Raw genomic sequence first — 112,274 nt, 5'->3', positions numbered from 1 at the left:
CGCCCGCGCCGACGCCGACCGAGAAGCCTGCGGTCGAGGATGTGCCGAAGCCGCAGGAGAAGCCGAAGCCGACGCCCGCGACGGAAGTCGCGCCGACACCGACGCCGAAGGAAGAGGTCAAGCCCGAGCCGGTCAAGCAGACGGAGCCCAAGCCGACGCCGGCGAAGGAAGCGACGCCGACGCCCGACAAGACCGCGGCCATCCAGAAGGAAGAGGTGAAGCCGGACGCGGTGGCCAAGGCGATCTCGCAGGACCAGCCGACGGATGAGGCGAAGCTGCCGGATTCGGCGCCCGCGCCGGAAGCACGGCCGAAGCCGCAGCCGCAGCCGGCCCAGGCCGAGAGCGCCAAGGCGCCGGATCGCAAGGACGCCGAAAAGCCGGTGAAGGAAGCGTCGTCCAAGAAGAAATCGGACGAGAAGCAGTTCAACGCCGACGAGATTACCGCGCTGCTCGACAAGCAGAAGCCGTCCGGCGGCGGCGCCAAGCGCTCGACGCAGCAGGCTTCGCTGGGCGGCGAGAAGGACCAGGGCCAGAAGCTTTCCAAGTCGGAGCAAGGGGCGTTGGAGGATCAGCTCGGCGGTTGTTGGACTCTTCCGGTTGGTCTCGAGGGTTCCGAGAACTTCACCGTGGTCATCCGTTTCAACCTGAATGCCTCCGGCAAGCTCGAGGGCCGCCCGACCGTCGAGAAATCCAGCGGCAACCCCCAGTTCGACGCCAGCGCGGTTCGCGCCGTGCAGAAATGCGATGTCGCGGGTCTGCAGGTTCCCGCCGGAAAGCAGGACATCTGGTCTGACATTCGCGTCAACTTCGATCCAAGAGCGATGCTTGGCCTGTAGCCTGAGCACCCAAGAAATCAGCAAGAGAAGCGAGAAGACATGAAATCCATCCTCAAGCCGCTCCTGATGGTCGCCGCGATGGCGCTAGGCATAAGTTCTGTCACCACCTTGCCCGCTCAGGCAACTCTTGAGCTGAATGTCAACAAAGGCAATGTCGAGCCGATGCCGATCGCCATCCCTGACTTCCAGGGAGGGCTTGGTCCGCAGATATCGGAGATCGTGACAGCCGACCTGAAACGGTCAGGGCTATTCGCGCCGATCGACAAGGCCGCTTTTGTCGAAAAGATCACCAATCCGGATGCCTCGCCCCGTTTCGATGATTGGAAAGTCATCAACGCGCAGGCGCTGGTGACCGGCAGCGTGAGCAAGGAAGCGGACGGCCGCATCCGCGCCCAGTACCGGCTGTGGGACATTTTTGGCAACACGCAGATGGCCGGTGAGCAGTTTTTCGCCAACGACGCCAATCAGCGCCGTGTCGCGCACATCATTGCCGATGCGATCTATGAGAAGATCACCGGCGAAAAGGGCTATTTCGATACCCGTGTCGTGTTCGTCGACGAATCCGGCGCCAAGAACGCGCGCAAGAAGCGGCTCGCCATCATGGACCAGGACGGCGCCAATGTGCGCTATCTGTCGGACGGCCGCGCGATCGTGCTGACGCCGCGCTTCTCGCCGAACCGGCAGGAAATCACCTATATGTCCTATGAGAGCGGGCAGCCGAAGGTCTACCTGCTGCAGATCGAAACCGGGCAGCGCGAGCTGGTCGGCAATTTCCCGGGCATGACGTTCGCGCCGCGCTTTTCACCTGATGGTCAGAAGGTGATCATGAGCCTGCTGCGCGACGACGGCAATTCCAACATCTTCGCCATGGACCTGAGAAGCCGCTCGACGACGCGGCTCACCGATTCGACCGCGATCGACACCTCGCCGTCCTATTCGCCGGATGGTTCGCAGGTCGTCTTCACCTCCGACCGCGGCGGCGGCAGTGGCCGCTCGCAGATCTACGTCATGGGCGCGGACGGCTCCAATCCGCACCGCATCTCCTTCGGCGACGGTGTTTATTCGACCCCGGTCTGGTCGCCGCGCGGCGACCTCATCGCCTTCACCAAGCAGAGCGGCGGCGAATTCCAGATCGGCGTCATGAAGACCGACGGTTCGGGCGAGCGCATCCTGTCCTCGGGCTTCCAGCAGGAAGGCCCGACCTGGGCGCCGAACGGCCGCGTCTTGATGTTCTTCCGCGACTCGGGCGGCGGACCCAAGCTGGTCTCGGTCGACCTTACCGGCCGCAACGAGCAGCCGATCCCGACCACGAACTATGCTTCGGACCCGGCGTGGTCGCCGTTGCTGGAGTGAGCGTGAGGGGAATTGAGGAATTGAAGAAATGAAGAAAGCGGGAGGCTCAAAATCCCGCTTTTCACGCCTCGGTCGCGTTTTGGCCGCATTTCTGCCTACGGTCCGCGCGCAATCTCGCCCTTGGTAAATACGTGGGGCGCAACGGCCGCGGACGGCGGCTCGAAACCAAAAATTAACCGTGTTTCTTGAATGCCGGTTAACCCAAACGTGGTTACTGGGTGATCAACGAAATCACTCATATGCGAAGGAGAGGCGGCATGGGCCGGATCGCAGCACTTACCAGAAACCCGGCGATGATCGCGCTGGTGGCGGCTCTCGCCATCACCGGTTGCGCGTCGAAGAAGACCCCGAACAGCGCGGCCGACCTCGGCCTCAACGGCGCCGGCGCCGCCACGCCAGGTTCCGCCCAGGACTTCACCGTCAACATCGGCGACCGCATCTTCTTCGACACTGACTCTTCGTCGATCCGCGCCGATGCGCAGACCACGCTGGCGCGCCAGGCGCAGTGGCTCAACCAGTACCGCCAGTACGCGATTGTCATCGAAGGCCATGCCGACGAGCGCGGCACGCGTGAGTACAATCTGGCCCTGGGTGCCCGCCGCGCCGCCGCCACCCGCGACTTCCTGATCTCCAAGGGCGTCAGCGCCGGCCGCCTGAAGACCATTTCTTACGGCAAGGAGCGTCCGGTCGCGGTCTGCGACGACATCTCCTGCTGGTCGCAGAACCGCCGCGCCGTCACCACGCTTTCCGGCGCCGGCTCCTAAGAACCAGGCCCTGTCGTCGCCGTTTGCCGCGAGTCCGCGGGCGACAAAAATACAACATCGCAAAAATCAAAGGCGACCTCAGGGCCGCCTTTTTCATTTGCAACGACTTGAAACAAAATTTGGCCGAAGTCTCGCGTCCTGCTATGAGCGCGAGGGCGCTTCCTCCATTGTTTTGATTTGGAAAGGCGCATCAGGCCAATTCATCCACCGCGAGAGACAGAATGCATTTCAGAACGGTCCTGAGCGGCACGCTTGCGCTGCTGCTCGTATCAAGCCTCCCGAGCCTTGCCGCCTCGGCCGACAGCGCCGCGCGGGCCTCCGACGGCGGGTTCACTTTCCATCTCCCGACACTTGGCATCTTCGGCGACAAGAAGAAGCCGGAACAGGCACAGGTCGCACAGGACAACAGCGGTGGCATGACGGGTCTGGAAGACCAACTGCGCCAGCTGAACGGCAAGATCGAGGAGATGAATTTCCAGATCCTGCAGATGCAGGAACAGATCCGAAAGCAGCAGGAAGACAATGAATTCCGCTTCCAGCAGCTCGAGGGCGGTTCCCAAGGCGGCGCCAAGCCGACCGGGCAGAAGAAGTCGGAAGCCGCACCTCTGGACGGAACCGGCAGCAACACCAAGCTCGGCGATGCCGGCACCACCGATGCCGGAGCCGGCAACAGCGTCGCCCAGGCCCCGGCGACGCAGGCGCCGGCCGGCACCGCCGGGCAAAATGGCGGCGGCAAGACGGTCGGTGACGTCATCGTGGAATCGCAAACCGGCGATCCCGGCAAGCTGATCACCGGCGCGCCGCCGAAGAATTTCGGCACCATCACCGTCGACAAGAACGGCAATGTCGTCAATGCCGAGACCGACCCGCAGGCCAGCGCGCCGGCACAGTCTCCCTCGGCTACCGCAAGCGCCCCTTCCGCCGAGGCGCCGGCCAAGAAGAGCAAGTCCGGCGGCACCGAAGTCGCGGCCCTGCCGTCGACCAACGATCCGGACGAGCTCTATCGTAATTCCTACCAGTTCATCCTGTCGGGCGACTACCCGACCGCAGAGCAGGGTTTTCGCGACCATATCTCCCGCTTCCCCAAGGACGCCAAGGCGGCGGACGCGCATTACTGGCTGGGCGAGTCGCTGCTTGGCCAGCAGAAGTACCGTGATGCGGCGGAGGTCTTCCTGGCCGCCAGCAAGGACTATCCGAAGGCCAAGAAGGCGCCCGACATGTTGCTCAAGCTCGGCGTCTCGCTGGTGGGGCTGAAGCAGAACGACGTCGCCTGCGCCACGTTCAACGAGATCGGCAAGCGCTATCCGGACGTTTCCGGCACGCTCAAGGAACGGATCAAGCAGGAAAAGGCCCTGGCGGCGTGCTGACGCCCGATACCGAAGCGAACCTCTCAGACCGCCTTTTCTCCGATCTGGACTTTTCGACCGGCGCCGTTGCAGCCGTGTCCGGCGGCAGCGACTCGACCGCCCTTCTTCTTCTCCTCAAGGATCACCTCGACCAGACCGCATCGGCCGCCAGGCTGCTCGCGGTGACGGTCGATCATGGCTTGCGGCCGGATTCGGCCGCCGAGGCGCGCCAGGTTGCCCGCTTCTGCGCCGAGCGAGGGATCGCTCATCGTACTCTTGCCTGGCGCAGCGAGAAGCCGGCCACCGGCCTGCCGGCCGCTGCGCGCGAGGCACGCTACAGGCTGCTTGCCGAAGCAGCCGATGCCGAAGGCATCAAGCTGATCCTGACCGGCCACACCGCCGACGACCAGGCCGAGACGGTGCTGATGCGCCAGGCACGCGACGATGACGGCCGCGGCCTTGCAGGCATGGCGCCCGCCACGCTGCACGACTGGCGTACATGGATCGTCCGGCCGCTGCTCGGCACAAGGCGCGCGGCGCTGGGCGACTTGCTGCGGCATCGCGACATCGGCTGGATCGAGGATCCGACCAATGTGGATGTGCGCTTCGAGCGGCCACGCATGCGCGCGGCGCTCGCGCAGGGCGAGGGCGAACGGCGCATTGCCGAGGCGTTGGCGCGGTCGGCGCAGGCGGCTCGTGAGCGCCGCGACATCGGCCGCCGCGCCGCCAAGCTCATCGCAGCTTCCGCCAGCAGGCCGGTTCCGGGTCTCATTCGCCTCGACCATGATTTTCCCGCGCATGGGGACAGCCAAGCGGTCATCTACGCGATGCGCATCCTGCTGGCCACTGTCGGCGGCATATCCTTTCTGGCCGACGAGGCGCGTTGTGCCGGGCTGCTTTCCCGCCTGCGGCTGCGATCGGTCCGGCTTTGCGCTACATTGTCGCGGACGGTGGTCGATGCACGCCGGACCGGCATCTTCCTTCACCGCGAAAGCCGCAACCTGCCCGCGCCCGCTCCACCGGTAGACAACCAGCTTTGGGACAACCGACGCCGCGTCGCCTTGGATAGGCGCATCACTTTGAAAGACCAGCCGGGCGACTTGGTGATCGCGCCGCTGGGGTCCGCGCTTGCCAGGCGAGCGCCCCCGATCGAGGATATTCCGCCAAGCCTGTCACGCGCGGCGCTGGCTGCGGAACCTTCGCTGTGGTCCGGCGGCGAACAGCTTGATTCTGCTGGCGGCAATGCCGGCCCACAATCGGTGTCGATCGTTCCGGCGGTAGCCCCTTTCGCCCGCTTCCTGCCGTCCTTCGACCTTGAGCCGGCTGCCGCCGTCGCGGCCCTTGTCGGCGCACCGCCGGTGCCGGCGCCGCCATTCCGTGGCCATGTTGGTGGGCGAGGGTGGGCGAAAGCTTAACCGATACGTGCTGTTCTGCTTGGCAAGGGGGGGCGCTCTCCCTATGTTAGGCCAAGCTTCTCCATCATCGCGGGCCCGCAGGCGGCTCCAACGGGACAATAGATGAATCCGAATTATCGCAATCTCGCGCTCTGGGCGATCATAGCGGTCCTGCTCATCGCCTTGTTCAATCTGTTTCAGACGCCCCAGACGCGCGGTGCTACGACGGATATCGCCTATTCGCAGTTCCTGCAGGATGTCGCCTCCGGCCGGGTCAAGAGCGTGACCATCGCCGGTGCCCGCATCTTCGGCAACTACACGGACAACGCCAACGGCTTCCAGACCTATTCGCCAGGCGACCCGTCTCTGGTCTCCAGGCTGCAGGACAAGAACGTCACCATCACCGCCAAGCCTGAGACCGACGGCTCCAATTCGCTGTTCGGCTACCTAATCTCGTGGCTGCCGATGATCCTGATCCTCGGCGTTTGGATATTCTTCATGCGCCAGATGCAGTCCGGCTCCGGAAGAGCGATGGGTTTTGGCAAGTCGAAGGCCAAGCTTCTCACCGAGGCGCATGGCCGCGTCACCTTTCAGGATGTTGCCGGCGTCGACGAGGCCAAGGAGGACCTCGAAGAGATCGTCGAGTTCCTGCGCGATCCACAGAAGTTCCAGCGGCTCGGCGGCAAGATCCCGCGCGGCGTGCTGCTGGTCGGCCCGCCCGGCACCGGCAAGACGCTGCTCGCCCGCTCGGTGGCGGGTGAGGCCAACGTGCCGTTCTTCACCATCTCCGGCTCGGACTTCGTCGAGATGTTCGTCGGCGTCGGCGCAAGCCGCGTGCGTGACATGTTCGACCAGGCAAAGAAGAACGCGCCTTGCATCATCTTCATCGACGAAATCGACGCCGTCGGCCGTCATCGCGGCGCAGGCCTCGGCGGAGGCAATGACGAGCGCGAGCAGACGCTGAACCAGCTGCTGGTCGAGATGGACGGTTTCGAGTCCAACGAGTCGATCATCCTGATCGCCGCGACCAACCGGCCCGATGTGCTCGATCCGGCGCTGCTGAGGCCCGGCCGCTTCGACCGCCAGGTCGTCGTGCCGAACCCCGACATCGTCGGCCGCGAGAAGATCCTCAAGGTGCATGTGCGCAATGTGCCGCTGGCGCCCAATGTCGACCTCAAGGTCATCGCGCGTGGCACGCCCGGCTTTTCCGGCGCTGACCTGATGAACCTCGTCAACGAGTCCGCCCTGATGGCGGCGCGCCGCAACAAGCGGCTCGTCACCATGGCCGAGTTCGAAGACGCCAAGGACAAGATCATGATGGGCGCCGAGCGCCGCTCGTCGGCGATGACGCAGGCCGAGAAGGAGCTTACCGCCTATCACGAGGCCGGCCACGCCATCCTGGCGCTGAACGTGCCGACGGCGGACCCGCTGCACAAGGCGACCATCATCCCGCGCGGCCGCGCGCTCGGGATGGTCATGCAGCTGCCGGAAGGCGACCGCTATTCGATGAGCTACAAATACATGATCTCCCGGCTGGCTATCATGATGGGCGGCCGGGTCGCCGAGGAGTTCAAGTTCGGCAAGGAGAACATCACCTCGGGCGCCTCCTCCGACATCGAGCAGGCGACCAAGCTGGCGCGCGCCATGGTCACGCGCTGGGGCTTCTCCGACAAGCTCGGCCATGTAGCCTATGGCGACAACCAGGAAGAGGTTTTTCTCGGACATTCGGTGGCGCGAACGCAAAACATCTCCGAAGAGACGGCGCAGATCATCGACGCCGAAGTGCGTCGTCTTATCGACGACGCCTATTCGACCGCCAAGGCCGTGTTGACCAAGAAGAAGAAGGACTGGATCGCGCTGGCCGAGGGGCTGCTCGAATACGAGACGCTGTCCGGTGAAGAAATCAAGCAGCTGATCGCGGGCAACAAGCCTGCCCGCGACCTGGGCGACGACACGCCGCCAAGCCGCGGCTCTGCCGTTCCGAAGGCCGGCACCGGCGGCCGCCGCAAGAAAGGTCCCGAGCCCGAGGGCGGCATGGAGCCGCAGCCGTCAAGCTAAGGTTGGCGCGCGAAAGGTTGATCGAGAAACGCCGCGGCTTGGTCCGCGGCGTTCTTGTTTGGGAATTGGAGACAGGGACAAGGCTTCCCTTGTCCCGGCGCCCAGATTATCGCCCGACAGCAGATCCTCGGACACGCCCCAGGATGATGGCTCATCATCTGGGGGAAAAACGGTGAACGGCTTTATACGCCCTATTCGATTATTATGATTCAGCTTTCAGCCGAGCATTGCAGAGGCTGTAGTAGCCGCCGCCCTTCTGGATCCAGCGCAGGCCGTTCAACGTACCCGCCTCCTTGTTGTCGTGGTAACCCTGCAGACAGGTCTTCATCCGGGCCTTCGCGGGCTTTTCGGTCTTGAACTCAGCGGCGAGGGTGGCCGGGAATGTCACGCCCGCCGGCGCGGCAGTGGGGGAGACCGCCGCGCTGGTGTCCTGTTCTGCTGGCTCCGCGGTTTTGACCGAATCCGCGCTGACACTCTCCCCGGCGGACGTCGCGCATTTGTCCTTACGGAAAGCGGCCCAGTCCATGCCGTTCAGATTGCCGCCTTCCTTGGCTGCCCGATAGCTCTCGCCACATTCCTTCATCGTCAGCGCGTTCGCAGGTGCGGCGCTGCAAGCGACCAGTGCCGTCACAACCAACGCCGCCAATTTCATACTGAACATTGAGACCCTCCTGATTGGTAATATGTTCGACGTTTTTTGTATACTGTTTGTTCCCTATATGTTCAACCGGAATCTTTGCGAACTATAGACAAGCCTGGCCGTAGGCAGTGCGGGCGACCCGATGATAGATGCCGGCGATCCTGCAATGTGCAGATGCGAGCAAGCCGCGGGCGTCTTCGCGCGCAACAAAAAACCCGCGCATCTTGCGATGCGCGGGCGTTTTCTCTTCTAATAATTAATCGATCAGCCCTTCAGCTTGGCATTGCAGAGGCTGTAGAAGCCGCCGCCCTTCTGGATCCATTTGAGGCCGTTCAGCGTGTTGGCGTCCTTGTTGGCATAATACTGCTCGAGGCAGGTGTGCATGCGGGCCTTCGCCGGTGTCTCGGTGGCGAATTTCGGCGAGATCGCGGTCGGGAAGGTCACGCCCTTCGGCGCGACCGCGGTCGGCTTCGCCGGTTCCTTGGTGAAAGTCGCTTCCGTCGGAGCCGGCACGGTGTCGTCTTCGGCAGCGCTGGCGCCGCACTCGGCCTTGCGGAAGTCATTCCACTTCATGCCGTTGAGCTTGTTGGCTGTCTTCGCGGCCTGGTACTTGGTGCTGCACTCGGCCATGGTCAGGCCCTTGCCGCCATCGGCAGCCGCGGTCGAGGTTTTTGCCGGCTTGGTTTCGGCTGCGGGCGCGGTGGCGGCCGCGGCGGTTGCTCCGGGGCCGCACTCGGCCTTGCGGAAGTCGTTCCACTTCATGCCGTTCAGCGTGCCGGCGGATTTTGCAGCCTGGTACTTGGCGCTGCATTCCTTGGAGCTCAGGCCCTTGGCCGCGTTGTCGGCAGCGGCGGCTGCCTTTGCCTTTTTGGTCGTCTTGGTGTCGGCGGCCTTGGTGTCGGTCGCCGCCTTGGTGTCGGTCGCGGCGGAAGCATCGCTGCCGCACTGTGCCTTGCGGAACTGATTCCAGGTCTGGCCGGCTAGCGTTCCCGCATCCTTGGCCGCGTTATACTTGGTGCTGCACTCGGCCATGGTCAGCGCGTTGGCCGGCGCCGCCATGAACAAGGTTGCGACGGCGAGACCCGTCAAAGCTGCAAGTCTATGAATAAGCATGGCGTTTTCTCCCTTGCTGCCGCCAATAAGTGTCCCTATGCCAAATCAATAGCTCTCAATGTCCGGTTGCGCCAGACGCTTCCGGCGCGGGACCCGTCACAAAGTGTGTTGCTCCTGATAAGGTGATGAATTGCTTGTGGGTTCGCCGGCAGCGAAGCTCTGCCGGTGGACAGGGCGTCGAAAAGCCTTGCCGGGGCAAGGGTGTGGCGCCGTGAAGCCAAAGGTGGTGGTAGGCTGTCGAATCACTTGCGCCGCCCGCGACAATGTTTTTCTAAGGATTGGTAATATATAATCACGAAATTTGATGATCGGATGCGGCCCAATTGTGGCAATACGGGCCCGCTGAAAAACCGACGGGGACTGTAAGAATATGGCAGGTCAGTATTTCGGCACGGACGGTATTCGCGGACGCGCCAACAAATTTCCGATGACGGCCGAGGTCGCCATGCGCGTCGGCATGGCCGCGGGCCTTTCCTTCCATCGCGGCAATCATCGCCACCGCGTCGTGCTTGGCAAGGACACGCGGCTTTCCGGCTACATGATCGAGAACGCCATGGTGGCCGGCCTGTGCGCCGCCGGCATGGACGTCTTCCTGCTCGGCCCCATTCCGACACCCGCCGTAGCCATGCTGGTGCGCTCGCTACGCGCCGACATCGGTGTGATGATCTCGGCCTCGCACAACCCCTATTACGACAACGGCATCAAGCTGTTTGGGCCCGATGGCTACAAGCTCTCCGACGAGATCGAGGAGCGCATCGAAGACATGCTCGACAAGGACATCGAGCTGGCGCTCGCCGATTCGGACGGGCTTGGCCGCGCCAAGCGCGTCGACGGCGTGCATGACCGCTATATCGAATTCGCCAAGCGCACGCTGCCGCGCTCGATGTCGCTTTCGGGTCTTAGAATCGTCGTCGATTGCGCGAACGGCGCTTCCTACAAGGTGGCGCCCGAGGCGCTGTGGGAGCTCGGCGCCGAGGTGGTGGCGATCAATGTCGAGCCGAACGGCTTCAACATCAACAAGGAGTGCGGCTCGACCCATCCGGCCGGCCTGCAGAAAAAGGTGCACGAGGTGCGCGCCGACATCGGCATAGCGCTCGACGGCGACGCCGACCGCGTGGTGATCGTCGACGAGAACGGAGCGATCGTCGACGGCGACCAGATCATGGCGCTGATCGCTGAATCCTGGCACCAGAGCGGACGGCTGGCCGGCGGCGGTGTCGTTTCCACCGTAATGTCCAATCTCGGCCTGGAGCGCTTCCTCGGCGACATGAAGTTGCAGCTGCATCGCACCAAGGTTGGCGATCGCTACGTCGTGGAGCATATGCGCGCGCATGGCTTGAATGTCGGCGGCGAGCAGTCCGGACACATCGTGCTTTCCGATTTCTCGACCACAGGCGACGGTCTGGTGTCGGCGCTGCAGGTGCTAGCCTGTATCAAACGGCAGAACCGCCCGGTCAGCGAATTGTCGAAGAAGTTCGAGCCGGTGCCGCAGCTTCTCAAGAACGTCCGCATCTCCGGCGGCAAGCCGCTGGAGGAAGCGCCGGTCAAGGCGGCGATCGAAGAAGGGCGCAACCGGCTCGGCGCGTCCGGCCGCCTCGTCATCCGGCCATCCGGCACCGAGCCGCTGATCCGCGTCATGGCCGAGGGCGACGATCCGACACTGGTCGAGGCGGTTGTCAACGACATCGTCGGCATCCTGCAGGAAACCCGCAGCGCCGCCTGAGCCCGGTCACGCAGTTCCTCTCCAACCGCAAGCCCGCTGCCCGGCGGGCTTTCTCGTCGCCGGCCCGGCCATTCGGACGACGGCATTCGCTCTAAAATTGTATAGATTCGTGGTTAATCGGTACGGTTAAACGGCTTTTAACCTTTGCAATTCATTATCCAAACCCGAGGTCAATCATCTTCGGGCGGGTGTCGTCCCGAGGCTTCTTAGGGGTGACAGAATGTTCAAGACAGCAAGAATGGCATTGCTTGCCGTGCTGTTCGCGGGCCCGGCCGGACCGCTCTTCGCGGCCGACCTTCCCGAACCGCAGGTCGAAGAGGCTCCGCCGCCGGTCGTCGAACAGCAACCGGTCGATGTCGGCGGGTGGTACATCCGCGGCGATCTCGATTATCACTGGTCGCGCTTCGGCGGCGCCGACTACATCACCTACGGCGCGGCGCCCCAGACTCAAGGCAGCTTCGCCAGCGGTTCCTTGAAGGGCGCCCTGTCGGCGGGCGCCGGCATCGGCTACCAGGTGAACCAGTATTTCCGCACCGATCTCACCGCGGATTGGATGAGCAGATCGAACTTCCGCGGCTCGACCGTCGGCTTCTGCGCCGGCGGCGTGCCCTGCGTCTCGACCGATACCTCCTCCTATTCGGCGCTGCTGCTTCTGGCCAATGCCTATATCGATATCGGCACATGGCACGGCGTCACGCCCTATGTCGGCGCCGGCATCGGCGGCGCGTGGGTCAAGTGGGACACGCTTCACAACAGTGATCTCGACGGCGACTTCTTCCACCAGGGCGGCAAGGGCTGGCGCTTCGCCTATGCCCTCATGGCTGGTGCCTCCTACTGCCTGACCGACCGCGTCAAGCTGGACGTCGGCTACCGCTACAGCCACATAAACGGCGGCAAGATGTTCGAATACGCTTCCGACAGCAATGTCGGTCCCGGCTACGACCACGGCATCAACGTGCATGAAGTGCGCGGCGGTCTTCGTTACCAGTTCGGCGGCCAGTCCGACTGCGCACCGCCGCCGGCGGCCTACGTTCCGCCGGAACCGATCTACACCAAGTAATCGCTGCCCGAATCCTGGATTTTCAAAGCCGCCCGGCGCCAGCCGGGCGGTTTTCGTTTGTGCGCCGCCGGTAAATATCGATCGAAATCAAATCGGTAACTGGCTGTTATCCTTAACCGCCACTTAACCACTATGGTTAACAATGGCTCCTTGAAACGGCGCCTGCGTTTGCGGCTGGCGCCAATCTCGGGAGCCGGGGGCCATGATATCCAGATCGCGTATCGCGTCAGCGCTTGCCGCAACCATCCTGTTGCCGATGACGTCGGCGCTGGCGGCGGACTACGACCCGCCGATCTATGTCGACCAGGCGCCGGACTACCAGCCGGTCGAGGTCGGCTCGGGCTGGTACCTGCGCGGCGATGTCGGTTATGCCTTCAGCCATCCGTTTGACGAGACCAGCAACAATCCGGGCTTTTCGCACAGCCGGACGTTGTTCGATGCCAGCGTCGGCATGGGCTATCACTTCAACGATTACCTTCGTGCCGATCTGAACTTGGGAATCCTGCCGTCAAACAAGTTCGGCGACAGTGTAGACACCACTTGTAGCGGATCGACAACGACGACAGTCGTCGACAACACCTCCGGCTCGATTACGAGCCAAATCACGACTCGGCCCACCACTCAACCCTGCAAGGGCTCCAGCAACGCCCTGAACAAAGCCTATAGCCTGATGGCCAACGGCTATATCGATCTCGGCACGTATGTAGGTATCACGCCCTATATCGGCGCCGGCGCCGGCGTTGTCTATGACAAGTACGCCAGCACAATCGGCGCGAAAAATTGCACTCCGTCGAGCAGCAGCGTCGTCGGCAACGGCACCACCACCACGACGCAATTCAACTGCGATGACCCCGCCGGCTATGGCGGGCAGGTCAGTTCGAAGGCGAGCTATGACTTTGCCTATTCGCTGGCGGCCGGCCTTTCATACCAGGTGACCAGAAACGTTTCGGTCGACCTCGGCTATGAGTATCTCTCAGTTCCGACCGCCAAATATGTCGCCTATGATAACGGGCTCTTCAACGTTCACAAGGGTGTGAACTTCCAGACCGTCAAGCTCGGGCTGCGTTATGATCTTTGGTAGCGCAGACGGCAGCAAAAACCGCAGACGGCAGTTCTCTTCAGTCCCGACGTCGGCTTTTTGCGGCATTGCTTTTCGCGAGCAAATATCCCGACAACGACAAAGACTTTGCTCTTGACGCCGAAGCCTTGAGCGCATATCGCCGTCCGTGGGCCACCCCTCCCCAACGAGGGGCCACTATCTGGAAGGATAGACCACGATGACGACGCTTACCAAGCCCGGACTCCGTCCGGCAAACCCCAATTTCTCTTCAGGTCCCTGCGCAAAACGTCCCGGCTGGTCGGCCGAGGCGCTGAAAGCCGCCGCGCTCGGGCGCTCCCATCGCGCGAAGATCGGCAAGAGCAAGCTCGAACAGGCGATCGAGCTGACGCGCGAAATCCTCAAGGTTCCGGCGAACTATCGCATCGGCATCGTGCCGGCGTCCGATACGGGCGCGGTCGAGATGGCGTTGTGGTCGCTGCTCGGCGAGCGCGGCGTCGACATGGTCGCCTGGGAAAGCTTCGGCTCCGGCTGGGTGACGGATGTCGTGAAGCAGCTCAAGCTCGCCGATGTGCGCAAGTTCGAGGCCGGCTACGGCCAACTGCCCGACCTGACGCAGGTCGATTTCGACCGCGACGTCGTCTTCACCTGGAACGGCACGACCTCCGGCGTGCGCGTGCCGAACGGCGATTTCATTCCGACGAACCGCAAGGGCCTGACCATCTGCGACGCGACGTCGGCGGCCTTCGCGCAAAAGCTCGATTTCGAGAAGCTCGATGTCGTCACCTTCTCCTGGCAGAAGGTGCTGGGCGGCGAGGGGGCGCACGGCATGCTGATCCTGTCGCCCCGCGCCGTTGAGCGGCTGGAGACCTACAAGCCGGCCTGGCCGCTGCCGAAGATCTTCCGCCTGACCTCGGGCGGCAAGCTGATCGAGGGCATCTTCAAGGGCGAGACCATCAACACGCCGTCGATGCTGTGCGTCGAGGATTATCTCGACGCGCTCCTCTGGGCGAAGTCGATTGGTGGGCTCGATGCGCTCGTTGCCCGCGCCGATGCCAATGCAGCGGTGTTCGACCGGTTCGTTGGCAAATCGTCGTGGCTCGGCCATCTCGCCGTCGATCCGGCAACGCGCTCGAACACGTCCGTGTGCCTGTCCTTCACCGATCCGGATGTTGCGGCGCTCGATGCCGACCGTCAGGCGGCTTTCGCCAAGGGGCTCGTCTCGGCGCTCGACAAGGAAGGCGTCGCCTACGACATCGGCTCCTATCGCGACGCGCCGCCCGGCCTGCGCATCTGGTGCGGCGCCACCGTCGAGACCGCCGATCTTGAAGCTTTGCTGCCATGGCTCGACTGGGCCTTCGCCGCGCAGAAGGCGTCGCTCAAGGCAGCGGCCTGAAATCCGTGGGCGGCCTGCGTGCCGCCACCATTTCCCGACACATTCAATTCACCTTCAAGGAGGCCGCCATGGCGCCCCGCGTTCTCGTTTCGGATAAACTTTCAACCACCGCCGTGCAGATCTTCAAGGATCGCGGTGTCGAGGTCGACTATTTGCCGGATCTCGGCAAGGACAAGGAAAAGCTGCTCGAAGTCATCGGCCAATATGACGGCCTCGCCATCCGCTCGGCGACCAAGGTCACCGAGAAGCTGATCAATGCCGCAACCAGGCTCAAGGTCGTCGGCCGCGCCGGCATCGGCGTCGACAATGTCGATATCCCGGCCGCCAGCCGCAAGGGCATCATCGTGATGAACACGCCCTTCGGCAATTCGATCACCACGGCCGAGCATGCGGTGGCGATGATCTTCGCGCTGGCGCGGCAGATACCGGAAGCCAATGCCTCGACGCATGCCGGCAAGTGGGAAAAGAACCGCTTCATGGGCGTCGAGATCACCAGCAAGACGCTCGGCGTGATCGGCTGCGGCAATATCGGCTCGATCGTCGCCACGCGCGGCGTCGGACTGAAGATGCATGTGATCGCCTTCGACCCGTTCCTGTCCGACAGCCGGGCCGAGGAGCTCGGCGTCCAGAAGGTCGAGCTCGACGAGCTCTTCGCACGCGCCGACTTCATCACGCTCCACACGCCGCTGACCGAGAAGACGCGCAACATCATCGACGCGGCCGCGATCGCCAAGATGAAGGACGGCGTGCGCATCATCAATTGCGCGCGCGGCGGCCTGGTCGTCGAGGCCGATCTGGTCGCGGCGCTGAAGAGCGGCAAGGTGGCGGGCGCCGGCATCGACGTGTTCGAGCTCGAGCCGGCCGAGCAGAACCCGCTGTTCGGCATGGAGAATGTCGTGGCGACACCGCATCTCGGTGCCTCGACCACGGAAGCGCAGGAGAATGTCGCGCTGCAGGTCGCCGAGCAGATGAGCGACTATCTGATTAAGGGCGCCGTCTCCAACGCCATCAACATGCCTTCGATCACCGCCGAGGAAGCACCGAGGCTCAAGCCCTTCGTCAAGCTTGCCGAGGTGCTCGGCGCCTTTGTCGGCCAGGTCACCGAGGATCCGATCAAGGAGGTCGAGATCCTGTTCGACGGCTCGACCGCGACGATGAACACGCGCGCGCTGGTGAGCGCCGCCCTTGCCGGCCTGATCCGGCCTCAGGTCTCCGACGTCAACATGGTGTCGGCGCCTATCATGGTGAAGGAGCGCGGCATCATCGTCGCCGAGGTCAAGCGCGACAAATCGGGTGTGTTCGACGGCTACATCAAGCTGACCGTCAAGACCGAGCACATGACGCGCTCGATCGCGGGTACCTGCTTCTCCGACGGCAAGCCGCGCTTCATCCAGATCAAGGGCATCAATCTCGACGCCGAGGTCGGTCAGCACATGCTCTACACGACCAATGCGGATGCGCCCGGCATCATCGGCCTGCTCGGCACGCTGTGCGGCGAGAACGGCGTCAACATCGCCAACTTCCAGCTCGGACGCAACCGGCCGGGCGGGGACGCAATCGCGCTGCTCTATCTCGATGCGCCCTTCCCGGAAAAGGTGCTGGAGCAGGTGCGCGCGCACAAGTCGATCGATTCGGCCAAGCGGCTGCGATTCGACGTCGGCGGAGAGTGAACGCTGGAAATGAAGATGCCCCGCCTGCACCGGGAGGCGAGGCGTTGATAGTACAACAATCACCGATGGCTGCTTGGCGCGTGATCGACAGATATCATCCCGCCTGCAGCGCCGTTCGGCTGCCGCTGTATTCGGCAAGCGCAATGCCGCCGAGGACAAGCGCCAGGGCGAAAGCCTGATAGGCTTGAAACTGCTCGCCGACGATCAGCACCGAAAGCAGCGTGCCGAAGATCGGCACCAGGTTGATGAACAGGCCGGCGCGATTGGCGCCGATCAGCTCGTTGCCCTTGATGTAGAGGACTTGCGAGACCACCGACGCGCCGAGCGCCGTGTAGAGCGTGAGCGCCCACCCGCTTGCGTCCGGCATGACGGCGCGGCCGGCCGCTATCTCCCAGATGACGAAGGGCAGGGAGATCAGCAGCGCGGCGATCGACAGCGCCAGCATGAAACTCTGCCAGCGGATTGCCGGCTTGAGCCGCAGCCCCACCGAATAGAGGCTGTAGCAAAGCACAGCGACAAGCATGATGGCGTCGCCGAAGTTGAGGTCGAGCTTCAAGAGCTGGCCGAGATCGCCATGGCTTGCGGTCAGCGCGACGCCGAGGATGGTGAGCACCACGCCGACGATCTGCAGCGGCCGCACCCGCAGGCGGAAGAACATGAAATTGGCAAGGATGATGACGATCGGGATGGCCGCCTGCTCGATCGAGACATTGATGGCGGTCGTGTAGTTGAGCGCGGTGTAGAAGATGACGTTGAAGATGGTGAAGCCGCAAGCGCCGAAGCCGGCAAGAAGTTTCCAGTGGCTGCGCACTTCGGGCCAGTCCTCACGCAGTGTCCGCCAGCCGACGGGCAGCAGGATGAGCACCGCCATCACCCAGCGCAGGAACACCAGCGTCATCGGCGAGACATGGCCGACGGCAAGCTTGCCCGCCACCGAATTGCCGCCCCATAACAGCATGGTCGACAGTAGGAACAGATAGGCGGCTCGGTGCATGAGGGATCGGCCTGCAGGGATGTTCGCGGGTTCAGGCCGACCTAGGGTGGTGGCGGCGGCAAGTAAATGATGCGAAAGCCGGAATTCGTTGTACCTGATCGGGACGAGGCTTCGCCGGCATTGTCATCCCGATCCAATCCCTGGAGCACGCGCGGGTTCCGAAAGCCGCCTCCCGCCTTTTCAAATCATGTTCCGGAGATGGTTTCGGCGGCAAAGAAAGGGTCGCGCCGGCCGGCGCTTGACGCTATAGAGGCCTGTCGTTTCAGGCCGCCCGCGCGGCATTTCAAGGGAAAAGAACATGGCCAATGTGGTGGTCGTCGGCTCGCAGTGGGGCGACGAAGGCAAGGGCAAGATCGTCGACTGGCTGTCGGAACGGGCCGATGTGGTCGTGCGCTTCCAGGGCGGTCACAATGCCGGCCATACACTGGTCGTCGACGGCAAGGTCTACAAGCTGTCGCTATTGCCTTCCGGCGTGGTGCGGGAGGGCAAGCTTTCGATCATCGGCAATGGCGTGGTGTTCGATCCGCATGCTTTCGTGGCCGAAGCCAAGAAGCTCAAGGACCAGGGCGTGGAGGTCACGCCGGAGCGCCTGAAAATAGCCGAAAACACCGCGCTTATCCTGTCGCTGCACCGGGAGCTGGATGGATTCCGCGAAGATGCCGCCTCGAATTCCGGAACCAAGATCGGCACGACCCGCCGCGGCATCGGTCCCGCCTATGAGGACAAGGTGGGCCGGCGCGCGGTGCGGGTGATGGATCTGGCGGACTTGGAAACGCTTCCCTTGAAGGTCGACAGGCTGCTGACTCACCACAATGCGCTGCGCCGCGGGCTCGGCCATCCGGAAGCGACGCATGAGGCGATCATGCAGGAGCTGACCTCGGTGGCCGGCGAGATCCTGCCTTACATGGACCGCGTATGGAAAGTGCTCGACGACAAGCGCCGTGCCGGCGAGCGCATCCTGTTCGAGGGGGCGCAGGGCACGCTGCTCGACATCGACCACGGCACCTATCCCTTCGTCACCTCGTCCAACACGGTCGCGGGGCAAGCCGCCGCCGGCTCCGGCGTCGGTCCCGGCGTCATCGGCTATGTGCTCGGCATCACCAAGGCCTATACGACGCGCGTCGGCGAAGGGCCGTTCCCGACCGAGCAGAAGAACGAGATCGGCGAATTCCTCGGCACGCGCGGCCACGAGTTCGGCGTGGTCACCGGCCGCAAGCGTCGCTGCGGCTGGTTCGACGCGGTGCTGGTGCGCCAGGCCGTCGCCGTGAACGGCATCAAGGGCATCGCGCTCACCAAGCTCGACGTGCTTGACGGTCTGGACGAGATCAAGGTCTGCACAGGCTACAGGCTCGATGGCGAGACGATCGATTACTTGCCGGCCAGCCAGGGCGCGCAAGCGCGCGTCGAGCCCATCTACGAGACGCTGGAAGGCTGGAAGGGAACCACCGCCGGCGCCAGAAGCTGGAACGATCTGCCGGCGCAAGCCGTCAAATATGTCCGCTATATCGAGGAGCTGATCGGTGCCCCGGTGGCGCTGCTTTCCACCAGCCCCGAACGGGACGACACGATACTTGTGACCGACCCGTTTCAAGACTAGTTTCACAGCCCTTCCCGGCGTTACGGCTGATTTGCGGCCGGCGGGAGAAGAATGCAGGTCACCTGACGCATGGCAGATTTCATCGCTGTTCTGAAAAAGACGATCGACAATCTCAGCGAGAACACGCCGGAGATGCGGTCGAAGGTCTATGACAAGGCACGGGCGACAATCGCCAAGAAGCTTGCCGATCGCGTTCCACCATTGGCGCCTTCGGTCGTCGATCAGCAGAAGCGTACCCTTGAGGACGCCATCTCAAGCGTCGAGCGCAGTTATGCCAAAAGCGTTCCCGCCGCCGATCCGCTGGCGGAGCTGGAGCATATCTTCTCCTCCATCGACCGCAACAGGAATCAGCCGACCCACTCCCGCCAGCCGGCGCCGCCCACGATTGTGCCGGCGCCCCCCAAGTCGGACCCGTTCAAACCAGCCCCCCCTAAGCCGGCGCCGACGCCCGCCAGGGCCGAACCGTCCTGGCAAAGCACGACGAAGGCTGAGCCGGCGCCTCAAAGCCCTGTGAAGACAGAGCCGGCCTGGCAAAGCACGGCGAGGACGGAGCCGAGCCGGCAAGCCGCGCCAAAGGCGGAGCTTGCCTGGCAGAAAGCGCCACCACCGCCGATGCCGTCGCCGCGCGAGGACGATGTAGGCCTCGCTGGCATGGATGCCGCCGATGCCGAGGACGGCAGCGACGTCTTTGCCAATGACGAGCAGCCGGCGGCCGATACTTTCCAACGGTTGCGGCCTCAGCCGCAGCGGCGCAAGCGCGGCTATGGCGGCCTGATCGCTGCCGTCATCGCGCTTCTGGTGCTGGCCGGCGGCGGCTACGGCATATGGCTGAACAAGAGCGCGTTCGGCTCGCTGTTCGGCGTCGGTGGGGGCAACAAGACGGTCTCGACCGAGCCGCTGGTCAAGCCCGCTCCGACGAAGCCTGCGACCGAGACGGCTGCAGCGCCGGCCCCGGCTCCGGCGGCTACAGGCGAGCCCGCCGACACGACCAAGTTCACGCAGCGCCTGACGCCCGAGGGGAAGGAGACCGATCCCGGTCCGGCTGGCGGACAGGCCACTATCGGGGAAGGCGAATCCGTCGCGGCGCTGACCTCGCGGCCGCCGGCCGCCCCGGCAACGGCGCCTGCGCCGACCGGCGCTGCGCCTGCGCCCGCCACACAAACGCCGCCCGCCGCGGCGCCGGCGACTGGCGCGGCCAATCCGACGCCGCCGGCGGCTGGAACCACACCGCCAACGGCTGCTGCGGCAACGACGCCCCCCGCGGCGGGCGCCACGCCACCAGCAGCGGCGACAACGCCGCCGGCCACACCCGCTCCGGCGGCGGCCCAGGCGACGGTGCCGGTCGGCCAGAAGGCGATATTCTACGAGGAACGCACCAGCACACAGCAGGGCACGGCCGAGCCCGGCAGCATCGTCTGGTCGCTGGTGCAGGAATCGCCCGGCGGCGACCTGCCGCCGGAGCCGGCGATCCGCGCCGAGGCGACGATCCCCGGCAAGAATCTCCAGCTGCGCATGACGATTCGGCGCAACGCCGACCAGACCTTGCCGGCCAGCCATATCATCGAAATGATCTTCCTGACGCCGAAAGACTTCGACGGCGGCGGCGTCGACGGCCTTCTGCGCATCGCCATGAAGAGCTCGGAGCAGGACGCCGGCAGCCCACTGATCGGCCTCCCGGCCAAGATCGGCGATGGCTTCTTCCTCGTCGCGCTCAACGACACCAAGGCCGACGAGGACGCCAACCTGACGCTGCTCCGGGGACAGTCCTGGATCGACGTGCCGGTGGTCTACAAGACCGGACGCCGCGCGCTGCTCACCATGGAAAAGGGCATCCCCGGCGAGAAGGTTTTCGACGAGGCGCTGAAGGCCTGGGCGGCGAAGACCTCGGGGTGAGGAGCAATTCCCGGAAAAGTGTGAGCGGTTTTCCGTCCGGAATTGCGTAAGGCAGGCGCCTCAAAAGCCTTGGAAGAGCATCTCGAGCGCCGCGACGATATCGTCGTGGCGGCTCATGAGATTGGTTCGATTTTCGCCGAGTTCGGTTGCGGCCACCGTCGCGATGAGGTGGGTGGCCATCACCATCTTCCGGCCATTGATCTCAAGGACCGGATGCAGCTTGCGCATCGGCGAAGGTGCCGAGGTCAGCGGCAGAAGCGGAACGACAACTCGCGTCTTGAAGTGGTCGAGCAGGTCGGATTGAACGTCGAGCAGATAGCCGCCTTCGATGCCGCTGGCGAAGACGTCATAGCGCGCCATCAGAATTGCCGATGTTCGGCGAGCGGGATGCCGTGCTTGTCGACATAGTCGTTCCAAGCGTCCATCGTCGCACGGTTCTCAAGCTTCCATAGCCGCGTTTTCTCCGCGGCAACCGCTTCCGCTATGCCGGCCTCCGCAGCCCGCGATACATTCACGTTGAGCCCCTTGGCTTCCGCCATGAGCTGCGAATCGATCGACAGATTAGCTGGCTGGCGATTTGCGTTCGTCGCAATCTTGCGCATGACGGTCACCTCAATATGCGCATAGTTCATGCGCATCGCTGCGTCAGCGCAACGAGGACTGCTAACCCTCCATTTCTTCGCGCAGCATCTCCAGCTCCAGCCACTCTTCCTCGAGTGCTGCGAGCGTCGCGCGCTCCTTGTCGAGCGCAGCAATGGTCTTCTGGAACGAGACAGGGTCGCGCTCGTAGAAGGCGGGATCGGCGATGTTGTTCTCGAGCCTGGCGATCGAGGCCGTCACCGCTTCGATCTTCTTCGGCAGGGAATCCAATGCGAATTTCTGCTTGAACGAGAGCTTCTTCGCCGGGCCCTTCGGCGCAGCCTGTTCGGCTTTCGGCGAAGCCTCGGCGGCCTCGGCCTTCGACCTCGCCTTGCGGTCTTCCAGCTTCGAGCCGCCACGCTGCGCCAGCATGTCGGAATAGCCGCCGGCATATTCGATCCAGCGGCCATTGCCCTCCGGCGCGATCACGCTGGTGACGGTGCGGTCGAGGAAGTCGCGGTCGTGGCTGACCAGGATCACCGTTCCGGCAAAGCCCGCGACCAGCTCCTGCAGCAGTTCCAGCGTTTCCATATCGAGGTCGTTGGTCGGCTCGTCGAGCACCAGGAGGTTCGCCGGCCGCGCCAGCACACGGGCGAGCAGCAGACGCGCGCGCTCGCCGCCCGAGAGCTCGCGCACTGGCGTGCGCGCCTGCTCCGGCTTGAACAGGAAATCCTTCATGTAGGAGACGACGTGGCGCTGCTCGCCGTTGACCAGCAGGTTCTCGCCGCGACCGTCGGTAAGATAATGCGCCAGCGTCTCCTGCGGATCGACCGCTTCGCGTTTCTGGTCGAGCGTCGCGATCTCCAGATTGACGCCGAGCCGCACGGTTCCGGCATCCGGCGCCAGCTCGCCGGTCAGCATCTTCAAAAGCGTCGTCTTGCCGGCGCCGTTCGGGCCGACCAGGCCGACGCGGTCGCCACGCTGGATCCGGGTCGAGAAACCCTTGACCACGGTGAGGTCGCCAAAACTCTTATCGATGCCCTTGGCCTCGACCACCAGCTTGCCGGATTCCGCGGCGTCGCTCGCCACCATGGTAGCGGTGCCTTCGGCGCCGCGATGGCCGCGAAAACGCTGGCGCATCGTCTGCAATTCGCCGAGACGGCGCATATTGCGCTTGCGCCTCGCGGTCACGCCGTAGCGCAGCCAGTGCTCCTCGCGCACGATCTGGCGGCCGAGCTTGTGCTGCTCGCGCTCTTCCTCCTCCAGCACCTGGTCGCGCCATTCCTCGAAATGGGCAAAGCCCTTGTCCAGCCGCCGCGTCTGGCCGCGATCGAGCCAGACGGTGGCGCGGGTGACGCGCTCCAGAAAACGGCGGTCGTGCGAGATCAGAATGACGGCGGACGAGGTGCGGGCAAGCTCCTCTTCCAGCCATTCGATCACGGAAAGATCGAGATGGTTGGTCGGCTCGTCGAGCAGAAGGATATCGGGTTCGGGCGCCATGACACGGGCAAGGGCGGCGCGCCGCGCCTCGCCGCCGGAGAGATCGCCCGGCTTCTCCTCACCGGTGAGGCCGAGATGTTCCATCAGATAGGTGGCGCGATGCGGATCGTCGGCCGGGCCGAGGCCGGCCTCGACATAGGCACGCACGGTGGCGAAGCCGTCCATGTCCGGCATCTGCGGCAGATAGCGGACCGTGGCCGAAGGCTGGCGGAAGACTTCGCCGTCCTGCGGCTCGACCATGCCGGCGGCGATCTTGAGCAGGGTCGACTTGCCCGAACCGTTGCGGCCGACCAGCGCAATCTTCTCGCCGGCGGATGCGCTTAGCGCCGCGCCGTCGAGCAGCGGGGTGCCGCCGAAGGTCAGTTTAATGCCGTCGAGATTGAGAAGTGGCGGCGCCATGTCTGGAATGTCAGCTTTCGGGAAGAGGATAGGGGTGGGCCAGAAGCAGCGCCCGGCCGCGCTCCAGCGCTATGCCAAGCCGCCCTCTGACTTCGTTGGATATAGTGAGCGAGGAGCCGAACGCCACCTCGACGTGGTCGAGCGGCCATTTCGCGCCGGTAACCGTCAGGCCTGCGAGCTCGGAGAAGCCGAGCACCGAAAACAGGGTGCCGTCCGCATAGTCGAAGGCGGCGCTACCCGGCAAAACGGGAACACCTTCCTGCGCGCCGCTTGTCAGCAGAACGGTCGTGCCCGCCTCGGCCAGTCGCACGGCGAGCGCCAGATGCAAGGAAGCATGGTCGGCGCGCTTGCCGCCGAAGGCGCCGGCCAGCACGAGGCTCGTGGCGCCGCGCTGGAGCGCTTCCGCTATGGCGAGCTCGCCATCGGTCATGTCCTTCTCGGCCGGGAAGACTTTTCGTGGGACGGAGGCCAGATCTTCGGGCAGGTTTGCCGGCACCGAGTCGAAATCGCCGACCCAGAGTTCCGGCATGAGCCCAAGCGTGCGGGCATGGCCGATGCCGGCATCGGCGGCGATGACGCGCGAACCAGCGATCTGGCGTTCGAGCCGGGGCGTGCGGATAAGCTCGCCGCCAAGCAGGATGGTGAATGTGCCCATGGCCGTCGCCCTTACCAGCCCTCCAAGTGAAACGGAAGCCGGATGCGCCGCGCTTCGGTTCCTGCCCGGACCATTAGCTGCCCGGCAAACTTCCGCTTGCGCGCCGCTTCGGCCGGGCCTATCTGTCGAGGCGCTCTAACGGGGTGCCGGACATTATCCGGCTGAGAGGCAATCAAGCCAACCCGCTGAACCTGATCCGGTTTGTACCGGCGGAGGGATTAGACGTTTCGGACCATCCGGCGCCTCAATTCCTTGTCACACGAACGAAGGAGGCGCCGATGCGCGCGATACTGTCCCGTCTAGTTCTGGCAACAGGCCTTGTTTCGCTTCTAGCCGGCGTTGCGCCTGCCGCGGCCAAGGACAAGCTCACCGTCTACACCTATGAAAGCTTCACCGCTGATTGGGGGCCTGGCCCGGCGGTGAAGAAGGAATTCGAAGCCGAATGCGGCTGCGACCTCGAATTCGTCTCGGTGGCCGACGGCGTCGCCCTACTCAACCGCGTCAAACTGGAAGGTGCCGGCACCAAGGCCGACGTCGTGCTCGGCCTCGACACCAACCTGACGGCGGACGCCAAGGCGAGCGGCCTGTTCGCGCCGCATGGCGAAATCTCCGGCATCAATGTGCCCGGCGGCTGGAAGGACGACACTTTCGTGCCGTTCGACTACGGCTATTTCGCCGTCGTCTATGACACGCAGAAGCTAAAAGTCCCGCCGAAGAGCCTCAAGGATCTGGTGGAAGGCAGCGGCACCGACAAGATCGTCATCCAGGATCCGCGCACGTCGACGCCCGGCCTCGGTCTGCTGCTCTGGGTGAAGTCGGTCTATGGCGACAAGGCGCCGGAGGCGTGGGCCAAGCTCAAGACGAAAGTACTGACGGTAACGCCGGGCTGGAGCGAGGCCTATGGCCTGTTCACCAAGGGCGAGGCGCCTATGGTGCTCTCCTACACGACCTCGCCGGCCTATCACATGGTGGCCGAGAACACCGAGCGCTACCAGGCGGCCTCTTTCGAGGAAGGCGAGTACTTGCAGATCGAGGTTGCCGGCGTTACCACAACGGGCGCCAAGAACCCGCTGGCGCAGAAATTCATCGCCTTCATGACCGGGCCGAAATTCCAGGACATCATTCCGGAGACAAACTGGATGTTCCCGGCCGGCAAGACCGACAAGCCGCTCAACCCGGCCTTCGACAAGTTGGTCAAGCCGACCAAGACGCTGCTGTTCAACCCGGCGGACGTCGCGGCTAACCGCAAAGCGTGGGTTGATGAGTGGCTGGCGGTGATGAGCAAGTAGGCCCGCTTTTAGCGTAAGATGATCGCTCTACGGCGCCCCCCTTTGTCCTGCCCATCCTTCGCAGCAGCTGCGCCGCGGCTACGGAGGGCAAACCGGACATCTCCCCCACAAGGGGGGAGATTGGCAGCTTCACCGGCGGCGGGCGATTTTCAACGTTGGCGATTGGCGAAAGCCGGCGCGACATCTGATCTCCCCCCTTGTGGGGGAGATGGCCGGCAGGCCAGAGGGAGGCGCGAAGGAACGCGACGTTGGCTGAATTCCAGCAAGGCGCAACGTGCAGCCGCGTCCTGACTCCCGCGTCACCGCCGGCGTCATCGCCCTTGCTGCCATCGCTGGGCTCATCGGTGGCGCGTTTGCCGGCCTCATGCTCGAAGGCGCACAGGACCTCTCCGGGGCCTATGCGGCTTTCGACGGTTATCTGTTTCGCGTCGCCCGCTTCACGCTCTGGCAGGCGCTGCTGTCGACGCTTCTGTCGGTCGCGCCGGCACTCCTGGTTGCACGTGCTTTGTCGCGGCATCCGGCCTTTCCAGGTCGCCGCCTGATCCTGCAGCTATTCGCCGTTCCGCTGGCGTTGCCGGCGATCGTCACCGCGCTCGGCATATTGGCGCTCTACGGCCGCGCCGGTTACTTTGCCGGCGTCTTCGCCGGGCGCGGCGGCGGAGAGTGGCCCGGCATCTACGGTCTCTCCGGGATCCTGGTCGCGCATGTCTTCTTCAACCTGCCCTTGGCCACGCGCCTGTTCCTCGAGGCGCTGGGCACCATTCCCGCCGACCAGTGGCGGCTGGCGAGCCAGCTTGGGATGGGCGCCCGGCCGGCCTTCCGGCTGATCGAATGGCCGGTGCTGCGCGCGGCATTGCCGGGCGTCGCCGGGCTGGTTTTCATGCTCTGCATCACTTCCTTCACCATCGTGCTGACGCTGGGCGGGGGCCCGGCTGCGACGACGCTGGAAGTGGCCATCTACCAGGCGCTGCGCTTCGACTTCGATCCGGCCCGTGCGGTGGTGCTGACGCTGCTGCAGATCGCACTGACGTTCGTGGTGGTCGCAGCGCTCACGCGGCTCGGCGCCAACACGGTCGGCGACGCCAATCTGCCGGTCGCGCCGCGCCGCTACCTTTCGGCTGGCCGGATCGAAAGCCTGCTGAATGCCGGCCTCATCGCGCTCGCCCTGCTGTTCGTCGCCGGACCGATGGTGGCGACGGTGGTTTCGGGCCTTCAGGCCGACCTCGGCAGATTGGCGGGCGAAGAGGCGGTGCGCCGCGCCACGCTCACCAGCGCCGGCCTCGCGTTGCTCGCGGCACTGCTCAGCGTGTCGCTGTCGCTGGCATTGATCGCGGCGCGGCGCGCATTGGCTTTGCATCGCCGTGCGGGCAGTGCCATGTCGCTGCTCGAACATGCCGCCGACACCGGGGCCGGCTTCGTGCTCGTCGTGCCGCCGATCGTGCTTGGCGCCGGCTGGTTCCTGGCGCTGCGTAGCATCACCGATGTGTTTGCCGTCGCGCCGGTCATGGTCGTCACCGTCAACGCGGTGATGGCAATGCCGTTCGCCATACGCGCCATTCGACCGGCCTATGACGCGGCAAGCGAGCGTCATGAGCGGCTTTGCCTGGCGCTCGGCGTAGCCGGTTGGAGCCGGCTCAGCCTGATCGACTGGCCGTCGCTCAGGCGGCCTTTAGCGACCGGCCTCGCCTTCGCCATGGCGCTGTCGCTCGGCGATCTCGGCGTGATCGCGCTGTTCGGCAGCGATTCTGTGCAGACCTTGCCCTATCTTCTGCTCGCGCGGATGGGCAGCTACCGGACCGCGGACGCCGCGGGACTTGCCTTGCTGCTCGGCCTCGTTTGCCTGATGCTGGTCGTCGCCGCCGATTGGCTGGGGCGGGAAGCGAAGGCATGACATCGACGGACAACGGCATCGCGACAGGGAAGGCGCTGACCGTCACACTCGAAGACGCGTCGTTCAGCTATGGCGAGGCGTCCTTCCGCTTCAATACCGAGTTCGCGGCTGGCAGGATCACCGCGATCATGGGTCCGAGTGGCTCCGGCAAGTCGACGCTGCTCAATCTGATAGCCGGCTTCGAAACGCCCGATACCGGCAAGGTGCTGATCGGCGGCATCGACCTTGGCAACGTGCCGCCCTCGGCGCGACCGGTGTCGATGGTGTTCCAGGAAAACAATCTGTTCGCGCATCTCACGGTCGAAGCCAATGTCGGGCTCGGCCGCTCGCCGTCGCTGAAGCTCGGCGATGCCGATCGCGCCGCCGTCGCCGAGGCGCTGGCGCGCGTCGGCCTGGCCGGCAAGGAAAAGCGGCTGCCGCGCGAGCTCTCCGGCGGCGAGCGGCAGCGCGTCGCGCTGGCGCGGGTGCTGCTGCGCGCCCGGCCCGTCTTGTTGCTCGACGAACCTTTCGCGTCGCTCGGTCCGGCGCTGCGCGAGGACATGCTCGACCTTCTCGCCGGCATCCATGCCGAGCGCAAAATGACGGTGCTGTTCGTCACCCATCAGCCGGAAGATGCGCGCCGGATCGGCCAGGACGTGGCCTTTCTCGATGAGGGCAGGATCGCGGCGACCGGGCCGGCCGACGATTTCTTCGATCGCTCTGGACCGGATGCGTTCAGGCGCTATATCGGCGATCGAGGCGGCACCGTTGCCGGATCACAACATATTGCCCGGAAGCGGACATAATTTACGGTCAAACCGTCAATGGGTGATCCGGCGTTTGCTTGCCTTGTCCGGGGGAGTGTGGCTAGGTCCGGCCATGCTGGTCCGGCGGGGCCGTGATTTGCCGAAATATTTCGAAAGGAAGCCGATCTGTCGACCGGCGTTGAAAAAGTGTGGATGAGGCCACTGGCACGATTTTTCGCGCTGGCGGGCGTCGCCGTGGCGCTGGCCAGCTGCCAGATGTTCACGCCGCCGGACGTGCAGGAGAGCGGCTTCCAGCCTTCAGACAAGCCGATCACCGTCGACAATGTCGTCGCCAACGCCAAGCTCGCCGAAATGGCGAAAGCGCAGCATCCGCGCATTCTCGCTACCTATGGCGGCGAGTATTCGGATCCGAAGCTGGAGCGCATGGTGGCCAAGGTCGTCGGCAATCTGACGGTGGTGTCTGCCAACCCCACACAGACCTACCGCATCACCATCCTCAACTCGCCCAACGTCAATGCCTTCGCGCTGCCGGGCGGCTATCTCTATGTGACGCGCGGCCTGCTGGCGCTGGCCAATGATTCCTCCGAGCTTGCCGCCGTCATCGCGCATGAGATGGGTCACGTCACGGCCAATCACGGCCTGCAGCGGCAGCAGCTCGAGGCCGAGGAGGGGTTGGCGACCAAGGTGGTTTCCGATGTGCTCGGCGACAGCCCGACCGCCAAGGCGGCGCTCATCCGGGGCAAGCTGAGGCTCGCGCAATTCTCGCGCAACCAGGAACTGCAGGCCGACGCCATCGGCATCAAGTCGATCGGCGAGGCGGGCTACGATCCTTACGCCGCCGGTCGCTTCTTGCAGTCGATGTCGGCCTACACGGATTTCCGTTCGGTCAGCGGCGCAACCGACGCCAGCCTCGACTTCCTGGCGACGCATCCCAACACGCCGCAGCGGATCGAATTGGCGCAGCGCCTGGCGCGCAATTTCGGCCCGCCCGGCGTCGGCACGCGCGACCGCGACGCATTCCTCGCCGGTATAGACGGCCTGCTTTATGGCGACACGCCGGAAGAGGGCTATGTGCGCGGCCAGACCTTCATGCACCCCAATCTTGGTGTCTCCTTCACCGTTCCGGACGGTTTCGTCATCGACAATTCGGCGGCCGCCGTCACCGCGACCGGGCCCGGCGACATCGCCATTCGTTTCGACGGCGTGGCGATCGACAAGTCGGTCTCGCTCGCCGATTACATCCGCAGCGGCTGGGTGGCGGGACTCGAAGACACCAGCGTGCGCCAGGAGACGATCAACGGCAACGAGGCGGCGACGGCGCATGCAACCGCGCAAGGCTGGCAGTTCGACATCGCGGTGATCCGCGCCGGCGGGCAGGTCTACCGGCTGCTGACGGCGGCGCCCTCGGCCAGCGCGTCGCTGGATCCGGTCGCGCGCTCGGTCAGCGGCTCTTTCCGTGTGCTGAGCCCGACCGAGAAGGCGGCGCTGAAGCCGCTGCATATCCGGGTCGTCACCGTCCAGGCCGGCCAGACGATGGGCTCGCTGGCCGCACAAATGGTCGGCGTCGACCGCAAGCTCGACCTGTTCAGGGTGCTCAATGCCATGTCGCCGGGCGCCAGCGTGTCGGCCGGCGACAAGGTCAAGATCGTCACGGACAAGTAAGCCCAGAGCGGCCAGAAACCGCTATTGGCCGGGGTTGCTGTCAGGTCGCTGTATTACCGCCGCACCTGGATCGTCGGCGGTCGGCGATAGCAGCATCGCCACCATCGCCGATGCCATCAACCGTTGCTGTTGTCGCCGCTGCCGCGTTCGGGCGGCGAGTGATCGTTGTCGCCGGCATTGCCGCGCCAGGGCACCGGCTCGATTGGCACCAGAGGCGCCTTTGGCGTGGTGATCTTCGGCGGTTGTACTGGTGGCGCGGGAGTGCGGATCACCTTTATCTTCGTGACCACCTTCGTCACCACCTTGGGCTTGCATACCGCGATCGACATTTCACTTCGCCTGGGTAAGAGACCGAGAATGGCCATCGAGTAGGCCTCTTGCCGGTCAATGCCGGCTCTGAGGAAAGCCAAGGCCCGGGCCGCGTCCGCCGGCACGCCATTGCGGCCGTCCCGGAAGATCACCGCAAGGTCCTTGGTGGCATCGACGTGCCCCATGGCCGCCGCCTTGAGCAGCAAATCGAGTCCCTTGGCGGTATCACGCTGGACGCCCACACCATCGAACAAGGCGCGCCCCAAGGCAGTCATGCCGTAGGGATCTCCCTTGTCCGATGCCTGCGCATAGAGGCTGTTGGCTTTGGTCAGATCCGGAGCCGCCCCCATTCCGGACGCGGCGATGTAGCCGAGCTCGTAAACGGCGCGGATGTGCCCCTTGTCGGCCGCTTCCTGGATCGCTTTCGTTGCGTCATCAACCCTGCCCGACGCCAGCAGCGCCCGCCCCAGCTCGTAACGGAAGCGGGCGACATCAGGGTAGGACTTCACCGCCGCCTCGCAAGCCTCGACGGCGCCGCTGCCGATCTCGTTTGGCAACCGGCCCGAGACTACGCCCTGCAGGTCGAGCGGCTCGCCGGCGGCCTGGTCGCAGGGCTCGACGTTCGGCGACAGTTTCACCGTCGCCTGTTTCGCGGCGTTGCCCACGCGGATCTGGAAGCCAACGTCAACAGGTGCGGGTGAGCCGATCTGCGGCTCGTAGCGCAGATTGCCGATCTCAGCGGCCATCAGACTCGATTGCGGCGAAAGCACGCGATCAGGCAGGGACAGCGTCCCGGTCGCCGGGTAGCCCGCAAGTTTGAGGCTGAGGGAGGCATCCTTGGCCGGCAAATCCAGCTTCAGCGGCACGGGGCCGACGCCGACCGGGACCCGGATGTCGCGATTTCCGATCGCTTCGGCGGCAGCGGCGACCTGGATTCCGCGCTCCGCCGTTTGCTGGTCCTGCTCAGCGTCGGGCGGCTGCGCGGGCTGTTCCGTCCCGCGCATCAGCACCACGTCGTCGAGCAGCGACGAATTCTCCCACGGAACCTGCTTGCCGTTGGTCGCCTTGACCACATCGCGGCGCACGGCCGCCATCACCGAACGTATCTCCTGGTTCGGCGCCAGCGCGCGGCGCGAGAAGGCGGACGAGAACGGGCTGAGGTCGCCGGATCCGTCATAGGCTACCGCACCGGGCTCGGTCGCAAAGGCAATCAGCGTGTTCTGCGACCCTGTCACCTGCGCGAGCCCGCTGTCGCCCGCGACGATTAATTGGTCGCGCAGCCAGTAATCCTTGCGCGGGAAAGGATCGTTGCGGCAGGCATCGAGGATGATCATCTGCACCTTCGATCTCGAGCGCAGCTGTCGCAATATGTCATCGACCTTGATGGCCTGGACCTCCATGTCGGCCGCGTCTTTCAGCGACGCATCGACCGGGATCAGGAAATTCTCACCGCCGACCTGAAAGCCATGGCCGGAATAATAGACAACCGCCAGATCGGCACCGTCCGCGGCCGCGAGATAGTTGCGGAACTTCTCTTCGAACTGGAGCCTGGTGAGGTCCTTGGCGGCGAACACCTCGAAGCCGGCCAGCCGGAATGTCTTCGATACATCCTCGGCATCCTTGTCCGGATTCTTGAGGGCCGGGATTTCGCGGTATTGCGAATTGCCTATGACGAGGGCAACCCGTCGATCGGCATGCGCTTCGAACGTCGTGAGACCCACGAGGATCAAGGCTGCAAGGAGCGCGCAGCATCGCAGCATGACAAATCCCCCATATGTATGATCTGGAGGCTTCAAAGAGGCCAATTGCGACGCAATGGTCTGTTAAAGACCTCACAATCCAGCGGTATGGATGACGGAAAATCGCCCCGTTGGCTATATTTTCTTATTTACTAAATACCTATCGCCGGATCGAGGTAGGGTTGGCCTCAGGCGGCTTTCGCCAAAAATTCCGGGTTCTGTTTCACCAGGGCCAGCTTCAGCTTTTCCATGGCGCGGGCCTCGATCTGGCGGACGCGTTCCTTGGAGATGCCGAGCTGTTCGCCAAGCGATTCCAGCGTGGCGCCGTCATCGCTCAGCCTGCGCTCCTCGATGATGCGAAGCTCGCGGGCGTTGAGCGCGCCGAGCGCGCTCTTCAGCCAGACGGCCCGGCGCTGGACATCGATCCGCTCGCCGACGATCTCGTCGGGAAGCGGATCTTCGGAGACCAGGAAATCCATCCGCTCGGCCGCGCCGTTTTCGTCGGCCAAGGGCGCGTTGAGCGAGCTGTCGGGCGAGGACAGGCGCGAATCCATCATGGCCACGTCGGATTCGGGCACGCCGAGCGCCGCCGAGACCTCACGGTAGAGCGAGGCGTTGGAAAGCGGCTCAGCGCCGTGGGCCAGTCGGGCGCGCAAGCGCCTGAGGTTGAAGAACAGCGCCTTCTGCGCCGAGCTGGTGCCGCCGCGCACGATCGACCAGTTGCGCAGGATATAGTCCTGCATCGAGGCGCGGATCCACCAGGTCGCATAAGTCGAAAAGCGAACTTCCCGTGCGGGCTCGAAACGAGCCGCCGCCTCGAGGAGGCCAACATGGCCCTCCTGGATCAGGTCGCCGAGCGGCAGGCCATAGTGGCGGAATTTCGAGGCCATGGAGATCACCAGGCGCATATGCGCGACGGTGATCCTGTGCAGCGCGTGCTGGTCGTTCTCTTCCTTCCAGCGAAGCGCAAGGACATGCTCTTCGTCACGCTCGAGATAGGGAGCCTTCATTGCCGCCCGGACCAGTGTCCGTCCTGCCGCGTCCTCGATCATGCCGGCTCCTGTTGGCGGTGATTGAACTTCCAGCGGTTGAAAAGACGCCGCCGCGCCCTACAACAGCCATGCAACGTGTCAGGCGCATGGATGGTTCCGCCGCCCCGAGGGGGAAGATGTTGCCAGCGGGACCATTTTGTTATTGGCCGGGAAATGCCGCTTGGGGATTTTCCGGCGATTTTGAGTATCAGATTTCTGGCAGAGTCGATTTTTGAAATCTTATTCCTTATTTTGCGGCCTTCTATCTGTCAGTTTCCGGCTCTCACAATCGCACCGGGGCACCGGTCAAAACGGGATCACATAAAAATGAAATGGCTCACATCGCTCCTTATCGCCGGCACGTTGCAGGTTCTGGCGGCCACCGCTGGTCATGCCGGCGCCAATCTTGACCAGATCAAACAGGCCGGTGTGCTCAAGGTCGGTACTGAAGGCACCTACGCGCCCTTCACCTACCATGACGAATCCAACGCCCTCGTCGGCTTCGACGTCGAGATCGCCAAGGCCATCGGCGACAAGCTCGGCGTCAAGGTTCAGTTCCTCGAAGGCAAGTGGGACGGTCTGATCGCAGGCCTCGACGCCAACCGCTACGACGCCGTTATAAACGAGGTCGGCATCACCGACGCCCGCAAGGCCAAGTATGATTTCTCCGATCCCTATATCGCCTCGAAGGCGGTGCTGATCGTGCGCGGCGACAATACCGACATCAAGACCTTCGCCGATCTCAAGGGCAAGAAGTCGGCGCAGTCGCTGACCTCGAATTTCGGCAAGCTGGCCGAGAAGAATGGCGCCGAACTGGTCGGCACCGACGGCTTCGACCAGTCGATCCAGCTTCTGCTCACCGGCCGCGCCGACGCCACCATCAACGACAGCCTGTCCTTCCTGGATTTCAAGAAGCATAAGCCGGACGCCAATGTGAAGATCGCCGCGCAGGAAGAGAATGCCGACTATTCCGGCGTCATCGTGCGCAAGGGCGATCCGGAACTGGTCGCGGCCATCAACAAGGCGCTGGCCGACATCAAGGCCGACGGCACCTACAAGAAGATCGCCGACAAGTATTTCGGCCAGGACGTTTCGAAGTAAGCCGAACAGTCTTTTGCCTGAATGCCGGCGGGCCGTCTTTGACGGCTCGCCGGTTTTTGCATGATAGTCAGTCCATACGGGGGAACGCGCCGCCGTATCTGGAAAGGAGAAGCGCCCCGTGCCGCACTGGCTGCAATTGATGCTGGAATCGCTGCCGACGCTGTTATGGGCGGCGCTGATCTTCACCGTGCCGCTGACACTTCTGTCCTTCGCGCTGGGGCTTATTGCCGGGCTGCTGACGGCGCTGATCAGACTGTTCGGCCCGAAGCCGCTGGTCGCGCTGGTGCGCTTCTATGTCTGGATCTTCCGCGGCACGCCGCTGCTCGTGCAGCTGTTCCTGATCTTCTATGGCCTGCCGTCCGTTGGCATCCTGCTCGATGCCTTCCCCGCGGCGCTGATCGGCTTCACGCTCAACATCGGCGCCTACACCTCCGAGATCATCCGCGCCGTCATCGGCTCCGTGCCGAAGGGCCAGTGGGAGGCGTCCTATTCGATCGGCATGACCTGGAGCCAGGCGATGCGGCGCACCATCCTGCCCCAGGCAGGACGCGTCGCGGTGCCGCCGCTCTCCAACACCTTCATCTCGCTGGTCAAGGACACCTCGCTGGCGGCCGCAATCACGGTTCCGGAAATGTTCCAGGCCGCGCAGCGCATTGTCGCCACCACCTATGAACCGCTGATCCTCTATGTCGAGGCGGCGGCGCTCTATCTCGCATTGAGCTCGGTGCTGTCGGCGCTACAGGCGCGGCTGGAGGTACGACTCAACCGCTATGGCGGGTTCCTGGAGGCCAACGCATGATTGGCCTGACCGACATCGAAAAGCATTTTGGCGACAATCTTGTCCTGAAGGGCGTCACCGTCAGCATCGACGAAGGCAGCGTCACGGCGCTGGTCGGCCCTTCCGGCGGGGGCAAAAGCACGCTGCTGCGTTGCATCAACCTGCTGGAGATCCCGTCGTCCGGTTCCCTGCGCATCGGCGAGGAGACGCTTGCGTTCCATCCGGGCGGCAAGGTGCCGGCAAAAGATATCCAGCGCATCCGCCTGCAGACCGGCATGGTGTTCCAGAACTTCCAGCTCTTCCCGCATCGCACGGCGATCGAGAATGTCATGGAAGGGCTGGTGACGGTGCTGAAATGGCCAGAGCCGAGGGCGCGCGAGCGGGCGACGGCGCTGCTCGAAAAGGTCGGCATGGCGCACAAGGCCGATGCCTGGCCGGCGACGCTATCGGGCGGCCAGCAGCAGCGCGTGGCGATCGCCCGCGCGCTGGCGCCGTCGCCGCGTGTTTTGCTCTGCGACGAGCCCACCTCGGCGCTCGATCCGGAGCTGGCGCAGGAAGTAGTCGACGTGCTTGGGCAACTCGCTCGCGAAGGCACGACCATGGTCATGGCCACGCATGATCTGAGGCTCGCCTCGAAGATCGCGCAGGAGGTCGTCTTCCTCGATGCCGGCGCGATCGTCGAGAAGGGTCCGGCCTCGGTCGTGTTCGACAATCCGGAGCGCGAGCGGACGAAGCGCTTCATTGCCTCGCTGCGCCAGGAGGAGGCGCAGAAGGAAGGTGGCGGCGCATAACCTTCGATAGGCCTTTCGGAAACAAAAAACCCGGCGCGAGGCCGGGTTCTTCGTAACTTAAAGGCGAAAAAGCTCAGGCAGCTTCTTCCTGTTCGGATTCTTCATTGTCGGCCTTGGCGCCGCGCTTCGGGCCCTTGTTAAGGTTGACCTCGATGAGGCGCACCGCCTCGGTCTCCGACATGCGGTTCACCGCGGCGATCTCACGGGCCATGCGGTCGAGCGCGGCTTCATAGAGCTGACGCTCGGAATAGGACTGCTCGGGCTGGTTGTCGGCGCGGTAGAGGTCGCGCACGACTTCCGAGATCGAGATCAGGTCGCCGGAATTGATCTTGGCATCGTATTCCTGGGCGCGGCGCGACCACATGGTGCGCTTGATGCGGGCGCGGCCCTGCACGACCTTCAGCGCGCGGTCGACATAATCCTCTTCCGACAGCTTGCGCATGCCGATCGACGTCGCCTTGGCGACCGGCACCTTCAGCCGCATCTTGTCCTTCTGGAAATCGATGACGAACAGTTCCAGCTTGTGACCCGCAACTTCCTGCTCGTCGATCGCGACGATCTGGCCGACGCCATGCGCCGGATAGACGATGAACTCGCCAGTCTTGAACCCGTGGCGGGCCGCTGTGGACTTCTTCTGCGGGGTGATCGTTGCCATTACGCCCTGAACTCCTTAGTTGTGCCGCCGGCATCATGCCGGCGCGAACCCATGAGGCCGGCGATAGCCGACCATTAGCCGCGCAACAGGATGAACCCACCGGAAAAGCAGAGGACCGGCATATCGCACAAATGCGACCGCCTGCCCCAGATCGCTCTGGTCCGGATTTAAAAGCTCACCTTTCAGTGATTTGGGGCGTTAGCGCCATAAATCGACGTCGTGTCACCGGCATGTTTGGCTTATGTAACACAAAAAGTCGGAAGAATCAAGGTTTTGCTGCGTTCGCTAACGCCAAGCAAAGACCCTGCCTGTCAAGACAGTATTTGTATCGGCCCCGTTACGCGGCGTCATGCCAGCGCTGTCGGCCTCTTTATCAATCACCCTCGCCGGGTTCGGTCGAGAAATATTTCTCGAACTTCCCGGTCTCGCCGTCAAACGTCTTTGCGTCGGCCGGCGGTTCTTTCTTGGCCGTGATGTTGGGCCATTTCTCGGCGTATTCGGCGTTGATCTGCAACCATTTGTCGAGACCGCCCTCGGTATCCGGCTTGATCGCATCCGCCGGGCATTCGGGCTCGCACACGCCGCAGTCGATGCACTCGTCGGGATGGATGACGAGCATGTTCTCGCCCTCGTAGAAACAGTCGACCGGACAGACCTCGATGCAGTCCATATATTTGCATTTGATGCAATTGTCGGTCACTACATAGGTCATTGCAGGCTCCGGAACGTCCCATTTTGTTGGGCTTTTTTGGCTGAGGTAACGCCTTTGCCCGCCGCATGCAAGGGCAGGGATTGCCGGCGGAGCCGGAGGGCCGGAAAGGAATTCCGGCCGCAAGAGCGGATCGAGGTCACCGAGCCTGATCGCTGCGCAGGTTTGGTTGAACTGCTCGGGCCGCGCCCCGGACCCGTCATGTCTCAATCGTCGCCGAGCAGACGGTCGGTCTGGCGGCGCTCGCGCTTGGTCGGGCGGCCGCTGCCGGCCTCGCGCAGTGCCGGAATGGCGTCCGCGACAGCCTCGCCTTTGGGCGTCGGCGTCGGCGACAAGTCCTCGTAAAGCAGGCGCGCTTCATCGGCTGGCCCGCGCCGCGTGCCGCAACCCAGCACTTTCCAGACCAGGATACGGCCCTCGAGCGTGATGGTCAGCACGTCGCCGGGCTTCACCAGCTCGGAGGCCTGCGCTGCTTTGTCGCGATTGATGCGCACGCGTCCGGCAACGACGACCTTCGCCGCCAAGGACCTCGACTTCACCGCGCGCGAGAAGAACAGCCATTTGTCGATGCGCTGGCGGTCTTCTCCAATCATCGGGCTAGCTTTGCTGGAGCATGATCTTATCCGAAAACCGGTTCCCGCTTTTCGCTGACGCGGTCCTTCGGTTCGGGATCATGCTCTAGCCTATTTCTTCAGCTGATCGCGCAATGCTGCGAGCTTGGCGAAGGGCGAATCCGGATCGAAGCGCTGCGGGCGCTCATCGCGCGGCTTGCCCTGGAAGGCCGGCTTGCCGCCAGGAGCGTTGCCCTTGCCGTCCTGCCTGTTGCCCTTCCAGTCGGGCCGGCCCTCGCGGCGGCCCCCCTCGTGGCGATCCGGGCGCTCGCCTTGCGGCCGCCCTTCGCGGCGTTCACCGCCCTCGCGGCGGTCGCCTGCATCCGGCCTCGGCTTGAATTTCGAGCGGTCGAAGCGCGGCTTGCCGGCGCCGTCGCGCTGCTCGCGGCGGCCTTCATGGACCGGCCGGTCGCCGGGCTGGCCGCCCGCGGCGCCCGTCTGGCCGTCGCGCGCCGGCTGGCCACCGCGCTGGCGATTGTCGCGACGGTTGTCGTGGCGCTGGCGGGGGCGTGGGTGGTCGAAACGCGCCTGACGCCACAGAAGGACAGGCTTCGGTTCTTCAGCCTCGGCCGCCATTTCGGCGGTGACGACTCCCGTCGCCGGTTCAGCCGATGCGGTGGTCTCGCTAGCGGTCGGCGTCTCTACCGGGGAGGACTCGACCTGGTCCGAGGGTGCGCCTTCCTCCGTCATGGCTTCGTTGGCCAGCTCATCGCCTTGCGGGGCCGGCTCGCCTGCTGCCGCGGTTTGCGTGGACGCTTCCGCTGCCACGGTCTCCTGTCCGGTTGTTTCGTCGACAGGCTCGGCCGTGCTTTCTGCCGGGGTTTCCAGCGCTGGGATTTCTGCGCTAGCCGTCCCCGGGGCCTCGACGGATGCTGGCTCGGCGGCAACCTCGGGAGTGGGCGCCTCCGTCGCCTGCGTGGCAAGGGCTGCCTCTTCGGCGGCGAGTTTCGCCGCCGCTGCCTCGCGGGCGGCATTGTCCTGGGCTTCGAGCTTCGCCTTCACTTCGGCGGCAGGCTTCGCCTCGGAGCGATAGCCGAGACCCTTGAGGATCTCTTCCATGTCGTCGGCAGTGGCGCCGAGGATCGACATCATCGGCGGCGTCACCATGAAGGCGTGGCCGTCATAGGCGCCGTCCGGTCGCTGTCCGAGGCCGGGCTTCCAGTTGGTCGCCGGGCGGATGAGGTCGGCAAGCCGCTCCAGGATATCGACGCGTACGGCGCGGCGGCCGAGATTGCGATAGCCGGCGAGCTTGTAGAAGGTCTTGTCGAAAGCCGGATCGATGACGACAGAGGTGCGGCCCGAGGCCAGCGCGTGCACCACGTCGCCGAAGCCCGGCTTGTCCTTGCCGTCGTTCTTCAGCGCCCATAGCAGCGTCACCAGACCGGCCGGCGCCGGCTTGATCAGCGCCGGCACGAAGACGTGGTAGGCACCGAAGCGCACGCCGAGCCGGCGCAGCGCGGCCCGGCCTTCCTGATCGAGCGACTTCATCTCTTCGGCTATGTCGCGACGATTGATCAGGCCGAAATGCTCGACGAGTTGGAACGCGATGCCGCGCGCGATGCCGGTAAGCTGGTCGGCATTCTTCAAATCGACCAGGGGCTTCAAAAGCGACTCGATCTGGAAATTGACGAAACGCTCGGCGCGCGCCGCGACCTTGTCGCGGGCAGGGCCGGTCAGCTGCTCGTCGGCAAGCAGGACCAGGCGCGGCTTCAGCGCCTCGTCACCGCCGACCAGCGTCCCGATCGGCGCGCCGATCCAGCGCAGGACGCCGTCGGAGCCCAAGGCCAGGTCGCCATTGGCGCAGGCGGCAAAGCGTTCGGCGCGCGCGTCGAACTCGGCCGCGAGCGCCTTCTGGGCGGCGGTGCGCACCGCCTTGGCGTCCTCGCCGCCGGCGCTCTGGTCGGCGGTGAAGCGGAACCCCTGCAACTCGCCGACATGATGGCCTTCGACGAGGACAGTTCCGGTTGGGCTGATTTCGGCTTCAGGCATGGTATTTTCTCTAAGGCGCCGCATGAGGACGGAAGTCCTGCGGTCTACGAAGCGTTTCGTCAACCGCTCATGCAGCGCATCCGACAATCTGTCTTCGATTTCGCGCGTCTTTTCCTGCCAGTGTAGCTGATCGGCCAGCCATCCAGGACGGTTTGAGACGAAAGTCCAGGTGCGGATCTGCGCGATCCGATGCGAGAGCGTGTCGATGTCGCCTTCCGTCGTATCGGCGCGCCGCACTTGCTCGGCCATGTAATTCTCATCGACATGGCCATGGCGCGCAAGGTCCATATAGATAGAGGCGATGAGATCGGCGTGCTGGGCCGGCGCGATCTTGCGGTAGTCGGGGAGCGCGCAGGCTTCCCAGAGCAGCGCGACACGCTCCTTGCCGGTGGCCAAAGCGCGGATGTCGCTGTCCTTCGACAAATGCTCCAGCGCCTGAGCGTCGACAGCCGGCAGCGCGCGGGTCAGCCCCTCGACCGGCGCATTGGTCTCGGTCGAGCGCTTGAGCGCGTCGAGGCTGGAAAAATCGAAATCGGCGGTGCGCCATTGCAGCACCTTCACCGGGTCGAAGTCGTGCGCCTCGATCTTGGCGACCAGATCGTCGTCAAACGGGTCCACCTGACCGGTGACGCCGAACGTGCCGTCGCGCAGGTGCCGGCCGGCGCGGCCGGCGATCTGGCCGAGCTCGGCCGCGCTCAGGTTGCGGTATTGATAGCCGTCGAACTTGCGGTTCTGGGCGAAGGCAACGTGCTCGAGGTCGAGGTTCAGCCCCATGCCGATGGCGTCGGTCGCGACGAGATAGTCGACGTCGCCGGATTGGAAGATCTCGACCTGGGCGTTGCGGGTGCGGGGCGAGAGCGCGCCGAGCACGACGGCCGCACCGCCCTGCTGACGGCGGATCAGCTCGGCGATGGCATAAACCTCGTCGGCCGAGAAGGCGACGATCGCGGTGCGCCGCGGCAGCCGGGTCAGCTTCTTCGACCCGGCATAGGCAAGGTGCGACAGGCGCGGCCGCGTCACCACCGACACGCCCTTCAACAGGCGCTGCAGGATGCCGTGCATGGTGGCCGCGCCCAGCAGCAGCGTTTCCTGGCGGCCCCGCAGATGCAGGATGCGATCGGTGAAGATATGGCCGCGCTCGAGATCGCCGGCGAGTTGCACCTCGTCGATGGCGACAAAGGCGGCGTCAGTCTCGCGCGGCATGGCCTCGACGGTGCAGACCGAATATTTTGCGCCGGCAGGGACGATCTTCTCCTCCCCGGTGATCAGCGCCACCTTGTGGGCGCCGACCTTTTCGCAGACGCGCGCATAGACCTCGCGGGCGAGCAGCCTCAGCGGCAGGCCGATGATGCCGGTCTCGTGCGCGACCATGCGCTCGATGGCGAGATGGGTCTTGCCAGTGTTGGTGGGGCCGAGCACGGCCGTCACGTCACGGCCCGAAAGGATCAGCGGCTGGGAGTGTTTCGGCTGGATATTCATCGGCTCGGAAATAAGTGCTTCTGCCGCTTTGATTGTTCAAGCATGATCTTTCTCCGAAAACCGGTTCCCACTTTTCGGGATCGTGCTTTTGATCGGAGGCGCGGCGGCGCCGCCGCGTGTGACAGCCGACACATAGGGATTTAGGACGCCGAGCGAAAGCGGAATGTTCTTTTAGGGGGCGGGCGGGAATCGGCGGACCCGGTCAAAACCGGCTGCTGTTAACGGCTGGAACGAGTCTGGAACGAATCGGCGACGAATCGCTGACTCGTTCTGATTCAGGTTTTGTTCACGGCTATATGTGGATTTTTTGACGGTGAGTCTCACCACATGCTGAATCGGGAAACTGGCCCGATTCATGCTTCGGCTCCGCCAGGATCTAGCGGCAGTTAACTTTCGCTGGTGAAAGGTCGCGCTCTGTTCGAGGACCATCGTCAAGGTTATGAATTTGTTGATTTTTCTTAATCGCTTTTAACGATTGGAATAACGCTTTCGCCCTTTGCCGTTAACTTTTCGGCCAAAGCCAGAACGAATCGGCGACGAATCAGAGATGCAAGGAGTTCCCCGGTTTGTTCACCCCTAGATATGGTGTTATCCACAGCTTGCCCACCGAAAACTCACAGCTTGTGAAGCGGGTTGCGTACAGGGCTCGACGCGGTCGTTAACCTTTGCGTCCCGAATGGAGGCAAGGTGTCGCGCTGCCGCCGCCGGCAGGCCACAACAAGCGGCTCCAGCGCCGGAGCCGCCCTTGGCGATAATGTGTGTCAGGCGAAGTATTGGCCGCCATTGGCGGTGATGGTCGAACCGGTGATGAAGCCGGCCTCGTCGGAAGCCAGGAAGACGACGCAGCGCGCGATCTCTTCCGGTTCGCCGAGCCGGCCGACGGGGATCTGCGGGATGATGCGCTCGTTGAGCACCTTCTCGTCGATCGCCTTGACCATCTCCGTCGCGATATAGCCGGGGCAGATCACGTTGACGGTTATGCCGGCGCGGGCGCCTTCCTGGGCAAGAGCCTTCGAGAAGCCGATGTCGCCGGCCTTCGAGGCCGAATAATTGGCCTGGCCAGCCTGGCCCTTCTGGCCGTTGATCGAGGAAATGGTGATGACGCGCCCGAACTTGCGGTCGCGCATGCCGCTCCACAGCGGGTGCGTCATGTTGAAGACGCCGGAGAGGTTGGTGTCGATGACCTCCTTCCACTGCGCGGGCGTCATCTTGTGGAACATGGCGTCGCGGGTGATGCCGGCATTGTTGACCAGAACCGAGACCGCGCCGAGATCTGCTTCGATCTGCTTGATGCCGGCGGCGCAGGCATCGTAGTCGGCGACGGACCATTTGTAGACCGGGATGCCGGTCTCGGCCGTGAATTTCTGGGCCGCCTCGTCATTGCCGGCATAGTTGGCCGCGACCGAATAGCCGGCGTTCTTCAAGGCGACCGATATCGCAGCACCAATGCCGCGCGATCCGCCGGTGACGATTGCTACCTTGGACATGAAGTTCCTCCCTTTAAATTCGGCTGAGCGAATAGGCAGTAGCGAATAGCGAGTAGGGGTCTGATGTCCCTCCGCGCGTCGCTTTTTCTTTCCTATTCGCTACTCCCTATTTGCTATTCGCTTAGAGCGCTTCGACACACATGGCGACGCCCATGCCGCCGCCGATGCACAGCGTGGCAAGTCCCTTCCTGGCGCCGCGGCGGCGCATCTCGTAGACCAGCGTGTTGAAGATGCGGGCGCCGGACGCGCCGATCGGATGGCCGATGGCGATGGCGCCGCCGTTGACGTTGACGATCGAGGGGTCCCAGCCCATGCCCTGGTTGACGGCGCAGGCCTGGGCGGCGAAGGCCTCGTTGGCCTCGACGAGATCGAGGTCCTTGACCGACCAGCCGGCCTTCTCCAGCGCCCGCTTCGAGGCGGGGATCGGCCCGGTGCCCATGATCGCCGGGTCGACGCCGGCGGTCGCCCAGGAGGCGATGCGCGCCAGCGGGGTGATGCCGCGGCGTGCGGCCTCCGCCTCGGTCATCAGCAGCGCGCCAGCGGCGCCGTCATTGATTCCGGAAGCGTTGGCGGCGGTGACCGTGCCGTCCTTGTCGAAAGCGGGCTTCAGCTTGGTCATGGCGTCGAGCGTCGCGCCGTGGCGGATATATTCGTCCTGGTCGACGATGGTGTCACCCTTCTTGCCCTTGATGGTGAAGGCGACGATCTCGTCCTTGAACCTGCCGGCCTTCTGCGCGGCCTCGGCCTTGTTCTGAGAGGCAAGCGCGAATTCGTCCTGGGTTTCGCGGGTGATCTGGAATTGGCGGGCGACGTTCTCTGCGGTATTGCCCATGTGGTAGCCGTTGAAAGCGTCCCACAGGCCGTCCTTGATCATGGTGTCGATCATCTTGTAGTCGCCCATCTTGACGCCTGCGCGCAGATGCCCGGCATGAGGCGACAGCGACATCGATTCCTGGCCGCCGGCGATGATCACCTTGGCGTCGCCAGCGGCGATCTGCTGCATGCCGAGCGCGATGGCGCGCAGGCCCGAGCCGCAAACCTGGTTGAGGCCCCAGGCCGTGGTTTCCTTCGGCAGGCCGGCATTGATCGAGGCCTGGCGGGCCGGGTTCTGTCCCTGAGCGGCGGTCAGCACCTGGCCGAGGATGACCTCGTCGACTTCCGCGGCTTCGACGCTCGCGCGGGCGAGCAATTCCTTGATGACCACGGCGCCGAGCTCATGCGCTGGCGTGGCGGCGAAGCTGCCGTTGAAGGAGCCAACCGCAGTGCGGGCGGCGCTGGCGACGACGATTGAATTGGAAGCGGCCATTTTCTTCTCCAGACTTCGAGGTGTCGTGTTTTAGGCTATCGTTGAAGACTTTTCTTGCCCGTTCAACGACCTGAGTCAAACCGGAAATGGGCATGGCCGCCATGCGCGGCAAGCAGGGCGCACGCAAGTCGCGGTATCGTGACGTTGGCCGCACGGCGGATTTTGCAATGGCTGTGCAGCATTAATTGATGCCGCAGTGCACAAACCACTTGGAATTGTGACGCTTTTGCGCGTATCCTCGATAGAGGGCGCAATCGTTACCGGCCGCTTACTCCTAAAGGTGCCGGTGTCCTGGGGAGGATACGGATGGCCGCAAAAGACGACCCGATCGTCATCAAGAAATATGCCAATCGCCGGCTCTACAATACCGGCACAAGCACCTATGTGACGCTCGAGGACTTGGCCGAAATGGTCAAGAAGGGCGAGGAGTTCACGGTCCAGGACGCAAAGACCGGCGACGACATCACCCATCCGGTGCTGACGCAGATCATTTTCGAGCTGGAGAACAAGGACGGGCAGAACATGCTGCCGATCCCGTTCCTGCGACAGCTCATCTCCTTCTATGGCGATCAGATGCAGATGATAGTGCCGAGCTTCCTCGAACAATCGATGATCGCCTTCTCCAAGGAGCAGGAACGGTTTCGCGAGCAGATGAAGGGCGCCTTCGGCAAGACGCCGATGGACATGATGAAGACGCCGATGAAGGCGCTCGAGGAACAGACGCGCCGCAACGTCGAGATGTTCCAGAACGCCATGCGCATGTTCACGCCGTTCCCGCCCGCGGGCGGCAGTGCCGCGGCTCCGGCCGAGCCGCCGAAGAAGGAAGAGAAATCCGACGATCTGCAGGAATTGAAGGCGCAGATCGCGGCGATGCAGCGCAAGCTCGACACGATGTCTTAAGGGTATGCCGACATTCGAGTGAGGCCGGCCTGCGAACGACGGCTGCCTGCGCTTCCGGTGCTCAGGTACTTTAGGTTCTCGGCAGCCATCGTTCTGGACTCGGCCTGACCCGAACCTCGTCACACCCTGGCGCGCCTTACCGCAAGGCAAAGCGCTAAGCGCTTCACCCTTATACACCCCATCGGGGCCACTAAACGCCGACGGGTCCGTCATAGCGGGCGCGGGGCCTGATCAGCCTGTTGCTGGTCACCTGCTCGATGGCATGCGCCGTCCAACCGATGCTGCGGCCGAGCGCGAACAGGCGGAAGGGCGCATCGGCGGGTAGGCGCCGGCTGCGCGTCATCGCGGCCAGGGCGAAATCGATATTCGGGTGCAGGCCGGTGGCGGCAAGGACCGCCTTGTGAAGGCGCGACAGCCCTTCGTCTATCTCGAGGCCGGAGAAGACGCCGTCTGCGCGCGGGTCGCCTTCCGGATAGAGCGGGTGGCCGAAGCCGGGCAGAGGGCGGTCATGCGCCAGCCAGCGGGCAATCGCCTCGTCAGCCCCCAGCCGCTCCGCATCCTCGACCAGCGCGATCGCCGCAGCACCCGCGCCGCCGTGACGCGGGCCGGTGAGCGTCGCAAGGCCGGCGAGCAGGCAGGCGGCGATCGGCGCGCCGGTGGAAGCGGCGACGCGGGCGGCGAAGGTCGAGGCGTTGAGCTCGTGATCGGCCAAAAGCACCAGCGCCTTGCGGATGAGATCGGCGCCATCGGCTTCCACCGACCAGCCTTGCGCCAGCCGCGTATGCACAGGTTCAGAGCCCGGCGCCGCGCCGAGCGCCGTGGCCAGCACGCTGGTGGCGGCGGCGCCGTCCTGCTGCAGCATCGCCGACCTGCGGCCGAGCGAGGGCCAGCCTTCGGCGGCCAGCGCCGAGAGCCGGGCGAAGGCGGTCGGCGTGCCGCTTTGCCGGGCGGCCGAAGGGGTCAGCGAGGCGAACGACAGCGGACGGTCGGAGGCCCACAGCAGTTCGGCGGTCTCTTCGAGCGTCGCCGTCGCCGAAAATTCCACCGCGTCCTTGCCGCGATAGACGAGGCGGCCATGCAGCACCGTCGAGATCGATGTGGCGATGGCCGGCTCGCCCCAGGCGATGGCGCTTTCGGCGATCGCCTGCGGGCTCCGTCCGCGATCGCGGCGCGTGGCAAGTGCTGCGATGTCGTCGGCGCGGTACTGGCTGCGGCGCGGATCGGCCTCGTCCGGCCTCATGCCGATGCGACCACGGCTGACATAGGCATAAAGCGTCTGCGGCCTGACGTTCAGCCGCTCCAGCGCTTGCTCCCGCGTCAGCCACTCCGTCATTTGCCGCTTTATATTGATTATATTGATCAAGATTGATGCATTGATTGCACAGCATTAATTGCAATGCACAAAAGGTCAAGGAGACGATCATGGCGAATGGGCTCGATGATGTTGTGGCGGCCGACACGGTGCTTTCCGACGTCGACGGCGTGGGCGGGCACCTCACCATCCGCGGCCATTCGCTGGCGGAGCTCGCTGGCCGCTGGCGTTACGCGCAGGTGGTGCGCCTGCTGTTCGACGGGTTCTTCGACGATCTCCCCGGCGATGCTGAACTGGAGAAGGCGATCGGCAAGGCGCGTGTGGAGGTATTCGATCGTGTGAAACCGTTGCTTGCGAAGCTCCCCCGGCTCGATATCTACAGCGGCATGCGGGCCGGCATGGCCATCCTGCCGGACGGTGACGGGCTTGCCGACGCGCTGCGGCTCATCGCGGCGCCGGCGGTGCTGACAGCGGCGCTGCTGCGCCTTGGCCAGGGCGAGACGCCGATCACGCCCGACGAAAAGGCTGATCATGCCGGCGATATGCTGCGGATGCTCGCTGGCACCGCCTCGCCGGCGCTTGCCAAGGCGCTGGACAGCTATCTGGTGACGGTCTGCGACCACGGGTTGAACGCCTCGACCTTCGCGACCCGCGTGGTGGCCTCGACGCAGGCGGGGCTGACCTCGGCGATCCTGGCCGGGCTCGGCGCGCTGAAGGGTCCGCTGCATGGCGGCGCGCCGGGGCCGGTGATCGAGATGCTCGACGCCATCGAGGCCAGCGGCGACGCGACCGCCTGGCTCAGCGATGAGATCGCGCATGGCGAGCGCATCATGGGGTTCGGCCATCGCATCTACCGCGTGCGCGATCCGCGCGCCGACGCGCTGAAGGCGGTCGTGCGGCAACTCGGCTCCTGCAACGAAACGAGCAGCCGGCTGGCCTTTGCCGAGAAGGTGGAACAGGCGGCGCTCGATGTGCTCAGGATCGCCAAGCCGCAGCGCTCGATCCAGACCAATGTCGAGTTCTACACCGCGCTTCTGCTCGAGGCGGTCGGCTTCCCGAAAGAGGCGTTCTCAAACGTCTTCGCCGCCGGCCGCGCCGCCGGCTGGATCGCTCATGCCCGCGAGCAGCAGGCGACGGGACGGCTGATCAGGCCGCAATCGCGGTATGTCGGGCCGTTGCCGGACCTCGTGGCCTGAACTTGGTCCTCGCCTCATTTTCGTGGGCGAGGAGAGAGTTCTCGCATTGACAAAATTTCATCCGATCATGCTTGTGTGTTCGTGTTCTTGCCTTGGTCCGTCCCTATATGCTGCACTGCAACATAGCCTGACGGCACCGACTCCGCTCCAATGACGCAGCGGTAGGCCGGCGCATCAAGACAAGGAACGCCATGGCGAAGAACGGCAAGGCGGAGGAAAAGAAGAAGATCAACATCGCGCTCCAGGGCGGCGGCTCGCATGGCGCCTTCTCCTGGGGTGTGCTCGACCGTCTGCTGGAGGATGGGCGGCTGGAGATCGCGGCGGTGTCCGGCACCAGCGCCGGCGCCATGAACGCGGTGGCGCTGGCCGATGGCTTGGTGCGCGGCGGCGTGGAAGGCGCGCGAAAAAAGCTCGACGATTTCTGGCGGGCGGTGGCCTCGAAGGGTCGTTTCAGCCCGGTGCAGCGCATGCCGTGGGACGTCGCATGGGGCAACTGGTCGATCGAGAACACGCCGGGCTATCTGTTCTTCGACACGATGTCGCGGGTCTTCTCGCCCTATGTCGCCAATCCGCTCGGCCTCAACCCGCTGCGCGATGTGGTAGCGAAGGAGATCGACTTCGGCAATGTGCGTGCCTGCAAGTCGATGGAGCTGTTCATCTCGGCGACCAATGTCGAGACCGGACAGCTGCGCGTTTTCTCCGACGGGGAGATCGACCTCGACACGGTGATGGCCTCGGCCTGCCTGCCGCAATTGTTCCGCGCCGTCGAGATCAAGGGCGTGCCCTATTGGGATGGCGGCTATGGCGGCAATCCGGCGCTCTTTCCGTTCTTCAAGGCGGCGGCCACGGAAGATGTGCTCCTGGTGCAGATCAATCCCGTGGTGCGCGAAGGCACGCCGAAAAGCGCAAATGAGATTCAGAACCGCATCGACGAGATCACTTTCAATGCCGGGCTGCTGCGTGAATTTCGCTCGATCGCCTTCGTCAAGGAATTGATCGCCGCCGGCCGCCTGCCGCATGGGGAATATCGCGACATCCGCATGCACCGCATCGATGCCGACGAGGCTTTCAAGGACCTCTCGGCGTCGTCCAAGGTCAATGCCGAATGGGCTTTCATCGCCTATTTGCGCGACCTCGGCCGCAGCGCCGCCAGCGACTGGCTGGAAGAGAATTACGACGCCGTCGGCCAGCGGCCGACACTCGATCTTTCAGGCGAGCTTGACGATGGCTTCAAGCCGTTGCGCGGCCCAGCGCCGGGGCGCCGCGTGAAGGAATTCCTCGCCGCGCACATCAAGCCGGAATCCGCGCGACGTCGGGCTTAGAGTGGCTTCGCTGCCTGTCAGCAAGTCCACCCCGACTGTCAGCATCTTCCCCAGCGGAACCGGCGGGGCGCTGGATCATGCCCGCAGCGCGATGTAGTCTTACCTAAACGTAAAGGGGAGGTAACGATGCTGCAGACCAGGCAGAATGCTCTCGGGGTCAGGTTTGAAGCGCAATGCCGGGCCTTCGAGAGGGAGCCCTTCCCGACGCTGGCGGCGCGCAAGGACCGGCTGAACCGCCTTCTGGCGCTTACCGAAAAGCATGAGGCCGAGATATGTGCTGCAATCGACAGCGATTTTTCCGCCCGCTCGGCGGAGGAAACGCGGCTTGCCGAACTGTTTGTCGTGCGCGCCGGCATCAGGCATGCACTGTCGCACCTGAGGGCCTGGATGCGCGAGCGACGCGTCGCCACCAGCCTGCCTTTCCTGCCGGGACGCAACCGCCTCTTGCCGCAGCCGCTCGGCGTCGTGGGGATCGTCTCGCCGTGGAACTATCCCTTCCAGCTCGCTATCGCGCCGGCGACCGCGGCGCTCGCGGCCGGCAACCGCGTTATGATCAAGCCGTCTGAGCTGACGCCGAAGTTTTCGGACCTGCTCGCCAGCCTGGTCGAAAAATATTTCGCCGCCGACGAGGTCGGCGTGATGGTCGGCGACGCGGATGTCGGCAAGGCGTTCGTGTCGTTGCCGTTCGACCATCTCCTGTTCACCGGCTCGACCGCCGTCGGCCGTCAGGTGGCGCTGGCCGCCGCCGCCAATCTGACGCCGGTGACGCTGGAACTCGGCGGCAAATCGCCGGCGATCTTCGATCCGTCCTGCGACCTCGATGCGGCGGTCGCCAGCGTCGCTTATGGCAAGCTGCTCAATGCGGGCCAGACTTGCATCGCACCGGACTATCTGATGGTCCTACGGGGCCAAGGCGCGGCGATCGCGGCCAAATTCGCCACCGCCATTGCCAAGCTCTATCCGCGCCTCGGCGATAATCCCGACTATACGGCGATCGTCAGCGAGCGGCATCACCGGCGGCTGATCGACATGGTCGCCGAAGCGCGCGACAGCGGCGCCGATATCACCGAGGTCAATCCGGCAAACGAGACGCTCGGCGTCAGCGACCGCAAGATGGCGCCGGTGCTGGTGCGCAACGCGGGCGACAACCTGCGGCTGATGCGCGAGGAGATTTTCGGGCCGGTGCTGCCGATCGTCGAATATGGCACGGTCGACGAGGCCATCGGTCACATCAATCGTGGAGACCGTCCGCTTGCCCTCTACTGGTTCGGCAAGCACAGCGGCAATCGCCGGAGGGTGATGCGGGAAACCGTGTCCGGCGGCGTGACCGTCAACGACTGCATGATGCATCTTGTGCAGGAACGGCAGCCATTCGGCGGCGTCGGCGCCAGCGGCATGGGTGCCTACCATGGCGAATGGGGCTTTGGAACTTTCAGCACCTTCAGCAAGGAGAAGCCGATCTTTCACCAGTCCCGCTTAAGTGCCGCAAGCCTTTTACGGCCACCCTACGGCAAGACGTTCGAGCGGCTTTCCCGGCTGCTGAACCTTATTACTTGACAGGCAATTCACAGCATTATCGCTGGCGACTGATGCGTTTTCGGCCGATGGCGACGGTCATTTCCGGAGAAGTTGCGCATCATACTGACGGCTGCTGCCAGTAACCTTGCGAACCTGCCGGCGCGCCGCACAAGCGCCAGACGGCTGGCAGAAAAGCTCGTATTTGTCGAGGCACGGCGTTCCACGCCGCAATGTTCCCGCAACTTTTCCGACTATATTGCGCCGCAACTTTCGGCTAGAAGCGCTCGTCCGCCGATCACGGCAAATTGAACTAGGCCCCGCGCACACCCACATCGGCTGCGCGCCCAAGTCGGAAGCGCCGACCTCTCCAGGTCCTGCTACGGAAAAATGACGATGCCGAAAATCAGGTTTCACAAGCTTGCAGCCATTGCCGTGCTCATCGGTTTCGCGGCCTGGATGGGGACGGGCGAGTTTTCCTCCGTCGGCAGCGCCGCCGACAAGTCGGTCACCACCGACAAAAAAGCCGACGCCGGCAAGCCTGAGGCCTCCAAGCCGAAGACAGCCGAGGCCGAGCCGAAGGCGGCGCCGCGCACCGTCGCGGTGGTGACGCCGCCGCGCAAGACCTTCGCGCGCGCCATCCGCATCTCCGGCCTGACCGAGGCCGACAAGCGCGCCGTGCTGGCGACGCGCGTCGCCGGCGTTATCGAGAAGCTGCCGGTCAAGCAGGGCGACCGCGTCAAGACCGGCGATCTCGTGCTGATGCTCGCGGCCGAGGAGAAGATCTCCAATGTCGACAACGCCAGGCAGCTCCTTGCGCAGCGCAAGGCCGAGCTCGATGCCGCCGAGCAGCTGGCCAAGACCGGCAATCTGCCGAAACTGCAGCTCGACACCGCCCGCTCCAACCTGACTCTGGCGCAATCGCAGCTCGACACCGCGCAGGCGGAGCTCGACCGCAACGAGGTCAAGGCGCCGTTCGACGGCGTCATCGACCGCATTCCGGTGGAGCTCGGCAGCTCGGTTATGCAGGGCGGCGAGGTGGCGACGATCCTGAAGCTTGATCCGGTGATCGCCCGGGGCGAGATCAGCGAGCGCGACCTGCGCTATCTCAAGATCGGCGACCAGGCCGACGTGCGGCTGGTCAACGACCAGAAGGTCACCGGCACGGTTCGCTATATCAGCCGCGATGCCTCGGCGCAGACCCGTACCTTCCGCGTCGAAGTTGCGATTCCCAATGGCGACGGCTCCATTCCCGCCGGCATGACGGCCGAGATCACGCTCAGCGCCGAGCCGACCAATGCGGTCATGCTGCCGCGCTCCGTGGTGACGCTGGGAGACAAGGGCGACCTTGGCATCCGCGCCGTCGGCAAGGACAACAAGGTGGCGTTCTTCCCGATCGACCTGGTCGACGATACGCCGCACGGCCTGGTGCTGGGCGGCATTCCGGAAGATGCGCTCATCATCGTCGCCGGCCAGGAACTGGTGAAGGAAGGCGACTTGGTCAAGCCCGTCGAGGCTGACCAGGCGACCATCAGCAAGCTGATCGGCGAAGCCACCGCCGGCACGCAGTAAAGCACGACGCGACGCCATCGGGCCTCGCCCGGCGGAAGCAAGTTCGCAGCCTTAGAAGCATAACAGGCCGAAGTCATGGATATAGTCAGACTCGCCATCAACAACGCCCGCCTCACAATATCGGCGCTGCTGTTCCTGCTCGTCGCGGGCTGGGTCGCGTACCAGTCGACACCGAAGGAAGCGGAGCCCGACGTTCCGATTCCGATGATGTATGTCAGCCTGATCTATCAGGGCATTTCGCCGGAGGATTCCGAGCGCCTGCTGCTGAGGCCGATGGAGAGCAAGCTCAAGACCCTAAAAGGGCTGAAGGAGATGCGCTCTGCCGCCTTCCAGGGCGGCGGCTATGTGCTGGTAGAGTTCCAGCCGCAGACCGATCTCGCGACGGCGCTGCAGGACACGCGCAGCAAGGTGCAGGACGCCAAGGCCGACCTGCCGCAAGCGGCCGAGGAGCCGACGGTCAACGAGGTCAACGTCTCGGAATTCCCGGTCCTCGTCGTGACACTTTCCGGAGATGTGCCGGAGCGCGTGCTGACGTCGGCCGCGCGCGAGCTGCGCGACCGTATCGAGGAAGTGCCCGGCGTGCTCGAAGGCTCGCTGCAGGGCGCGCGCGACGACCTGGTCGAGGTCATCATCGATCCGGTGAAGCTCTCTTCCTATGGGCTGCAACTCGATCAGGTTATCCAGGGTGTCGGCGCCTCCAATAGCCTGGTCGCGGCCGGCAATCTCGAAGGTTCGGAGGGCAAATACGCGGTCAAGGTGCCGTCGCTGATCGTGACGCCGGAGGACGTAGCCAACCTGCCGGTTGTCGCCACGCCGAATGCCGTCGTGCAGGCCAAGGACGTCGCCACCATCCGCTCGACCTTCAAGGATGCCGAGACAGTCACACGCCTCGACGGCAAGCCGGCGATCGCCATCGAGGTAAAGAAGCGCATCGGCGCCAACCTGATCGACACGCTGACCCATGTCCGGCAGGTGTCCGACGCCTTCATCAAGACGATGCCCGATGGCATGCACGTCACCTACACGCAGGACAAGTCGGTCTTCGTCAACCAGCTGCTTGGCGATCTGCAGAACCATGTGATGATCGCCGTGATCCTGGTGTTCATCGTCATCCTCTACGCGCTGTCGGGACGTGCCTCGCTGCTTATCGGGCTCGCCATCCCGTCCTCGTTCCTGATGGGCATCCTGCTGCTCGCCATGATGGGCTACACGATCAATATGATCGTGCTGTTCAGCCTTATCCTGGCGGTCGGCATGCTGGTGGACGACGCCATCATCGTCACCGAATTCGCGGAACGGCGCATGAGCGAGGGCATGCCGAAGGCGGACGCCTTCGCGCTGGCCGCCAAGCGCATGGCCGGCCCGGTCATCGCGGCGACGATGACGCGTATCGCGGCCTTCTCGCCGCTGCTCTTCTGGCCCGGCATCATCGGCGACTTCATGAAGTACATGCCGATCACGCTGATCGTGACGCTGTCGGCCTCGATGCTCTACGCGCTGGTTTTCGCGCCGACTTTGGGCGCGATTTTCGCCAAGGCGCCGGAGCACCACGAGGAGGGCAATCGCGACGGCTGGTACATGGCTGTGGTCAAGCAAGCGGTGCGCTTCCCGGTCACCGTCATTCTGCTCACCGTCGGACTTCTGGTCGGCGTCGGCTTCGCCTATTCGAAATATGGCGCGGGCGTCGAATTCTTCCCGAGCGTCGAGCCGGATTATGGCCTGCTCTACGTGCATGCCCGCGGCAATCTTTCGCTGGCGGAAATGGACGCCGCGACCAAGACGGCGGAAACCCGCCTGCTCGGCTGGCCTGGCGTGAAGTCGGTCTATACGCGCGTCGGCAAGACGCAAGGCGGCGGCCAGGATGTTCCGGAAGACGTAGTGGGGGTCATCCAGTACGAGTTCGTCGACTGGCGCCAGCGCAAATCGGCCAATCAGATCCTGAGTGAACTGCGTACCGTCATGGGCGGCATCCCGGGCGTAGATGTCGAAGTGCGCGTGCCGGAGGCTGGTCCGCCGACCGGCAAGCCGATCCAGATCAGGCTGTCGGCGGCCGACCCGACCGGGCTCGACGACAAGGCTCGCGCGGTGGCAGCGCGGATCGCCAAGGTGCCGAATGTCATCGATATCTCGGATGGCCTGCCGCCGCCTGGAGTCGATTGGGCGCTTGAGGTGGACCGCGCCAAGGCCGCGCAGTATGGCATCAGCCCGACCTCCGTCGGGACCGTGGTGCAACTGGTGACCAACGGCCTAAAGCTCTCCGAGTACCGGCCGGCGGGGGCCGACAAGGCGGTCGACATCAGGTTGCGCCTGCCAGAGGACCGGCGCACGCTGTCGACGCTCGACGAACTCCGTGTGCAGACCTCGCAAGGGTCGGTGCCGATCTCGAACTTCGTCGTCAGGAAGCCCGAGCCGACTGTCGGCATCCTGAACCGCATCGATGGCGCGCGCACCGTGGTGGTGCAGGCCAATGTCAGCGCCGGCGCGCAGGTCGCGGCGGTGCAGGACCAGGTCACCAAGGCCGTCGCCGACATGGATCTTGGCAGCGGCATACGCTGGAAGCTCGCCGGCTCCAACGAGGACAGCGCGGAAGCCAGCGCTTTCCTCGGCAAGGCCTTTGGCGCGGCGATCTTCCTGATCTTCCTCGTGCTCTTGGCGCAGTTCAACAAGTTCACCAGCGTGTGGCTTGTCCTGTCATGCGTGGTCATGGCCACGATCGGCGTGTTCCTGGGATTGCTTTTGACAGGCGAGGCCTTCGGCATCGTCATGTCCGGCATCGGCGTGATCGCGCTGGCCGGCGTGGTGGTGAACAACAACATCGTGCTCATCGACACCTATGACCGGCTGCGCGAGGAAGGCTGGGATAAGATGGACGCAGTGCTGCAGACCTGCCGCGAGCGCGCCCGTCCGGTCGTGCTGACGGCGGTGTCGGCCATCCTCGGCGTGCTGCCGATCGCTTTCGGTCTCGGTCTCGAAATCTTCCATCACGAGACGACGATCAACGCGCCGTCGACGCAATGGTGGATATCGCTGTCCTCGGCGATCGTCTTCGGCCTGTCCTTCGCCACGCTGCTGACACTGGTGGTGACGCCGTCGATGCTGATGGTGTTCACCCGCGCCAAGGTAAAGCCCGGCCAGCGGCGCAACTGGCTTAGCCGCCTGTTCCGGCGCGGCAAGGGCGAGGTTTCGACCGACATGCCCGCCGGCGATGCCGGCGTCGAGCCGACGGAAGCCTTCCCGAAAGCGGCGGAATAGAGCGTTTCCAGATGGCCAATGCAAGAAGCCGCCCGGAACAACCGGGCGGCTTCTTGCATTGTTCCCTCGAAGTTCAACCAGACGGCGAGGGTTTTCATGACGATCGGCACAATTCTCGTAATCATCCTGATCCTGATCCTGATCGGCGCCGTGCCGGCATGGCCGCATTCGCGCTCCTGGGGTTACGGCCCGTCCGGCATTGTCGGCGTGATCCTGATCGTGTTGCTGATCCTGCTGCTGATGGGCAGGATCTGACCCCAAACGAATTGCGGCCGGGCTTTGAAACCCGGCCGTTCCGCTTTCGATGCAATCTTGCGGTCAGGCAGCCTGACGCGAACTCGAGGCAACGATGCCGATATCCCGCAGCGCATCGGCTACCGCCTCATCGAGCGGGGTATGCGGGATTTCGCCGATGACCTGTTCCAGCCGCGTTGAAGCCAGCCGGTGCGCTTCGAAGCGCAAATAGGACATCGAGACGATCTCACGCCACATGGCCACGAACGGACTGCCGGCGCGTAGCACCCACCAGGGCATGAAGGAGAGCTTCAGCTTGCGGTTCAGCGCCTTCTCGGCGGCGGCCTTCATGTCGAGATCGGTGATGGCGTGGCCGGGGAAGTTGATGGCTTCGTAGAAGCCCGTTTTGTCGAGATTCTTCGCCAGGTCGACGAAGGCGACGGCGAAGTCCGGCAGGTAGGCCCATTCATGCGTCAGGTCGGCCGGGCCGGGCGCGGTGTAGACACCCTTGTTCATCTTGGCGGCGACGACGAGGTCGAACCAGGAGCCTGCACCGGTGCCGCCGAAGAAGTCGCCCGCCCTCAGCACAATGGTGCGCACCCGTCCGGCTTCGGCCTCGCCGCGGAACAGGTCTTCCATGGTGCAGCGGATGCGACCCTTCTCGGAGGTTGGATGGAACGGCGTCGCTTCCGTGATCACCTGCGGCATCGGCGAGCCGTAATTGTAGACGGTGCCCGGAAAGAGGTGCAGGGCGCCGTTCTCGCGGCAGGCGGCCATGACGTTCTCGGCCATCGGCATGCACTTGCCCCAATCGGTATAGAGCGGGTTCAGGCCGTTGAAGACGATGTCGACGCCTTGCGTTGCTCGGATCAGCGACTCGCGGTCGAGCGCATCTCCGGCAACCGCAGTCGCGCCGTTGAGTTCCTCCGGCACCTTCCCGGTGCGGGTAACGGCGCGGACGTCGAAGCCGGCGTCGATGAAGGCCTTGCCGACCACGCGGCCGAGTCGGCCATTGGCGCCGAGAATTGCGACCTTGCTCATTTGTTCTCTCCGTTGCTTGTGTTTGCCAGGCCAATGTGGAGCGTTCATCAGCGAATTGAAATTGACTGAAATTGGCATTCTGTTATTCAAAAATGAATGAAAGAGTTTGACTGGAACCTGATCAAGAGTTTCGTGGCGGTCGCCGATACCGGCAGCCTTTCGGCCGCTGCGCGCGGGCTAGCCGCCAGCCAGCCGACGCTCGGCCGCCACATCGCCGAACTGGAAGCGGCGCTTGGCGTCACGCTGTTCCGCCGTGGGCGACGTGGTTACGAACTGACCGAGGCGGGCAGCACGCTTTACGAGCGCGGGCGGGCGGTGAGCGAGCAGGCCAATGCGTTCTCGCTGCTGGCGTTGGGGTCGGTCGAGGCGATAGAAGGCACGGTGCGTATCGCCGCCTCGGAAGTGGTCGCGGCCTGTGTGCTGCCGCAGATGATGGCGCGTCTCGGCGAGGAGGAGCCGGGCATCGAGGTCGAGATCGTCGCCTCGAATCAGGTCGAGAACCTGTTGCGTCGCGATGCCGATATCGCCATCCGCATGGTCAGGCCGGCGCAGAGTGAGCTGGTGGCGCGCAAGGTCACCGACATTCCGCTCTGTCTATGCGCTGCAAGCGCCTATCTCGACCGGCGCGGCCGGCCGGAAAAACCCGCCGATCTTGCCGACCACGCCTTGGTCGGCTTCGACCGCAGCGACGAGATCATTCGCGGCTTCACTGCCTTCGGCATTCCGGTGGGCCGCAGCCATTTCCGGTTCCGGACCGACAACCAGATCGTGCTGTGGGAGGCGGTGCGGACCGGGAACGGCATCGGCCTCGGCCAAGAGCCGCTGGCGGACCGCGATCCGGACCTGGAAAAGCTGCTCCCGGACCTGCCCTTGCCAAACCTGCCGGTGTGGCTCGCCATGCATCGCGACGTGCGCACCAGCATGCGCATCCGCCGCGTTGCGGATTTCCTGCACGAGGAGCTGAAGCGCTACTCCGCCGGTGCCGGCTCGGGCGCGAATTCTGCGCGATAAGCGAGGCCCGCCATCAAGAGCACGATGACCAGCAGCCCGGACAGGGCGACGAAGATCGGTCCGAAGCTCGAATGCTCGGCGACGAAGCCGATCGCCGAGGGCGCCACCAATATGCCGGAATATCCCATGGTGGTGACGACGCTCATACTGGTGCCGGATGACATGCCTTCCTGGTTGCCGCCGGCCGAAAAGATGATTGGCACCATGTTGGCGATGCCGAAGCCGCAAAGGGCGAAAGCGGCGATAGCAAGATAAGGCGAGGGCGAGAGACCGGCGACCAGCATGCCGGCGGCGGCGACGAGCGCCGAGCCGCGCAGCGTCGACACCGCGCCGAAGCGGTTGCGCACGCCATCGCCCAGGAAGCGCATCAGCGCCATGACGCCGGAGAAGGCGGCGTAGGCGAGGCCGGCGACCGCGAGATCGGCGCCCAGTTCCTGATGCAGGAAGAGTGCCGCCCAGTCGAGCACCGCGCCTTCCGAAATCATGGTGAGCAAGGCCATCAGCCCGACCAGGTAGACGGTAGTGTGCCGCGGCAGCGTGAATTTCTGGTGCTCGACGGCCTGCGGCCGGTCCTCGGCGATGAGGTAGCGAATGGCGAAGGCGATCACGGCAAAGGCGATCACCGTCGCCACGAGGGCATGGGGGAGATAGCCGTAATTCTGGATCGAGTAGCCGCCGAGCGCGCCGCCGGCAAAGCCTCCGAGGCTCCAGAAGCCGTGCGAGGACGACATGATCGCCCGGGAAAGCCTTCTTTCAACCACCACGGCATTCGAGTTCATCGCGACATCCATGCCGCCGATCGAACCGCCGAAGATGAGCATGGCGATGGCCGCCAGGGGAACGTTGGGCGCGAGCGCCACGATAAGCAAGCCAAAGCTGCCACAGACGCCGAACCAACGCGTCACGGTGCGCGAGCCATGCCTGGAGATCAGATGACCGCACCAGGTCATGGCAATCACGGCCCCGACGCCGAACAGCAGGATCAGCAGGCCGAGCGTGAATCGGGTGATGTCGAGCCGGGTCAGGAAGACCGGTATCTGCGGCGCCCAGCTGCCGGTCAAAAAACCATTGGCGAGGAATATACCGGCTACGGCCCAGCGGCCGCTCGTCGCTGCCTGCATCGTGGTTTGCGTGCTCATCGTCAGATTCCGCTGGGGCGAATGGTTCGCGCGGCAAATTAGATCGATTCAATTCGTAGTCAAGCACTGCCGGTCGAAAGTGCTTGGGCCAAGCCCCGTCACCGACACTGTGCTTCTCGTCCGCACCGGAACTGGGCACAGTCGCGGTGTCCATCCCCGACACCATAGGACCCTCGCATGACCGCTCTGCTTCCCGCCGAACTCGCCTGGTACGCCACCGGCCGCTTCTATCGCGCCAACGATGGCGCATTGGCCGATTACGGATATTTCCTGCATCTGCCCTTTTTCGAGGTCCCGCTGTCCGACGCTGATCGCGCCGAAACGGGTGCGTATTTCACTTTCGCGGCAAGGCCGTTCAAGGCTCGGGTGATCGAGAACGGGGCCCTGTCGCTCGGGCTCGACCCGGTGGGCGAGTTCTCGCTTTATCTGCAGCGCCGGCCGACATGGACCTTTGACGACCCGGCTTCGTTCGCGCAGGGCGAATGCATCGCCACTTTCCGCCGCACCAGCCTGGCGGTGGGCACGACGGTTGCGGTCTCGGCAGGGACAACGATGGTGCAACTGATGGGCACCAATGTGTTCAGCGCGCGCCTTGTCGCCAGCAGTATGTTTGAGTTCGGCGGTGGCCGCCACGATCTGGCGCACTATCTCGGCGAGGGCGTGACCCAGTTCGGCACCTCCGCGGCCACGCCGATCGCGCCGCCGCCGGCCGGCTATGATCTGGTGTTGCCGTTCACGGGATCCGCCATAGCGCTGGGCCGAAGCAGGTGAGGCCTCGACTTCGGATCGAGACTGTTAATGATCCTTCGGCCGCTTCGCCGCGAACTCGGCCTTCTTGGCCTCCGACGCCTCGGTCTGGTTGAGCGCCTGCCATTCGGCATAGGGCATGCCGTAGATGATCTCGCGCGATGCGTCCTTCGATAGCGGGACACCCTCGGCCTCGGCGGCCTCGCGATACCAGTTGGACAGACAGTTGCGGCAGAAGCCGGCGAGGTTCATCAGGTCGATGTTCTGGACATCGCCGCGTTCGCGCAGATGCGTCACCAACCTGCGGAAGGCGGCTGCCTCGAAATCGCGTTTCTGGTCGTCGCTGAGTTCGGTCATGGGGAAAACTCCCGGCCTGTCGGCCTGCTCACACCGGCCCCGTGCGCGAGCCGAACATTTTCACCTCGTGTATATCGGCACGCCGGTCGATGGCGTCAACGATGGGCGCCAGGCGCTCGGCCCAGGCAAGCGCCCCGGCACGATCGGCGATCAGGTCTTGGCGGATCTCGATCAGCGCATGCGCGTAGCCGTTGACGATGGCATGGCGGAACATGGTGTCGCCGCGCAGCGCGCCGTCATAGGGTTCGTTATCGCCGACGACGAGAGCCCTGTCCTGCGCCAGCATATCGATCAGCGGTCGCGCCACGCGGTCGTCTCGGTCCCACAGGACGCCCACATGCCAGGGGCGGACAAAGCCCTGCATCGCCGGCGTGAAAGAATGGACGGATAGGATGAACGGCGCCTTGCCCGAGGCGTGGGCGACGGAGGCGATCATCGCGCCGACGGCGTCGTGATAGGGCCGGTAGAAGCGGTCGAGCCGCCGCTCGCGCTCCTCCGGAGCGATCGGATAATTTCCCGGCACCACGGTGCCGTCATAGAGCTGACGGATCATGGTCGGGTCGTCCTCGCCTCGGTTGGGGTCGATCAACAGCCGCGAGAAGCCAGCCAGCACGGCCGGCGCGTCGAGCGCCGCCGCTAGCTCGCGCGTCACCGTCTCGACGCCGATGTCATAGGCGATGTGACGGTCGAATTCGGATGCCGGCAAGCCGAGACTGCCATACTCCTCCGGCAGGTCGCGGCGGGCGTGATCGGCGAGAAGCACGACGCCTTTCTTGCGGTCGCCTTCGACAATGTCGAACGGCGTGAAAACTGTGGATCGGGTCATCGGCTGAAAAGGGGATGGCGGCTTCGATGTGGTATCGTCATTCCACGAAGAGGACGCCGGCGCAATGCCGTTGTTTGGCCAAGGTTTCCGCAAAAAATCCCCGGCGGCGGGAGAATTTGCGCGGCGGACCCTTCTAAATCGATTGGAATTGAACAAAACGGCGCGTTGACATGCGACCGGAGTTTGCTGAAAAGGGCTTCGAGAGATGCAAATGTGGTTCGCAAGGGGATCTGCGATGGGTTTTGCCGGCCGGCTGCGCAAGCGCCTGGCCGTGCCGTTGCTGGTCGTCTGCGTCGGGTTGTGGGGGCTTTTCGCGGCCTCGCCGGCCCGAGCCGACTTCCGCGTTTGCAACGCAACGCAAAATCTGGTGGGCGTCGGCATCGGCTATCGCGCCAAGGCCGGCTGGATCACAGAGGGCTGGTGGCACATCGAAGGATCGACCTGCAAGACGCTGATCGAGGGTCCGCTGTCATCCAGGTTTTACTATCTTTATGCAGAAGACGCCGAGCGGGGCGGGCGTTGGGACGGCCCGATCAACATGTGCGTCGCCGAAAAAGAGTTCAAGATCGCCGGCGTGAATGATTGCGTCGCCCGGGGCTTTCAGCGCGCCGGATTCCAAGAATATGACACGGGCGAGCAGGCCAGTTGGATGGTCCAACTGACCGACGAGCCCGCAACGGGAGGCGCGCCGCCGGCGGCCCCCGCTCCGGGAACCAACAGTCAATGAGACGCAACCGCAAGGTCAAGATCCTCGCCACCATCGGTCCTGCTTCCTCTTCGGAGGAGATGCTAAGAAAGCTCTTCGAAGCCGGCGCCGATGTCTTCCGCATCAATATGAGCCATACCGACCACGAGCTGATGCGCACGCTGGTCGGGCGCATCCGCGCGGTCGAGGCCGCCGTCGGCCGGCCGATCGGCATTCTTGCCGACCTGCAGGGCCCGAAGCTCAGGGTCGGCAAGTTCGTCAACGGCAAGGAAGCGCTGACTGTCGGCCAGACCTTCACGCTCGACGACAATCCGGAACCCGGCACGTCGAAGCGTGTGTACCTGCCGCACCCCGAAATCCTGAGCTCGGTCGAGGCCGGTCACAGACTTTTGATCGACGACGGAAAGCTGGAGCTGAAGGCGATGAAGGCCGACGGCAAGTCGATCACCTGCACCGTCGTTGCTGGTTCGGGCATATCCGACAAGAAGGGCGTGAGCCTGCCCGACACCGACCTGCCGGTCGGCGCGCTCACCGACAAGGACCGCGCCGATCTCGACGCGGTCCTTGCCACCGGCGTCGACTGGGTGGCGCTGTCCTTCGTGCAGCGGCCGGAGGACCTGGCGGAGGCCCGCAAGATCGCGCGCGGCCGCGCGCTGATCATGGCCAAGATCGAGAAGCCGCAGGCGGTTGCCCGATTGCCGGAGATCATCGAGCTCTCCGACGCGCTGATGGTCGCCCGCGGCGATCTCGGCGTCGAGATGCCGATCGAAGCCGTGCCCGGTATCCAGAAGCAGATCACGCGCGCGGCGCGCCGCGCCGGCAAGCCGGTGGTGATCGCGACGCAGATGCTGGAATCGATGATCACCGCGCCCGTGCCGACCCGCGCCGAGGTCTCCGATGTGTCGATCGCCGTCTTCGAAGGCGCCGACGCGATCATGCTTTCGGCCGAATCCGCGGCCGGCGCCTATCCGGTCGAGGCGGTCGGCATGATGAACCGCATCGCCACCAAGGTCGAAACCGACCCTACCTATGCCGGCATCATCAACGCGCAGCGTTCTGAACCCGAGGCGACCGGTGCGGACGCCATTTCGCTCGCCGCCCGCGAGATCGCCGAGACGCTCAAACTGTCGGCGATCATTTCCTACACGGCGTCGGGCACGACCGGGCTGCGCGCCGCGCGCGAGCGCCCGCAGGTGCCGATCGTGGCGCTGTCGCCGATCCTCAACACGGCGCGCCGCCTGTCGCTGCTGTGGGGCACGCATTGCGTGGTTTCGGAGGACGCGACCGACCTCGACGACATGGTCGACCGGGCCTGCCGCATCGCGCTGGAAGAAGGTTTCGGCAAGCCGGGCGACCGCGTCATCATCACGGCCGGCGTGCCGCTCAGGACACCCGGATCGACCAATATGCTGCGGATTGCGTATATCGGGTCCGAGACTCACTAACCGCTGAAGCTTGATCTGCTAGGTCGGCGCTGACCTAAGGCCGCTTAGCGATAGCAACGCAACTCATCAGCCCGGCGCGAGCTCGGGGTCGGGAACTTTGATGTCCACGCATTTGCCGTCACTGTAGGCGTCGCCGGCGATCCTGCCCTCCACGATCCTTGTCATCGCTTGCAGATCGACATCGTCGCCCGCGACTTTCCGGATTGCGCCGACCACGAGATCGGGTGCGATCCAGTCCGGCTTGTGGCCGAGATTGCGGACCCAAACCAATTCGGCGCCGGGAATGTCGCGCTCGAGGCCGACAGAGTGGATCGTCGCGTAGACCACCTTGTCGCGGTCGCCCGATATGACGACGGTCGGGGCCTTGATCTCACGGTAAGCTGGCGAGGCGGCCCGGACGTAGTCGTGGAGCTGGGCAACATCGCGGGCGTTGGCGCGGAAGGCGGATGGTCTGAGCACGAGCGGGATCGAGGCGTTTTGGAGGTAGAAGTCCGGCAGGTTGTTTGGGGAAAAGACGCAAGCCGTCGCATTGGCGATCCGCAGCATGCCGGCCGGGTAAGCGAGCGTTTCGGAAAACAGCCAGCCGATCAGCGGCGTGGCGGTGAGCTTGTAATACCAGGCGGTCGCGCCACCCGGCCATGGGTGCGTGGCGGGGGCGAGGAAGACCAGACCCAGTGTCTTTTCAGGATGCTGGCGAGCGAATGCCGTGGTGATTGCGCCGCCGAAGGAATGCGCGACCACAATGGCCTTTTCAATGCCGAGGCGGTCCATCAGCCCTGCGATCGTATCGGCCTGCGCGGCCAGAGTTTCGTTGTTGCCGCGCCGCGACCAGCCGAGGCCCGGGCGATCGAGGAACAGCATCTCGGCGCGGCCCACAAGCAGGGGCTGCAGCGGCAGCATCTGGTCCATGAGGTTGGCGCTGGCGCCGTGGACGAAGACGAGCGGCGGCAGGTCGGCGCCGGCGGGCGCCGGGATATGGGCATAATGGATGCGCGCGCCATTGATCTCGGCGAACTCGCCGGCCGGCGGGCTGCGTCGCGCGATCAGCCAGACGCCGGCGCGGGTGACGCCGGCCAGGGCAAAGAGGAGCCCGATGAGGAAGAGCAGCGCGGCGCCGATGAGGTTCATGCGGTGAGATACGAAGGGCAGGTCACGATTTGGTTCAGCGGTCATGCGATCTTGACAGGTTGAGGCCGCCTTGGCAGCCGGAATCTGTCGCGCTGCCGTGGTCCGCGCGAGCCGGCGGTTTCCGCCAATCGCCAACGCATGCCATCTGGTAACGGAAGCGGCCCGCCAAAACTCCGCGTGCCGGGTTAGTTCAGATTGATGTCGCGGCTTGCCGACCGCATCGACACCGAGAAGCCGGCCAAAACGTCGAACAGCGCGATGATCATCAGCGTGAAGAAGACGGAGTGCGCCGCGCCCTTCACCAGCAGGAACTCGACGAGAAAGGCGATGAAGACCAGCGTCGAGAGAAGGTGATCCAGGATCGAGGCATTGGTTGTGCGCACCGATTTCGAGATTTCGACGAAGAGAAAGATCAGCCCGATCAGCACCATCAGGTCGCCCAGCGTCATCGAGAAGACGCCGCCCGACATCATGCGGAAGGAGAACATCTCGGTCATCCAGGGATCGTCGCCGCCGCCGAACAATCCGAGCAGGCCGAGATTGTAGAGGACGAAAGGCACGATCAGCAGCGGGATGGCACCGAACATCTGGGCGACTCCAATCAGGGCACCCCCTTTTGTAAAATCCGCGGCAAGCGCGCCGTCAAGGTTTTTCGCCGCGGCGGCGAACACGCTGTAAGACCTAATGAAATAACGATGTCAGCCGGTTGCTCAGCCGACATCGCGTCCTCGCGACCTCGACAATGGGGAACCATCTCATGCCGATTTCGGGACCAGTCAGCGGACCGGCAGGGGGCCAAAGCAAAAAGACCGGCCAGAGCCGGTCTTTTGAAAGTCGCAAACCTTGGAAGCTTCTCAGCTTTCCTTCGGCTCCAGAACCTGGCGGCCGCGATACATGCCGGTCTTCAGGTCGATGTGGTGCGGGCGGCGCATTTCGCCGGAATTCTTGTCCTCGACATAGGTCGGGGCCTTGAGGGCGTCGGCCGAGCGGCGCATGCCGCGCTTCGACGGAGAGGTTTTTCTTTTTGGAACGGCCATGGATATGCTCCACTACATGGTCAAAATGCCCCGGCAACCCTCGCGAAAGGGCCGCATCGAGGCCATAATCTGAGAAAGTCGGGTGCCTATACACGCCTTGCGCCGTTTTGGCCAGCGTTACCCGCGATTTTTTTTGCCGCAGCAGGAAGGAGCCAGGTGCGCCGAGATTCAAGTCAGGCCGAGCTCACTTGAATATCGGTGCACCTAATCAAGACAACCGACATAGGCGCCGGACCGGCTCGCACGGCGCTCGATCAAGCTCGCAAGACGTCTCAGTCCCGGCCCCGGCTTGGCCGGATTGCGCGCGATCGGGTTGGGCAGGCTGACGGCCAGCAGCGCCGCCTGCCTGCGCGACAACTGCTTGGCCGACACGCCGAAATGATGCCGGGCGGCGGCCTCGATGCCGTAGATGCCCGGCCCCCATTCGGCGATGTTGAGATAGATCTCCATGATCCGCCGCTTCGACATCACCGCATCGAAATAGACGGCTAATGGCAGCTCGACGACCTTGCGCACGCTGCCAAGCGGCCGCGACCACAGGAAAAGGTTCTTCACCGTCTGCATGGTGATGGTGGAGGCGCCGCGCGTCGCCTCGCCGGCCAGCGCGTCATCGACCACGCCGCGCAATTCGCCGAGATCGACGCCGCGATGGAAGCAGAACTGCCCGTCCTCAGACATGATCACCGAGTGAGCCAGCACCGGCGCCACGTCATCGATCGACACCCAGCGCCGGTCGTAGCCGGAAAAGGTCACGAGGTCCTTCAGCATCAGGGTTGATATCGGATGCACGAAGGACGGCAGATAGAGGAAGGTGAACACGGCCGGAATGGCCGCAAGCACCAGCGCGACGACCAGGCAGCGCCGGGCGATGCGCCTCACACTGGCGCGGTTCAGGCGCCGCCGTCGCGCCATGTCCAGCCCTTCGCTTCCATGTTCGACGATCGGTTCCGTCAAGCCGTCCCACCCGTGCCTCGCCCTCTCCGGCATAAAGGCGCGCGCCAGCTTGCGCAATGTCTGAGTGTCGGCTACCGGTCCCGGCCATGAGCAAAGACGACCAGATCGCCTTCGAAACCGCGCTTTTCATGCGCGCCGCCGCCGTCGAGACCGAGCTGCGCCGGATCCTCGACGCACGTCCGCTCACCAGTGAGATCGCGCGGCCCGAGCGTTTGATGGCGGCCATGCGCCATGGTGTGCTCAACGGCGGCAAGCGGCTGCGGCCCTTTCTGGTCATGGAAAGCGCCGCGCTGTTTTCAGCCGACAATGACGCCGCGCTGCGCGTCGCCGCGGCGCTGGAATGCGTGCATTGCTATTCGCTGATCCATGACGACCTCCCCTCAATGGACAATGACGACCTGCGTCGCGGCCAGCCGACGGTGCACAAAGCCTTCGACGAGGCCACCGCCATCCTCGCCGGCGACGCGCTGCTGACCTTGGCTTTCGACATCATCGCCGACGAGGCGACGGCCCTGCCTGCCGACCGTAGGGTGGCGCTCGTGCTGGCGCTTGCGCGCGCGGGCGGCGCCGGCGGCATGGTCGGCGGCCAGATGCTCGATCTGGAAGCCGAGCGCAACCGGCCGAACGAGGCGGGCATCATCACGTTGCAGGCGATGAAAACCGGCGCGCTGATCCGCTTCGCCTGCGAGGCCGGCGCGATCGTCGCCGGCGCGCCGACCGCCGAGCGCGAGCGGCTGGCCGAGTTCGGCTCGGCGGTCGGCCTTGCCTTCCAGCTCGCCGACGACCTGCTCGACCTGACCGCGGACGCCAAGCAGATGGGCAAGGCGACGAATAAGGACGCTGCCGCCGGCAAAGCGACGCTTGCTTCGCTGCACGGACCCGACTGGGCGCGCGGCCAGCTGCACGGCCTGATCGACCAGGCACATGCGCTGCTCGAGCCCTATGGCGAGCGGGCAGGGTTGCTCAAGGAGGCTGCCACTTTTGTCGCCACCCGCAACAGCTGACGACAGGCTATCGGACGCCTGAAGATCCTTTTCCGCCATAGCGTCGGCCTGAACGAGGCCGCGTACAATCCACCGGCTCTGACCAACGCCAGCCTCCGCCGCCGTCCACCTGCGGAACGGGCGGCGGTATGAGTGCGGCGACGCGTCGGGACAACGTTATCTCTGCACGTTTGCGACACGCGGATCCGGAATGGGCACGGCGGCGATCAGTTCGCGCGTATAATCCTCGCGCGGTGACGACAGCACCGTGCAGCGCGCCCCGGCCTCGACGATGCGGCCGGCGCGCATGACGGCGACGTCGTGGCTCATGCGCTCGACCACCGCCATGTCGTGCGAGATGAAGAGATAGGCTAAGCCCAGCGTCTCCTGCAGCTCCAGCATCAGGTCAAGCACGCGAGCGCGCACCGACACGTCGAGCGCGGCGACGCTTTCGTCGGCGACGATCAGCTTCGGTTCCAGCGCCAGGGCCCTGGCGATGCAGATCCGCTGGCGCTGGCCGCCGGAAAATTCGTGCGGATAGCGCGAGGCGTGATCGGCTTCGAGCCCCACGCGCGCAAGAAGCGAGGCCACGCGGTCGCGCCGCTCGTCCCTGGTGCCGATGCCGTGAATGACAAGCGGCTCGGCGATGGCGGCGCCCACCGTCATGCGCGGGTCGAGCGAGGCGTAGGGATCCTGGAAGATCATCTGCGCGGCGCGCCGCACCGGCCGCATCGCGCTCGCCGAAAGGCCGCGGATGGACGTGCCGCCGAGGATCACCGAGCCGGTGAACGGGACAAGGCCAAGCACGGCCTTGCCGGTGGTGGACTTGCCGGAGCCGCTTTCGCCGACGAGGCCGAGCGTGCGGCCCGGCCTTATATCGAAGGAGACATCCTGCACCGCAGGCGCCTCCGAGGCGCGGCGGCGGAAGAGGTTGGAAGAGGCGCCGTAGTCGACGACGAGGTTCTCCACCGAAAGCACGGGCGCTTGCCCGTCTGGCGCGGGCGGCCGGGGAGTGGCCGTGACGCGAGGCGGCGAGTCGGTTCCGGCGAAGGCGCCAAGGCGCGGCACGGCTGCAAGCAGCTCGCGCGTATAGTCGGCCTGCGGGCGCTCGAAGATGTCGAGCACGGACGCGGCCTCGACGACCCGTCCCTCGCGCATGACGGCCACTCGGTCGGCCATCTCGGCGACGACGCCCATGTCATGGGTGATGAGGATGATGGCGGTGCCGAATTCGCGCTTCAGTTCCCGCATCAGCTTCAGGATCTGCGCCTGCACCGTCACGTCGAGCGCCGTCGTCGGCTCGTCGGCCAGAAGCACTTTCGGCCGGCAGGACAGCGCCATGGCGATCATCACGCGTTGCCGCATGCCGCCGGAGAGCTCGTGCGGATACTGCTTCATGCGCCGCGCCGGGTCGGTGATATGCACGACATCCAGCATGTCGCGGGCACGCCGCTCGACGCTTGAACCTTCTGCCCCCTGGTGGGTCCGGATCGCCTCGGTCAGTTGCGCGCCGATCGAGTGAACCGGGTTGAGCGACGTCATCGGCTCCTGGAAGATCATCGCGATCTCGCCACCGCGCACGTCGCGCATGGCGCGCTCGGGCAGGCGGGGAAGCGACTGACGTTCGAGCCTGATATCGCCGCCGGCAATGCGCAGCGAGGCGCGCGGCAACAGGCGCATGATCGAAAGCGCCGTCACCGACTTGCCCGAGCCAGACTCGCCGGCAAGGCAGAGCGTCTGGCCCGGCGCCAGCGCAAAGCTGATGCCGTCGATGACGCGCCTTGCCCCTTGCGGCGTCAGCGCATCCACCGACAGATTGTCGACGGTCAGGACAGCATCTCTTCCTCGCCCGGAACCATCCGCCATCAATTGAAGACGATCCTTGGGAAGTAGAACGAGACGACCCAGTTCGGCATGTCAACGATCTCGCTGATGCGCAGGTCGCCGCAGACCGAGCAGAGCATGTAGGCGTCGACAGGTTTCATCCCGTGGCCTGCGGCAAGCAGGTCGACCATGCGCATGACGCTTTCGCGCGCCGCGATCATCAGGTCCGGCCCGACGCCGGTGGTGACCTCGTAGCCCGCCTCGTCGAGATGGCGGCTCACCGGTCCCGGCGTGGTGAAGCGCGGGCTTTCCAGCCGCGCGTCCTTGACCAGCTCGATCGTTGCCTCGACGTCCATGCGGCTCTCGATGGCCGTGCCGCAGACCTCCCCATCCCCTTGGGCGGCGTGGGTGTCGCCGATCGAGAACAGCGCGCCCTCGACCTCGACCGGGAGGTAGAGCGTGGTGCCGGCGGCAAGGTCACGAATGTCGAGATTGCCGCCGACGCGGCGCGGCGGCACGACAGAATGCAGGCCGGGTTCGGCAGGTGCCACGCCGATCGTGCCGGCAAAGGGTTTCAGCGGCACGCGTCCGCCCGGGCCAAAGAGCGCCGGCGCCATCGAGGCGGCATCGTACTTCCAGATATGCAGCGCGGGCTCCTGGAACTGGTCGGCGAGCAGGCCGAAGCCCGGAATGTTGGCGGTCCAGCCGAGGCCCGACGGCTCGAAATGGCGTAGCGTGATCTTCAGCGCATCGCCCGGCATCGCGCCCTCGACATAGACCGGGCCGCTCACCGGATTGACCTTGCCGAAATCCATGGTCGAGACATCCGCCACCGTGGAGTTCGCGTCGAACTGTCCGCCGGAGGAATCGAGGCATTCGAAATGGATCGTCGAACCCGGGCTGGCGGTCAGCGCCGGTTCGAAATCGCGGTTCCAGCCGAAATGGTGGCTGGCGCGATGGATGGTGTAGTCGCACTTCACGCACATGGTTGTTGCTTCTCGTTTGTTCTTGGCAAGCCGCCTTCCCGTTTAGGCGGCGTCATTCAAAAGGCGGCCGGCGGCGGGACGAACGCCCGCCACCGGGAAATGAAACGACCTATTTGTTCACATAGATCGCTTCGTAATCGATGACGCGGGTCGGATCGATGTAGATCTCGTCCGGACCGCCCATGCGCTTGGACTTGGCCACCACGCGGCGTTCGTTGAAGACCGGAATCCAGGGCGCGTCATTGGTCTGGATGTCGGTAAAGATCTGTGCCCAGGCCTTGTTGCGCTCCTCGGCCTTGGCCGGCACCGGCATGGCGTCGGCGGCCTGGCCGCGGGCGTCGATGTCCTTGTTGCAGTACCATGACCAGTTCCAGCCGCCGGCGACCGCGCTGCCGCAGCCGAGGATCGGCCCGTAGAAGTCGGAGGGATCCGGGAAGTCGGCGATCCAGCCGAGCCCGCCGGACCAGACCATGGGCGCCTGGCCCTGTGTGCCGCCGGCGGCAATCACGTTCGGATTGGCTACCGCCTTGATCTCGGCCTTGACGCCGATCGCCGCCAGATCCTGCTGGATCGCTTGTGTGATACGCGGCTGCGGATCGGTGTTGGAAGTATAGATCTGGGTCGAGAAGCCGTCCTTCAACCCGGCCTCGGCAAGCAGCGCCTTGGCCTTTTCGGGATCGTAGGCATAGCCCTTGTAGTTCTGGTCGTAACCCGGCATCAGCGGCGGCAACACCTGGTTTGCCGGCGTGGCGCGGCCATTGATGATCCGCACAATGCGGTCCTTGTTGATGGCCATGTTGACGGCCTGCCGCACCTTGGCATTGTCAAAAGGCTTTACCTGGGTGTTGAGCGTGACATAGCTCGTTTCGAGCTGCTGGCGGTCGACGATCATGCCCTCGAACTCGGGAGACTTCTTCATCTCCAGATATTTCGCCGGCGGGATACCGTCGCCGGCGATGTCGACCTCGCCCTTCTGCAGGCGCAGCAGCGCCACCAGCGGCTCCTGGCCGACCTCGACCGTGAAGGAATCGACATGCGGTCGGTCCTTGACGAAGTAGTCAGGGTTTTTCTGGAAAACGAGGCGCTGGCCGATTGTCCATTCCTTCAGCGTGAAGGCGCCGGAGCCGACCGGATGCTTACCGAAGTCGCCGCCGGCGGCCTGCACCGCCTCCTTCGGTACGACGGAGGCGAAGTTGAGCGCCAGCACGTTGAGGAAGGTGGCGTCGGGCTGCGCCAGGGTGAACTTCACCGTATGGTCATCGACGGCAGTGATGCCGTCCATCGTCTCGGCGGTGCCGGCCGTCATCTTGTCGGCGCCCACGATCGAGTGGAAGAAGCCAGCGCCCGGGCCTTGCGTCTTCGGGTTGACGGCGCGCTCGATCGACCATTTGACATCCGCCGCCGTCACCGCGCGGCCGTTGGTGAACTTGACGCCGGGGTGCAGCTTGAAGGTGTAGACCTTGCCGTCGTCGGAGACGTCGTAGCTGTCAGCGAGCGACGGCCCCAGTTCCGTCGTGCCCGGCTTGTAATCGACCAGGCGCGAGAACAGGGCGTTGATCATCGACCAGTTCTGCCAGTCATAGCCGATGGCGGGGTCGAGCGTGGCGATGTCGTCCTTGTAGGTGACGATGATGTCGCCGCCATTGGTCGGCGTGTCGGCGAAGGCGGCGGGTACCGGGGCCGAACTGGCGAGCAGGGCCGCCAGGCCGATCTTTCTGACGAATTTATGCATGAGTTCACTCCTCTGATGGTCTTGTTGGTTATTGGCTGCGAATGCGGGGATCGACGAACGGGGCGACGAAGTCGGCGAGCAGGTTGCCGAGCACGATGGCCAGCGCCGAGACCAATGTGACGCCCATGATGATCGGCACGTCGACCTGCTGGATGGCCTGCCAGGCAAGCTGGCCGATGCCGGGCCAGCCATAGACGGCCTCGACCACGACCACGCCGCTCATGAACTGGCCGATGTCGATGCCGACCATGGCGATGATCGGCAACAGCGCGTTGGGCAACGCGTGTCCGAGCACGACGCGGCGGCCGCTGAGGCCCTTGGCGTGGGCGGTGCGCACATAATCCTGGCGCAGCACCTCGATCATGGCGGAACGCACCATGCGCGCATACCAGCCGGCGCCAAGCACGCCGAGCGTGAGCGCCGGCAGCACGACATGCCGCGCCGAGCCGAAGCCGGACATCGGGAACCAGCCGAGCGTGGCGGCAAAGACATAGAGAAGCAGCAGTGCCACGACGAATTGCGGCGACGAGACGCCGACGAAGGACAGCATCATGACCGAGCGGTCGACGAAGCCGCCGCGCCGGACCGCCGCGATGATGCCGAAGGTGAGGCCGAGCGCGACCTCGACCACGATGCCGGCGGCCATGAGGATGAGCGTCGCCGGCAGCCGCGCCAGGATCAGCGGCAGCACCTCGGTCTTCTGCGTATAGGAGCGGCCGAGATCGCCATGCAGCAGGTTGCCGACATAGTGCACGAACTGCATGACCAGAGGCTGGTCGAGGCCAAGCTCATGCCGGATGGCGGCCACCATCTGCGGCGTCGCGGAGCGCCCGGCGATCAGCACTGCAGGGTCCGCCGGCAGGAAATAGAGCAGAAGGAAGGTGATGGCGGCCACGCCGAGCAGGATCAGCACGGCCTGGACGAGACGGCGGGCGAGGAAGAAGGCCATCGTCACAACCTCCCGCGCTGGGTCGGGTCGAGGATGTCGCGCAGCGCGTCGCCGATCAGGTTGAAGGACAATGCCGTGGCGAGGATGATCGCGCCGGGGATGAACACCAGCCACGGCGCATCCTGGAAATAGCTCTGGCTCTCGAAGATGATGTTGCCCCAGGATGGCTGCGGCGGCTGCACGCCGATGCCGAGGAAGGACAGCGTGGCCTCGAGCAGCACGGTGGTGGCGATGCCAAGCGTGCCCCAGACGATCGCGGTCGGCATCAAGTGGGGAAGGATGTGCAGAAGGATGATGCGACCGTTGCCGGCGCCCAGCGAACGCTCGGCGACGATGAAGTCGCGTTCCACCAGGCCGCGCGTCTCGGTGTAGACGATGCGGGCGACCTGCACCCAGTTCACCAGGGCGATGACCATCGCGACAATCCACAGGCTGGGTGTCAGGAGTGCCGCGAGCGCGATGGCGAGCAGCAGCGCTGGAAAGGCCATCATCAGGTCGGTGAAGCGCATCAGCAAATTGCCGACGGCGCCGCGCAGATAGCCGGCGAGCAGCCCGACGAGCAATCCGATCGCGACGGCGACTCCGTTGGCGACGAGACCGATGATCAGCGACGTGCGGGCCCCGAACAGCACGCGGGCGAAGAGGTCGCGGCCGAGCGTGTCGGTGCCGAACAGATGGTCGCTGCCAGGCGGCAGTGGCGCGCCTTCGAGCGACAGGCCGTCGGCAAGCTGGTCGTCCGGCGAGAAATGGGCGATCCATGGCGCGAAGATCGCCGCCAGCAGGACGAGCACGACCACGATCAGCCCGAAGAGGGCGGAAGGCCGTCTTACAAGTTCGCGCAATACCCGCATGCCAGGGCCTACATCGCGCGCGGCACGGGCTCGTGCCCGGCGACTATGGAAGCGGCGACGTGCTCGACGGTGAGCCGGCGCTGCATGGCGAGACGGCAGAGCGTGCGATAGGCGCCGGTCTCATCGCCGCCTTGCGCAGCCATGATCGAGCGCATCGCGTCGTAGACGATCGGTCTCAGCCGCAGCCGCTCCTCCAGGCCGGCGATGCGTGCCTTGACGGCGGTGCGCTCATGGTGGGCGTGCGTGGCAAGCACCAGCGCCGGATAGATCGAGGAGGCGGTGACCGGCTTGGCAATGAGCGCGCCGGCACCCTTTCCCAGCGCCCAGGCGATGCGGCCCGGCGCCTCGGAGCCGAGCAGCGCCACCACCGGAACGGGCGCGGCGTCGCCGTCCCATGGCAAGAGATCGTCCCACCCCTGGTCGGCGTCGACAAGCACGATGTCGGCCGGCGTTTCGGCGAGATCGAGCGGCTTCCATTGGACATGCGCTGTCACGCCGAGACGTTCGAGCTGACGCTTCAGGCGCTCGATGTTGTCGTCGGCGCGATGCAGGATCGCGGCGCGCCAGGAAACGAAATTCGGCGTCCGCGTCATTGCACGACCCTCAGATGCGGGACGGGCTGGCTGGCCAGCGTCCCGACAAGATAGGGATCGGCGACGATCGCGCCATGCGAGGCAATGACATCGAAGCCGGACTGCTCGTTGATGCGGCCGAGATGGAAAGGCAAAGCCGCATGATTGGTGCGCGGGTCGATTGCGAGGGGTCCGAGCACGGTTTGCCTCGGTCTGGCGTGCAGGAAGCCGCGCACGCTGGCGGGGTCGTCACGATTGGCCTCGGTGATCGCCTCGGCGCAGAGCTTCACCGCCGCATACGCGCCGGCGAAGAAGCTGGAGACGCGGCGCCCCGCGCCGAAACGGGCGGCGACGCGCTGCTTGAAGATCCGATTTTCGAGCGACGCCAGGCTTTCGAAATAAGAGGCCGTCGAGAGGTGGCCGGCGGCCGTGCCCGGCTCGATTTCGCCCAGTTCGCATTCCGTCAGGTCGCAGCTCAGCACCGGGCAGCGTTCCGGCGCGAAGGCAGGATTGCGATCCGCCAACCGGCGCACGGCAGCCAGGAACGCATAGCTTGAAGGGCCGATCATGTTGTTCAAGATGAAGTCGGGCCGATGCCGCTCCAGATCGGCGATCAGCAGGCCGACATCGGTCTCCTCGATCGGCAGATAGCGCTCGCCGAGCACCTCGCCGCCCGCGCGCGTGAGAAGCTCGCGCGCGAGCCGGTTCATCTCCCAGCCCCAGACATAGTTGGCGCCGGCGAGATAGACCCGCTTGCCGTGGCGCGGCAGCATATAGTCGAACAGCGGTATCAGATGCTGGTTGGGGCAGGCGCCGGTGTAGATGACGTTCTCGTTGGCCTCGAAGCCCTCGTAGGGGCAGATGTACCAGAGCAGCCCGTCATATTTCTCCACGAGCGGGATGACATCCTTGCGCGACAGGGAGGTGATGGTGCCGATCACATTGCGGCAGTGATCGTCGCGCAGCATGGAGCGGATCAGGTCGAGGTAGCGCTCCGGCTGGCCGCCCGGATCGCCGAAGACCGGCTCGACGCGCACGGGACCTCCGGCTTTCTCCAGTTCCTCGATGGCAAATTCGGCGCCGGCGCGGCAGTCGCGGCCGATCGCACCGTAGGGACCGGTGGTCGAATAGAGGATGCCGACCCTGAACGTCTTCACCCGGACCTCAAAAAACAAAGGCCCCACACGCACCTCATGCTCCATGAGACGCGGCGAGGCCATGCTGCCCTTGCCCGGCCATGCCGGACGCGATGTGTTACGCGGGAAATTGTGCGCTTGCGAAATAGAACACGAGCAGACGCACGCTTGTCAACGGTCCCGCGCGCGAATGACTGCGATGGCTGGACGTTTGCCCATCAAGCGACCGGTTTCGCTCAAAGCCGCCACGGTTTTCAGCGGCGACGCCGTGATCCTGGTCGGGCTACGGGTTCTTCTGCGCCCGCTTTTCGAGTTCGACCGTGCGTGTGCTTAGATCGTCCAGTTCAAACCCTTGCGAGTCGAGAAGGGCCGCCGATCCATTGTTGGGATCGGCGGCGAGACGTCTCGTTTCCTGTAGGTGATGTTTCAGCCAGGCGCGCTGCTCGCGCTGCAGCCGCGCCCGCTCCGGGCCATGTCTGCGATGTATCAGAGTGTTGTATGCAGCGTTCAACCTGGCATCGAACTTGTCGATCTCAATCTTCCCGCAATCCAGCATTGCGGATGACACGCCGTTGGACCGATCGACGCACGCTTTCATCTCTGCATCGCTTTGCGCCATGGCGGGGTGGGTCGTAAGCATGGTCAACATTACGAGAAGGGGGACATATCGGAGCATCGATGTAGTTCCTCGATATCTAACCCCGAAGGGCGATCGGCCAGCCATGGTCTTCTCTAGCTCCCGAAACCGCAGTCGCTTTCTGGCGAAAAGGTGTCATGGTCGACAAATCAGCCGTGCCGCCACCAACGAAATCTTAATGTAAATCGAGCGTAATCCCGACCATTAAAATTGTGCGTATGGGTTGGGGTTGCGCATGCCGGAATATTCTTCCTTCCTTCGCTCGATCCGGATCCGCTACATTTCGGGGCTGCTTGTCTTCGCGCTGGCCTCGGCCGCCGTCATGTTCGCGCTCAACCGTGTGAATTCGTACCGTCACGAGGTCGATGCCCTCAGCGGCAATGTCGTCATCTTCGCCCGCGATCTGCGCAACGCCACCAATTTCGCCGAGACGACCGGGACAGCCTGGCGCAGCGAGACGCGCGACGCGCTGGCCTCCGCCGCGCGCGGCCACTCCGAACGGCTGACGGGCGAGATCGAGGGCCTGAATGCCGAGCTCGCGGCCATCCGGCCGAAACTGTCCCGGAACACGATCAATGCGCTCGATTCCTCCTCGGTCAACGGTGACCTGTTCTGGTCGGCGCGCGATATGGTGCGCAACTTCAACCTGATGTCGGCGGCCCAGAAGGTGGACGAGTGGAGCTTTCGCGAGATCCGCAACCAGAACGACCTGTTCGCCCAGCCGATGCTGGTGCGCGTGCGCACGGCGCTCGACGAGGAACGACGCCTCGCCGATGCGGCCAGCGACCGGCTGCTTTTGTGGGCAAGCGGCCTGCTGGTCGCCGTGCTCGCCATCGCCGCAGTGCTGATCTTCAGGCCGATGGAGAATGCGATCCGCCGAGCCTTCGCCGAGAGCGCCGCGTCGCTGTTCAAGGCCGAGGCCGCCGACCGCGCCAAGTCGGAATTCCTGGCCAATATGAGCCATGAGATCCGCACGCCGATGAACGGCGTGCTCGGCATGGCCGAACTGCTGGCCAAGACCGAGCTGACGCCGCGCCAAAAAACCTTCACCGACGTCATCGTCAAATCCGGCAACGCGCTGCTCACCATCATCAATGACATCCTCGATTTCTCGAAGATCAATGCAGGCCAGCTGACGCTCGACCCCGCCCCCTTCCGCCTGGCGGAAGCGGTCGAGGATGTGGCGACGCTGGTGTCGGCGCGCGTTGCCGAAAAGAACCTCGAACTCATCGTGCGCGTCGATCCGCGCCTGCCGGCCTTTGTCGTGGGCGATGCAGGGCGCTTCCGCCAGATCGTCACCAATCTGCTCGGCAACGCCGTGAAGTTCACCGAGAAGGGCCATGTGCTGGTCGATGTCGGCGGCGATGTCGTCGACGGCGTCGTCCAGCTCAAGGTCCGCGTCGAGGACACTGGCATCGGCATCCCGGCCGAAAAGCTGCAAAGCGTGTTCGAGAAATTCGCCCAGGTCGACGGCTCGTCGACCCGCCGCCACGAAGGCACCGGGCTTGGCCTTGCGATCGGTGCCCGGCTTGTCGACCTGATGGGCGGCAAGATCGGCGTCGAAAGCGAGATCGGCCGCGGCTCCGTCTTCTGGTTCGCCGTGCCGCTGCCCGCGCACAACCAGGAGGCAGGCGATAAGCTGGTGCCGGTCGACGTCACCGGCGCCCGGGTGCTGGTCATCGACGACAATCCGGTCAACCGCGAGATCCTGCTGGAGCAGCTCAGAAGCTGGAGCTTCGACTGCGCGGCCGCCGAAAGCGGCGCCGTCGGCCTGGCCTTCCTCGACCGCGCCTGCCAGCTCGGCGCCTCCGTCGACTGCATCATCCTCGACTACCAGATGCCCGGCATGAACGGTGCCGATGTCGCCAAGGCGATCGCCGCCGACAGCCGGCTTTGCTCCATCCCGGTCGTGCTGCTCACCTCGGTCGACCAGGTCGATTTCGGCAGGATGGTGATCGATTTCGGCATCGTCGCGCATCTCACCAAGCCGGCGCGTTCGGCAGTGCTGCTGGGCACGGTGATCTCCGCCATCCAGAAGGCGCGCACCCAGGGCGCCAAGGCGCATTTCGTGCGCGAGCCGGTCGCGGCGCAGGCGCCGCCGCCGTCCTTCACCGTCATCCGCGGCCCGGCGGTGCCCGTGCCGGCGGCATCGGAATCGACCACTGCCCCGAGCGGTCCGATCGATATCCTGATTGCCGAGGACAACGAGGTGAACCAGCTGGTCTTCGGCCAGATCCTCAACGGTTTCGGGCTGAGCTACCGCATCGCCGGCAACGGCCGCACGGCCGTTGAAATGTACCGCGCGCTGCGCCCCCGCCTGGTGCTGATGGACGTCTCCATGCCCGAGATGAACGGCTATGAAGCAACCCGCGCCATCCGCGTGATCGAGGAGCAGTACGGCGAGCGCACGCCGATCATCGGCGTCACCGCGCATGCGCTCAAGGGCGACCGCGAGAAATGCGTCGAGGCCGGCATGGACGACTATCTGCCGAAGCCAGTGTCGCCCGACCGCCTCGGCGCCAAGATCGGCGCCTGGCTCAGCGAGACGGTGACGGCCAAGACGGCGTAGCTACCGGTTGCGCATCACCACGCAGGCGCCGCCGATGCTTTGCAGCTTGTCGCAGATGCCGTTGGCCTCGCCGCGCGAGTCCGCGCCGATCCTGACCGCGTAGATGCCGCGCCTGCCGATCGGAGTGCGCACCCGGCTGACCACCGGATCATGGCTGGCGAGCAGCGCCGGGAACCGGCTTTTGACCCTCAGCCATTGGCTGATCGCCGCGGAACGGCGGAAATTGCCCGCCACCTGCACGCCCCACGGCTTGACGTTGATCGAGGCCATGGCGACCGTCCGCGACATGATCATCGGCAGCCGGCGGCAGGCGACCGGGAAGCTCATCTTCGAGTCAAGCGGCTGGACTGTGCCGGCGTAGGACTTGTCCGTGAACTTATCGACGGGTTCGCCCATGATGTCGAATACATAGCTTTCCGTCTCCATTGGCAGGAAGCCGCCGAAGGTAAGCCAACGCGACACGCGGTTCTCGCCGGCATTGTAGGCGGCTGCCGCGAGGCCGAGGTTGCCGTAGCCCGCCTTCATCTCGGCTAGATATTTCGCGGAAGCCGGGATTGCCTGCTCGATGTCGAAGGAATTGGCCAGGCCGCGCATCTTGGCGGTTCCCGGCATGAACTGCGCGATGCCTTCGGCGCCGACTGGGCTCACCGCGTTCGGGTCGAAGCGGCTCTCCTTCCAGATCAGCCGGGCGAAGAACTCCTTGGGCAGGCCATTCTGCTGGGATTGGGCTTCGATCAGATCGCAGACACGGTTGATCAGCCGTTTGCCGGCCGATTTCGACTGCGGTGGGTCGGCGGACGCGCCTGCCACCCAACTCAAGCTGCAAAGCAAGGCCAGAGCCACCGTGAGGAAACGGTGCATCGGCCTACTCGGCCGCGGCTTTGCCGTGTCCGTAGCGCTGCTCGATATAGTCGGCGACCATCTTCTCGAAATCCTGCGCGATCGACGGACCGCGCAGCGTCGCCGCTTTCTTGCCGTCGATGAAGACAGGCGCCGTCGGCGTCTCGCCGGTGCCGGGCAGCGATATGCCGATGTCGGCATGCTTGGATTCGCCCGGACCGTTGACGATGCAGCCCATCACCGCGACCTTGAGATTCTCGACGCCGGGATATTTCTCGCGCCACACCGGCATGTTCTTGCGGATATCGGCCTGGATGCTCTGGGCGAGTTCCTGAAACACGGTGGACGTCGTGCGGCCGCAGCCGGGGCAGGCCGCGACGATCGGCACGAACTGCCGGAAGCCCATGGTCTGCAGCAGTTCCTGCGACACTTGCACCTCGCGCGTGCGGTCGCCATTCGGCTCCGGGGTCAGAGAGATGCGGATCGTGTCGCCGATGCCCTGCTGCAGAAGAATACCCATGGCGGCGGACGAGGCGACGATGCCCTTGGTGCCCATGCCGGCTTCAGTCAGGCCCAGATGCAGGGCGTGATCGGAGCGTGTCGCTAGCTCGGTATAGACGGCGATGAGGTCCTGCACGCCGCTGACCTTGGCCGACAGGATGATCTTGTCGCGGCCGAGCCCAATCTCTTCCGCCATCTCGGCCGACAGGATCGCCGACTGGACGATCGCCTCGCGGGTGACCTCCTGCGCGGTGAGCGGCGAGCCCTTCGCCTGGTTGTCGTCCATCAACCGGGTCAGCAGCTCCTGGTCGAGCGAGCCCCAGTTGACCCCGATGCGCACCGGCTTGTCATGCCTGATCGCCATCTCGACGATCGCCGCGAACTGGCGGTCCCTCTTGTCCTTGAAGCCGACATTGCCGGGATTGATGCGGTATTTCGCCAGCGCCTCGGCGCAGGCCGGATGATCGGCCAAGAGCTTGTGGCCGATATAATGGAAGTCGCCGACCAGCGGCACATCGATGCCGAGCCGCAACAGTCGCTCATGGATGCGCGGAACCGCCGCCGCGCTCTCGTCGCGGTCGACCGTGATGCGCACGATTTCCGAGCCGGCGCGATGCAGCGCCGCAACCTGGGCGACGGTCTGGTCGACATCGGCGGTGTCGGTGTTGGTCATCGACTGCACGACGACAGGCGCGCCGCCGCCGACCATCACGCCGCCGACCGACACGCGGACCGACGTGCGCCGCGGAAAGGGAGAAGAGAAATATCCGGTCATGCCGGCCGCCTTCATCTGAAAGTTCCGGGCATGAGGTGGCGGAGCAAAGATGGCTTGTCAATGGCAGGCGGCAGGCGAGGTTGGCAAATCCGCAGCCGCCACGCGAAAAATGCCAGCTCTGCCGATCGCGAGATCCGCGACCGAACTTTCCACCGATTTCAGTTAAAAAGCACCATGCCGGTGGCATTTCTTGCCACCGGAAGTTTCACCGCGGCGGGTTGCGGCGATGGTGCCTGGAGGAGCTTCAGTGTGTCGTCGGGCTAGCCTTCAGCTTTTCAATCTCGTCCTTGATTGCCAGCTTGCGTCGCTTGAGATTCACGATTTCGAGGTCGTCTACCGAAGGATGGTTCATCGCGTCGGTAAGCTCGCGCTCGATATCACCGTGTTTCCGCTGCAACTCATCAAGATGGGATGCAAGAGACATGATTGGTTCTCCCTTTCATGGTTTCCTCGATTGCAGCCGTCGCAGGCACGTCCACCGCAGGTTGCGACTGTGACGGCACCATGACAGTTTGCCACCAACCGATCTCTATGTCGAATGACACGTGGTAGCATTCCACGACAAAGTGAAATGTGATAAGGGCTGCGCGCCGGCCTCAGACCAACAAGTCACAAACCCAAACGGTCCCGCCCAGACAGCCCGATTGGGCGATGCATACGCAGACGGTAGATAATGTCCGAACAGGAACAGGCTGAAATACGCCTCGAATATTCCCGGCTCAAACAAGAACACGCCGATTTCGACGCCGCTATAAACGCGATGATCGCCACGGGCTGCGACCCGCTTCAGATTCAGCGAATGAAGAAGAAGAAGCTGATGCTGAAAGACCGGCTGTCGGCGCTGGAAGACCGCATCATTCCCGACATCATCGCCTGAGCGGGTAGCTTCCCCGGAGACATGCTTTTAAGAGATCGAAAGCCGGGCGGCCCGCTCGCGCAGCAGCGCGACCAATTCGCCTGTTCGCGCCTCCGACGTGTCGATCGGCACCACCAGGCACATCGTCGCCTCGACCCTGCCAGGCGCCGAGAACACGGGCGCCGCCAGGCATTTGGTGTAAGCATCGACCAGGCCCGACGTGACGCAATAGCCGGTGACGCGCGCCCGAGCGATGTCATCGATGAAGTCATCGATCTCTATCTTGCGGCCGTCCGGCAGCACGAGATCGTCTTCCGTGACCATCGCCTCGATTCGGCTGCGATCAAGACCGGCCAGCAGCAACCGCCCCGAAGCAGTCCATGGCAGTGGGATCTGCAGGCCGGTGGCCGAGCTGATGCGGAACGGCCTGGTTCCCGGGCTTGAATGGATGATGGTGTAGCGACCGCTCTGCAGCATGCAGAGCTCGGACGTCTCCCCGGTCTCGCGCGACAGCGTATCGACCTCCTGGCGGCCGCGCCTCAGCAGATCGTTGCCGCGCATATAGGCCATGCCATAGAGATAGAGCTTCTTGCCGAAATAGACGCGATTGCCGTCGCCGGCCATTTCCAGGAGCCCGGCTTCGACCAGCTCGCGCACCAGCGTGTAGGTGGTCGAGCGCGGCGCATTGAGCCCCTTGGCCAACTCGCCGATGCCGATCGCGCGCTGGTTGGCGTGCAGGAACTCCAGGATGTTCAAGACCCTGTTGAGGCCTTTCTCGCGCGAGCCAGCCGGCCGCTCTTCGCCCGTGCCTTCGCCCGGCCACCCGGTCAGCATTTCACTCTCTTGCATTGTCGATTCCTGGTGCTAGTATCTGTCTTGTACAGGATACACACGTCTCTTGTAAGAGACAATCGCTGATTGCGGGTGTATTTCTGCTGCATTGGGGAACACACCATCAAAGGAGGTCGCTGTGAACGACACATCCGGCAGACGTGATTTTCTGAAACTGGGAATGGCGGGGCTGGCCACCGCCGGCGCGCTCACCGCCATCAGCGCCGAGAAGGCAGCCGCGCAAGCCGCGTCCGACAGCGTGCTGCGCACCGCGCTTGATCGCGGCAAGCTGATCGTCGGCACCGGCAGCACCAACGCGCCGTGGCATTTCGAGAATGATGCCGGTGAACTCGTTGGCATGGACATCACGATGGGCCGCATCCTCGCCAAGGGCCTCTTCGACGATCCCAGCAAGGTCGAGTTTGTTCAGCAGGATCCGGCGCAGCGCATTCCGAACGTGACGACCAACAAGGTCGACATCACCATCCAGTTCATGACCATGACCGCGCAGCGCTCGCAGTTGGTCCATTTCTCGCGGCCATACTATGTCGAGGGCGTGGCGCTGCTGACGCTGCCGGGCTCCGAGAACAAGACTTTCGACAAGCTCCTGGCCAACGGCGCCAACACGCGCATCTCGATCCTGCAGAATGTCGACGCCGAAAGCTCGGTGCATTTCGCCTTGCCGCAGGCGCAGGTGCTGCAGATCGACACCCAGGCGAACGTGCTGCAGGCGCTGGAATCCAAGCGAGCCGACGCCGCCGCCGTCGATCTGTCGACCGTGCGCTGGCTCGCCTCGCGCAACCCCGACAAATATTTCGACGCCGGCAAGAGCTGGTACTCGATGCTTTACGGCGCTGCCGTCCGGCAAGGCGACCTTGATTGGCTGACCTTCGTCAACCAGACCTTCACCATCGCCATGTTCGGCCATGAGACGGCGCTCTACGACGCCGCCTTCAAGGAATATTTCGGCCAGGAGCCGCCGCCGCGCCATCCCGGCTTCCCGGTCATCTGACCAAGCCTACGCCAGGCCAGCGGAGGAGCGCATCAGGCGCTCTTCCGCCTGTTTCTCCTCGCACGGGCCATGCGGATGACGAATCCTGTGTTCGTCACCGCGAGCCATTGAGACGGACGCATGGGCTACACGCTCAATTTCAACCTGATCTGGCGGCATTTCGACAAGCTGTGGGGCGGCCTGCTGCTCAGCCTCGAACTCGCCGTGATCTCAATCGCCATCGGCATCGTGATCGGGTTGGTGCTGGCGGTCTGGTACGTCTCGGCCGGGCGCCTCATGCGTACGATCATCGCGGCTTATGTCGAATTCATCCGCAACGTGCCATTGATCCTGCTCGTCTATCTCGTCTTCTACGGTGTGCCGACCGTCATAGATCTCGCCTACAGCGCGCCCACCTCTTTTGTCGTGACGCTGTCGGTCTACAGCGGCGCCTATCTGGTCGAAGTGTTCCGTTCCGGCCTGGAAGCTGTGCCGCGCGGCCAGCTCGACGCCGGCAAGGCGATCGGCCTCACCCCATGGCAGCGCCTGATCCATGTACGCCTGCCGACGATGCTGCGCATCACGCTGCCGGCGCTGTCCAACACCTTCATCTCGCTGTTCAAGGACACCTCGATCGCTTCGGTCATCTCCGTGCCCGAACTCACCTACGGGGCCCAGTGGATCAACTTCAACACATTCCGCATCGTCGAGGTCTATCTGGTGACGACGGCGATGTATCTGGTGACCGGTTACGCCCTGCTGTTCGCGCTCAGGCTGGTCGAACGCCGGTTCAGGGCGGCGCGCTGAGATGCTGAGCCAGATCCTCTACGCCCTGCCGTTCCTCGCCGAAGGCTTCGCCTTGACCTTGTGGGTCTCGCTGCTGGTCGTGGTCCTGTCTTTGATCGCGGGGGTGCTCCTGGGTGTCGGCCTCGTCTATGGGCCGGCGCCGCTGCGTTGGGCGGTACGCATTTTCTCGGACACCATTCGCGGCATCCCGATCCTGGTGCTGATGTTCTTCGTCTATTATGGCCTCCCCGCGGTCGGACTGCATCTGCAGTCCTTCTGGGCGGCGGTGCTGGCGCTCACGCTGTTCAAGACGGCGCAGGTCGTCGAATATGTGCGGGGCGCCGTCGCCTCGATACCGAAGGGCCAGTCGGAAGCGGCGATGGCGATCGGCCTCACCTTCCGGCAGCGCCTGACCTCGGTCATCTTCCCGCAGGCCTTCCGCCGCTTCCTGCCGCCCTGGATCAACGGGGTTACCGATGCCGTGAAGGGCAGCGCCCTGGTCTCGCTGCTCGGCATCACCGACCTGATGCAGGCAATCAACCAGGTCATCGGCCGCACCTATGAGGCGATGCCGCTCTACATCCTCGGCGCCCTGATCTATTTCGCCGTCAACTACGCGCTTTCCTACGCCAGCCGCAGGCTGGAACGGCGCTTCGCCTTCATCCGGGACTAACGCCATGGCCACCAGCTCCAACAATAGCCCAGCGCTTCTCGACATCGCCGAGGTCTCGAAATCCTTCGGCCCGGTCGCGGTGCTGCGCTCGGTCAGCCTGCAGGTCGCCAAGGGCGAGGTGGTGACCATCATCGGCCCTTCCGGCAGCGGCAAGACCACGCTGCTGCGCTGCGTGAACTTCCTCGAGAGCTATGACTCGGGCTCGATCCGCATCGATGGCAAGGAAGTCGGATACCGTGATGCCGGGACGCGCCAGCGCCGCGGCGAGCGCGACTTGGCCGCCATGCGCGCCGAAACCGGCATGGTGTTTCAGAGCTTCAATCTCTTCCCGCATCTGTCCGCGGCCGGCAACATCATGCTCGGCCTCACCAAGGTTCGCGGCAAGAGCAGTGCCGAAGCCCGCTCGATCGCCGAACACTGGCTGGGTCGCGTCGGCCTCGCCCACAAGGCCGACAGCCTGCCGGCGGAGCTTTCCGGTGGCCAGCAGCAGCGCGTCGGCATTGCCCGCGCCGTCGCCATGGAGCCAAAGATCCTGCTGCTCGACGAGATCACCTCGGCGCTCGACCCCGAGCTCGTCGGCGAGGTGCTGGCTGTGGTGAAGAGCCTCGCCGAGGACGGCATGACCATGGTGATGGTGACGCATGAAATGGCCTTCGCCCGCGATGCGTCGAGTCGCATCGTGTTCATGGCCGATGGCGGCGTCTCGGCGGTCGGACCGCCGAAGGAAGTCCTTGCCGCGGAGACGACCAACGAGCGTCTCCGCACATTTCTGGCGCGCTTCCGCGCCTCGCATTTCTGACAGCGGATGGCTCTCGCCATCCAAGGAGTACCCTTCCATGACGCCTTACCAACGGCTCGCCGAACTCGGCCTGACGCTGCCGGAGCCGCCGATGCCCATCGCCAACTTCGTCACTCATGCCGAAAGCGGCCGGCTGATCTTCCTCTCGGGCCAGGGGCCGCTGCGCGCCGACGGCACGCTATGCACCGGCAAGGTCGGCGACGACGTGACAGTCGATCAGGCTTATGAGCATGCCCGTCTTACCGGCCTCAACCTGCTTGCGGTCATGCATGCGGCGGCGGGCGACCTCGGCCGCATCGTGCGCGTGGTGAAGCTGCTCGGCTTCGTCAACGCGACCCCGACCTTCAGCGACCACCCCAAAGTGGTCAATGGCTGCTCCGATCTTTTCGCCGATGTCTTCGACAAGATCGGCGGCCATGCCCGCTCCGCCATCGGCGTCGGCTCGCTGCCACGAAACATCACCGTCGAAATCGAAGCGGTTGTCGAGATCGCCGCCTGACTTTCAGGGAGTCCCCTCACATGAAAACCTATTCCGACGCCGGCTCCAACACCACCATCCGCGAGCGGCTGGGGCTGAGACCCATCATCAATGTCTCCGGCACGATGACGACGCTTGGCGCCTCGATCATTGTTCCGGAAGCGATCAGCGCCATGGCGGAGATCGCCTCGCAATGGGTGGAGATGGACGATCTGCAGCGCGCCGCGAGCGCGGTCGTCGCCCGTCTCACTGGCGGCGAGGCCGGCTTCATCACCGCCTGCTGCGCCTCTGGCATCACCATGGCGATCGCCGGCGCAATGACCGGCACGAACCTTCTGGCGATCGAGCGCCTGCCGGACGACACGGAAGGCCTGAAGTCCGAAGTCGTCATCCAGCTCGGCCATATCGTCAATTACGGCGCGCCGATCGACCAGTCGATCCGCGTCGCCGGCGCCAAGGTGATTCCGGCGGGTACCGTCAGCGTCACCCAAGACTACCATGTTCGCGAAGCGATCAACGAGCGCACGGCGGCGGCCCTCTACGTCGTCGCGCATCACACCGTGCAATACGGCATGCTTTCGCTGGAGGAGTTCTGCGAGATCTGCCATGCCAAGGGCGTGCCGGTGATCGTCGACGCCGCCTCGGAATATGACCTGCGCAGCTTCCTGGCGCGCGGTGCCGACATCGTCGTCTATAGCGGCCACAAATTCCTCTCGGGCCCGACCAGCGGCATCGTCACCGGCCGCAAGGATTTGGTGCGCGCCGCCTATCTGCAGAACCGCGGCGTCGCGCGCGCCATGAAGGTCGGCAAGGAAAGCATAGCCGGCACCATGGCGGCGCTCGACGCCTGGGAAAAGCGCGACCATGCCGGCATCCGCCGGCGCGAGGAGGCGGCGCTCAATCTGTGGAAGGACGCGCTCGAGGGCATTCCGGGAATCGGTGCGCAGATTATTCCCGACCCGACCAACAATCCGCTCGATCGCCTGCAGGTCTTCGTGCGCCCGGAGAGCCGCTTCACGGCCGCCGGACTTGCCTCCGCGCTCGCCGCCGGCTCGCCGCCCGTCATCGTGCGCAACCACGAGGTCGAGCGCGGCCATTTCTTCCTCGATCCCTGCAATCTGCATCCCGGCGAGGCGGAGGTCGTGGCCGAGCAACTGCGCGCGGTGCTGACGGCGAAGGACCGGCCCGCCGACGCAATGAAGGTCGCCCGCAAGGATTCGGCGGGTTCGCTACGCTGGCCGGATTAGCTGGCCGCCGTCGCGACGATCCTTGCGGCTATCTGCGAATTCCGCTAAGGCGCGCCTTTGCCGCCGGGAGCGAAACCTTGACCGATCAGCGTGCCGACGTCGCCATCATCATGGGCAGCCAGTCCGACTGGGCGACGATGCGCCAGGCGGCCGAAACCCTGGATGCGCTGGGCATTCCGCACAAAAGGCTGATCGTCTCCGCCCACCGCACCCCTGACCGCCTCTATGAGTTCGCCAAGGGCGCCAAGGCCGCCGGTTACAAGGTGATCATCGCCGGCGCTGGTGGCGCTGCGCACTTGCCGGGCATGACGGCGGCGATGACGCCGCTGCCGGTGTTCGGCGTTCCCGTCGAATCCAAGGCGCTGTCCGGTCAGGATTCGCTGCTCTCCATCGTGCAGATGCCGGCCGGCATCCCGGTCGGCACGCTGGCGATCGGCAAGGCGGGAGCGGCCAATGCCGCGCTTCTGGCCGCGGCGGTGCTGGCGCTCAACGACGACAAGCTCGCCGCCCGGCTCGACGCATGGCGAGCGGCGCAGACCGCCAAGGTCGCCACCGAGCCGACGGACGCGCCGTGAGCCTGGCGCCCGGATCGACCATCGGCATCATCGGCGGCGGCCAGCTCGGCCGCATGCTGGCAATGGCCGCCGCGCGCCTCGGCTACCGCATCGTCATCCTGGAGCCCCAGCCCGACTGCCCGGCGGCCCAGGTCGCAAACCGGCAGATCGTGGCTGCCTATGACGATCCGAAAGCGCTCTCCGAGCTGGCCGCCGCCAGCGCCGTCGTCACCTACGAATTCGAGAATGTCCCCGTCGCGGCGGTGCGAATGCTGTCGGCAACGGTCCGGGTCTATCCGCCGGCCCGCGCGCTCGAGGTCGCGCAGGATCGCCTCACCGAGAAAAGCTTCCTGAATGACATCGGCATCCCGACGGCTGAGTTCCGCCCAGTCGACAATGACGACCAACTGACCGAAGCGTTGAGGATGTTCAACGGCAGCGGCGTGCTGAAAACCCGCCGCATGGGCTATGACGGCAAGGGCCAGCGCGTCTTCCGCAACATGGAAACGGGCGGCTTTGCCGGCACCTGCGAGGCGATGGGCAATGTGCCGCTGATCCTGGAATCGCTGGTCGCTTTCGAGCGTGAGATCTCGGTGATCGCCGCGCGCGGTCTCGACGGAACGATCGCCGCTTTCGATCCTGCCGAAAACGTCCATCGCGAGGGCATATTGCGCAGCTCGACCTTGCCGGCCGCCATCCGCCCGGAAACGGCGGCCGCCGCCAAAGATGCGGCCGCGAAAATCCTTTCCGCGCTCGACTATGTCGGCGTCATCGGCGTCGAGTTCTTCGTCCTTGCCGACGGCTCGCTCTTGGCCAACGAACTGGCGCCGCGCGTGCATAATTCCGGCCATTGGACGGAGGCCGCCTGCGTCATCTCGCAGTTCGAGCAGCATATCCGCGCCGTCGCCGGCCTGCCGCTGGGCTCGCCCGCCCGGCATTCCGATTGCGTGATGGAAAACCTGATTGGCGATGACATGCTGAAAGTGCCGGCGCTGCTCGCCGAACGCGACCTGATACTGCATCTCTACGGCAAGGCCGAGTCACGCCCCGGCCGAAAGATGGGTCATTTCACGCGTGTCACCCGGGCGCAGTAGGCCGCGCTTACTGCAGATCCTGGTCGTTGCCCGCGTCCGAGCCGGCGCAGTTCGGATCGCTCAGCTTACAGCTGGCGTCCGAGGCGAGCTGCCTTGTGCGCTCGTTGGTGAGCTTCCTCAGACACTGGGACACCTCCATCGGATGAATGGAGCCGCCTTGGCTGTCGGCGGTATCATAGGCGCATTCGGCATCGCGGAAAGCGATCCAGGCGCGTTGCGCCGTCTGTAGCAGTTTGTTCGAGGCCTGATCGTTGTGGCTGACGATGTTCTTATAGGCGTCGTTGAGCTTGGCATCGGCCGCCTGATAGTCGGCATCGGCGCAGATGTTGAGCATCGACTGGCTGTCGTCATTGCGATCGCATTCCTGCGCCCGGGCGGCCGGGGCTGTCGCAAGCAAGACCAGACAGGCAGGCAGAAGCAGGCGGCGCATGTGCAATCTCCGGTCGTTTCGCGCAGGTCACCATTCCAGCCGCACTTGAGTCGCGCAATGCCATGCTGCCGGATGGCGAATATTTGATATGCCGGCCCACTTGTGGCATTCGAGCATCGTCACGTGGTTGACATGGACGACACTCCTCGTTTATGAGCCACGCCAAGTTCAAGGCGCGCTTTTTTCCGGGCGCGCCTTTTAAAATTCGGCCCGGGACGGGCCCAGACCGAACAGGCAAGACCATGAAGATCAAGAATTCGCTCAAGGCGCTCAAGGCGCGTCACCGCGACAACCGGCTGGTTCGCCGCAAGGGACGCATCTACATCATCAACAAGACCGCTCCGCGCTATAAGGCGCGCCAGGGCTGAGTTTTGCGTGCGGCGTAGTGCATGTCGCCCAAAAGCGCCAAGCGGTTTTGGGGCAAGGACATGCACCAGAGACTATGCCGCGCCCGTTTGTTGCCGATTGCCGGTTCGCTGGCTATCTCACGCTAAAATCATTTGGACGATCCGCCGCCCGGGGTTAGATTCCGGCGATGCGGATTCTTTTTGCATTTTTCGCCGCCTTTTTGCTTTCCGGCGCAGCTTTGCCGGCGGGAGCAGAAACGGTGCCGGGCGCGCTCCCTCCAGATGCCGCCCCGCCCGCTACGACGCCGCCGCCGGCTGCCCCAACCAAGCAGGGCCGCCTCGACCAACTCTTCACCGAGTTGAAGCGCGAGCGCAATGAAAAGGCGGCCGAGCGTATCGCCGGCCGCATCTGGAACGAGTGGAACCAGTCCGGCAGCGCCTCGATCGACCTGATGATGCAATGGGCGCAAAAGGCGACGGAAGACCAGAAATTCGATGTCGCGCTCGATTTCCTGGATCAGATCGTGACCCTGCAGCCCGACTATGCCGAAGGCTGGAACCGCCGCGCCACCGTGCATTTCCTGATGAAGAATTACGGGAAGTCGATGGCCGACATCGACCGCACCCTGCAGCTCGAGCCGCGCCATTTCGGCGCGCTTTCGGGCCTCGCTCAGATCATGGCCGAAACCGGCCACAAGCAGTCGGCGCTGGAAGCTTGGCAAAAGGTGCTGGCGATCTATCCGATGATGCGCAGCGCCCAAAACCAGGTTTCTACGCTTTCGGAAGAACTCGCCGGCGAAGGCATCTGACGCGCTTACGTGCGTCGTCTCATCCCAAATCGCAGCGCGCTTAACCGGATCCGCGCAACGCGCCTCAAGCCTCTGTTTTGATATGGCGAATTTCCTCGGCCTTGCGCGCGACGACGGCCTCATAAGCGGCCCTCAGCTGCTGGCGTACGGTCGGCTTGCCGGTCGGCGTCTTCGAGGGCGCGCCCAGATGCTCGTGGCGTAACTCGTCCATGAATTGCTCCCATAGCGGCGGTCCCCCTTTTTCGAGCAGCTCGGCGCGGATCGACAATTCTTCGCTGACCGGCAGCCAGACGCGTCCCCAGGCGCCGAGCTGCGCCATGATCGGGACGAGCGTGATCGCCATCTCGGTCAGGCTGTAGATCGCCTTCTGCTTATGGCTGGGGTCGTCGGCCTTGGTCAGCAGGCCGAGCTCCATCAGCCGCTTCAGCCGGTCGGCCAGGATGTTGGAGGCGATGCCTTCCAGCGAGAAGTTGAGCAACTCGCGAAAATGGCGCCGGCCGCCAAAGATCATGTCGCGCAGAATGATCAGGCTCCAGCGGTCGCCAAAGACCTCGAGCGACAGATTGATCGGGCAACCGGACCGACGGTCGATGCTCATGGCAGTCTCTCCAGAAAAACCAGTTGCATTATGATATCGGTCTGATTATCGTGCAACTGATTGCAATTTGCAATCAGATTGGAGGAGAAGGTGGCGACCACAGCGCAGCGCCCTGACATTTTTTCGGAGAGCTTCGGCAGCCCGAAAGATCCGCCGATCCTTCTGATCATGGGCGCCATGGCTTCGATGCTGTGGTGGCCGGAGACCTTCTGCCGGCAACTCGCGGGGCGTGGCCGCTTCGTGATCCGCTACGACAACCGCGACACCGGCCTTTCGACCAAATATCCGCCCGGCGCGGCGCCCTACAATTTCGAGGACATGGTGGATGATGCCGTGCGCTTGCTCGACGACCACGGCGTCGGCAACGCGCATGTCGTCGGCATGTCGATGGGCGGCATGCTCGCGCAGAGCGTGGCGCTGAAATATCCCGAACGCGTCGGCGCGCTCACCGTGATCAGCTGTTCGCCGCTCGGCGTCGATACGTCCGGCCTGCCCGGAACGACCGAGGCCTATAAGGAGCATTCGGCGCAAGGCGCCAATATCGACTGGTCGAAGCGGGAGCAGTTGCTCGACTTCATGGTCAAGGAGGCGCGCACGATTGCGAGCACTTTGCATCCGTTCGACGAGGAACGGACGCGCGCGATGATCGAGGAGGATTACGACCGTTCCAGCGGCCTCGCCAGCGCGACCAACCATTTCCTGCTCAAGGGTGGCGACCCGCAGCGCACGGTACGGGATTTGCGCACGCCGTTGCTCGTCATCCACGGCACCGCCGATCCGCTCTTTCCGATCGAACATGGCGAGACGCTCGCCAATGCCGTTCCCCGCGCAAGGCTGGTCAAGGTCGAAGGCGGCGGCCATGAGCTGCACCCCAATGACTGGCCGCGGATCATCGAAGCCATCGCGGCGCACGGCCGGAGCTTGACTCGGCCGGCATGCGACATGTGAATTCTTCAACCGTGATTGAAGGCGACAAAGAGGCCAAGCATGTCCCTGACTTTCCATTTCCACCCGCTGGCTTCGTTCTGCTGGAAGCCACTGATCGCGTTCTACGAGAACGACACACGGTTCAATCCGGTCATCGTCGATCTCGGCGACCAGGCCTCGCGCGCGGCGTTCCTGAAAGTGTCGCCAACCGGCAAGATGCCGGCGCTGCGCGACGATGCGCGCGAGCGAACGGTGCTGGAATCGACCATCGTCATTGAATATCTGGCCGCACATTATCCCGGGCCGGTCGCGCTGGTGCCCACCGACATCGACCTTGCCCTTCAGGTCCGGCAGGCCGACCGCTTCTATGATTTCTACGTGCAGGCGCTGATGCAGAAGATCGTCGGCGACCGGCTGCGGCCAAAGAAGCAGACCGATCCATTCGGCGTCGAGGAGAGCCGCGCGCAGCTGCGCAACGCCTACGACATCATCGAAAAGGAAATGCAGGAAAAAATCTGGGCGGTCGGCGACACCTTCACCATGGCCGACTGCTCGGCCTCACCCGCCTTGTTCTATGCCAACAAGGTTGAACCGTTCGGCGATAGGTTCCCGACGCTGAAACGCTATCACGACCGTCTGCTGGCGCGCCCATCCTTTGCCCGCGTGGTCGAGGAAGCGCAGCCCTATTTCAAGTTCTTTCCCTACAACAACGGCTAAAGCATGTCTCCCGAAAGTGGGAACCGGTTTCGGACAACGACATGCGTGAAATCAAAATCTAAAGCGTGGAGCGGATCTGAAAGATCGCGACGCGCTTTAGATCATTCTCCCGGCGCTGTTTCCCAGAACTGGTCGAGCCAGATGTTCAGTCTCAGGAAGCCGGCGCTGCTGACAGTATAGACACGTCGCGTGCCTTCGGCCTTGGCGTTGACCAGGCCGGCATCGAGCAGAACCTTCAGATGCTGGGAAACAGCCGGGCGTGAGACGGGCAGTCCGGCCGCTAGTTCGTTCACCGTCTTCGGGCCGCGCCGGAGTTCTTCCAAGAGATAGCGCCGGTTGGGATCGGCTATCGCCACAAAGGCGTCAGAAAACATCATGCCTTTATTTGTGGGGCAAAGTTTTCGAAATCTCAACTATTGGTTTCAATCTTTCTGCGCGGATCGAGCCGGGTTGCCTCCGGCGTGACCGCGCGGTCGGCGGGCTGCGTTTTGAAGGCTTCGCGGTTTTCGATCGGCACGGGCGCACGGGCGCGGATACGCAGCAGCGTGTAGCCGGCGAGGCTGAGATGCGCCAGCGCGGTTGCCAGGAAAAGTCCTTCCGGGCGCACCGAACCCATCAAGGCCGCGGCCAGAAGCGGGCCGATCATCGTGCCGAAGCCGTAGAGCAGCAATAGGCCGCCTGAAACCTTGACGAAGTCCTCCGCGCGGGCGTGGTCGTTGGCATGCGCGACAGCGATCGAATAGAGCGTATAAGCGAAGGCGCCGTAGGCGGCAGTCAGCACGATGACGAAGACGCCCGATCGCGGCGCGAACAGGAAGATCAGCACCGCGACCAAGGCCGCGCCGGAGGCGGCACCTGCCAGCACGAAGCGGCGGTCGGTTGTATCGGAAAGGCGCCCGGCCGGAAGCTGCATGGCAGCGCCGGAAACGACGACAAGGCTCATCATCAGCGCGATCTCGGCGGTGGAGATGCCGATGCGCGCGCCATAGACGGCGCCAAGCGTGCCCCAGGCGCCGTTGGCGATGCCGATGAGAAGGCAGGCCACCGCCGACACCGGTGAATTGGCGTAGAGGCCTTTGACGTCGAGCTTGACGTCCTGCAGGGGCTTGGGATGCGACTGCGTCGACACGGCCGTCGGAATGAGCGACAGGCAAAACAGGATGCCGGTGATCATGAACAGCGACGCCGATCGCACATCGCCGCCGGCGACGATCATCTGGCCGCCCATGATCGAGGCATAGGTGACCATCATGTAGAGGCCGAAGACGGTGCCGCGGTTCTCGTTGGTAGCCTTCTCGTTCAGCCAGCTCTCGATCACCATGAAGGCGCCGGCCATGGTGAAGCCGGTGAAGGCGCGCAAGAGGATCCAGAAATACTCGTCGATGATGAGGCCGGTGAGCAGCGCGATGATCGCACCCGACGCGGCGAAAGCGCCGAAGGCTCTGACGTGGCCGGCTCGGCGCACAAGGCGCGGCGCGAAGAAGCAGCCGGTGACGAAGCCGCCCGCCCAGGCCGTGCCCATGAGGCCGAGCGATGCGGTCGAAAAGCCTTCCACCTGGCCGCGCAGAGGCAGGAGCAGCCCGTGCAGGCCGGATGCGGCGAGCAGGAACGCCGTGCCGCGAAGCAGCGAAAGGATCGGTCTGTAAGTTGCAAACATCGCTTGGTCCGGTTTTCGGGCGCAGGGGTCTGAAGACAGACGTATTGGGGCTTTTCGGCGGCGGTCGCTCGCGCCGACAAGATTATCCGCGTCGGAACAACGCGTCGGCGGCAGATTTGGTGGCGCTCTTGGCTGTCCGCTCTGTCTCAAGCCTGGCGATCTCGTCACGCAGCAGGGCGATGCGCTCCGACAATTCGTCGACGGACAGCAGCGACAGGTCCTGGCCGATCTCGTGCGTGCGCGGCTTCTTCCTGGGTTCGTCGTCGAAGATCGCCATCGTCGCTCCTCCCGTTTGGCCATTTGCCTGATTTGGCATTGAGCATACATAGGGCAAGGGTATTGATGCAAACGGCCGACAACAGATCGACATAAGGAGACGGCAAGCCATGGCAAGTGAGAAGATTCCGGCAAAGATGACGGCCATCGCGATCTCACAGCCCGGCGGCCCCCGGGTGCTCAAGCCGGAAACGCGCGAGGTGCCCGTGCCTGGTCCGGGCGAGGTGGTGATCCGGGTGCACGCGGCCGGCGTCAACCGACCGGACGTGCAGCAGCGCAAGGGCGCCTACCCGCCGCCGCCCGGCGCCTCGGATCTGCCAGGGCTCGAAGCGGCCGGCGAGATCGCGGCGCTTGGCGACGAGATATCGCGCTGGCGCATCGGCGACCGGGTCTGCGCCCTGACGCCGGGCGGCGGTTACGCCGAATATGTCAAGGTGCATGCCGGCAGCGTGCTGCCGATCCCGGCCGGCTTCACCTATTCGGAAGCGGCCGCCGTGCCGGAGAACTATTTCACCGTCTGGCACAATGTGTTCGAGCGCGGCGGCCTGAAGAAGGGCGAGACGCTGCTCGTCCATGGCGGATCGTCCGGCATCGGCACCACCGCCATCCAGCTTGCCTCGGCCTTCGGCGCCGCTGTTTTCACCACCGCCGGCAGCAAGGAGAAATGCGATGCCTGCCTGAAGCTCGGCGCCGACCGGGCGATCAATTATCGCGAGGAGGATTTCGTCGCCGTGGTCAAGGAGGGGACCGACGGCAAGGGCGCCGACGTCATCCTCGACATGGTTGGCGGCGACTATGTTGCGCGCAATTATGAAGCGGCGGCCGTCGAGGGGCGCATCGTCCAGATCGCCGTGCAGGCCGGCGCTGTCGCAAGCACCAATTTCGCGACGCTCATGGTCAAGCGCCTGACCCATACGGGCTCGACCCTCAGGCCGCGCACCGTTGAGTTCAAGGCGGCGATCGCAGCCGCGCTGGAGGCGCAGGTGTGGCCATTGCTCGGCACCCGCAAGGTGGCCCCGGTCATGGACATGATCTTCCCGCTGACCGAAGCCTGGCGGGCGCATGAGCGGATGGAAGAGGGCCAGCATATAGGCAAGATCGTCCTCGACGTCGGCTAGGGAAGGGTCGATATTCAGGTGAGGCCGGCCTGCAAAGGATTGCGTCCTGCGCTTCCGGTGCTCGCGTACTTTAAGTACGCTCCGCTCCGGTTCTCGGACGCAGCCGTTTTCGGCTCGGCCTGACCTGAATCTCAACCCTTCCTGGCTCCGCGCCCCTCCCCGATTCCAAGCTGAACGAATCCTTAATGGTGCAATGCACAAAACGCATTGCGGCCATGCAAAAGCGTCCGTTCATTTCTTGGGCAGGCATGCCTATTTAGGCAGCATCAAACGATTTTACCAACGACTGGAGAACCATCATGAACCCGATCCGTGCTTTCCGTAAGTGGCGCATGTACAACGAGACCGTGCGCGAACTGAACAAGCTCAATGCCCGGCAGCTCAGCGACCTCGGCATCAACCGCGCCGACATCGAGCGTATCGCCCGTCAGGCCGTGTAAGCGCAAACAGCCTGGCCGCAAGGCCGGGCTGGATAGGCAAGCCAGAGCCGTCGAGACGCTTGCTTCGTTTCCGGTTCCAAGCCCGCTGGACCTCGTCCAGCGGGTTTTGTCTTTTAGGGCTCTGAATCAGATCCTTCCCAAAAATATTGCGAAAATTCGAGGGAGCGTTTATACAGGCCGCGAATTTCCCATTTTGGTGGCTCTAAAACCACCGCCCGCCCGGGAACGCGGGCGAACGAGAAGGATTTTTGACATGGCCAATACGCTGCTGATGCCCAAGGCGACCGCCGTCTGGCTGGTCGACAACACCGCGCTTTCCTTCGAGCAGATCGCGCAGTTCTGCGGGCTGCATCCGCTCGAGGTCAAGGCGATCGCGGACGGCGAGTCGGCGCAGGGCATCAAGGGCATGGACCCGATCATCACCGGCCAGCTGACGCGCGATGAGATCGCGCGCGGCGAGAAGGACATCAACTACCGGCTGAGGCTGTCGGAGCCGAAGGTGCGGGTGCCGGAATCGAAGCGCAAGGGCCCGCGCTACACGCCGCTGTCGAAGCGCCAGGACCGGCCGAACGCCATCCTGTGGCTGGTGCGCAACCACCCGGAGCTCAAGGATGCGCAGATTGCCCGTCTTGTGGGCACCACCAAGTCGACCATCGAGCAGATCCGCGAGCGCAAGCACTGGAACTCGGCCAATCTGCAGCCGATGGACCCGGTGACGCTCGGCCTCACCTCGCAGATCGACCTCGACCTCGAGGTCAACCGTGCCTCGCGCGGCCGCGAGCAGCCGCAGCCCGTCGGCGATACGCTGCTGCCGGCAGCGCTCACCGAACGGCTGGTGCCGGCGCCGGAGAAGCCGAAGGACGAGGACCAGGAGCTCGACGCCAGCGCGGTGTTCGCCAAGCTCTCGGCGCTCAAGTCGAAGGACAAGGACGAAGACGTGGAGTGAGCCTTCCGGGGCGCTCAACAAAAAAGCCCGCTTCGAGCGGGCTTTTTTGTTGGACAATGGCTTGGGAGGAAGTCACGTCCGCGCGGCACGGTCGGGCGCCATGCCGTAATCCTCTGAGCGCTCGACGGCGCGATAGAAATCGGCGAGCTGTTTGCCGCGCTCCGGCTTGAAGGTGCGGCCGGCGATCACGACCGAGGCGATACGGTCGATGCGGAAGGCGCGGAAATCGTCGCGCATCTCGCACCAGGCGACCAGGGTCCAGACCTTGCCCCAGAACCACAGGCCGAGCGGCCTGATGTCGCGCGCGGTGCCGCGGCCGGCCTCGTCGGAATAGTCGATGGTCAGCACCTGGCGTTTCTCGACGGCGCGCTCGATCAGGTCGATCGCCTCGCGCGCGGCATCGCTTACCACCCACATCGGCGTGTGGATCTCGGTGCGGGCGATGCGGTCCTTCTCGGTGTCGGGCAGCACCGCGCCAATCTTGACCAGCGCCTCGTCGGCGGCCCTTGCCATTGCCGCGCCGCCAAAGGCCCGCACCATGCGCGCGCCGGCAACCAGCGCCACGATCTCGTCACGTGTGAACATCAGCGGCGGAAGGTCAAAACCCTCCCTCATCATGTAGCCGACGCCTGCCTCGCCATCGATCGGCACGCCGGTCGACTGCAGGTCGGCTATGTCGCGGTAAATGGTGCGCTCGGAAACCTCGAGCCACGTGCCGAGCTTCTGCGCGGTGACCAGCCGGCCACCTCGCAAATGCTGCACGATCTGGAAAAGCCTGTCGGCGCGGCGCATCGATTTCTCCCCCGGGGTTTATGGCTTCAGCCGTTCGCGCCTGCGCGCGGTCGGCACCGGTATCGACTGGCCTTCAACGACACCGCCGACCGTGCGCGGCGGCTCGATGCCGTTGCTGCCCGTCGTGTTCAGCCTGCCGTTCCAGCTTTTCACCATACGGGATTACTCCGGATAGTCGGTTCAAGTTCATCGCTGTCAGGATCGAAGCCGCTCCAACTACCGCAGGCCTCCTGACAACATACTGTCAGGAGACTGCTGCGAAACCACCGGCAAACAAGGCTTCTTCTCCTGAGTGCAACATCACTGGCCGCATTACATCTGGGCGCGACGGCGCGACAATCCAAGTCGCCGCGCCAAAATTTCAGTTTTCGCGCACCCGGCCGGTGTAAAGGTCCGGCCAGCCAATGTCCTTGCGGATATCCGCCGGCAAGGTGTTCAGGAAACGCTGGGTGCGGATCTCGTTTCGCACGGTGCGGATTCGGCCGACATAATGCTGCACGCTGCGCAGGATGGTAAAACCGTTCATGTCCTCACTCCTCTCTTTTTTGATGAGACGAATATCGCACATCCCTACTGACAGCAGTCTGTCAGGAGCATGGCAGGGCAGGGAAGACGGCGGCCCGGCGCCCCTCGCGTGGGTCCAGGTGAGCCCATTTTTGTCAGGAATCTCGTTCGAAGGACGGCTCAAGAACAGCTTTGACAGCCGCCATCGTTGCTGATCAAAGGCGGCATGACGAAACTGCTCGCCCTTGTCATCTGTGGTATCATGCTGATCCAGGTCATCAAGCCGCTGGGATGGCCGGGGCTGAAGAGGCGCGGCGATTTCTGGAAGCTGGCGCTGCTTGCGATGGCGGCGATATCGCTGGCCGCTGTTTTGGGCCATTGGGCTTGAACGCGGCCAATCCGGTTAGACTGCCTCGTGGCCCAGCACGAAGTCCAGCAGATGCTCCGCCCAGGTGCCATAGCCTGCCTCGGAAGCGTGGAAGCCGTCGGAAGCGAAGCCGGCTTCGGGATTGGTGATCGGCAGGCGCGAGGCGGGCACGGCGCCGCGCTCGTTGCAGAGTCGCACGCCCATGCGGTTCATTTCCGTGGCGCGGATTTCAAGGATCTTGCCGAGCAGCGGCGGCATTGCCGGCGCGCGGGTGAACTCCAACACCGGCGACCAGACCACACGCGCTTGCGGCCATTTGGCGCGCACCGCATAGAGCAGGCCGCCGAACTCCTTTTTGAAGCGCGGCACGGAATGGAAGTTCTTGGTGTCGTTGGTGCCGATGGCGAGCACGATATGCGTCCATAGATCGGCCGACAAATTGGGCAAGACATGGTCGCGGATCTGGCCGGAGGTCGCCGAATTGAAACCGGCGGCGCGCCAGCGCACGCCGCGGCCCGTTCGCCCGGCGATCAGGCCGGCAAGCCGCGCCGCAAGCCCATGTTCGGATTGCTCGATGCCGACCGATGCTGCCGAGGAATCACCCAGCACCAGCAAAGCCACCGCTGGCGCCTTGCCTTGTATTTCGTGCAGCACCGGGCCTCGCGCGGGCAGCATGCGCGTGGTGCGGCGGCGCACGCCGAGGCCCTGCCAGACATAGACCGGGAAAGCGAGCCAGGTGAGGAGGGCAAGCAGGCGCTGCATGGCAAATCCGTTGAAAACAGCGGAAGCCTTAGCGCATCTTCAGGCCCAGGTGAACGAGACGATCACGCGCAGCAGTCCGGCCGGTCCTCGTCCTTGCCCTGGTATTCGTCGTGCAGGCGCACCCAGTCCATCAGGTTGTGATACGGACCGGTCTCGCCGCGGCCCTTCGGCGTCATGTCAAGATAATGATAGGCGCCGATCAGCGCGTCGCCGCCGCGGCCGCGCGACATGAAGGTGAGGAAGACATCGCCGAACTCGTTGCGATAAAAGACGCTGGTGCCAGGCAGGTCTTTCGAGCGCAACGGACGCTTCTCGAAATTGTAGGTGGTGTCGCGCGCCGCGATCTGCTTGTCGGTGAAGGAGACCTGCAGGTCGAAGTTGAAGTCCGACGCATAGGACGACACCCAGTCGAACTTCCAGCCCATGCGCTGCTTGTAAGGCAGGATCTCGGCCAACGGCGCGCGTGCGACGACGACCAGCGATACGTCATGATGTTTCAGATGCTGGTTGGCGCCGTCGATATGGTCGGCGAGGAACGAGCAGCCCTGGCAACGGTGATCGCAACCCGGCGTCATCATGAAATGATAGACGATGAGCTGGCTCTTGCCGGCGAAGAGGTCGCCAAGGCGCTTCGGCCCCGCTTCGCTCTCGAAGACATAATCCTTGCGCAGCTTGAACCAGGGCAACTGCCGCCGCTCGGTGGCAACAAGGTCGCGAAACCGTGTCAGTTCCTTCTCGCGCTCCAGGTGTTTTCGGTGCGCTTCGAACCAGTCCTCGCGTGAAACCACGGCATTGCGTTGCATGACCATCTCCTGTCCTCTCCTGCCAAGGACGTTCGACATGGGCGCGATCCGACATCGCTGCTGCGTTTCGCTGCATCAGGTAGGAGTGCGGCATACAAAAAACAAAACCCGGGCCAATGGCCCGGGTTGTCGATTGAAAGAGGTCGATAAGCATCAGGCGGCTTTTTCGAGCGCCGACTGCCATTTTCCGAGCGCGGCCAGATGGTTCATATGAGCGCGATGGGTGAAGGCGGCCTGGCCGGCGGCTACGTTCGAGGCCTTGCCGCTCCATGCCTTCTGCGGCGCAGCCTGCAGCGCGCGGCCATAGGAGAAGGTCAGTTTCCACGGATGCGGGCCGATGGCGTTGATGGCGTTGAGGTTGGCAGTCGCTTCCTCGTCCTCCTGGCCGCCGGAGAGGAAGGCGATCCCCGGCACCGCCGCCGGCACCACCTCGCGGAACAGCTTGATCGTCTTTTCGGCGATTTCCTCGGGGCTGTCGGTCGTGCCCGACTTCTTGCCGGAGATGACCATGTTGGGCTTCAGGATCGAGCCCTCCAGCACGACGCGCGCCGCGTAGAGCTCGTCATAGAGCTTGACCAGCGTCGCCTTGGAGACGTCGTAGCAGGTGTCGATCGAATGCGCCCCGTCCATCAGCACTTCCGGCTCGACGATCGGCACGATGCCGGCCTCCTGGCAGAGCGCGGCGTAGCGGGCCAAGGCATGGGTATTTGAGGCGATCGAGTTGGCCGAGGGCACGCCCTTGCCGGTGTCGATGTCGATCACCGCGCGCCATTTGGCGAATCGGGCGCCGAGCTTGTAGTAATCGGCAAGCCGCTCGCGCAGCCCGTCCAGGCCCTCGGTGATGGTGTCGCCGGGAAAGCCGGCCAAGGGCTTGGCGCCGAGATCGACCTTGATGCCTGGAATGGCGCCGGAGGCCTTGATGATGTCTACCAGCGGCGTGCCGTCGGCGGCCTTCTGACGGATGGTCTCGTCATAGAGGATGACGCCGGAGATGTACTTGGACATCGCCTCCTTGGCGCGGAACATCATCTCGCGATAGTCGCGCCGGTTGTCGGGGGTCGATTCGACGCCGATGACGTCGAAGCGCTTCTTGATGGTGCCGGAACTCTCATCGGCGGCCAGAAGGCCCTTGCCACCACTCACCATCGCGGTGGCGATATCTTCGAGACGTTCGCTCATGGGTGCTCTCCTACGCTGCGTTTGTTCCGCGCTAGCAGAACATTACCGCCAAAGGAATGACACCGGAAAGCGCGAATCGATTGAAAGCCTCGGGTGGTTTTGCCTTTCCCGAACTCTTTACCGCTTCAGCACCTCGACGCCGGGCAGCGGCTTGCCTTCCATCCATTCGAGGAAGGCACCGCCGGCGGTCGAGACATAGGTGAAGTCGTCGGCGACGCCGGCATGATTGAGCGCGGCGACCGTGTCGCCGCCGCCGGCGACCGAGACCAGCTTGCCCGCCTTGGTGCGAGCCGCCGCGTGCATTGCGGCGGCCACCGTCGCGCGGTCGAAAGGCTCGATCTCGAACGCGCCGAGCGGGCCATTCCACACCAAGGTCGCGGCGCGGTCGATCCAGTCGTTGACGCTCTGCACGGTTTTCTCGCCGACATCGAGGATCATGCCGTCCGCCGGCACGGCCTCGATGGCAACGGTCTCGCTCTTAGCACCTGCCTTGAATTCCTTGGCCACCACGCCGTCGGCGGGCAGGATGATGGCGCAGCCGGCTTCCGCCGCCTCGATCATGATCTGCTTGGCTGTAGGGGCGAGGTCGTGCTCGCAGAGCGACTTGCCGACATCGGTGCCGCGCGCGGCAAGAAACGTGTTGGCCATGCCACCGCCGATCACCAGCGCGTCGACCTTCCTCACCAGATTCATTAAAAGGTCGATCTTGGTCGAGACCTTGGCGCCGCCGACAATAGCGACCACTGGCCGTACTGGATTGCCGAGACCCTTTTCCAGGGCATCGAGCTCGGCCTGCATGGTGCGGCCGGCATAGGCCGGCAGCCTATGCGCCAGTCCTTCGGTCGATGCATGCGCGCGATGCGCGGCGGAGAAGGCGTCATTGACATAGATGTCGCCATTGGCGGCGAGCTTTTCCGTGAAGGCCGGGTCATTCTTCTCCTCCGCCTTGTAGAAGCGGGTGTTTTCGAGCAGCAGCACGTCGCCGTCCTTCATGGCGGCAACGCCCTCAGCGGCTTTGTCACCGATACAGTCGGCGGCGAAGCCGACGGGGCGGCCGAGAACCTCGGCCGTGGCCCTGGCGATCGGCTCCAGCGAAAACTCGGCCGACGGGCCGTCCTTGGGGCGGCCGAAATGTGCAAGCAGGATAACCTTGGCGCCTTTCTTCGAGAGCTCAGCGATGGTCGGCGCGATGCGCTCGATGCGGGTGGCATCGGTAACCTTGCCGTCGGCGACGGGAACATTGAGGTCAACGCGCACGAGCACGCGCTTGCCGCTGACGGCGCCGATATCGTCGAGTGTCTTGAAGCCGGCCATGGTCGTTCCTTCCTAGTGCGTTGAGGCAAATCCGGACGGAAAGCCGCCCACACTTTTCATGGAATTGCTCTAGCGAAAACGCGAAGGACGATGCAAGGGTCGCGTTTATGGCGCGCGCGCAAAAATGATGTCGGCGTGAGACATCAGCCTTCGCCGGCTGCTTTCCGCGCGTCCGGTGCCGGCGCCCCGGTGTCGATCGGCACGCTCTCAGCCTTGTGTTCCGCCGGCCTGCGCCAGTTGCGGATCATGGCGGCTATACGATCGCCGATCTCGCCGGCGCTCAGGAACACCGGCACGCGCGCGACCGGCGCGGTCGGCTCGAAGGACAGGCCGAGACCGGTGATCCTGCCCTTCTCGTCGACATCGCGCACGATGAGCTCGATCGGCCCGATCACCACGCGGTCGGCATATTCGGCATGGCCGCCGAGCCGCTCGGTGACGAGCGCCGCGACGGTGAGCTTCTGTTCGGCCTCGGTCAGGCCCGGCCCGTAGGCGGCCTCCAGCTCCGCCGCGGAGCGGGCTGGATCGACGGCGAAGGCGCCGAAGAAGTCCGCATCCTCGGGATCGACCACGGCGCGGCTGGCGAAAAGCTTGTCGAGGAGGCGGGGGTAGCGGTCCGGCACGAAGATGTAGACCTGGTCGCCGGCAGCGAGCCGGCCCATGTCCTGGAAGCGCATCGAGCGGCCGTCGCGGAGCACCAGCGAGGGCCTTGCCCAGCGCGGGATGCGCTCGCCGCGCGCCACCGGGCTGCCAGGCGCGACGCGATAGGCGAGCAGCTCGTGATGAGCCGAGCCCGGCAGTTCGAGCTCCACCTTGTCCAGCGGCCCGAGACGGGCCGGCACGATCAGGCCGAGGCGGCGCGCCAGCGGACCGACCGTCCAGCCCTGCACCACCAGCGACACGAGCACGATGATGAAGGCGGCGTTGAAGATCAGGCGGCCATGCTCGAGCCCTCCGAGCAGCGGCGTGATGGCAAGCAGGATCGAAACCGCGCCGCGCAGGCCGACCCAGGACACGAAGGCGACCTCGGGACGCGGCAGTCGGAACGGGATCAGGCAGAGCCAGACGGCCAAAGGCCGCGCCACGAAGATCAGGAACAGGCCGAGCAGCACCGCCGGCACAAGGATCGCCGGGAACTGCGAGGGTGTGGCGAACAGGCCGAGGATCAGGAACATGATGATCTGCGCCAGCCATGACATGCCGTCCTGGAAACGCCTCAGGATGGTGACGGCGCGGATATCGGAATTGCCGGCGATCAGCCCGGCAAGGTAGACGGCGAGGAAGCCGGAGCCGCCGATCGCGCCCGCTGCGGCAAACACCATCAGCGACAGCGTCAGCACGAAGATCGGCAGCAGGCCGTGATCGAGATTGAGCCGCTCGACAAGGCGCACGATTCCCAAGCCGCCGAGGACGCCGATCACGGCGCCGAGCCCCATATTGGCAACGAAGCCGAGCAAGAGATTGGCGGCCAGCACGTTGGCCTCGGGGTTTGCATGCGCGGCGATGATCTCGACCAGGGTGATGGTGAGGAAGATAGCGATCGGGTCGTTGGTGCCGGATTCCACTTCGAGTGTCGAACGCACGCGCTCGCGCAGATGGATTTCGCCGGCGCGCAGCAGGAAGAACACCGCGGCCGCGTCGGTCGAGGCGACGGCGGCGCCGAGCAGGGAGGATTCCAGCCAACTGAGCTTGAGAAAGTAGGAAGCGGCGACGCTGAAGATGCCGGTGGTGAGGATGACGCCTATCGTCGCCAGCGACAGCGCCGGCGCGGCTGCTTGCCTCAGCGCGTTGAGCGGCGTGCCGAAGCCGGAATCGAACAGTATGATGGCCAAAGCCAGTGAGCCGGCAAAATAAGCCAGCCGCGCATTGTCGAATTCGATGCCGAGGCCGTCGACGCCGGTGGCAAGGCCGATGCAGAGAAAGAGGAGCAGCAGGGGAGCGCCGAAGCGGAAGGCGATCAGGCTCGAAAACGCGGCGGCAACAACAAGCGCGGTGCCGACCAGCGTCACAAGATAGATCGCATGCTCCATCCGCCAGTGCCCCTCAAGTCCCTCTCATGTCGATTTAAGGGAGAGTGGGGCGAAGACATGACCAGTGCAAGGCAACAGCATGTTTTTTGGCTCAGCTGGCCAATAAAAAACGCCCGGCCAAGCCGGGCGTTTCAAAACTCTGAAGCGAGCCTGGATCAGGCGATGGTCTTGCCGAAGGCGACGGCGGTGTCGCCCATGCGGTTCGAGAAGCCCCATTCATTGTCGTACCAGGACAGGACCGAGACGAAATTACCGTCCATGACCTTGGTCTGGTCGAGCGCCACGATCGAGGAGTGCGGATCGTGGTTGAAGTCGATCGAGACGTTCGGATGATGCGTGACCGAGAGCACGCCCTTGAGCTTGCCCTTGGAGGCGGCGATCAGCGCTTCGTTGATCTCCTGCGGCGTGGTCGAGCGCTTGGCGATGAACTTCAAGTCAACGACCGAGACGTTCGGGGTCGGCACGCGGATCGAGATGCCGTCGAGCTTGCCCTTGAGGTCGGGCAGAACCAGGCCGATCGCCTTGGCGGCGCCGGTCGAGGTCGGAATCTGCGAGAGCGCTGCCGCGCGAGCGCGGTAGAGATCCTTGTGCATGGTGTCCAGCGTCGGCTGGTCGCCGGTATAGGAGTGGATCGTCGTCATCATGCCCTTCTCGATGCCGACGGTCTCGTGCAGCACGGCCGCCAGCGGCGCCAGGCAGTTGGTGGTGCAGGACGCGTTCGAGATGACGATGTGGTCCTTGGTCAGCTTGTCGTGGTTGATGCCGTAGACCACGGTCAGGTCGGCGCCGTCGGACGGGGCCGAGACGATGACGCGCTTGGCGCCGGCGGTGAGATGCGCGGCGGCCTTGTCGCGGGCGGTGAAGATGCCCGTGCATTCAAGCGCGATGTCGACACCGAGTTCCTTCCACGGCAGCTGGCTCGGATCCTTGATCGCCGTGACCTTGAACCTCTCCTTGCCGACCGAGATCTGGTCTCCGTCGACGGTCACCTCATGCGGGAAGCGTCCGTGCACGCTGTCATAGCGCAAGAGATGCGCATTGGTCTCGACCGGGCCGAGATCGTTGACGGCGACCACGTCGATATCCTTGCGGCCGGATTCGTGGATGGCGCGCAGGATGTTGCGGCCGATGCGGCCAAATCCGTTGATGGCAACTCTGACGGTCATTGTTTTCTCCCTAGGGACTGGGGCGATTGGGTCCGCTGCTTCATAGCGGCCATGGGCCAAAGAATCCAGCCGCAGAAGGTCGCATTTAAATCGATTAGGTTGATCCAGCCCGGCAAAGCGCCAATTGGCGTTGCCGGGCCCAGCCAATTCCTAGTTGCCGTGCAGGCGGGTTTCGACCGTCTTGGCCGCGGCCTCGGCGGTGATGCCGAAATGCGGATAGAGCTGCTCGATCGAGCCGGAGGCGCCAAAATCGCGCATGCCGATGAAGATGCCGTCGGTGCCGATCAGGTGATCCCAGCCCTGGCGGATGCCGGCCTCGATCGCGACCTTCACCTTGGCGTTGCCGATGGTCTTCTTGCGGTAATCGTCGCTCTGCTGGTCGAACAGCTCGAAGCAAGGCACCGAAACGACGCGGGTCGGATGGCCGTGCTTTTCAAGCAGGTCGCGGGCACCGAGCGCGATCTCGACCTCGGAGCCGGTGGCGAAGATCGTTACCACCGCCTCGCCGTTTGCCGCTGCTAGCTCATAGGCGCCTTGGCTGGAGAGGTTCTTCGCCGAATGCTCGGTGCGCACGGTCGGCAGGTTCTGACGGGTTAGCGCCAGGGTCGAGGGCGTCTTTTCGGATTCGAGCGCGACCTGCCAGCATTCGGCGGTCTCGACCGCATCGGCCGGACGGAAGACATTGTGGTTCGGGATGGCGCGCAATGCCGCCAGATGCTCGACCGGCTGGTGGGTCGGGCCGTCCTCGCCGAGGCCGATCGAGTCGTGTGTCATGACGAAGATCGAGCGGATGCCCATCAGCGAAGCAAGGCGCATCGAGGGGCGCGCGTAATCCGAGAAGCACAGGAAGGTGCCGCCATAGGCGATCAGGCCGCCATGCAGCGTGAGACCATTGATCGCCGCTGCCATGCCGTGCTCTCGGATGCCGTAATGGACATAGCGCTGGCCGTAATCGTCAGGCGTGATGTTCTTGGTCTGGCTGGTCTTGGTGTTGTTGGAACCGGTGAGGTCGGCCGAGCCACCGATGGTTTCCGGCACCGCGCCGTTGATGACTTCCAGTGCCATTTCCGAGGATTTGCGGGTGGCGACCTTCGGCTTGTCGGCCGAGAGTTTCTTCTTGTAGTCGGCGATGACGGCGTCGAAATTGGAAGGCAGCTTGCCGGCGATGCGGCGCTCGAACTCGGCCTTGAGCTTCGGCTCGGCCTTGGCAAGCCGGCCTTCCCAGTCGGCCCGCGCCTTGGCGCCGCTCTTGCCCACGGCGCGCCAGGCTTCGAGGACGTCGGCGGGAATCTCGAAGGGCGGCGACTCCCAGTTGAAGAACTTGCGCGCGCCGGCGATTTCCTCGGCGCCCAGCGGCGAGCCATGCGCCTTGTTGGTGCCGGCCTTGGTCGGGGCGCCGAAGCCGATGGTGGTCTTGCAGGCAATCATCGTCGGCTTGTCGGAATGGCGCGCCGCCTCGATGGCGTAGGCGATGGCTTCCGGATCGGTGCCGTCGATGTGGCTGGCGTTCCAGCCCGAAGCCTGGAAGCGGGCGACCTGGTCGGTGTTGTCGGCGAGCGATACCGGGCCGTCGATCGAGATGTTGTTGTTGTCCCAGAAGACGATCAGCTTGTTCAGCTTCAGATGCCCGGCCAGCGCGATGGCTTCCTGGGAAACGCCTTCCATCAGGCAGCCGTCGCCGGCCAGCACATAGGTATAATGGCTGACGAGATCGTTGCCGAAGGCGGCGTTCATGATCCGCTCGCCGAGCGCGAAGCCGACGGAATTGGCAAGGCCTTGGCCGAGCGGGCCGGTGGTGGTCTCGATGCCGGCAGCATGGCCGTATTCAGGATGGCCGGCGGTCCGGGAGCCGAGCTGGCGGAAATTCTTGATCTGGTCGATGGTCATGTCCTCATAGCCGGTGAGGTAGAGGAGCGAATAGAGCAGCATCGAGCCGTGGCCGGCCGACAGGATGAAGCGGTCGCGGTCGGCCCAGTGCGGGGCCTTGGCGTCGAATTTCAGGAAACGGCTGAACAGAACCGTGGCGATATCGGCGCAGCCCATCGGCAGGCCGGGGTGACCGGAATTCGCCTTCTCGACGGCGTCCATGGAAAGGAAACGGATCGCGTTCGCCATCCGATCATGTTGTTCACGCGACGTCATGCTTCCTCCGGAAGTGGGTTGGAGCCTGGGGAGAACCTTTGGAAAAGGATGCCGCGACACATAGCAGGCACGGCCTTTTAGTCAACAAATCGGGGCGGTTTTTGCCGGCCTTGTGATGGCATCGAGCGTCCCACATTAGCGATAGCGGGGGACAGTCGCGAGAGCTTTGTTGACGCGCCCTTCACCCGGCGCCTAATCTTTCCAAGGTAACGCGTTCTGAATGCGTGCGATTCGGTGATGGGCAGGGCATAGGACGAAGGCCATGACCGGGGAAACGACCCTCAAGGAAGTCATCGCCAGGCTGGGAAAAGCCATGGAAGGGCTGGAAAACGCCGTGGCGGCAAAGCTCGAGCATGAGCGCGATTATTCGGAAGCCGAGGCCGAGGTGCAGCGCATGAATGCCGACCGCTCGCGCCTGGCGCAGGAACTCGACAATTCCGAGGCGCGCGCCGAGAGGCTTGAAGACGCCAACAAGGAAGTGTCGCGACGGCTGGTGACCGCCATGGAAACCATCCGGGCGGTGCTTGACAGGTAGGGCAATGGCACAGGTCACCGTTTCCATCGACGGCAAGCAGTATCGCATGGCCTGCGACGAGGGCCAGGAAGAGCATCTGATCGACCTCGCCGAGCGCTTCGACCGCTATGTCTCGCACCTGAAGGATTCCTTCGGCGAGATCGGCGACCAGAGGCTCACCGTCATGGCCGGCATCATGGTGATGGACGAGCTGTCCGAGCTCACCAAGCGCGTCAAGGGCATGGAGAGCGAAGTGCTGACGCTGCGCAAGACGCGCGACGAGGCGCTGACCAAGGCCGACAAGAGCGACAGCGTGCTCACAACAGCGCTCGGCGCGCTTGCGCAGCGCATGGAAGATCTTGCGGTGACGCTCGCGGTGAAGAAGGCTTAAGCCGCGTCATCCGGTCCCCCCGGCCCGCCGTCGTGGAAATTCCGCCTGTCTTTTCCAGGAAAAGACGAAATTTTTCCGCTCTCTCGCTCACGCTTGCAGGCACAAGCCTTTTGAACCGGACCATGCGGCGGTATAGAAGGCTGAGCCACGCCGACGGGGTTGGCCCATGCCGGCGTATGTCACAAGGGTAGGGAGCACGTCATGAGCCTTCGAATCAACGATATCGCGCCGGACTTCACGGCCGAGACTACGCAAGGAACGATCAATTTCCACCAATGGATCGGAGACGGCTGGGCGGTGCTTTTCAGCCATCCGAAGAATTTCACACCGGTCTGCACGACCGAGCTCGGCACCATGGCCGGTCTCGAGGGCGAGTTCAAAAAACGCAACGTCAAGATCATCGGCATCTCGGTCGATCCGGTGTCGAGCCACGAGAAGTGGCAGGCCGATATCAAGACCGCTACCGGCCACACTGTGCACTATCCGCTGATCGGCGACAAAGACCTTCACGTCGCCAAGCTCTATGAAATGCTGCCGGCGGGCGCCGGCGAGAACTCGGAAGGCCGCACGCCCGCGGACAACGCCACGGTGCGTTCGGTCTACGTCATCGGCCCGGACAAGAAGATCAAGCTGGTGCTGACCTACCCGATGACCACCGGCCGTAACTTCGACGAGATCCTGCGCGTCATCGATTCCATCCAACTGACCGCCAAGCACCAGGTGGCGACGCCGGCCAACTGGAAGCAGGGCGACGACGTCATCATCACCGCCGCGGTCTCCAACGAGGATGCGATCAAACGTTTTGGGGCTTACGAGACGGTTCTTCCTTACCTCAGGAAGACCAAGCAGCCGACGGCATGAGCCTTTTCTTCCCCGTTCCGCGGGGAGAAAGGGCTGTGTCCCTGCCTTCGCCAAACAAAAAAGGCGGCGCCGAAGCGCCGCCTTTTCTGTTTCGATACCTAGCTTGTTACGCCGCCGGCTGCGCTTCGATGGTGCGCAGCGCCTGCATCTGGCGCTTGGCGGCGGCCTTGACCGCGTCCTGGACCTTCTCGAAGGCGCGCACCTCGATCTGGCGCACGCGCTCGCGGCTGATGTCGAACTCGGCCGACAGCTCTTCCAGGGTCAGCGGCTCTTCGGCGAGGCGGCGCGCCTCGAAGATGCGCCGCTCGCGGTCGTTGAGCACCGACAGAGCCCCCGACAGCATGGCGCGCCGGCTTTCCAGCTCGTCCTGCTCGATCAGCATCTCTTCCTGGCTCTCGTGGTCGTCGACCAGCCAGTCCTGCCATTCGCCGGACTCGCCCTCGCTCGCCCGGATCGGAGCGTTGAGCGAAGCGTCGCCCGACAGGCGGCGGTTCATCGACACCACTTCCGCCTCGGAAACGTTGAGACGGGTGGCGATCTCGGCAATCTGGTCGGGCTTCAGGTCACCATCATCGAGCGCCTGGATCTTGCCCTTCACCTTGCGCAGGTTGAAGAACAGACGCTTCTGGTTGGCGGTGGTGCCCATCTTGACCAGGCTCCACGAGCGCAGGATGTATTCCTGGATCGAGGCCTTGATCCACCACATGGCATAAGTGGCGAGCCGGAAACCACGCTCCGGTTCGAATTTCTTCACAGCCTGCATGAGGCCGACATTGCCTTCCGAGATCACCTCTCCGATCGGCAGGCCGTAGCCGCGATAGCCCATGGCGATCTTGGCAACGAGCCGCAAATGGCTGGTGACGAGCTTGTGGGCAGCCGTGGTGTCCTGATGCTCGGCATAACGCTTGGCGAGCATGTACTCTTCCTGCGGCTGAAGCATCGGAAAGCGGCGGATTTCTTCCAGGTAACGGGCGAGACCGCCTTCACCGGAAACAATACTGGGTAATGATTGGGCCATGATAGCGCCCCCTCTCTTTGGAGTGGATGCCCCCGAACGCGGCGGGCACACGTCACGGATGCCAAAGGCTCATCCGCGACAACCTCTATATATAGGAACAAAACCAGAAAGGACAGGCATTTGTTCAACGCTAAACAGTCTGTCACGCTGAAGTGAACAACGCCGGTCAGGTTTTTTGATGGCTGGTTTGCAGCTTGTTCGTGGCGGGTCGGTTCAAAGCTTTCGGAAGTCGCCGACGAGTTCCTCCATGTCTCCCGGTATCGGCGCCTCGAACCTCATCGTTAGATGGGTGGTCGGGTGCTCGAATTCAAGGAGCCAGGCATGCAGGGCCTGCCGGGGAAATGCCTTGACCTTGGTTTTCAAGGGTTCCGGCAGCCGGTTGGCCTTGGTGCGGAAGGCCTGGCCGTAGTCCGGATCGCCGACCACGGGGTGGCCGATATGCGCCATGTGGACGCGAATCTGGTGCGTGCGGCCGGTCTCCAGCCTGCATTCGACGAGGCTCGCAGTGGCGAAAGCCTGCTGTCCCTCGCCGAAGCGCTCGACGACGCTGAAATGGGTGACGGCATGGCGCGCATCGTCGCGGCTCTCGGGAACGACCGCGCGGCGGACGCGGTCGGCGGCGCGGCCGAGAGGGGCGTCGATCGTGCCGGTTGGCCGTTGCGGAATGCCCCAGACCAGCGCCAGATAGGCGCGTTCGAGATCGCCTGTGCGGCCGTGGTCGGCAAAGGCCTCCGACAGGGCCTTGTGCGCGCGGTCGGTCTTGGCCACGACCATGACGCCGCTGGTTTCCTTGTCCAGCCGGTGGACGATGCCAGGCCGTTTGACGCCGCCGATGCCGGAGAGGCTGTCGCCGCAATGGTGGATCAGCGCATTGACCAGCGTGCCGGTCCAGTTGCCGGCGCCGGGGTGGACGACCAGCCCTGCCGGTTTGTTGATGACGATCAGCTCGTCGTCCTCGTAGAGAATGTCGAGAGGAATGTCCTCGCCTTGCGGCTCGGCGGGCTCCGGCGCCGGCACCAGGATTTCGATGCGCTCGCCGGCCGCCAGCTTGCGCTTGGCCTCCAGCACCGGCTTGCCGGCAATAGAGACCGCACCTTGGCGGATCAGCGCCTGCACGCGGCTGCGCGAAAGTTCCGGCCCGAGCCTGACGGCAAGCCACTGGTCGAGGCGTTGGCCGGCGGCGTCGGGCCCGGCTTCCAGCGCGACGGCTTCGCCGGATTCCTTGTCCGTCAATTCGTCCTCTATCAATATGGGGGTCTCTTCGTTATGAGCGCTCATCGAAACCCGTTGCGGATTGTTTAGCCATGGCCCGGCCGATCGCCGAAGAAGACGACGAAAAGCCGCTCGACCCTGCGGCCGAAAATGTGCGCCGCAAGCTCGTCCGCTTCATGATCGTCAATCTCGGCCTTCTGTTCCTCGCCCTTATGGTGGTGATCGGGGCGCTTGTCTACAAAGCCCGCAACGTGCCGGTCGCCGGTCCGACGGCTGCCGGCGATGTCCAGGCTCCGGCCGGGGCGCCGCTCTCCGGCGACATCGTGCTGCCTGTCGGCGCCAAGGTGGTCAGCCAGTCGCTCTCCGGCAACCGCCTGTCGATCGACGCCGAGCTTGCCGACGGCAGCCGTTCAATCTTCGTCTACGACATCGCCGAGCGCCGCATCATCGGCCAGTTCGCGATTCGCAACAAATGAGCGGCTTTGACGAACGCCGCAGCGTCGCGACCGTCGCGCTCGTGGTCGGCAATTACGACGAGGCGATCGCCTGGTATGTCGAGCGGCTCGGCTTCGTGCTCACCGAGGATGTCGATCTTGGCGCCGGCAAACGCTGGGTCACCGTCGCGCCGGCCAAACGCCACGGCGCACGGCTGCTTCTGGCGGAAGCATCTGGCGAGGAACAGGCAAGCCGCATCGGCAACCAGACCGGCGGCCGGGTTTTTCTCTTTCTCGAAACCGACGACTTCGCCCGCGACCACCAGGCGATGCTGGCAAAAGGCGTCGAGTTCCGCGAGGCGCCGCGCCACGAAGCCTACGGCACGGTGGCCGTCTTCGCCGATCTCTACGGCAGTCTCTGGGACCTGATCGAGCCGAAACGACGGGACTGACACCAGGCTACTCCGTAAAGTGGTTCGGGTGCCTTAACAGGCTGCGGAAAAACTCTTTCGTCTGGGGCCAGTCCGTGATTCGATTCCGCCGGAGATTGGAGGATGAGATG

107 protein-coding genes and 1 riboswitch (1 of these 108 running past the window's edge) are annotated in these 112,274 nt (G+C 64.3%); of the genes, 54 read left to right on the top strand and 53 right to left on the bottom strand.

Annotated features, from left to right (window positions below; genetic code table 11):
* From P9272_RS15335 to ftsH, 6 genes are all read left to right on the top strand, one after another.
* Positions 1–836: the 3' portion of an energy transducer TonB gene (locus tag P9272_RS15335; RefSeq protein ID WP_128258758.1), read on the top strand. The gene continues 319 nt to the left of window position 1, outside the view; only the last 836 of its 1,155 coding nucleotides appear in the window; its start codon lies off the left edge, out of view; the stop codon is at positions 834–836.
* Between the two features lie 39 nt (positions 837–875).
* Positions 876–2,189, top strand: coding sequence for a Tol-Pal system beta propeller repeat protein TolB (tolB, locus tag P9272_RS15330; RefSeq protein WP_128258759.1), 1,314 nt, complete (start codon positions 876–878; stop codon positions 2,187–2,189).
* Positions 2,190–2,446: 257 nt separating this feature from the next.
* A complete protein-coding gene (pal, locus tag P9272_RS15325) occupies positions 2,447–2,953 on the top strand; it encodes a peptidoglycan-associated lipoprotein Pal (protein WP_128258760.1) in 507 nt (168 codons plus the stop codon).
* Positions 2,954–3,174: 221 nt separating this feature from the next.
* Positions 3,175–4,320, top strand: coding sequence for a tol-pal system protein YbgF (gene ybgF / locus P9272_RS15320; protein WP_128258761.1), 1,146 nt, complete (start codon positions 3,175–3,177; stop codon positions 4,318–4,320).
* Positions 4,314–5,714 carry a tRNA lysidine(34) synthetase TilS gene (gene tilS, locus P9272_RS15315; protein WP_278161169.1) on the top strand — a complete coding sequence of 467 codons (1,401 nt, stop codon included), beginning with the start codon at positions 4,314–4,316 and terminating at the stop codon, positions 5,712–5,714. Before ybgF ends, tilS begins: the two co-directional genes overlap by 7 nt.
* Before the next feature lie 102 nt (positions 5,715–5,816).
* Positions 5,817–7,751, top strand: coding sequence for an ATP-dependent zinc metalloprotease FtsH (ftsH, locus tag P9272_RS15310; protein ID WP_128258762.1), 1,935 nt, complete (start codon positions 5,817–5,819; stop codon positions 7,749–7,751).
* 202 nt (positions 7,752–7,953) lie between these two features.
* Here the strand turns inward: ftsH and P9272_RS15305 are convergent, their stop codons facing one another.
* Both P9272_RS15305 and P9272_RS15300 read right to left on the bottom strand, forming a co-directional pair.
* Positions 7,954–8,412: a hypothetical protein gene (locus P9272_RS15305; RefSeq protein WP_278161168.1), complete on the bottom strand. Its 459-nt coding sequence runs from the start codon at positions 8,410–8,412 to the stop codon at positions 7,954–7,956.
* 243 nt (positions 8,413–8,655) lie between these two features.
* Positions 8,656–9,504, bottom strand: a complete 849-nt coding sequence (locus tag P9272_RS15300) for a hypothetical protein (RefSeq protein WP_128258764.1) — start codon at positions 9,502–9,504, stop codon at positions 8,656–8,658.
* A 370-nt stretch (positions 9,505–9,874) separates the two neighbouring features.
* On the opposite strand from P9272_RS15300, the gene glmM reads away from it, so the two are divergent.
* The 5 genes from glmM to serA all read left to right on the top strand — a co-directional run bounded on the left by glmM (position 9,875) and on the right by serA (position 16,410).
* Entirely contained in the window at positions 9,875–11,227 is a 1,353-nt protein-coding gene (gene glmM, locus P9272_RS15295; protein WP_128258765.1) for a phosphoglucosamine mutase, read from the top strand.
* Between the two features lie 220 nt (positions 11,228–11,447).
* Positions 11,448–12,287 carry an outer membrane protein gene (locus tag P9272_RS15290; RefSeq protein ID WP_128258766.1) on the top strand — a complete coding sequence of 280 codons (840 nt, stop codon included), beginning with the start codon at positions 11,448–11,450 and terminating at the stop codon, positions 12,285–12,287.
* 202 nt (positions 12,288–12,489) lie between these two features.
* A complete protein-coding gene (locus P9272_RS15285) occupies positions 12,490–13,368 on the top strand; it encodes an outer membrane beta-barrel protein (RefSeq protein ID WP_278161165.1) in 879 nt (292 codons plus the stop codon).
* Between the two features lie 196 nt (positions 13,369–13,564).
* Positions 13,565–14,740, top strand: coding sequence for a phosphoserine transaminase (locus P9272_RS15280; protein ID WP_278161164.1), 1,176 nt, complete (start codon positions 13,565–13,567; stop codon positions 14,738–14,740).
* 68 nt (positions 14,741–14,808) lie between these two features.
* Positions 14,809–16,410, top strand: coding sequence for a phosphoglycerate dehydrogenase (gene serA, locus P9272_RS15275; RefSeq protein ID WP_128258769.1), 1,602 nt, complete (start codon positions 14,809–14,811; stop codon positions 16,408–16,410).
* Positions 16,411–16,504: 94 nt separating this feature from the next.
* On the opposite strand, the gene P9272_RS15270 is transcribed toward serA, so the two are convergent.
* Positions 16,505–17,404, bottom strand: a complete 900-nt coding sequence (locus tag P9272_RS15270; protein ID WP_278161163.1) for a DMT family transporter — start codon at positions 17,402–17,404, stop codon at positions 16,505–16,507.
* A 298-nt stretch (positions 17,405–17,702) separates the two neighbouring features.
* On the opposite strand from P9272_RS15270, the gene P9272_RS15265 reads away from it, so the two are divergent.
* Positions 17,703–19,001: an adenylosuccinate synthase gene (locus P9272_RS15265; protein ID WP_128258771.1), complete on the top strand. Its 1,299-nt coding sequence runs from the start codon at positions 17,703–17,705 to the stop codon at positions 18,999–19,001.
* Positions 19,002–19,070: 69 nt separating this feature from the next.
* On the top strand, positions 19,071–20,894 hold the full coding sequence (locus tag P9272_RS15260) for a hypothetical protein (protein ID WP_278161162.1): 1,824 nt from the start codon (positions 19,071–19,073) through the stop codon (positions 20,892–20,894).
* A 60-nt stretch (positions 20,895–20,954) separates the two neighbouring features.
* Here the strand turns inward: P9272_RS15260 and P9272_RS15255 are convergent, their stop codons facing one another.
* The 4 genes from P9272_RS15255 to P9272_RS15240 all read right to left on the bottom strand — a co-directional run bounded on the left by P9272_RS15255 (position 20,955) and on the right by P9272_RS15240 (position 24,027).
* Entirely contained in the window at positions 20,955–21,254 is a 300-nt protein-coding gene (locus tag P9272_RS15255; protein ID WP_278161161.1) for a CcdB family protein, read from the bottom strand.
* Positions 21,254–21,496, bottom strand: coding sequence for a type II toxin-antitoxin system CcdA family antitoxin (locus tag P9272_RS15250; protein WP_128258894.1), 243 nt, complete (start codon positions 21,494–21,496; stop codon positions 21,254–21,256). Before P9272_RS15250 ends, P9272_RS15255 begins: the two co-directional genes overlap by 1 nt.
* A gap of 61 nt (positions 21,497–21,557) precedes the next feature.
* Positions 21,558–23,372, bottom strand: coding sequence for an ABC-F family ATP-binding cassette domain-containing protein (locus P9272_RS15245; protein ID WP_278161160.1), 1,815 nt, complete (start codon positions 23,370–23,372; stop codon positions 21,558–21,560).
* A 10-nt stretch (positions 23,373–23,382) separates the two neighbouring features.
* Positions 23,383–24,027 (bottom strand): thiamine diphosphokinase, encoded by a 645-nt coding sequence (locus tag P9272_RS15240; protein WP_278161159.1) that lies wholly within the window; start codon positions 24,025–24,027, stop codon positions 23,383–23,385.
* Between the two features lie 129 nt (positions 24,028–24,156).
* A riboswitch (TPP riboswitch) is annotated at positions 24,157–24,262 on the top strand.
* A gap of 43 nt (positions 24,263–24,305) precedes the next feature.
* Between P9272_RS15240 and thiB the strand changes: the two genes are divergently transcribed.
* From thiB to P9272_RS15220, 4 genes are all read left to right on the top strand, one after another.
* The gene (thiB, locus tag P9272_RS15235; RefSeq protein ID WP_278161158.1) at positions 24,306–25,316 is read left to right on the top strand and encodes a thiamine ABC transporter substrate binding subunit; all 1,011 of its coding nucleotides are present in this window, start codon (positions 24,306–24,308) and stop codon (positions 25,314–25,316) included.
* 274 nt (positions 25,317–25,590) lie between these two features.
* A complete protein-coding gene (thiP, locus tag P9272_RS15230; protein ID WP_278161157.1) occupies positions 25,591–27,207 on the top strand; it encodes a thiamine/thiamine pyrophosphate ABC transporter permease in 1,617 nt (538 codons plus the stop codon).
* Complete coding sequence (thiQ, locus tag P9272_RS15225; protein WP_278161156.1) at positions 27,204–27,992, top strand: thiamine ABC transporter ATP-binding protein; 789 nt, start codon at positions 27,204–27,206, stop codon at positions 27,990–27,992. The genes thiP and thiQ overlap by 4 nt, the downstream gene beginning before the upstream one ends.
* Before the next feature lie 153 nt (positions 27,993–28,145).
* The gene (locus tag P9272_RS15220; protein WP_278161155.1) at positions 28,146–29,615 is read left to right on the top strand and encodes a M48 family metalloprotease; all 1,470 of its coding nucleotides are present in this window, start codon (positions 28,146–28,148) and stop codon (positions 29,613–29,615) included.
* A 116-nt stretch (positions 29,616–29,731) separates the two neighbouring features.
* Here the strand turns inward: P9272_RS15220 and P9272_RS15215 are convergent, their stop codons facing one another.
* Positions 29,732–31,684, bottom strand: coding sequence for a caspase family protein (locus P9272_RS15215; protein WP_278161154.1), 1,953 nt, complete (start codon positions 31,682–31,684; stop codon positions 29,732–29,734).
* 167 nt (positions 31,685–31,851) lie between these two features.
* Positions 31,852–32,715, bottom strand: coding sequence for an RNA polymerase factor sigma-32 (locus P9272_RS15210; RefSeq protein ID WP_128258781.1), 864 nt, complete (start codon positions 32,713–32,715; stop codon positions 31,852–31,854).
* A 306-nt stretch (positions 32,716–33,021) separates the two neighbouring features.
* On the opposite strand from P9272_RS15210, the gene P9272_RS15205 reads away from it, so the two are divergent.
* The 3 genes from P9272_RS15205 (at position 33,022) to P9272_RS15195 (ending at position 35,364) form a co-directional block, all read left to right on the top strand.
* Positions 33,022–33,795, top strand: coding sequence for an amino acid ABC transporter substrate-binding protein (locus P9272_RS15205; RefSeq protein ID WP_278161153.1), 774 nt, complete (start codon positions 33,022–33,024; stop codon positions 33,793–33,795).
* Between the two features lie 118 nt (positions 33,796–33,913).
* Positions 33,914–34,594, top strand: coding sequence for an ABC transporter permease subunit (locus P9272_RS15200; RefSeq protein ID WP_128258783.1), 681 nt, complete (start codon positions 33,914–33,916; stop codon positions 34,592–34,594).
* A complete protein-coding gene (locus tag P9272_RS15195) occupies positions 34,591–35,364 on the top strand; it encodes an amino acid ABC transporter ATP-binding protein (protein ID WP_278161152.1) in 774 nt (257 codons plus the stop codon). The genes P9272_RS15200 and P9272_RS15195 overlap by 4 nt, the downstream gene beginning before the upstream one ends.
* Before the next feature lie 73 nt (positions 35,365–35,437).
* Here the strand turns inward: P9272_RS15195 and P9272_RS15190 are convergent, their stop codons facing one another.
* From P9272_RS15190 to P9272_RS15165, 6 genes are all read right to left on the bottom strand, one after another.
* Positions 35,438–36,019, bottom strand: a complete 582-nt coding sequence (locus P9272_RS15190; RefSeq protein ID WP_095816705.1) for a CarD family transcriptional regulator — start codon at positions 36,017–36,019, stop codon at positions 35,438–35,440.
* A gap of 373 nt (positions 36,020–36,392) precedes the next feature.
* Positions 36,393–36,731: a ferredoxin FdxA gene (gene fdxA / locus P9272_RS15185; protein ID WP_127865606.1), complete on the bottom strand. Its 339-nt coding sequence runs from the start codon at positions 36,729–36,731 to the stop codon at positions 36,393–36,395.
* Positions 36,732–36,934: 203 nt separating this feature from the next.
* Positions 36,935–37,321, bottom strand: a complete 387-nt coding sequence (locus P9272_RS15180) for an RNA-binding S4 domain-containing protein (protein ID WP_128258785.1) — start codon at positions 37,319–37,321, stop codon at positions 36,935–36,937.
* Positions 37,322–37,411: 90 nt separating this feature from the next.
* Positions 37,412–40,807, bottom strand: a complete 3,396-nt coding sequence (locus P9272_RS15175) for a helicase-related protein (RefSeq protein ID WP_278161151.1) — start codon at positions 40,805–40,807, stop codon at positions 37,412–37,414.
* 761 nt (positions 40,808–41,568) lie between these two features.
* Entirely contained in the window at positions 41,569–42,294 is a 726-nt protein-coding gene (phbB, locus tag P9272_RS15170) for an acetoacetyl-CoA reductase (RefSeq protein ID WP_128258787.1), read from the bottom strand.
* A 121-nt stretch (positions 42,295–42,415) separates the two neighbouring features.
* Entirely contained in the window at positions 42,416–43,600 is a 1,185-nt protein-coding gene (locus tag P9272_RS15165) for an acetyl-CoA C-acetyltransferase (protein WP_128258788.1), read from the bottom strand.
* Positions 43,601–43,906: 306 nt separating this feature from the next.
* On the opposite strand from P9272_RS15165, the gene phaR reads away from it, so the two are divergent.
* A complete protein-coding gene (gene phaR / locus P9272_RS15160; protein ID WP_128258789.1) occupies positions 43,907–44,500 on the top strand; it encodes a polyhydroxyalkanoate synthesis repressor PhaR in 594 nt (197 codons plus the stop codon).
* A gap of 190 nt (positions 44,501–44,690) precedes the next feature.
* On the opposite strand, the gene P9272_RS15155 is transcribed toward phaR, so the two are convergent.
* Positions 44,691–45,833, bottom strand: coding sequence for a citrate synthase (locus P9272_RS15155; protein WP_278161150.1), 1,143 nt, complete (start codon positions 45,831–45,833; stop codon positions 44,691–44,693).
* A gap of 89 nt (positions 45,834–45,922) precedes the next feature.
* Here P9272_RS15155 and P9272_RS15150 point away from each other — a divergent pair, with 89 nt between their 5' ends.
* From P9272_RS15150 to P9272_RS15125, 6 genes are all read left to right on the top strand, one after another.
* Complete coding sequence (locus P9272_RS15150) at positions 45,923–47,008, top strand: citrate synthase/methylcitrate synthase (RefSeq protein WP_278161149.1); 1,086 nt, start codon at positions 45,923–45,925, stop codon at positions 47,006–47,008.
* A gap of 191 nt (positions 47,009–47,199) precedes the next feature.
* Entirely contained in the window at positions 47,200–48,330 is a 1,131-nt protein-coding gene (locus P9272_RS15145) for a patatin-like phospholipase family protein (RefSeq protein WP_128258792.1), read from the top strand.
* Positions 48,331–48,456: 126 nt separating this feature from the next.
* On the top strand, positions 48,457–49,887 hold the full coding sequence (locus P9272_RS15140) for a coniferyl aldehyde dehydrogenase (RefSeq protein WP_278161148.1): 1,431 nt from the start codon (positions 48,457–48,459) through the stop codon (positions 49,885–49,887).
* A 354-nt stretch (positions 49,888–50,241) separates the two neighbouring features.
* Complete coding sequence (locus P9272_RS15135) at positions 50,242–51,417, top strand: efflux RND transporter periplasmic adaptor subunit (RefSeq protein WP_278161147.1); 1,176 nt, start codon at positions 50,242–50,244, stop codon at positions 51,415–51,417.
* Positions 51,418–51,492: 75 nt separating this feature from the next.
* Positions 51,493–54,669: an efflux RND transporter permease subunit gene (locus P9272_RS15130; RefSeq protein ID WP_278161146.1), complete on the top strand. Its 3,177-nt coding sequence runs from the start codon at positions 51,493–51,495 to the stop codon at positions 54,667–54,669.
* Positions 54,670–54,765: 96 nt separating this feature from the next.
* The gene (locus tag P9272_RS15125; RefSeq protein ID WP_041000854.1) at positions 54,766–54,924 is read left to right on the top strand and encodes a DUF3309 family protein; all 159 of its coding nucleotides are present in this window, start codon (positions 54,766–54,768) and stop codon (positions 54,922–54,924) included.
* 63 nt (positions 54,925–54,987) lie between these two features.
* Here P9272_RS15125 and P9272_RS15120 read toward each other — a convergent pair whose 3' ends face one another.
* Positions 54,988–55,944 (bottom strand): SDR family oxidoreductase, encoded by a 957-nt coding sequence (locus P9272_RS15120; RefSeq protein ID WP_278161145.1) that lies wholly within the window; start codon positions 55,942–55,944, stop codon positions 54,988–54,990.
* Positions 55,945–56,040: 96 nt separating this feature from the next.
* Here P9272_RS15120 and P9272_RS15115 point away from each other — a divergent pair, with 96 nt between their 5' ends.
* Complete coding sequence (locus P9272_RS15115) at positions 56,041–56,955, top strand: LysR family transcriptional regulator (RefSeq protein WP_278161143.1); 915 nt, start codon at positions 56,041–56,043, stop codon at positions 56,953–56,955.
* On the opposite strand, the gene P9272_RS15110 is transcribed toward P9272_RS15115, so the two are convergent.
* Positions 56,913–58,094, bottom strand: a complete 1,182-nt coding sequence (locus P9272_RS15110; RefSeq protein ID WP_278161142.1) for an MFS transporter — start codon at positions 58,092–58,094, stop codon at positions 56,913–56,915. The two genes, P9272_RS15115 and P9272_RS15110, sit on opposite strands and share 43 nt — an antisense overlap.
* A 177-nt stretch (positions 58,095–58,271) precedes the next feature.
* On the opposite strand from P9272_RS15110, the gene P9272_RS15105 reads away from it, so the two are divergent.
* Positions 58,272–58,865, top strand: a complete 594-nt coding sequence (locus P9272_RS15105) for a hypothetical protein (RefSeq protein ID WP_128258799.1) — start codon at positions 58,272–58,274, stop codon at positions 58,863–58,865.
* A 24-nt stretch (positions 58,866–58,889) separates the two neighbouring features.
* Here the strand turns inward: P9272_RS15105 and P9272_RS15100 are convergent, their stop codons facing one another.
* Together P9272_RS15100 and P9272_RS15095 are read right to left on the bottom strand one after the other, a co-directional pair.
* A complete protein-coding gene (locus P9272_RS15100; RefSeq protein WP_128258800.1) occupies positions 58,890–59,198 on the bottom strand; it encodes a DUF1244 domain-containing protein in 309 nt (102 codons plus the stop codon).
* Between the two features lie 28 nt (positions 59,199–59,226).
* A complete protein-coding gene (locus P9272_RS15095; protein WP_278161141.1) occupies positions 59,227–60,024 on the bottom strand; it encodes an N-formylglutamate amidohydrolase in 798 nt (265 codons plus the stop codon).
* Between the two features lie 235 nt (positions 60,025–60,259).
* Between P9272_RS15095 and P9272_RS15090 the strand changes: the two genes are divergently transcribed.
* Both P9272_RS15090 and pyk read left to right on the top strand, forming a co-directional pair.
* Complete coding sequence (locus P9272_RS15090; protein ID WP_278161140.1) at positions 60,260–60,751, top strand: DUF1036 domain-containing protein; 492 nt, start codon at positions 60,260–60,262, stop codon at positions 60,749–60,751.
* On the top strand, positions 60,748–62,175 hold the full coding sequence (gene pyk / locus P9272_RS15085; protein WP_128258803.1) for a pyruvate kinase: 1,428 nt from the start codon (positions 60,748–60,750) through the stop codon (positions 62,173–62,175). The genes P9272_RS15090 and pyk overlap by 4 nt, the downstream gene beginning before the upstream one ends.
* A gap of 66 nt (positions 62,176–62,241) precedes the next feature.
* Here pyk and P9272_RS15080 read toward each other — a convergent pair whose 3' ends face one another.
* The 4 genes from P9272_RS15080 to P9272_RS15065 all read right to left on the bottom strand — a co-directional run bounded on the left by P9272_RS15080 (position 62,242) and on the right by P9272_RS15065 (position 65,252).
* On the bottom strand, positions 62,242–63,303 hold the full coding sequence (locus P9272_RS15080; protein ID WP_278161223.1) for an alpha/beta hydrolase: 1,062 nt from the start codon (positions 63,301–63,303) through the stop codon (positions 62,242–62,244).
* Between the two features lie 185 nt (positions 63,304–63,488).
* Positions 63,489–63,890 (bottom strand): hypothetical protein, encoded by a 402-nt coding sequence (locus P9272_RS15075; protein ID WP_095804621.1) that lies wholly within the window; start codon positions 63,888–63,890, stop codon positions 63,489–63,491.
* A gap of 267 nt (positions 63,891–64,157) precedes the next feature.
* On the bottom strand, positions 64,158–64,340 hold the full coding sequence (gene rpmF, locus P9272_RS15070; protein ID WP_006203806.1) for a 50S ribosomal protein L32: 183 nt from the start codon (positions 64,338–64,340) through the stop codon (positions 64,158–64,160).
* Positions 64,341–64,544: 204 nt separating this feature from the next.
* Complete coding sequence (locus tag P9272_RS15065) at positions 64,545–65,252, bottom strand: transglycosylase domain-containing protein (RefSeq protein WP_278161222.1); 708 nt, start codon at positions 65,250–65,252, stop codon at positions 64,545–64,547.
* Between the two features lie 128 nt (positions 65,253–65,380).
* Between P9272_RS15065 and P9272_RS15060 the strand changes: the two genes are divergently transcribed.
* Positions 65,381–66,298, top strand: a complete 918-nt coding sequence (locus tag P9272_RS15060) for a polyprenyl synthetase family protein (protein ID WP_278161139.1) — start codon at positions 65,381–65,383, stop codon at positions 66,296–66,298.
* A gap of 156 nt (positions 66,299–66,454) precedes the next feature.
* Here P9272_RS15060 and P9272_RS15055 read toward each other — a convergent pair whose 3' ends face one another.
* From P9272_RS15055 to P9272_RS15020, 8 genes are all read right to left on the bottom strand, one after another.
* The gene (locus P9272_RS15055; RefSeq protein WP_278161138.1) at positions 66,455–68,143 is read right to left on the bottom strand and encodes an ABC transporter ATP-binding protein; all 1,689 of its coding nucleotides are present in this window, start codon (positions 68,141–68,143) and stop codon (positions 66,455–66,457) included.
* The gene (locus tag P9272_RS15050) at positions 68,143–69,087 is read right to left on the bottom strand and encodes an acetamidase/formamidase family protein (protein ID WP_128258807.1); all 945 of its coding nucleotides are present in this window, start codon (positions 69,085–69,087) and stop codon (positions 68,143–68,145) included. Before P9272_RS15050 ends, P9272_RS15055 begins: the two co-directional genes overlap by 1 nt.
* A 109-nt stretch (positions 69,088–69,196) precedes the next feature.
* Positions 69,197–70,819 carry an ABC transporter substrate-binding protein gene (locus P9272_RS15045; RefSeq protein ID WP_278161137.1) on the bottom strand — a complete coding sequence of 541 codons (1,623 nt, stop codon included), beginning with the start codon at positions 70,817–70,819 and terminating at the stop codon, positions 69,197–69,199.
* 28 nt (positions 70,820–70,847) lie between these two features.
* Positions 70,848–71,768: an ABC transporter permease gene (locus P9272_RS15040; RefSeq protein WP_278161136.1), complete on the bottom strand. Its 921-nt coding sequence runs from the start codon at positions 71,766–71,768 to the stop codon at positions 70,848–70,850.
* A 2-nt stretch (positions 71,769–71,770) separates the two neighbouring features.
* Positions 71,771–72,619 (bottom strand): ABC transporter permease, encoded by an 849-nt coding sequence (locus tag P9272_RS15035; RefSeq protein WP_278161135.1) that lies wholly within the window; start codon positions 72,617–72,619, stop codon positions 71,771–71,773.
* Between the two features lie 8 nt (positions 72,620–72,627).
* On the bottom strand, positions 72,628–73,212 hold the full coding sequence (locus tag P9272_RS15030; protein ID WP_128258811.1) for an ANTAR domain-containing protein: 585 nt from the start codon (positions 73,210–73,212) through the stop codon (positions 72,628–72,630).
* Complete coding sequence (locus P9272_RS15025; RefSeq protein ID WP_278161134.1) at positions 73,209–74,348, bottom strand: transporter substrate-binding domain-containing protein; 1,140 nt, start codon at positions 74,346–74,348, stop codon at positions 73,209–73,211. The genes P9272_RS15030 and P9272_RS15025 overlap by 4 nt, the downstream gene beginning before the upstream one ends.
* Before the next feature lie 262 nt (positions 74,349–74,610).
* Complete coding sequence (locus tag P9272_RS15020; RefSeq protein WP_128258812.1) at positions 74,611–75,003, bottom strand: lysozyme inhibitor LprI family protein; 393 nt, start codon at positions 75,001–75,003, stop codon at positions 74,611–74,613.
* 196 nt (positions 75,004–75,199) lie between these two features.
* Here P9272_RS15020 and P9272_RS15015 point away from each other — a divergent pair, with 196 nt between their 5' ends.
* On the top strand, positions 75,200–77,533 hold the full coding sequence (locus P9272_RS15015) for a response regulator (protein WP_278161133.1): 2,334 nt from the start codon (positions 75,200–75,202) through the stop codon (positions 77,531–77,533).
* On the opposite strand, the gene P9272_RS15010 is transcribed toward P9272_RS15015, so the two are convergent.
* The 3 genes from P9272_RS15010 to P9272_RS15000 form a co-directional block, all read right to left on the bottom strand.
* Positions 77,534–78,394, bottom strand: coding sequence for a lytic transglycosylase domain-containing protein (locus tag P9272_RS15010; protein ID WP_278161132.1), 861 nt, complete (start codon positions 78,392–78,394; stop codon positions 77,534–77,536).
* A 4-nt stretch (positions 78,395–78,398) separates the two neighbouring features.
* Complete coding sequence (gene ispG, locus P9272_RS15005) at positions 78,399–79,649, bottom strand: flavodoxin-dependent (E)-4-hydroxy-3-methylbut-2-enyl-diphosphate synthase (RefSeq protein ID WP_278161131.1); 1,251 nt, start codon at positions 79,647–79,649, stop codon at positions 78,399–78,401.
* A 244-nt stretch (positions 79,650–79,893) separates the two neighbouring features.
* Positions 79,894–80,073, bottom strand: a complete 180-nt coding sequence (locus tag P9272_RS15000) for a YdcH family protein (protein WP_042641511.1) — start codon at positions 80,071–80,073, stop codon at positions 79,894–79,896.
* Positions 80,074–80,322: 249 nt separating this feature from the next.
* On the opposite strand from P9272_RS15000, the gene P9272_RS14995 reads away from it, so the two are divergent.
* Complete coding sequence (locus P9272_RS14995; protein WP_040985243.1) at positions 80,323–80,526, top strand: DUF465 domain-containing protein; 204 nt, start codon at positions 80,323–80,325, stop codon at positions 80,524–80,526.
* Positions 80,527–80,553: 27 nt separating this feature from the next.
* On the opposite strand, the gene P9272_RS14990 is transcribed toward P9272_RS14995, so the two are convergent.
* Complete coding sequence (locus P9272_RS14990) at positions 80,554–81,354, bottom strand: IclR family transcriptional regulator (RefSeq protein WP_128258816.1); 801 nt, start codon at positions 81,352–81,354, stop codon at positions 80,554–80,556.
* Between the two features lie 163 nt (positions 81,355–81,517).
* Here P9272_RS14990 and P9272_RS14985 point away from each other — a divergent pair, with 163 nt between their 5' ends.
* The 8 genes from P9272_RS14985 to P9272_RS14950 all read left to right on the top strand — a co-directional run bounded on the left by P9272_RS14985 (position 81,518) and on the right by P9272_RS14950 (position 87,958).
* Positions 81,518–82,348 (top strand): transporter substrate-binding domain-containing protein, encoded by an 831-nt coding sequence (locus tag P9272_RS14985; RefSeq protein ID WP_278161221.1) that lies wholly within the window; start codon positions 81,518–81,520, stop codon positions 82,346–82,348.
* A gap of 120 nt (positions 82,349–82,468) precedes the next feature.
* A complete protein-coding gene (locus P9272_RS14980) occupies positions 82,469–83,134 on the top strand; it encodes an amino acid ABC transporter permease (protein ID WP_278161130.1) in 666 nt (221 codons plus the stop codon).
* 1 nt (position 83,135) lies between these two features.
* Positions 83,136–83,786: an amino acid ABC transporter permease gene (locus P9272_RS14975; protein ID WP_278161129.1), complete on the top strand. Its 651-nt coding sequence runs from the start codon at positions 83,136–83,138 to the stop codon at positions 83,784–83,786.
* Between the two features lie 4 nt (positions 83,787–83,790).
* On the top strand, positions 83,791–84,585 hold the full coding sequence (locus P9272_RS14970) for an amino acid ABC transporter ATP-binding protein (protein WP_278161128.1): 795 nt from the start codon (positions 83,791–83,793) through the stop codon (positions 84,583–84,585).
* A gap of 37 nt (positions 84,586–84,622) precedes the next feature.
* Positions 84,623–85,084 (top strand): RidA family protein, encoded by a 462-nt coding sequence (locus P9272_RS14965; protein ID WP_278161127.1) that lies wholly within the window; start codon positions 84,623–84,625, stop codon positions 85,082–85,084.
* Between the two features lie 20 nt (positions 85,085–85,104).
* Positions 85,105–86,310: an aminotransferase class V-fold PLP-dependent enzyme gene (locus tag P9272_RS14960; protein ID WP_128258822.1), complete on the top strand. Its 1,206-nt coding sequence runs from the start codon at positions 85,105–85,107 to the stop codon at positions 86,308–86,310.
* A 77-nt stretch (positions 86,311–86,387) separates the two neighbouring features.
* A complete protein-coding gene (gene purE, locus P9272_RS14955) occupies positions 86,388–86,885 on the top strand; it encodes a 5-(carboxyamino)imidazole ribonucleotide mutase (protein ID WP_128258823.1) in 498 nt (165 codons plus the stop codon).
* Entirely contained in the window at positions 86,882–87,958 is a 1,077-nt protein-coding gene (locus tag P9272_RS14950) for a 5-(carboxyamino)imidazole ribonucleotide synthase (RefSeq protein WP_278161126.1), read from the top strand. The genes purE and P9272_RS14950 overlap by 4 nt, the downstream gene beginning before the upstream one ends.
* Before the next feature lie 7 nt (positions 87,959–87,965).
* Here P9272_RS14950 and P9272_RS14945 read toward each other — a convergent pair whose 3' ends face one another.
* Complete coding sequence (locus P9272_RS14945; RefSeq protein ID WP_278161125.1) at positions 87,966–88,388, bottom strand: lysozyme inhibitor LprI family protein; 423 nt, start codon at positions 88,386–88,388, stop codon at positions 87,966–87,968.
* A gap of 242 nt (positions 88,389–88,630) precedes the next feature.
* On the opposite strand from P9272_RS14945, the gene ykgO reads away from it, so the two are divergent.
* Together ykgO and P9272_RS14935 are read left to right on the top strand one after the other, a co-directional pair.
* Complete coding sequence (gene ykgO / locus P9272_RS14940) at positions 88,631–88,756, top strand: type B 50S ribosomal protein L36 (RefSeq protein ID WP_040974291.1); 126 nt, start codon at positions 88,631–88,633, stop codon at positions 88,754–88,756.
* A gap of 167 nt (positions 88,757–88,923) precedes the next feature.
* Positions 88,924–89,544 carry a hypothetical protein gene (locus P9272_RS14935; protein WP_278161124.1) on the top strand — a complete coding sequence of 207 codons (621 nt, stop codon included), beginning with the start codon at positions 88,924–88,926 and terminating at the stop codon, positions 89,542–89,544.
* A 64-nt stretch (positions 89,545–89,608) separates the two neighbouring features.
* Here the strand turns inward: P9272_RS14935 and P9272_RS14930 are convergent, their stop codons facing one another.
* Entirely contained in the window at positions 89,609–90,142 is a 534-nt protein-coding gene (locus P9272_RS14930; protein WP_278161122.1) for a helix-turn-helix domain-containing protein, read from the bottom strand.
* Positions 90,143–90,232: 90 nt separating this feature from the next.
* On the opposite strand from P9272_RS14930, the gene P9272_RS14925 reads away from it, so the two are divergent.
* Complete coding sequence (locus P9272_RS14925; RefSeq protein WP_278161121.1) at positions 90,233–91,090, top strand: alpha/beta hydrolase; 858 nt, start codon at positions 90,233–90,235, stop codon at positions 91,088–91,090.
* A gap of 39 nt (positions 91,091–91,129) precedes the next feature.
* Positions 91,130–91,786 (top strand): glutathione S-transferase family protein, encoded by a 657-nt coding sequence (locus P9272_RS14920; protein WP_278161120.1) that lies wholly within the window; start codon positions 91,130–91,132, stop codon positions 91,784–91,786.
* Between the two features lie 101 nt (positions 91,787–91,887).
* Here P9272_RS14920 and P9272_RS14915 read toward each other — a convergent pair whose 3' ends face one another.
* The 3 genes from P9272_RS14915 to P9272_RS14905 form a co-directional block, all read right to left on the bottom strand.
* Positions 91,888–92,163 carry a metalloregulator ArsR/SmtB family transcription factor gene (locus P9272_RS14915; protein ID WP_040998815.1) on the bottom strand — a complete coding sequence of 92 codons (276 nt, stop codon included), beginning with the start codon at positions 92,161–92,163 and terminating at the stop codon, positions 91,888–91,890.
* A gap of 32 nt (positions 92,164–92,195) precedes the next feature.
* Positions 92,196–93,443 (bottom strand): MFS transporter, encoded by a 1,248-nt coding sequence (locus tag P9272_RS14910; protein WP_128258830.1) that lies wholly within the window; start codon positions 93,441–93,443, stop codon positions 92,196–92,198.
* A gap of 82 nt (positions 93,444–93,525) precedes the next feature.
* A complete protein-coding gene (locus P9272_RS14905; RefSeq protein ID WP_128258831.1) occupies positions 93,526–93,720 on the bottom strand; it encodes a DUF1192 domain-containing protein in 195 nt (64 codons plus the stop codon).
* 109 nt (positions 93,721–93,829) lie between these two features.
* On the opposite strand from P9272_RS14905, the gene P9272_RS14900 reads away from it, so the two are divergent.
* The 3 genes from P9272_RS14900 (at position 93,830) to P9272_RS14890 (ending at position 96,223) form a co-directional block, all read left to right on the top strand.
* Positions 93,830–94,837, top strand: coding sequence for an NAD(P)H-quinone oxidoreductase (locus P9272_RS14900; protein ID WP_278161119.1), 1,008 nt, complete (start codon positions 93,830–93,832; stop codon positions 94,835–94,837).
* A gap of 299 nt (positions 94,838–95,136) precedes the next feature.
* Positions 95,137–95,277 carry a DUF1127 domain-containing protein gene (locus P9272_RS14895; RefSeq protein ID WP_071074868.1) on the top strand — a complete coding sequence of 47 codons (141 nt, stop codon included), beginning with the start codon at positions 95,137–95,139 and terminating at the stop codon, positions 95,275–95,277.
* 253 nt (positions 95,278–95,530) lie between these two features.
* Positions 95,531–96,223, top strand: a complete 693-nt coding sequence (locus tag P9272_RS14890) for a DUF1013 domain-containing protein (protein ID WP_128258833.1) — start codon at positions 95,531–95,533, stop codon at positions 96,221–96,223.
* Positions 96,224–96,295: 72 nt separating this feature from the next.
* Here the strand turns inward: P9272_RS14890 and P9272_RS14885 are convergent, their stop codons facing one another.
* The 10 genes from P9272_RS14885 to tkt form a co-directional block, all read right to left on the bottom strand.
* A complete protein-coding gene (locus tag P9272_RS14885) occupies positions 96,296–97,015 on the bottom strand; it encodes a YafY family protein (protein WP_042641559.1) in 720 nt (239 codons plus the stop codon).
* Positions 97,016–97,033: 18 nt separating this feature from the next.
* Positions 97,034–97,171 carry a hypothetical protein gene (locus P9272_RS14880; RefSeq protein WP_278161118.1) on the bottom strand — a complete coding sequence of 46 codons (138 nt, stop codon included), beginning with the start codon at positions 97,169–97,171 and terminating at the stop codon, positions 97,034–97,036.
* A 205-nt stretch (positions 97,172–97,376) separates the two neighbouring features.
* Positions 97,377–97,898: a hypothetical protein gene (locus tag P9272_RS14875; RefSeq protein WP_278161225.1), complete on the bottom strand. Its 522-nt coding sequence runs from the start codon at positions 97,896–97,898 to the stop codon at positions 97,377–97,379.
* 24 nt (positions 97,899–97,922) lie between these two features.
* Positions 97,923–98,648 (bottom strand): SGNH/GDSL hydrolase family protein, encoded by a 726-nt coding sequence (locus tag P9272_RS14870; protein ID WP_278161117.1) that lies wholly within the window; start codon positions 98,646–98,648, stop codon positions 97,923–97,925.
* 62 nt (positions 98,649–98,710) lie between these two features.
* Positions 98,711–99,451, bottom strand: coding sequence for a thioredoxin family protein (locus P9272_RS14865; protein WP_278161116.1), 741 nt, complete (start codon positions 99,449–99,451; stop codon positions 98,711–98,713).
* 153 nt (positions 99,452–99,604) lie between these two features.
* Complete coding sequence (locus P9272_RS14860) at positions 99,605–100,630, bottom strand: class I fructose-bisphosphate aldolase (RefSeq protein ID WP_128258836.1); 1,026 nt, start codon at positions 100,628–100,630, stop codon at positions 99,605–99,607.
* Positions 100,631–100,747: 117 nt separating this feature from the next.
* Positions 100,748–101,944 (bottom strand): phosphoglycerate kinase, encoded by a 1,197-nt coding sequence (locus P9272_RS14855; protein ID WP_278161115.1) that lies wholly within the window; start codon positions 101,942–101,944, stop codon positions 100,748–100,750.
* A gap of 143 nt (positions 101,945–102,087) precedes the next feature.
* Positions 102,088–103,974 (bottom strand): potassium/proton antiporter, encoded by a 1,887-nt coding sequence (locus P9272_RS14850; protein ID WP_278161114.1) that lies wholly within the window; start codon positions 103,972–103,974, stop codon positions 102,088–102,090.
* A gap of 155 nt (positions 103,975–104,129) precedes the next feature.
* Positions 104,130–105,140 (bottom strand): type I glyceraldehyde-3-phosphate dehydrogenase, encoded by a 1,011-nt coding sequence (gap, locus tag P9272_RS14845; protein WP_278161113.1) that lies wholly within the window; start codon positions 105,138–105,140, stop codon positions 104,130–104,132.
* A 150-nt stretch (positions 105,141–105,290) separates the two neighbouring features.
* The gene (gene tkt, locus P9272_RS14840; protein ID WP_278161112.1) at positions 105,291–107,282 is read right to left on the bottom strand and encodes a transketolase; all 1,992 of its coding nucleotides are present in this window, start codon (positions 107,280–107,282) and stop codon (positions 105,291–105,293) included.
* A gap of 262 nt (positions 107,283–107,544) precedes the next feature.
* Here tkt and P9272_RS14835 point away from each other — a divergent pair, with 262 nt between their 5' ends.
* The 3 genes from P9272_RS14835 to P9272_RS14825 all read left to right on the top strand — a co-directional run bounded on the left by P9272_RS14835 (position 107,545) and on the right by P9272_RS14825 (position 109,048).
* On the top strand, positions 107,545–107,817 hold the full coding sequence (locus tag P9272_RS14835; protein WP_023763725.1) for a DUF4164 domain-containing protein: 273 nt from the start codon (positions 107,545–107,547) through the stop codon (positions 107,815–107,817).
* 4 nt (positions 107,818–107,821) lie between these two features.
* Positions 107,822–108,187, top strand: a complete 366-nt coding sequence (locus tag P9272_RS14830; RefSeq protein WP_042641578.1) for a cell division protein ZapA — start codon at positions 107,822–107,824, stop codon at positions 108,185–108,187.
* A gap of 201 nt (positions 108,188–108,388) precedes the next feature.
* Positions 108,389–109,048 carry a peroxiredoxin gene (locus P9272_RS14825; protein WP_128258841.1) on the top strand — a complete coding sequence of 220 codons (660 nt, stop codon included), beginning with the start codon at positions 108,389–108,391 and terminating at the stop codon, positions 109,046–109,048.
* Between the two features lie 106 nt (positions 109,049–109,154).
* On the opposite strand, the gene rpoH is transcribed toward P9272_RS14825, so the two are convergent.
* Both rpoH and P9272_RS14815 read right to left on the bottom strand, forming a co-directional pair.
* Positions 109,155–110,066: an RNA polymerase sigma factor RpoH gene (gene rpoH, locus P9272_RS14820; RefSeq protein ID WP_126064089.1), complete on the bottom strand. Its 912-nt coding sequence runs from the start codon at positions 110,064–110,066 to the stop codon at positions 109,155–109,157.
* Between the two features lie 213 nt (positions 110,067–110,279).
* Entirely contained in the window at positions 110,280–111,344 is a 1,065-nt protein-coding gene (locus P9272_RS14815; protein ID WP_278161111.1) for an RluA family pseudouridine synthase, read from the bottom strand.
* Between the two features lie 26 nt (positions 111,345–111,370).
* On the opposite strand from P9272_RS14815, the gene P9272_RS14810 reads away from it, so the two are divergent.
* Positions 111,371–111,754, top strand: coding sequence for a fimbrial protein (locus tag P9272_RS14810; RefSeq protein ID WP_278161110.1), 384 nt, complete (start codon positions 111,371–111,373; stop codon positions 111,752–111,754).
* Entirely contained in the window at positions 111,751–112,164 is a 414-nt protein-coding gene (locus tag P9272_RS14805) for a VOC family protein (protein ID WP_278161109.1), read from the top strand. The genes P9272_RS14810 and P9272_RS14805 overlap by 4 nt, the downstream gene beginning before the upstream one ends.
* Positions 112,165–112,274 lie beyond the last annotated feature (110 nt).

The organism is Mesorhizobium sp. WSM4976 (assembly GCF_029625685.1).
Taxonomy (GTDB): Bacteria; Pseudomonadota; Alphaproteobacteria; order Rhizobiales; family Rhizobiaceae; genus Mesorhizobium.
The sequence above is the reverse complement of the archived record's forward strand: the minus strand, read 5'-3'. Positions and strand labels throughout refer to the sequence as shown.

Coding starts and splice junctions, on each gene's coding strand:
- P9272_RS15065 (WP_278161222.1), bottom strand. CDS start 65,252: ATGGCGCGACGGCGGCGCCTGAACCGCGCCAGTGTGAGGCGCATCGCC.
- serA (WP_128258769.1), top strand. CDS start 14,809: ATGGCGCCCCGCGTTCTCGTTTCGGATAAACTTTCAACCACCGCCGTG.
- P9272_RS15125 (WP_041000854.1), top strand. CDS start 54,766: ATGACGATCGGCACAATTCTCGTAATCATCCTGATCCTGATCCTGATC.
- P9272_RS15290 (WP_128258766.1), top strand. CDS start 11,448: ATGTTCAAGACAGCAAGAATGGCATTGCTTGCCGTGCTGTTCGCGGGC.
- P9272_RS15240 (WP_278161159.1), bottom strand. CDS start 24,027: ATGGGCACATTCACCATCCTGCTTGGCGGCGAGCTTATCCGCACGCCC.
- P9272_RS15150 (WP_278161149.1), top strand. CDS start 45,923: ATGGCGAATGGGCTCGATGATGTTGTGGCGGCCGACACGGTGCTTTCC.
- P9272_RS14835 (WP_023763725.1), top strand. CDS start 107,545: ATGACCGGGGAAACGACCCTCAAGGAAGTCATCGCCAGGCTGGGAAAA.
- P9272_RS15080 (WP_278161223.1), bottom strand. CDS start 63,303: ATGAACCTCATCGGCGCCGCGCTGCTCTTCCTCATCGGGCTCCTCTTT.
- P9272_RS15305 (WP_278161168.1), bottom strand. CDS start 8,412: ATGTTCAGTATGAAATTGGCGGCGTTGGTTGTGACGGCACTGGTCGCT.
- P9272_RS14815 (WP_278161111.1), bottom strand. CDS start 111,344: ATGAGCGCTCATAACGAAGAGACCCCCATATTGATAGAGGACGAATTG.
- ispG (WP_278161131.1), bottom strand. CDS start 79,649: ATGACCGGATATTTCTCTTCTCCCTTTCCGCGGCGCACGTCGGTCCGC.
- P9272_RS14935 (WP_278161124.1), top strand. CDS start 88,924: ATGCGGATTCTTTTTGCATTTTTCGCCGCCTTTTTGCTTTCCGGCGCA.
- P9272_RS14920 (WP_278161120.1), top strand. CDS start 91,130: ATGTCCCTGACTTTCCATTTCCACCCGCTGGCTTCGTTCTGCTGGAAG.
- P9272_RS14970 (WP_278161128.1), top strand. CDS start 83,791: ATGGCCACCAGCTCCAACAATAGCCCAGCGCTTCTCGACATCGCCGAG.
- P9272_RS14875 (WP_278161225.1), bottom strand. CDS start 97,898: ATGGCCCAAAACAGCGGCCAGCGATATCGCCGCCATCGCAAGCAGCGC.
- phbB (WP_128258787.1), bottom strand. CDS start 42,294: ATGTCCAAGGTAGCAATCGTCACCGGCGGATCGCGCGGCATTGGTGCT.
- P9272_RS15250 (WP_128258894.1), bottom strand. CDS start 21,496: ATGCGCAAGATTGCGACGAACGCAAATCGCCAGCCAGCTAATCTGTCG.
- P9272_RS14960 (WP_128258822.1), top strand. CDS start 85,105: ATGAAAACCTATTCCGACGCCGGCTCCAACACCACCATCCGCGAGCGG.
- P9272_RS14980 (WP_278161130.1), top strand. CDS start 82,469: ATGGGCTACACGCTCAATTTCAACCTGATCTGGCGGCATTTCGACAAG.
- P9272_RS15140 (WP_278161148.1), top strand. CDS start 48,457: ATGCTGCAGACCAGGCAGAATGCTCTCGGGGTCAGGTTTGAAGCGCAA.
- rpoH (WP_126064089.1), bottom strand. CDS start 110,066: ATGGCCCAATCATTACCCAGTATTGTTTCCGGTGAAGGCGGTCTCGCC.
- P9272_RS14855 (WP_278161115.1), bottom strand. CDS start 101,944: ATGGCCGGCTTCAAGACACTCGACGATATCGGCGCCGTCAGCGGCAAG.
- P9272_RS14825 (WP_128258841.1), top strand. CDS start 108,389: ATGAGCCTTCGAATCAACGATATCGCGCCGGACTTCACGGCCGAGACT.
- ybgF (WP_128258761.1), top strand. CDS start 3,175: ATGCATTTCAGAACGGTCCTGAGCGGCACGCTTGCGCTGCTGCTCGTA.
- P9272_RS15020 (WP_128258812.1), bottom strand. CDS start 75,003: ATGCTCCGATATGTCCCCCTTCTCGTAATGTTGACCATGCTTACGACC.
- P9272_RS15190 (WP_095816705.1), bottom strand. CDS start 36,019: ATGGCAACGATCACCCCGCAGAAGAAGTCCACAGCGGCCCGCCACGGG.
- P9272_RS15145 (WP_128258792.1), top strand. CDS start 47,200: ATGGCGAAGAACGGCAAGGCGGAGGAAAAGAAGAAGATCAACATCGCG.
- P9272_RS14990 (WP_128258816.1), bottom strand. CDS start 81,354: ATGCAAGAGAGTGAAATGCTGACCGGGTGGCCGGGCGAAGGCACGGGC.
- phaR (WP_128258789.1), top strand. CDS start 43,907: ATGGCCGCAAAAGACGACCCGATCGTCATCAAGAAATATGCCAATCGC.
- P9272_RS15040 (WP_278161136.1), bottom strand. CDS start 71,768: ATGGCCTTCTTCCTCGCCCGCCGTCTCGTCCAGGCCGTGCTGATCCTG.
- P9272_RS14945 (WP_278161125.1), bottom strand. CDS start 88,388: ATGCGCCGCCTGCTTCTGCCTGCCTGTCTGGTCTTGCTTGCGACAGCC.
- P9272_RS15110 (WP_278161142.1), bottom strand. CDS start 58,094: ATGAGCACGCAAACCACGATGCAGGCAGCGACGAGCGGCCGCTGGGCC.
- P9272_RS15090 (WP_278161140.1), top strand. CDS start 60,260: ATGGGTTTTGCCGGCCGGCTGCGCAAGCGCCTGGCCGTGCCGTTGCTG.
- fdxA (WP_127865606.1), bottom strand. CDS start 36,731: ATGACCTATGTAGTGACCGACAATTGCATCAAATGCAAATATATGGAC.
- P9272_RS14810 (WP_278161110.1), top strand. CDS start 111,371: ATGGCCCGGCCGATCGCCGAAGAAGACGACGAAAAGCCGCTCGACCCT.
- P9272_RS15300 (WP_128258764.1), bottom strand. CDS start 9,504: ATGCTTATTCATAGACTTGCAGCTTTGACGGGTCTCGCCGTCGCAACC.
- P9272_RS14885 (WP_042641559.1), bottom strand. CDS start 97,015: ATGCGCCGCGCCGACAGGCTTTTCCAGATCGTGCAGCATTTGCGAGGT.
- P9272_RS15095 (WP_278161141.1), bottom strand. CDS start 60,024: ATGACCCGATCCACAGTTTTCACGCCGTTCGACATTGTCGAAGGCGAC.
- gap (WP_278161113.1), bottom strand. CDS start 105,140: ATGACCGTCAGAGTTGCCATCAACGGATTTGGCCGCATCGGCCGCAAC.
- P9272_RS14895 (WP_071074868.1), top strand. CDS start 95,137: ATGAACCCGATCCGTGCTTTCCGTAAGTGGCGCATGTACAACGAGACC.
- P9272_RS15280 (WP_278161164.1), top strand. CDS start 13,565: ATGACGACGCTTACCAAGCCCGGACTCCGTCCGGCAAACCCCAATTTC.
- P9272_RS15100 (WP_128258800.1), bottom strand. CDS start 59,198: ATGACCGAACTCAGCGACGACCAGAAACGCGATTTCGAGGCAGCCGCC.
- pal (WP_128258760.1), top strand. CDS start 2,447: ATGGGCCGGATCGCAGCACTTACCAGAAACCCGGCGATGATCGCGCTG.
- P9272_RS15045 (WP_278161137.1), bottom strand. CDS start 70,819: ATGCATAAATTCGTCAGAAAGATCGGCCTGGCGGCCCTGCTCGCCAGT.
- P9272_RS15120 (WP_278161145.1), bottom strand. CDS start 55,944: ATGAGCAAGGTCGCAATTCTCGGCGCCAATGGCCGACTCGGCCGCGTG.
- thiQ (WP_278161156.1), top strand. CDS start 27,204: ATGACATCGACGGACAACGGCATCGCGACAGGGAAGGCGCTGACCGTC.
- P9272_RS14915 (WP_040998815.1), bottom strand. CDS start 92,163: ATGATGTTTTCTGACGCCTTTGTGGCGATAGCCGATCCCAACCGGCGC.
- P9272_RS15260 (WP_278161162.1), top strand. CDS start 19,071: ATGGCAGATTTCATCGCTGTTCTGAAAAAGACGATCGACAATCTCAGC.
- P9272_RS14880 (WP_278161118.1), bottom strand. CDS start 97,171: ATGGTGAAAAGCTGGAACGGCAGGCTGAACACGACGGGCAGCAACGGC.
- P9272_RS14870 (WP_278161117.1), bottom strand. CDS start 98,648: ATGCAGCGCCTGCTTGCCCTCCTCACCTGGCTCGCTTTCCCGGTCTAT.
- P9272_RS15205 (WP_278161153.1), top strand. CDS start 33,022: ATGAAATGGCTCACATCGCTCCTTATCGCCGGCACGTTGCAGGTTCTG.
- thiB (WP_278161158.1), top strand. CDS start 24,306: ATGCGCGCGATACTGTCCCGTCTAGTTCTGGCAACAGGCCTTGTTTCG.
- P9272_RS15165 (WP_128258788.1), bottom strand. CDS start 43,600: ATGGCCGCTTCCAATTCAATCGTCGTCGCCAGCGCCGCCCGCACTGCG.
- P9272_RS15245 (WP_278161160.1), bottom strand. CDS start 23,372: ATGGCGCCGCCACTTCTCAATCTCGACGGCATTAAACTGACCTTCGGC.
- P9272_RS15195 (WP_278161152.1), top strand. CDS start 34,591: ATGATTGGCCTGACCGACATCGAAAAGCATTTTGGCGACAATCTTGTC.
- pyk (WP_128258803.1), top strand. CDS start 60,748: ATGAGACGCAACCGCAAGGTCAAGATCCTCGCCACCATCGGTCCTGCT.
- P9272_RS14930 (WP_278161122.1), bottom strand. CDS start 90,142: ATGAGCATCGACCGTCGGTCCGGTTGCCCGATCAATCTGTCGCTCGAG.
- P9272_RS14985 (WP_278161221.1), top strand. CDS start 81,518: ATGGCGGGGCTGGCCACCGCCGGCGCGCTCACCGCCATCAGCGCCGAG.
- tolB (WP_128258759.1), top strand. CDS start 876: ATGAAATCCATCCTCAAGCCGCTCCTGATGGTCGCCGCGATGGCGCTA.
- P9272_RS15050 (WP_128258807.1), bottom strand. CDS start 69,087: ATGTGCGTGAAGTGCGACTACACCATCCATCGCGCCAGCCACCATTTC.
- P9272_RS14905 (WP_128258831.1), bottom strand. CDS start 93,720: ATGGCGATCTTCGACGACGAACCCAGGAAGAAGCCGCGCACGCACGAG.
- ykgO (WP_040974291.1), top strand. CDS start 88,631: ATGAAGATCAAGAATTCGCTCAAGGCGCTCAAGGCGCGTCACCGCGAC.
- P9272_RS15010 (WP_278161132.1), bottom strand. CDS start 78,394: ATGCACCGTTTCCTCACGGTGGCTCTGGCCTTGCTTTGCAGCTTGAGT.
- P9272_RS14900 (WP_278161119.1), top strand. CDS start 93,830: ATGGCAAGTGAGAAGATTCCGGCAAAGATGACGGCCATCGCGATCTCA.
- P9272_RS14865 (WP_278161116.1), bottom strand. CDS start 99,451: ATGCAACGCAATGCCGTGGTTTCACGCGAGGACTGGTTCGAAGCGCAC.
- P9272_RS15000 (WP_042641511.1), bottom strand. CDS start 80,073: ATGTCTCTTGCATCCCATCTTGATGAGTTGCAGCGGAAACACGGTGAT.
- P9272_RS15115 (WP_278161143.1), top strand. CDS start 56,041: ATGAAAGAGTTTGACTGGAACCTGATCAAGAGTTTCGTGGCGGTCGCC.
- P9272_RS15015 (WP_278161133.1), top strand. CDS start 75,200: ATGCCGGAATATTCTTCCTTCCTTCGCTCGATCCGGATCCGCTACATT.
- P9272_RS15135 (WP_278161147.1), top strand. CDS start 50,242: ATGCCGAAAATCAGGTTTCACAAGCTTGCAGCCATTGCCGTGCTCATC.
- P9272_RS15265 (WP_128258771.1), top strand. CDS start 17,703: ATGGCCAATGTGGTGGTCGTCGGCTCGCAGTGGGGCGACGAAGGCAAG.
- P9272_RS15210 (WP_128258781.1), bottom strand. CDS start 32,715: ATGATCGAGGACGCGGCAGGACGGACACTGGTCCGGGCGGCAATGAAG.
- glmM (WP_128258765.1), top strand. CDS start 9,875: ATGGCAGGTCAGTATTTCGGCACGGACGGTATTCGCGGACGCGCCAAC.
- P9272_RS14910 (WP_128258830.1), bottom strand. CDS start 93,443: ATGTTTGCAACTTACAGACCGATCCTTTCGCTGCTTCGCGGCACGGCG.
- tkt (WP_278161112.1), bottom strand. CDS start 107,282: ATGACGTCGCGTGAACAACATGATCGGATGGCGAACGCGATCCGTTTC.
- P9272_RS15075 (WP_095804621.1), bottom strand. CDS start 63,890: ATGTTCGGTGCCATCCCGCTGCTGATCGTGCCTTTCGTCCTCTACAAT.
- P9272_RS14965 (WP_278161127.1), top strand. CDS start 84,623: ATGACGCCTTACCAACGGCTCGCCGAACTCGGCCTGACGCTGCCGGAG.
- P9272_RS14830 (WP_042641578.1), top strand. CDS start 107,822: ATGGCACAGGTCACCGTTTCCATCGACGGCAAGCAGTATCGCATGGCC.
- P9272_RS15220 (WP_278161155.1), top strand. CDS start 28,146: ATGAGGCCACTGGCACGATTTTTCGCGCTGGCGGGCGTCGCCGTGGCG.
- P9272_RS14805 (WP_278161109.1), top strand. CDS start 111,751: ATGAGCGGCTTTGACGAACGCCGCAGCGTCGCGACCGTCGCGCTCGTG.
- P9272_RS15055 (WP_278161138.1), bottom strand. CDS start 68,143: ATGGCGGATGGTTCCGGGCGAGGAAGAGATGCTGTCCTGACCGTCGAC.
- P9272_RS15130 (WP_278161146.1), top strand. CDS start 51,493: ATGGATATAGTCAGACTCGCCATCAACAACGCCCGCCTCACAATATCG.
- P9272_RS15155 (WP_278161150.1), bottom strand. CDS start 45,833: ATGACGGAGTGGCTGACGCGGGAGCAAGCGCTGGAGCGGCTGAACGTC.
- P9272_RS14890 (WP_128258833.1), top strand. CDS start 95,531: ATGGCCAATACGCTGCTGATGCCCAAGGCGACCGCCGTCTGGCTGGTC.
- P9272_RS15270 (WP_278161163.1), bottom strand. CDS start 17,404: ATGCACCGAGCCGCCTATCTGTTCCTACTGTCGACCATGCTGTTATGG.
- P9272_RS14995 (WP_040985243.1), top strand. CDS start 80,323: ATGTCCGAACAGGAACAGGCTGAAATACGCCTCGAATATTCCCGGCTC.
- P9272_RS15105 (WP_128258799.1), top strand. CDS start 58,272: ATGACCGCTCTGCTTCCCGCCGAACTCGCCTGGTACGCCACCGGCCGC.
- P9272_RS14860 (WP_128258836.1), bottom strand. CDS start 100,630: ATGAGCGAACGTCTCGAAGATATCGCCACCGCGATGGTGAGTGGTGGC.
- P9272_RS15255 (WP_278161161.1), bottom strand. CDS start 21,254: ATGGCGCGCTATGACGTCTTCGCCAGCGGCATCGAAGGCGGCTATCTG.
- P9272_RS15030 (WP_128258811.1), bottom strand. CDS start 73,212: ATGACGCGGACGCCGAATTTCGTTTCCTGGCGCGCCGCGATCCTGCAT.
- P9272_RS15175 (WP_278161151.1), bottom strand. CDS start 40,807: ATGAATATCCAGCCGAAACACTCCCAGCCGCTGATCCTTTCGGGCCGT.
- P9272_RS15035 (WP_278161135.1), bottom strand. CDS start 72,619: ATGCGGGTATTGCGCGAACTTGTAAGACGGCCTTCCGCCCTCTTCGGG.
- P9272_RS15180 (WP_128258785.1), bottom strand. CDS start 37,321: ATGATTGGAGAAGACCGCCAGCGCATCGACAAATGGCTGTTCTTCTCG.
- P9272_RS14975 (WP_278161129.1), top strand. CDS start 83,136: ATGCTGAGCCAGATCCTCTACGCCCTGCCGTTCCTCGCCGAAGGCTTC.
- P9272_RS14850 (WP_278161114.1), bottom strand. CDS start 103,974: ATGGAGCATGCGATCTATCTTGTGACGCTGGTCGGCACCGCGCTTGTT.
- P9272_RS15060 (WP_278161139.1), top strand. CDS start 65,381: ATGAGCAAAGACGACCAGATCGCCTTCGAAACCGCGCTTTTCATGCGC.
- rpmF (WP_006203806.1), bottom strand. CDS start 64,340: ATGGCCGTTCCAAAAAGAAAAACCTCTCCGTCGAAGCGCGGCATGCGC.
- ftsH (WP_128258762.1), top strand. CDS start 5,817: ATGAATCCGAATTATCGCAATCTCGCGCTCTGGGCGATCATAGCGGTC.
- P9272_RS15215 (WP_278161154.1), bottom strand. CDS start 31,684: ATGCTGCGATGCTGCGCGCTCCTTGCAGCCTTGATCCTCGTGGGTCTC.
- P9272_RS15285 (WP_278161165.1), top strand. CDS start 12,490: ATGATATCCAGATCGCGTATCGCGTCAGCGCTTGCCGCAACCATCCTG.